The sequence below is a fragment of the Tepiditoga spiralis genome (assembly GCF_014701195.1).
Classification (GTDB): Bacteria; Thermotogota; Thermotogae; order Petrotogales; family Petrotogaceae; genus Tepiditoga; species Tepiditoga spiralis.
The window spans coordinates 567,844-683,186 of record NZ_AP018712.1 but is presented as its reverse complement, the minus strand read 5'-3'; the positions used below and the strand labels follow the sequence as shown (position 1 = coordinate 683,186).

Sequence of the window (115,343 nt, the reverse complement as noted above, 5' to 3'; positions counted from 1 at the left end):
TATTAAAGTTTTTACATCTGATATATCTTTTTTATTTGTAGAAACATTTGCGTTTAAAGCATTTAAATCTGTTCCCATATTTTCATAATTTGAAATAACAGCTGACAAATCTGAAAATTGAGAGTTCAATTTTTCAATGTCTTTTTTTAATTCAGTAACTTCAGTTGAAGTATCTTTAGGAACACTTAAAGCATCTACTTTTTTTTGTAAATTATCTAATTTTGATACGGTATATCCAAGTAATTCATAAGAATTTTTTAAATCGCTAATATTTTTTTCTAAAGATGTTGTTTTTTCATCTAAAGATGAAATTTTAGAGTTTAATAATTTAACATCATCAGATGAACCTGAGTTTGAAGATAATTTTTTGTCTAATTCAGATATTTTTTCTGCTAAAGTAGATATTAAGTTTTGCTCAATATAATCAATAGTTCTTGAAACAGTTAGAGTTAATTGATATCTATTGACTTGTTCTAATCCTTTAAAAGTACCATCTGGATATCCTTCTAATATTCCTATACTTGCAATTCTTTGAACTGCATCATAAGCCCAATGATTTACTGGGACGTCTTTAAAGTTTACAGAAAAAGCTAAACTAAAGGTAAAAATGATAATTAAAACGGACATAAGTATTCGCTTCACGGTTACACCTCCTGAGAATTTTTAAAAGCTACTACTATTTTATCATAAAAGATGGTAAAATAGTAATAATGTGATAATAATTTGATGGCACAATAATATTGATTATTGTATGGAGGTGTTTGTTTTGCTTAAAAAGACTCATAATTGTGGAGAGTTGAATGCTCAATATGAGGGGCAAGAGGTAGTATTAAATGGATGGGTAGATAGAATAAGAGATCTTGGAGGAATAAAATTTATACTTTTACGTGATAGATATGGTAAAACTCAAATATTCTTTGATCCAAATGAAAACAAAGAGTTGTATGAAAAATCTTTAACTTTGGGAAATGAGTATACTGTTGGAATAAAAGGAATTGTAAAGAAAAGACCGGATGATGCTATAAATAAAAATATGAAAACTGGTGATATAGAGATATTGGCTACTGATATAGAGATATTTTCAGAATCAGAAACTCCACCAATTTATGTAAATAAAGATGAGGATATATCTGAAAATTTAAGATTAAAGTATAGATATTTAGATTTAAGAAAAGAAAAGATGCAAAAAAATTTAATAATGAGACATAAAATAATGCAAGCATCAAGAAAATATTTATCAGAAAATGGTTTTTTAGAAGTAGAAACACCATTTTTAACAAAATCAACTCCTGAAGGAGCAAGAGATTTTTTAGTTCCTTCAAGAATAAAACCAGGTAATTTTTATGCATTACCTCAATCACCACAAATATTTAAACAATTATTAATGGTATCAGGTTTCGATAAGTACTTTCAAATAGCAAGGTGTTTTAGAGATGAAGACTTTAGAGCTGATAGACAACCAGAATTTACACAAATAGATTTTGAAGCATCTTTTGTAAAAAAAGAAGATATATTTGAGTATGGTGAAGGTCTCGTAAAAGCTATATTTAAAGAAGCAGTAGGTTTGGAAATAGAGACTCCATTTAGACAAATGAGTTATGATGAAGCTTTAGAAAAATATGGAAGTGATAAACCAGATACAAGATATGGAATGGAATTAATAGAACTTAATGAATATTTTGAAAATACGCAAGCATCATTTATAAAAGAAAAAATAGATAATAATGGAGTTATAAAAGGATTTGTTATTCCTAAAAAAGCAAAAGAATATTCAAGAAAAAAATTTGATTACTTTACCGAATCAGCAAAACAACTTGGTGCAACTGGATTGATATGGATTGCAAATGATGGTGATAAAGTAAGATCTTCAATAAAGAAAATAGCAGAAAAAGAAATACAAGATATACTAAATCATGGTATAATTGATAATGGAGATGTTATGCTACTTCTTACTGGAGATAGAAAAGAAGTTAATAAATTACTTGGTCAGTTAAGAGTAAAAGTAATAAAGGAAGAAATGGAAAAGAAATCTGGATTTGATATTTTATGGATAGTTGATTTTCCTATGTTTGCTTGGGATGAAGAAGAAAACAGAATTACAGCAGAACATCACCCATTTACTATGCCTAATTTAAAAGATTTAGAAATGTATAAAGATGATCCATTAAAGATAAAAGCAGAATGTTATGATTTAGTTATTAATGGATACGAAATGGCAAGTGGTGGTGAAAGAATATACAGAAAAGATATACAAAAAAGAATTTTTGAGATGATAGGTTTAGAGGAAAAAGAAATACAAGAAAAATTCGGATTTCTTTTAGAAGCATTTAAGTATGGAGCACCGCCTCATGCTGGAGCTGCATTAGGTTTAGATAGACTTGTTGCTGTTATTTGTGAAGAGGATTCAATAAAAGAAGTTATAGCATTTCCTAAAACAGCAACAGGATCAAGTCCAATGACAGAAGCTCCGTCAAGAGTGGATGAAAAACAATTGAAGAATTTAAAATTAAAAATAATTGAATAAAAAAGGGGGATTTATTATGGATTTTATAGTAACTTTTAATGAAATTGAAAAAGCATTTGTTATCAAAACTATCGGAGATATAGATGCATACCATTCGGCAACCTTTAAACAAAAAGTTTTAGAACATTTTAATAATACGGATAAAAAAGTGATAGCTTTAGATCTTTCGGAAGTTTCATACATAGATAGTGCGGGCTTGGGTTCGATAGTGTCTTTAATAAAAGAGTCTAAAAAAGCTAAAAAAGAATTAGTACTATATGCTCTCCAACCACAAGTAAAAAAAATATTTGAAATGACAAAATTAGACAAAATAATAAGAATAATAGATACAGAATCTGAAATATAGTTTGAGAGGATGGGAGTTTTGATACATATAGCAATTGATGGACCTGCTGGTTCTGGAAAATCTACGATAGCAAAAAAAGTTGCAGAAAAATTCAATATAAATTATTTAGATAGTGGTGCACTTTATAGAATAATAGGATATTATATTTTTAATGAAAATATTAATTTAGAAGACGCCAATGGAATAGTTAATTCCCTTGGCGATATTGATATTATCTTATCTGAAGGAAAGTATCGTTTAAATGGAAAGTTAATAGATGATCAAATAAGAACATATAATTCAGGAAAATTAGCGTCAAGAGTTGCAAAAATTCCTGAAGTTAGAAAAAAAGTAAATTATATTTTAAAATCAATTTCTTCTAAAGAAAGTACTGTAATAGATGGAAGAGATATTGGAACTGTTGTTTTACCAAAGGCAGAAGTTAAAATATATTTAACTGCATCTGCTAAGGAAAGAGCAAATAGACGATATAAAGAATTGATTGAAAAAGGTGAAAAAGTAAATTTTGAAGATGTCTATACTGAAATAAAAAAAAGAGATGAAGCTGATACAAATAGAACAATTGCACCATTAAAACCGGCAGAAGATGCCAAAATAATTGATACAACTGGTAAAAAAATAGAAGAAGTTTTAAGTGAAATATATACAATTGTTGAATCGGAGTTAAAAAATGGAAATAAAAATAGCTAAAAAAACAGGTTTTTGTTATGGTGTCGATAGAGCTTTTAATGGAGTTAAAACTCTTGCAAAAGAATCAAAAGAAAAAGTATATATTTATGGAGAACTTGTACACAATAAAGAAGTTATTAAAAATTTATCAGAATCAGGAATTGAAAAGATTGATAATTTAAAAGAGTTTCCACAAAAATATGAAAATAGTACAGTTGTCATAAGAGCACATGGAATTCCAAAAAAAGAAAGAGAACAATTGAAAAAATTTAAAAAAGTAGTTGATATGACATGTCCAATAGTACAAAATTTAGTTGATTACACAAATGATGTACAATTAAAAGGGTACTATATAGTTGTTTATGGAAAAACAAATCATCCTGAAATGATTTGTTTAAAGGGAAATGTTGACGAAAAAAAAATTAATATTACACTTGAACCTTATAAGTTAAATACAAATAAGATTTGTATTATATCTCAAACAACTGTAGATAATGATTCATTCAAAAAATTTTATATGAAAATGATGGAGATTAATAATTTTTCTGATATAATAATTAAGAATACGATATGTAAAGAAACTTCTTTTAGAGAAGAAGAAGCAAAAAAATTGTCAAAATGGGCAGAATGTGTTATAGTTATAGGTGGAAAAAATAGTTCTAATACTAGAAAATTATACAATATTTCTTTAGAGCATTGTAAAAACACACATTATGTAGAAAATTATAAAGAATTAAGTGAAAACATAAAAAATAATGAAAAAGTAGCAATCCTTACGGGATCATCTACACCACAATGGTCTATAAAAGATGTAGTTGATTTCTTAAAAGGCAATATTTCTTAATATAACAGGGAGGTTTCACAATGGAAGAAATGTCATTTGAAGAATTATTGAATGAAAATGAAATGAATGAAATCAAGAGGGGGAAACTATTTAAAGGAGAAGTTGTTAGAATAGCCAGTGATGGTATATGGGTTAGTCTTGAAGCAACTGGAGATGCACTTGTAAAGAGTGACGAATTAGTAAAAAATATTTCTGAATATAAAATTGGAGATCCTATATCAGTAGTTGTTACTAAAACTAATGATGAAACAGGTATAAATTCTGCTTCTGAAAGAAGAGCATTAGGAGAAAAACTAAGAGAAGAAATAAAAGAAGGAGCAGTTTTAAAAACAAAATTTGAAAAAAGGTTAGAAAAAGGATATCAAGTATTAATAGGTAATGCAGTTAGAGCATTTTTACCTGGTTCTTTATCTATGTTAAAACCAACAGATAAAATGCCTGAAAATGAAATGGATATGAAAGTAATATCAGTTAGGGGAAGAAGAATAGTAGTTTCAAGAAAAGATATAATTGAAGAACAACAAAGAGAAATTTATGAAAATTATAAAGAAAATATGATAGTAGAAGGAACTGTAGATAGCATTAAAAATTTTGGTGCTTTTGTTAAGTTAAATGATTATGTTAATGCTTTAATACCAGTAAGTGAAATTAGTTGGGATAAGAATGTAAATATAAATGAAGTATTAAAAATTGGTTCAAAGGTAAAAGGAGTAATAATTAGATTAGATCAAGATAAGAAAAAAATATCAATATCTTTAAAGCAATTAAAAGATAACCCTTGGACGAATATAGAAGAAAAATATCCAATAGACAGTGTTGTTACTGGAATAGTAACAAATATTTTCCCATTTGGTTTCACAGTAAAAGTAGAATCAGGTGTAGAAGGATTAGTACATGAATCAGAAGTTTTTTGGGCAAGAAGAGGAAAAATTAAAGATGTTGTTTCAATTGGAGACAAAGTTGAAGTTAAGGTTCTTGGAATAAATAGAGAAAAAAATAGATTATCTTTGAGTTATAAACAGGTTTTAGGAAATCCTTGGGAAGAAATTGAAAATAAATATAATATTGGAAATGTAGTTGGTGGAAAAGTTGAAAAAGTTTTACCAAATGGAGCTATAATAAAGCTTGAAGAAGGAATAACTGGATTTGTACATGTTTCTGAACTTTCATGGAACTTTGTTGACAATGTAGAAGAAGCTTTAAATGATGGTGATAATGTAAAAGTTAAAGTTTTAGATATTGATAAGGAAAATCAAAAAATGAAACTTTCTATAAAACAAGCAATTGAAAACCCTTGGAAAAAAGTTGTTAATGAATTAAAGGTTGGAGACTATATAAATGGAAAAGTGATTAGATATGCAGGAACTGGAGCCGTTGTTATTGTTGAAGATTATAATGTTGAAGCCTTTTTACCAGTAAAAAAAGTATCTTATGAAAAAATAGAAGATATAAAAAATGTTTTAAAAATAGGAGATTCATTAAAAGCTAAAGTATTAGATATAGAATTTGAAAATGAAGAAAAAAAAGGTAATATGGTAATAAGTGTATTAGATGTTATAAAAGATGAAGAAAGAAAAGAATTAGATGAGGCAATAAAAAAAGTAAATGAAGATGCTTAATGCCTAAGAGGTGAGAAAATGGCAGAACCAATAGTTTTAATAATAGGAAAACCAAACGTCGGAAAATCAACTTTATTTAACAGAATAATAAGAGAAAAAAAATCAATAGTATTAGATTTCCCTGGAGTTACCAGAGATCATGTTTACGGTGAGGCACGCTGGGGTGAGCGTGCCTTCACCTTAGTTGATACTTGTGGAATATTTGAAAATCCTGAGGGTATTATAGAAAGACAACAAAAACAAGTAGTCTTAAGTAGTGTAAAGGAAGCTTCTTTAGTTTTATTTGTAATTGATGGAAGAGAAGGAATAACTTCTGAAGATATACATGTAGTAGAGTTTTTAAGAAAAGCTGGAGTAGAAATAGTATTTGTTGCAAATAAAATAGAATCTTATGAAAAGTATGAAAGAAATATTCTTCCAGAACTTTATGAAATAGGATTTGGGGAACCTATTCCAGTATCAGCAGAACACAATAAAAATATTGATGAATTGATAGATACAATCTTAGAAAGATTGGAACAACAAGGAATTGACACAACTTTAAGGGAAGAAAATGATGATGAAATAGTAAAAGTTGCAATAATAGGAAAACCAAATGCTGGAAAATCATCATTGTTTAATAAAATCACAGGATTAAAAAAAGCTATTGTTTCTGATATACCAGGAACAACAAGAGATATTGTTGATGAAATAGTAGAGTTCGATGGTAAAAAATATAAGTTTATAGATACAGCTGGTATGAGAAAAAAATCAACTGTTGAATATGGAACTGTTGAAATGTATTCAATAGTTAGAACAATAAAAGCTATTGAAAGAGCTGATGTTGTTATTATTGTAGTTGATTCAACCGAAGGAATAACTCATCAAGATCAAAAAGTTGCAGGTCTTGCAGAAAACAAAGGAAAAGCAACAATAGTTGCTTTTAATAAATGGGATCTTGTTAAAAATCAATCTATTAAGAAAAAAGAATATGAAGAATATTTTGAAAAAGAATTTTATTATATAAAGTATAGTCCTGCAATATATACATCAGCAGAGAGAGGGTGGGGTATAGAAGAACTTATTGACTCAATAGATATAGTAAATAAGTCAAGAAATAGAAGAATACCAACGAGTGCTTTAAATGCAGCTTTAGAAAGATATTTGATGGTTTCTCCACCACCAGTAAAAAAGGGAAAAAGAATTAAATTTTATTATGCAACACAAGTAGATGTAAAGCCACCTGTATTTACTTTCTATTCAAATCAACCAGAAAATATTCCTAAAACTTATGCACAGAGTTTAAGAAACATGATAAGAAAATACATAGATCCTTTTGTTGGAACACCATTGTTTATAAAGTTTGCAGAAAGAAAAAAATAGTTTTTATGGAGGTGTGAAAAGGTTGACTTCGGTAATTTTGTTTTGTATACTGGGTTATGTTGCCGGTTCTATACCTTTTAGCTATATTATACCAACTTTATTTGGAAAAGACATAAGAAAGGTTGGAAGTGGGAATGTTGGAGGAACTAATGTTTTAAGAACTCTTGGATTTTTACCTGGTTTTATATCAATAATGCTTGATATTTTTAAAGCTTTTATTCCAGTTTTTGTTGCAAAAATATTCTATGGTAATATATCTTGGATACCATACTTAACAGCCTTTTTTGCTATAATAGGACATGATTATCCTATCTGGCTTAAATTTAAAGGTGGAAAAGGAGTAGCTTCAACTGCTGGAGTTATGTTTGGACTTAGTGGAATATCAGGATTGATTTTTGTTATGATATGGATACCAATAACTTTAGTAACAAAATATGTATCTGTTGCTTCAATATCAGCTTTAATACTTTCATCAATATTTAGTTTTTTTTATGATTTTAAACTTGGTATTTTAATGGTTATATTGGCTATAATTGGTACATATAAACACAAAGATAATATAATTAGATTATTAAATGGAAATGAAAATAAAACAGATATATTTAAAATTTTTAAGAAAGGAATTAAAAAATGAAAAAGTTTTTTTTAATTTCTATTCTACTTTTATTGTTTATAAATGTTTTTACAAGTGAATTAACTAAAAGAGAGTTTGATTCAAGAATAAAATTTTCAGAAAGTTTAAAACTCTTGTTTGATAATAAAAAATATGAAGCAAGAATAAAGCTTGCTGATGCAATTTCTGGAGAAGTTTATATTGAAGATATACCAAAATTTTGGTATTATGCTGCAAAACTTGATTTACAACTTGGAAGAATAGATAAAGCCAAGCAGGATTTAGATAATATCCTGCTTTTTTCTGCGCAGAATGAAAATGTTAATACATTAAAAAATTTTATTAGAAATATTGAAAAATTTTCATTAACGGATTATTCTACACCTATTTTTTTAGATATTGAAAAAATAAATGGTAATTATAAAAGTTATGAAAGGTTTTATTCACCAGTAGATGCAGAAGTTTTAAATTCTGAAATATATATATTAGATTCTACAAATAATAGAATTTTTAAGAAAAATGATGAAGAACAATGGATAAAATTACCAAAAATGACGTATTATGGAATGACTAGTGATAATAAATTAAATAGAATATATCTTGGAACAAACAAAGGAATTTATTATTTTAATTCTTATGCAAAAAATAATTTTTTTAATATAAATTTTAAAGATACTGCTGAAAGTACTACTTCTACAAATACAGAATCTAAATTATTTAAATTGACTAATGATGGTAGTTATGCTGTATTTGATGTTGATAATGCTGGAAGAATATGTGCTTTTGATTCATACAAAGGATACTTAACAATATTTGGATACGATGGTGAAATTTTACAGCAAAAAAAATTTGATTATAATGTAATCTTTACATCTGGAGTTTATTATCAAAATAAAATCTATCTTTTAGAATCAATTTCAAAACAAATATATGTTTATGATACTTTAACAAAAAGAGTTATAGATAAAGTTCAATTAGATAAAAATGATTTTTATAACTCTATTACAGTTCTTCCATGGGGACCATTATTAATTGATTCTTATAAGAAAGGAATTTTCATTTTTAATTTAGAAAATAAAAAAGTAACTCCAACAAAAATAAAAAATTTTTATGGAAAAATCAAACTAAAGTATGGAATTTTAACTTTAATAGATTCTAAAAATAGTAATGTGTATATTAAAAGAGTTGTTTCTAAAAGTAAATCTATATACAATATAAATATATATGGATTATTTTTTGATAAAGAAAAATTGAAAGTTAGTGGTAAGATAAATGTATCAGATCTTAATGGAAATAATATAGAGTATTTATTAAAAAATTTTTATGTTAATGACACTGGGGGAAGAGTTAATTTCAATTATACAAGAAATTTTATTAAAACTAATGTATATACATATAATTCAATAGAAGAATTTTTTAAAACTGGAATTTCACAAATAAAAACAGATTCTTTTATAATAACAAAGGGGAATATTAAAGAAAAACCAAAAGCTGAAAAAATAATTCCATTACTACTATCTGGAAGTTCTATTTTTTATTTAAGAGACTTAAATGATTTAACAGATGTTTTAAATAATATTATTTATACTACTGGAGGAATAATAATATCTCCTGAAGAAGAAAATTATTTAAACAAATATTTAAATTTTGCATATAATCCAGTTGATATGATTGATTATAGTTTAACTCCACCAATAGTTCAGGGAATAAAACAAACTAAAGTTACAATAAATATGAATAAACAAATACTTAGTGATACTCTTTATTACTTTACAGAAGGTGTTGGCCTTGGTGAATGATGCATATTATTATAATAAAATAGGGAATGATTTACTATCAAAAAAATCATACGATGAAGCACTTTTAATGTATTTAAAAGCAATATCGATAAACTCAAAAGAACCAATGTTTTATCATAATGCGGGTGTATGCTTAATGCTAAAAGGTGAAAGTGAAAGAGCAATCTCATTGTTTGAACATGCAATAAAAATAGGGATAAATTTAGATGAAACAAAGTATTATTTAATAAAAATACTTTTTGAATTAGAACGTTATGAAAAGGTTGTAAATAGTTCTTTACCAGAAAAAAACTTTAAAATAGATGCAATGATATTAAAGGCAAAAGCTGCACTGAGAATTAATAAAAATGAAGATGTAAAAAAAATATTGAATGAATTAGAAATTTTGGGATATACCTCACAAGAAACAGAATTAATACAAAAAATGATATAAGGAGGATTTGTATGAAAAAAATAAGTTTATTAATAGTTTTATTTGTTTTACCAATAGTTTTATTTTCATACACACTTAGAGTAGGAGATACTATTGGAATGTTTGTTTTTGGATATCCACAGTATACGATGGATTCTTTAACAATAGGTCCAGAGGGTATTATTACAGTTCCACCTATTGGAAGAATAAAAGTATCTGGTATGGAAGTTTCAGAGGTTGAAAATATAATATCAAAAAAATTACAAAACTATGTAAAAACACCAAATATAACTATTGGAATTACTCAATATGCTCCTTTTATTGTAAATATTTTTGGAAATGTATCAAGAAATGGAGTTATAAATATACAAAAAAGTTCAATAAAACTTTCAGAATTAATAGCACTATCTGGAGGATTAAAAGATTATTTATCATCATTTAATGCAGTAGTAACTTATCCAAATAATGTAACAAAAACTTATGATATTTCTTGGATATACAATGGTGGAACTGGAGAAGATCCTATAATAACAGAAAATAGTAGAGTTGTTATACCTTATGAAAATCAAAACAAAATAAATGTTTTTTCTGAGTTTGGAACAACATCATTCACATATTTCAATGGAATCACATTAAAATATATTATTTCAAAGCAAAATGTTCCTATTTCTAACATAGACGATAAAATTACTTTATTAAGAGATGGAAAAACAGAAATCTTTTCAATAGATGAAGTAATAAAAAATGAAGATGTTTTGTTAAAAAGAAATGATACTATAATTTTAACAAAATTACAAAAATATGTTTATGTAGATACAGAAAAAAAATATGTAAAAGTTAATTTTGAAAAAAACGAAGATATGACAATAAAAAATATTTTATCAAAATTGAATATAAATCCAAGCGTAATAAATAAAATAACAGTAAATTCTAAAGAATTTGATATGAATTCTAAATTAAATACAGAAGATTTTGTTAAAATAGAGTATTTAAAGAATTATGTGTACCTTTCAGGAAGTTTTGGCATATCAGGAAGAATTGCTATTGATCCACCAGAAAAACTTACATTAACAAAAATTTTATCATTAGCTCATGGATTTAAAAATGATTTTTCTGGAAAATTAGATGTCCTTTTAAATGGCAATATGAAAGTATACAATATAAATGTGAACAAAATAGAAACTTATAAAGATATTGTGTTTGAACCACAGTCAACAATAATAGCTGAAAGTGAAGAAAAAGTAGCATACATTATAGGCGATTTATCCGATTCAAGAGCTTATAATACAGGAGATACGTTGTTTGATTTATTAATAAAATATCAATTGAATGAAGCTTACAATATAAAATATTCAGTTGATGGAAATGTTGGAAATATAAAGGGAAATGAAATAGAAAAAGAAAAGAATATAGAATTAAAAGGTAAAGTAATACTTGATATTTCAAAGATAAAAGAAAATAATGTAATAGTATACAAAGAAGGAGTAACAAAAATTATAAATAAAAATAAAGTAACATTAATGGATATAATTTCTTCTGTAAATGGATTTGAACCTGTGAATAGAGGGATTTTAAAGATATATAATAATAATAAATTAATAAAATCCTACACTGAAAAAAATATTTGGAATAATACATTAGAAGAAGTACCAATGGGTTCGTATGTAATTGTACAACCAGAAACACAGTATTCTTATATAACTATTCTTGGAAATGTTTCTCCAAAATCTTTAAAAACAGATATACCTATTAAATTAACTGATGTATTATCTTCTACTAATTTTAATTGGCAAGTACAGGATGAAGTTATAGTTTATTCAGAAGATAAAAAAGATGTAGTTAATACTCAAGATATAGAAAAAATTAAAGATTATGAAGTTGAACCCGGATCCATAATATTTGTTTCTCAGTCAAAACCAAAATTAATATATGCTTTTGGAGAAATAAATAAACAAGGTGTTGTAGAGTATGTAAAAGGATTAACTTTGTTAGATTATATATTTAGAGTTGGTGGAATAAAACAAACAGGGGAACCTTCAAAGATATTTTTATTTAAAAATGGTCCAGGAAATCCACCTATAACCCTTGATATAAGTGGAATAATGAATTCAAATCCAATAAAATCTCCAATGAATCCAGTGTTAAATCCAGGAGATATAATATTTGTTCCTAAGAATGCTCTTACAGGTGTTTTTGATGTAATGAATACAGTAACAACTTTTATGAACTTTATTAAAACAGGAACAGAAACATATACAACAGTTACTAATGCTATAAAATAATTTATATTATATTTAAAAAGAGGTAGATTATCTACCTCTTTTTAAATATTTAATGAAACATATTTAAAAAATAAACTTTAATGATATTTTTTAATCTTATAACGTTAACTTTTAATTAATATATCAAACATCTCTTATTAAAATAATAGGGTTATAATATTATTAATAATTATAAAATTTAGGAAAAGGAGTGAATAATATGGCAAGAAGACCAAATCCTGAACTAAGATTAAAGAGAAAAAAAGAACTAATGAATTCAATAATAAGTATAATAAATGAAAATAGTATTAGTGCTACAACAACAAGAAAAATAGCTAATGAAGCAGATTTAACCATAGCATCTTTGCATTATTATTTTGGTTCAAAAGATGGTGCAATGGTAGAAACTGCAAGATTTATATTAGATACTTGGATAACAGACATATTAGAAGCACCAGGAGATTTTGAAAAGAAAATAGTAAAACTATTTACTCCATCAGATAATATGGCAGCTTTTTCTCAGATAATAACATATCCATATAGATCAAAAATAACATTAAAGATGATAAAGGAAATAGATGATAAATTTAATATTTTAATAAAAGATGTATTGAGAGCCAAAGGCTTTGATGTTGATGCTTCATTTACAGTAGCAGATGTTTTAAAAACGTTTTTAATAGGATTGGGATTTAAAGGTTACGTTTATCCAGAAATAATAAAGGAAGAAATTAAAGTAGTTACTGAATTTTTAAATCTAAATAAAGAAAGAGAATAAAAAAATACCCTTTTAAAAAGGGTATTTTTTTATGAAGCGTAAGATACACTTCTTTTTTCTCTTATTACAGTTACTTTTATTACACCAGGATATTGCATTTTTTCTTCTATTTGATGTGATACATCGTGAGATAATTTTTCTGCAAGAGCATCGTCTATTTTATCAGGTTGAATTATTATTCTAACTTCTCTACCAGCTTGAATTGCATAAGCTTTATCTACATATCTAAATGATTTAGCAATTTCTTCGAGTTGTTCTATACGTCTTACATAATTTTCAAGTGCTTCACGTCTTGCACCAGGTCTAGCGGCTGATAAAGCATCTGCTGCACCAACTAATATTGCTTCTGGAGTCATTGGATCAACTTCATTGTGATGATATTGAATTCCATTTACAACAGCTGGTTTTTCATTGTATCTTTTAGCTATTTGTCCTCCTACAATTGCATGTGATCCTTCAACCTCATGATCAATTGCTTTACCTAAATCATGGAAAAGAGCAGCTCTTTTTGCAAGTTCAACATTTAAGCCAAGTTCATTTGCCATTAATCCAGCAAATTGAGCAACTTCTATAGAATGTTCAAGCACATCTTGACCATAACTTGTTCTAAATTTAAGTCTTCCAAGCAACTTAATTAGTTCAGGATGAGGTGATTTTATTCCTACTCTCATTATTGCTTCTTTACCAGCTTCTTTTATAAATTCTTCAACTTCTTTTTTTGATTTATCGTATATTTCTTCTATTCTTGCTGGATGTATTCTTCCATCTGCAACTAGAGCTTCAAGAGTTCTTTTTGCTATTTCACGTCTCAATGGATTGAAACAAGATAAAACAACAATTTCTGGAGTATCATCTATTATTAAATCTGTTCCAGTTAGTTTTTCAAATGTTCTAATATTTCTTCCTTCTCTTCCTATTATTCTACCTTTCATATCATCTGTTGGTAATGTAACTGTTGACGTTGTTATTTCAGAAGTAACATCAGATGCATATCTTTGAATTGAAGTTGTAATTACCCATTTTGCATATTTTTTAGCATCATCTTCATATTCTTCTTTCATTTCTTTATACTTTTGTGCTAAAGTTTTTTCATATTTTTCTGTTACTTCGTTTAATATTATTTGTTTAGCTTCTTCCTCTGTTAAAGCAGCAATTTCATGTAATTTATTTTCTGCTTCTAATAACTTTTCTTTAATAGATTCTTTTTCAGTTTCTAATTTTTCTTTTAAAGTTTCTATATTTTGTTCTTTTCTATCTAAATTTTCTTCACGTCTAATTAATCTTTCTTCGAGTACTTTAAAATCATTTTTTTGTTTTTTTAATTCACGTTCTGCTTCATCTTTCATTTTATGTATTTCTTCACGTGCTTCTACGAGTTCTTTTTTTCTTAATGCCTTAGCTTCTTCTTTTGCTTTAATTTTAAGTTCTTCTGCATCTTTTTTTGATTGGTTTAAAAATTTTTCAATTTCTTCTTTTTTTAATTTTAAAGAACCAATAAATTTTTTATTTCCAATATAAATCCCAAAAAAAATGGATATTATACCTACTAAAAGTGCAATGAAAATGGTAATCATTTTATTAAAATCCTCCTTTATTGAATGTCAGCTATTACATAATTTATTGTTGATTGTTCAAATCCTTTTTTATATAAAAAGTTCTTAGTTTTAATTAGGTCATTATTTTTTTCATAGTATTTTTTACCTAATTCAAAAGCAATTTCATATATATTTATTTCGTTTTTTAATTGAATTAGAGTATCTTGAATTAAATATTCATCAACTCCAAGTTTTCTTAATTCCATTTGTATTATTAAAGGACCTTTTTTTGATAAAGTTAATTTGTCATATGCAAAATGGTAAGCAAAAATTTTATCATTAATTAATTTATATTTTTTTAATTTTTCAATTAATTCTAAAATTATTTCATCAGAAAATCCTTTTTCTTTTAATTTCCATAACAATTCTTTTTCTGATCTCATTCTATATCTAATTAAATATTCAGCTGATTTTTCAGCTGCTTTTATATCACTTGGATCAAAAATTTTTTTAGGCTTCTTTTTCTTCATTTTTCTTTTCATCTTTAGATTTATTTTCTTTTTTTGCTTTTTTTACTTCAAATTTTTTTCTTAATTCATCAGGTATTTTAACATTATTATTTTCTCTAATTTTATATTCCATAAAATCCATAATTTCAGGATTTTCAGTTAAATATCCAATTGCATTTAATTTTCCTTGACCCAAACTAACTTCTTCGCCAGTTGAATTAATATAAGAAAACCAAGCACCTTTTCTTTGAATTAATCCATTTTCAACAGCAAGGTTAAAAATATCGTTTTCTTTTGCAATTCCTCTTCCATAAATCATATCTACTTTTGCATCTTTAAATGGAGGTGCAACTTTGTTTTTAACTACTTTTAAAGTTGTTTCATTGCCTAAAGCATCTTTGCCTTCTTTTATTTGTGTTCCTCTTCTAACTTCAATTCTTATGCTTGAATAAAATTTTAATGCAATTCCACCAGTTGTTGTTTCTGGATTTCCATACATTACACCAATTTTCATTCTTAATTGGTTTATGAATATAACTATAGTTTTTGATTTATTAACACTACCAGCTAACTTTCTTAGAGCTTGTGACATTAATCTTGCTTGTAGTCCAACATGAGTATCTCCCATAGAACCTTCTATTTCTGTTTTAGGAACTAAAGCAGCTACAGAATCAACTACAACAATATCTAACATATTAGATCTCACGAGTGAATCAACGATTTCTAAAGCTTGTTCTCCATAATCAGGTTGAGATATTACCAAATTATCAATATCAACACCTAAATTTTTTGCATAAGTTACATCAAGGGCATGCTCAGCATCAACAAATGCAGCTACACCTCCAGCTTTTTGTACTTCTGCAAGTGCTTGAAGAGTTAAAGTGGTTTTTCCGGATGATTCGTTACCATATATTTCTATAATTCTACCTCTTGGAAATCCACCAACACCAAGAGCTATATCCAATGATAAACAACCAGTTGGTACAATACTTAATTCACGTGCTTCTACACCTTTTCCCATAATCATGACAGAACCAGCACCATGACTTTTTTCTAATTCTTTTACAAGTTTTTCTAATAAATCTTCTTTGCTAACATTATTATTGGATTTAGCCATTAATAATTACGCCTCCTTCAAAATCAATCGTGTAAAGCTTTTCATAAACTGGACCTTTTTTTGTTAATGTAGATGAATATATACATACAGAGTTTACTGGAACCTTTATTGTTTCAAAATCAATTGAACTTATGAGTTTTTTCCAGTGTTCAGGATATTTTTTAATTCTTCCTACAGTTATATGAGGTACAAATTCTTCATTTTGTACTTCTATTTCACAAAGCGAAACGGCTTTTTGTATTTCTTTATATAATCCGTGTAAAGTTTGTTGACCACTTACACCAAACCAAAAATTTTTAGGTGAATTTTCAGATTCAAAAAATCCTAAATTATTTACATCAAAAATAAATGTAGGAAATCCAGATATTCTTTCTCCTATTTTATAAGCTATTTCGGCAATTTTATGCATAGACAAATCTCCAAGAAACAAAAGTGTTAAATGTATATTTTCAGTTGTTGTCCAGTTTGCTTTGAAACCCATTTTATTTAATTTTTCAATAGTATCTTTTAATAATATTTTTAATTCTATATTTGAATCTAAAGCAATAAAGGTTCTTAATTCTTCCATAAGAATTCCCCCTAGAATATTTATGAGAAATGTTTTAAACTTTTTATAAAATAAATTATTCCTGAAATTATACTTACAGTTACTGTTGAATATATCATTATTTCGTTTAAAATATTCAAATTTATCTTTGTTATTCCATAAAAATAAAGTAAAATAATTAAACTCATTTGTAATACAGTTTTTAATTTTCCTAATTTGTTTGCAGCAACAACAATATTTTTACTTGCTAAGAACATTCTTATCCCACTCACAAATGTATCTCTTGATATTAAAATTGCTACGAACCATCCTGGAATTAATTTTATTTGCATTAATCCAACAAATATAGCATTTATCATTATTTTATCTGAAATTTGATCTATAAACTTTCCTAAATCAGTAACTTGATTTAATTTTCTAGCAATCATTCCATCGAATAAATCTGTTAAAGATGCAATGATAAATAAAATTAATGCCCATAAATAATTATTATAAATAGTTAAAATAAAGATTGGTATTGTAAAAATAGCTCTAATTGTTGAAAGTGTATTTGGAATATTTAAATTTTTATTCATCTAAAACTTCACCTTCTAAATCATATTCATAAGCGTTGTTTATTTTTACATTAATAAAATTTCCGATTTTTAAAGTTTTATTACATTTGAAAATTATATTACCATCTATTTCTGGGGCATCCATAAAAGTTCTTCCAACGTAAACATTATCGGTTTTTTCTTCAATTAATACTTTCATATTTTTTCCTATATGTTTTATCATAATTTCTTCTGAAATATCTTTTTGGAGCATCATTAATTCTTCTAAACGTTTTTCTTTAATTTTTTCATCTACTTGTCCATCCATAGTAAAGGCTTCTGTGTTTTCTTCTGGGGAATAAGCAAAGCCACCTAATTTATCAAATTCAATTTTATTTACAAAATTTAGTAATTTTTCAAAGTCTTCATTAGTTTCACCAGGAAATCCTACGACTATAGATGTTCTTAAAACTGCATTAGGATTTTTTCTTATTTTTTCAATCATTTTAAAAAGATCTTTTGTTTTTTTGATTCTTCCCATTCTATTTAATATTTTGTCTGAACCATGTTGCATTGGAACATCAAAGTATTTAACTACTTTAGGAGTATTATGTATTGTTTCTATAATTTCATCTGTTAAAAAATCAGGATGTAAATACATTACTCTTATCCAAAATTCACCTTCTATAGAGTTTAATTCTTTTAGTAAGTCAGGTAAAGCTTGTTTTTTGTATAAGTTAATTCCATAAAGTGTATTATCTTGAGATACTAATATTATTTCTTTTTTTCCATTTTTTACTAAAAATTCTACTTCTTTTTTTATATCTTCTATACTTCTACTCATTGGAGCACCCTTAAATGAAGGAATTGAACAAAAAGCACAATTTCTATTGCAGCCATCTCCAATTTTTACATAAGCATATGATGTATTTGGTATATATCTTTCATTGCATTCATATACATCCATAGGTTCAGGTAATTTAAAAAACATATTTCCATTATTTATTTTATCAAAAATAACCTGAGGAGGAACAACACCAAATAAACCATCGGCTTCCTTTAATTCTTTTTTAAAATTTTCAAAGTAACGTTCAATCAAACATCCTATTGCTATTATTTTTAAATTTTTATTAGTTTTTTTTAATTCTGCGTATCCTAAGATAGTATTTATAGATTCTTCCTTTGCAGATTCTATGAATCCACAGGTATCAATAAAAATATAATCACATTTTTTTGCATCTTCTTCATAAGAATAATTATTTTTTTCTAAAATACCTCTAAATATATCCATATCTGCATCATTTTTTGGACATCCTAATCTTACTATATTAAATTTTTTCAATATTTATACCTCCATTAAAATCCACACCCGTTTTTTAAAGCGGGTAATTTATATTTTATTACTTTAATTATACCAGATAAAATTGACAAAATTCAAAGTTTTTAAATATTTAATGAATCATAGTTATTATTTAAAATTAATAATATACAAATGTATAAATTGGCTTTTAAAAAAAAAGAATGCATTGCATTCTTTTTTGTGGCGGAGAGAGTGGGATTTGAACCCACGAATGGGATTACCATTACACGCGTTCCAGGCGTGCGCCTTCGGCCGCTCGGCCATCTCTCCAAACTCGTTTATTATATCATGTTTTTGTTAATTTAAAATAAATAGCTATTAAAAAAATAAATGGGGTGCTTTCGCACACCCAGAAAATATATCCCCCATTCCCCCTGATTATTACATATTTCCAAATTAATTATAACATTTGATTTAATGTATGTCAAGTATTTAGTAAAAAAAATTAAAAAAACAGTTTTTATAAGCAGATTTGAAACTTTTAATTGAAAGCTCATTTATAAAATTTAAATTAAAATTTTTTATTATTCCATATATAAAGGAAGCTTGATAAGAAGAAATTGCTTCTTCTAAAAATAAATTGTTTTTAAAGGAGTATATTTTATTTTTAAATAAAATATTATTTTTGGAAAAAATAATAATATTGTTTGGTACTTTCAAATTTGATTTAGGTATTTCATTATTTTTTACAAAACAATATACATTTTTTAAGTTTTCAAATTTTAATGCTTCATCAAAGGTTAAATCGAGAAAAATATTTTTCTTTTTATATATTATATAATCTAGTATATCTATATTCCATTTTTCTACTTTTATAAAAATATTTTCAATATTATTTAAAAATTCATCTAGAAAAATTGGACTTATTGTTAAATTTTCATCTCTTTTATCAGAATACACCTTACTTTCTTTTAAAATTCTAACATCAATATTATTTCCAGAAGGATTAATACTCCAAGTTATTGGAATATTTTGAGAATCAAAGTAGTTTAATATCATATTTAAAAATTCATCTTGACCTAAAAATGAAAAAACTTCTGGATAAAGTCCAGTTTTTTTTAGAAATACAGATAATCGTCCACTTCTACCTCCAACAATAGTTTTTATATTGTTGTTTTTTCCAACAATATGTTCAATATTAATACCACCTATTAAGGCTATTTCTGGAAGATTATTTTTTGAGAAAATTGATAAAAATTCTTCTTTAAAGGCTGTTTTCATTGTTATCAAATAAATTTTTTATTTTATTTAAGGAATTTAAATCTGAAATTGATTGTTTATTATTTTTTGCAATTTCTTCATAGAGTTCATTTCTATATATTTTTATGTCTTTATCAGCTTCAAATCCAATTTTTATATCACCATTATTTTCTAAAATTTTTATTTTTATAGTTTTGTCATTAGTTTTTATTATTATAGATTCACCTTTTTTTCTTGATAAAATCAACAATTTAATCAGCACCTTTTAGTACTTTAGTTCTTTTTAACTCTTCTTTTAAATCATGTTTGGTTGTATAATTGGTATTTTCAATTATTAATTGTATTCCTAATTTATTTTTTAATGAAATTATAATGGGTGCTAATAAATTTATAGTTGTATTTGTATCATTTATTGTTAATATTGATAAGGTTAAAGCATCTTTTGATGTTTTGAGTTCTAAATAGTCAACTATATCTTTTGGTAGTGTAATAGAGTAATCGGATCTTATTAATTCTGGATGAATTACAGGAAAAGCAATTTCTTTATTTTCAATAGAAGCTAACCACATTATTGGTTTGCTTTCTTCTGGAGTTAATAAAACAAATTTTTTTAAAGTTTCAAATCCAGGCATTCCATATTCAAATGTAATTATTTCTTTTTCTGATATATTTGAAATACCTAATTTTGTAGTAACATTCATTTTTTCACCTCATTGTTATCTCATAAAATCGACTAATGTTGGAGGTACTATTTGAGCGGTTGTTTTTAAAGCACTTTGAAGTACCATATTTTGCATTTTTAAATCAGTTAAAACTTTAGTTATATCAGCATCAGATTCTTTTGAAAGATATGCTGTTGTAAATTGATTAAAATCTTCCATTCTAGTTTTTGATAATTCTAGCATTTTTTCAGTGCCTCCAATTTGAGCAGTTGCAGATAAAGTTTTAGACTGTATTTCTTCAATGGCTCCAAGTTCATTTTGTATTTCATCATTTTTTCCATCAGCAAGTGCTTGTTTTAATCTATCTACAATTTGAAATGCAGTAGTTCCACTTTTTGTTACAAAAGTATCATATGCAGTTAAACCATACTCAATGTTGTATCCACCAACTGAAATTTTTTGTTTAATATTTGCACTTGGTAGTGTTTGAACTGAACCATCAGAGGATATGGGTTGTTTATCTGATTGAGCTCCTCCAAAGATGTATCTATTACCTATTTTGGTATTGGCAACAGAAATTAAATGTTCATTTAATTTTCCTAATTCTTGTACTATTGAATTTCTATCTTCATCGCTCAAAGTACCATTTGCTCCTTGTACAGCAAGTTCTTTAATTCTTAAAAAAACTGAATTTACCTCTTTTGTTGTAGTATCATACATATTTGTATAAGTTTCGGCCAAATCTATATTTGATTTGTAACGATCAATTTCTCTTATTCTACTGTCTAAGTTTGAAATTCTGGAAGCAACTGATGCATTATCTGAAGGGTATCTTACAGTTTTTCCAGAGGTTAATTGAGAATTTAAATCGGCATATCTTCTCATTACATTTTGTATATCAGATAAAGCTCTATTATTAATTAAGTTTTCAGTAACTCTCATTTATAATCATCTCCCTACTAATCCAAGTCCATTAACTACTTTTTGAATCATTTCGTCAACGGCATTTATTACTCTTGTTGAGGCATTAAAAGCTTGTTGATATTTTATTAAATTCGACATTTCTTCATCTATTGAAACACCTTTAACTCTTTCTCTTTCAGAATCAATTTGATCTTTTAAATAAGAACTATTAAGTTTCATTTTAGACGCGGTTTCACCTTGAACTCCCATTTCGGCAACTATTGAGGCTAAAAAACCTGAAAATCCATCTTTTCCATCGTTTAAAATTGGTTCCGTTTTTAACTTTGAAATTTCTTCCCAAACTGATGGATTATTTAATCCAACGGGTTCTCTTGTTGATGTTTTCCAATCTGTTGTTGATACTTTACCAAGATCAATAGAAATAGTTGAAGGATTTGATTTTATAGAATCTAAAACATCTAATCTATTTACTAATCCAAGTCCATTATCTATTTTTAAAACATTAGCTAATTTTAAAGTTTCATTTAATTGAGACATTTTTTTATCAACCGAAATTAAGGTTATATCATTACCTGTAAGTGAACTAGTATCATCATCAATTAATCCGAGAGAAGCAAATAAATAATCTGGTCCTTTTATACTTGAATTTCTTAAGTTGAAATCTATAGAATTTCCACCTCGTAGAACAAATCGCCCATTTGGTGTAAATGAAGCTGTTACACCTGTATTTAAAGCATTTATTTTTTCAGCAATATCATTTAATGTTTCCGTTTCTGGATTTAAAGTTATTTTTATACCATTAACTTCAAATGATATATTATCTCTTATATCATTACCTGTTTCATCTTTAATTATGTTATTGAGTGTAGGTTCTGATGTATCGAGGGCATCTAACTTTACTTTATCTGTTTTCATTTTACTAAATATTCCTTCTGAATCATTTATTACAACGTTATCTATATCAAAATTTTCTATTTTTTCAGTACCTGTAATGTATACATTGCCATTTCCTTCATCAGCAAAAGCTTTTAAATAACCATCTGTATCAGAATTTATAGCTTTAATCATATCTTTATAATCTATTGTTCCATCTGAATTTAAATCTGATGAAAAGTCTATAGTTGTTGTTTTCTTTTGCTTTGTTGTGGAATCAGTTATATCAAAAGAAAAAGATCCACTTACAAAGTCATCTTTATTGAATCTCATGGCAGTTATTTGTTTTGTTTTAAAACCATAATCAGAAAATAAAGTTCCATTAACATCTATTAATAAACGATTACTTAATTTTTTTTCGCCATTATTTTCAAGAGTTAAATTATCTGTTTTTGAATTATAAGCAAATTTTAAATTACTATCTATAGTTATTCCATCTGTATTTGTTGAATTAGTTATAGCTGTATTTAATGATGAAAAGTTAGTATTTCCATTTAATAAAGAAATTTTTGGCAATGAACTTGAATCTATAGATACCAATTTTGTTGGATTTAATAATTTTATTTCATCTAATCCATTAACATTAAAGCTTCTTTTACTTGTAATATAATTTACTGGTCCATTTTTTAAATATTTGTATCCAGCAATTCTAAATAATCTTGCATCATCTGTATCTTTAGAAGCGCTTATGCTTTTAAAGAAGTTAGCTCCAGTAATGCTTCCTGTTGAATCCCAGCCTTCTTGATGTATTAAATTAACACCATCAGCAAGATTTATTGCAAATTCATCTAATTTTTTTCTATATTTTGGTACAATTTCATCTCTTAACTTAAATAAAGCTGCAAATTTTCCATCTTTGAACTGAACTGGAACATTATTAGAATATACATTTATAAAGCCATTAGTTCCAGGAATAGTATAGGCTTTTAATTCTTGATAAGTTCCACCATTTAATAAGGTTCTATCTCCTATTCTAAGAGCTATTTCACCGGTTGGAAATTGATTTACATTCAAGTCAACTAATTCAGAAAGTTGATCGAGTATTCTATCTCTTTCATCCAATAAATCATTTGGTGTTGCGCCAATTAATTGTATTCCTCTTATTTTATCATTTAAATCAGCAATTCTTTTAAAATAAGTATTTATTTGATTAACTCTTGTTTTAATTTCATTATTTGTATCATCTTGTAATTGAGATAGTCTATAATCTAGATCTACCATTGTATTTTTTAATTCAGTAGCTCTTGAAACTATTTGTCCTTTAGCTGCTTCGTTTGTTGGATCTGAAATTAGTTCTTGTGTTGATGCCCAAAAACTATCAAATAAATTTCTTATTCCAGTTTCTCCAGGTTCTCCAAAGAGTTGTTCTATATAATGCAAATTTCCTTCTACATTGTCCCAATAATTATATCTGTTTGACACTTGTCTATATTGAACGTCTAAAAAATCATCACGTACTCTTTGTATATCTTTGATTTTTGAACCTGTTCCAATTTGTAGCGGAACCATAGGGTTTGTTAATGTATTCATAGGCATAGGTGGTGTTGCTATTATATTAGGCCTCTGTCTGGAATATCCTGGTGTGTTTGCATTTGCTATATTATGCCCAACAACATTCATTGCAAGTTTATGTGTATAAATACCAAGCATTCCTGTATTTAAAAGTCCAAAAATTGAAAAATCAGACATTATTATCCCCTCCAACCATTATTGCTTGGTTCTATATTTTTATTGTAACCATTTTTTCCATACGTTGTTTTTCCTGTTTTATCAATATTTATAAGTTTTATTATTAAGTTGTCAAAATTTGTTTGGAATCCAATTATTTGTCTTAGCATATCTAATTTAATAGTAAATTCGTTCATTGTTTCTACTAATTTTGCAAGTAAAATAGCAATTTCTTTGTTTTCTTTTGAAAAAAATTCAATAACTTCTTTTATATTATTCTTTATTTTATTTTCAGTGCATATTTTATTTAATATTTCATTGCGTTCTTCATCTATTTTCCAAAAATTAGAACTTTTTTTTTCAATATTTAATAATGTAGAATTTATTTCAGATACTTCTGATTTGTTTATTATTTTATTTTGAAGCTCCTCTAAAATAGAAAAAAAATCCGTAAGGATTTCTATTTCCTCGCGGATAATATCCTTTAATTTATTTAAATCCATATTATCTATCTCCTAACATTAATTCAGCAATTTTATTAGAATTTATTTTGTATAATCCATTATCAATAGCTTCTTTTATACTATTAATTAAACTTGTTCTTGTTTCTGGAAGACTTTTAGCAATTTCTATATATTTTTTGGATTCTCCAGATATTTTTAAGGGTGTTTCTATTTTTTCTTTTTTGTTTTTTTCTATAGATTTTAATTTATTGTCTTGTATTCTCTTCATATTAAGAGATTGTTGACTTTCTATCCTCCTTATATCCATATCAATCCCTCCTTTTCAAATAAATTATCGTCTAATTTTTTTAAAAGATGAGCGTTGTATGAGTACTTGATTTTAAGTTTTATTTAAGGTATAATTTCTTTGGAATTTGCACCTGTAGCTCAACTGGATAGAGCGTCGGACTTCGGATCCGAAGGTTGTGGGTTCGAACCCCGCTAGGTGCGCCATTGTTCAAGCACTTATATATAGCAAAATTTACTTAAAGGGGGAAACTCTATATGGCAGAATTAGAAGTATTAAAGGTAGCTGCTAACTCAAAACCTATTGCAGTAGCGGGGGCTCTTGCTGCAATAATAAGAGAAAAAGGTAAGGTCGAAATACAATCTATTGGAGCTGGAGCTGTTAATCAAGCTGTAAAAGCAATAGCTATTGCAAGAGGTTATGTAGCACCAAGTGGAATAGATCTTGTTTGTGTACCTGCATTTTCTGATGTTAGTATAGATGGAGAAGAAAGAACAGCAATAAAGTTTGTTGTTAAACCTAAATAAAAAACAAAAGGGTTATCCCTTTTGTTTTTTATTTAATATAGTTTCATAGCCATCCAATATTAAACTCATTATATTTATTAATTCTAATATATTTTCTGTAGAATTTATTTTTATACATAAAAAATTTTGTTTATTTTTTTCTAAAGTATCTGGGTATGAAATTATTATATCTGAATTTTTAACATTAATATTTGCTTCTTTTGATGTATAAACTCCATTTGGCAAATTTATTTCAAGGTTTAATTCAGTTATTTTTTCTACATCATTTAAAGTTTTTATTGATTCTATAAACTTTTCTTTTAAGTTTTTTTCTTCTTTTAACATTTCTATTAAACTATCAAAAGTATGTAATATTCTTAAAGTTTTTAAGGATAACTGTTCTTTAAAATCAATTAATTCTATAAATTGTTTTGTATAAAAGTGTTGTATAATTCTAAAAATTGTATTTATAAATAATTTTTCTTCTTCTTCTATTTTTGTATCTCTAGTTATAAAAATTAAAAATGAATTATTTTCTAAGTTACCAATTGGAATAATAACTTTTATCTTATCTTCTTTTAATGTTTCTAAACCGTCTACATCATCTAAGTTTAAAGGTAATGACATTTCTATGCAAGACAATAAAATTTCATCTAAGTCAATAAAATCTTTTGATGATTTTATATAACCAATTTCTGATATTTTTGTTGCTTTTAATCCATTTACTTTAAAAGTAGAAGCACTACAAAAAAGAAGTTCTGCTATACTGCTTTGTATTATATCTATAAATTTTTCTTCTTGTAACGGTTCAGATAAATTTAAAACAAGGCTTTCTATTGAAGATAGTTGATATGATAGTCTGTCAATTACAGTCATTAATCTATTTTTTTCATATAGTTCACTCTCTTTTTCAAAGGCGTTGCTTAAATATTCTATTGTATCTGTATCTTCAAAATTTCCATCGCAAAGTATATATGTTGAAAAAGGAAATTCAAAAATATTTTCAAGTTGAAATTCTGATAATATTTCTTCTAATGAAGTATATTCTAACTTAGATGGAACTATTTTTTTTGCATCTAAAACGATCCAAATATTATCGATATTTCTTATCATAACGAGTTTATTACTTTGAGTTTCAGAATAAATAAGTTGTCCTATATTAGAGTGAAAAGAAGGTGTACCTAATGAACTAACTAATTCTAAAATTTTTTTTATGTACAGCATAAAAATCTCTCCCCCTTTTTAACACTTAAGATTATACATTAACTTTTAAATATTTCAAAATGAAAAAAATAAATTTTAAAATGGCTATTTTTTCATAAAACTATTATATTTTTTTATAAAATTATGCTATAATATTCTTAAGATTAAAAAATATTGGGGGGAAAAGTATGGAAATACTAAAAGAACTTGAAGAAATGATAAAAACTCTTATGGAAAAGTATAATAAGTTAAAGGAAGAAAAAGAAGCTTTGGAAAAAGAAAGAGATGATTTATATAGTGAATATGAATCGTTATTGAATGAAAAAGAAAGTATGTTAACAGAACTAAATGGATTGAGAAACAAACATGAAGATATAGAAAAAACGTTAATACAAATAAAAGAAGAATTAGTATCAAAAATAGGTAAAGATATAGAAAAGTTAACTGAAAATAATATCTAACGGCGGTGGAAAAATTGTCCGAGGATTATAAAGTTGTAGAAATAAAAATTTTAAATGAAATTTATAAATTTAAAGTCAACGAACCACAAGAAGTTATTGATCCTATTTTAGAAGAAATAAAAGAAAATGTTGAAGATTTATCTAAAAAAATTGGAAAGCAAAAAGTAAATCATATCTTGCTTTTGTTATTGTTGAATGAAAAATTAAATAATTTAATTTTTAAGGAAAAAACACAAGATTTATTGAATGAATATAAAGAAAAAATAGAGAACTTACCAAACTTTTATGATACAAAAAGTGTTTTGTAGTGGGAGTTGATTAAATGAAAATAGGTTTTTTTGATTCTGGAATTGGGGGATTAACTGTATTAAAAAAAGTTATTAAAAATTATGGAAATAATGAATATTATTATTTTGGAGATACCTTGAGAGTCCCATATGGATCAAAACCACAAGAAGTTTTGGTTGAAATACTCGAAGGTATATTTGATTTTTTTGAAAATTTGAATGTAGATATATTGATTTCTGCGTGTAATACAACAGATTCTTTAGTTAAAATGGGTTTAGTAAAGGTAGAAAATCGAAAGTTTAAATATGTTAGTATAATAGACAATGGAATTAATCAAATTGAAAAAGGCGAAAAAGTTTTGCTTTTAGCTACAAAAAATACAGTTAACTCTGGTAGTTATAGAAATGGGTTAATAAAAAAAGGTATTAAACAAATTAATGAAAAGGCTTGTCCATTATTTGTTCCTTTGGTTGAAGAAGGATATTGGTATGGACCAATGGCTGATTCAATAGTGAAAAATTATTTAAAAGATTACGAAAATAAGTTTGATAAAGTTATACTAGGATGTACTCATTATCCAATATTAAAAAAGCACATTTTAAAAAGATTAAATGCTACAATAATAGATCCAGCAGATGGTGTTATAAAAGAATTAAATACCAAATATTTATTATTTTCAAATAAAAAAGTACCCAAGGTAAATTTTTATATAACTGGCAATGTTGAGCAATTTAAATTTTTATCAAAACGTTTTTTGAAAAAAACATACTATAATTCATCCTATTATAAACTTGATTTATTTAAAAATAAGTCTTATTTTAAAGGCGGTGAATACTTTGGAAAATAATCCTATAGTTTTTCTTATAACAGGTCTTTCCGGTGCTGGAAAGACCTTTTTACTAAGATCGCTTGAAGATGAAGGGTATTATACTGTTGATAATGTTCCACCACACTTAATAAAATCATTTTTAGATGTAACTTGTACAAGTGGAATTGAAAAATTAGCTTTAGTTAGTGATATAAGATGGAAGAAATTTAATGAACTTACGGAATGTTTTATAAATATAAAAAAGAATAGTTCATGTGATATAAGAATAAAAAAGGTTTTTTTAGATGCAGATACTCAAACTATAATTGATAGATTTAAAAAATCAAGAAGAAACCATCCTTTAGACATGCCTCTTGAAAAAGCTATAGAAAAAGAAAGAGATATATTAAATGAGATAAAAAATATAAGTGATATAATAATTGATACTTCAAATACAGAACCTTCAGAGTTTAGAAAAAAATTTTTTCAAATAATAAATGAAAATAAGAGAACTTTGAAGTTAAAAATAATTAGTTTTGGTTTTAAAAATGGAATACCAAGATCAGCAGATTATATCTTTGATGTTAGATTTTTACCAAATCCATTTTATTTTTATAAAATGTATAAATTGACAGGCTTAGATGATAAAATAAAAGATTATTTAGAAAGTTTTAAAGAAGTGAAAAAAACTGTTGATTTAATTTATTCAGATGCAAAGTTTATTCAAGAACAATACGGTCAAGCGGGTAGAATAGAAGCTGTATATGGAATAGGATGTACTGGTGGAAAACATCGTTCTGTATATATTGCACAAAAGTTGTATGAAAAATTAAAAGCTGAAGGAAAAGATGTTTCCATTGAACATAGAGATATAAATAAAGAATAAAAAAAGATAAAAAGTGATATAATGTATACAAACAATTAGTTTTTTCACATTTTGTTGAATTAATGTTTTAAAAATATAATTGTAGTGTTAATATAATTTTGATAGTATTAAGGAGAAAATAAAGTGCCTACATTTTCTGAAGAAGTAAAAATGTCGATAGTTAATACAGAATTTTTATATCCTGAAATAGAATTATATGGAGCAATCAAAGGAAAAGGCGATTTTGTAATAGATGGGAATAAAAAATATTTAAAAATTACTGTTAGCTCTCTTTCTTCTATGAAGAGAGTATATAAATTGTGTAAAAAATTATTTGGAGAATGGATAACAGCATATGTTAGAATTGAAAGAAGATTAAGAATAGGTAGAACAGGAGAAATTCTTTTAGATTTAAAGTATGCAGAAAAAATAATATTTAACATAGGAATAGATATATTTGAAGATAAAGTACCTAGTATTTTAAAAGAAGATCCAATAAAACTTGGAGTTTTTTTAAAGGGAATGTTCCTTACTACTGGATCTGTTTCTTTAAAATCATCATACCATTTAGAATTTTTCTTAGATATATCAGAAAAGTATGCGAATGATTTAATAAAAACATTTAAAGAACTTCTTGGAGTAAAATCAAATTATATAATAAAAAGTAATAAAATAAAATTGTATATAAAAGCAAGTAGAGACATTGTATCTATATTAGAAATAATGGGAGCAAATGAATCCGTTGAAAAATTAATGGATATAGTTAAAGTAAGAGAACTAAAAGGAAATGTTACAAGAACAATAAACTTTATAACAGCAAATGCTTTAAAAACAGCTGAAAGTTCTTCAAAGCAAATAAAAGAGATAGAATATATAATAAGAAATAAAGGTTTAGAAAGTTTAAATGAAGAATTAAAAAAAATAGCTGAATATAGAATGAATAATTCAGATGAAAGTTTGAGTGAAATGGCAGAAAATTTAGGATATAAAAAATCCACGCTTTACAGTAAATTAAAAAAAATATCAAAAATTTCACAAGAATTAAAAAATAATGGGGGGAATAAACAATGAAATGCCCATTTTGTGGACACGAAGAAACAAAGGTTTTAGATTCAAGACCAGGTGCAAATGGGAATTCTGTTAGACGTAGAAGAGAATGTTTAAAATGTGAAGCAAGATTTACAACATATGAAAGATATGAAGATAATAAATTAAGGTTAATAAAAAAAGATGGAAAGAGAGAATTGTTTGATAGAAATAAAGTTATGAATGGAATAATAAGAGCGTGTGAAAAAAGGCCTGTATCTTCAGAACAAATAGAAGATATAGTTGAGAGAATAGAAGATAAGTTGAAAAAAACAGGTAAAAGTGAAATATCTTCCACAAAAATAGGAGATATGGTAGTTGAAGAGTTAAAAAAAATAGATCAAGTTTCTTATGTAAGATTTGCATCTGTTTATAAGGAATTTAGAGATATAGATAGTTTTCTTGAAATAGTAAAAGACTTAAAGAAATAAAAGGAGGCTTTTTTATGGCTGAAACATATAAATTAACTAAAGAAGGGTATGAAAAATTAAAAGCAGAAAAAGATGAATTAAAAAATAGATTAATGGGTGAAATTGCAGAAAAAATAAAAAGTGCAAGAGAACTCGGAGATCTTTCAGAAAATTCAGAATATGAAGAAGCAAAAAATGAACAGGGGAAAATAGATTCTAGAATAAAAGAAATAGAATATATTTTGGATAATTCAGAAATTTTAGAAGATGAAGAAGGAAACAATACAGAAGTAAAATTAGGAAAAATAGTCAAAATTCATGATTATGGACTAAAAATTGATAAAGAATTTAGACTGGTAACACCACAAGAAGCAGATATAAAAAAAGATAAAATAAGTACAGAATCTATTATAGGAAAAAATATTTTAGGTAAAAAAATAAATGATACAGTTGTAATAAAAACCTTAAATGGAAAGAATAAAAAAATAAAAATATTAAATATACATTAAAGTTTCGGAGGTGTAAAGTGGGAAACGAAATAAGAAATCAAAGAATTAAAATGATAGAAGAATTGAGAAACAATGGATTTAATCCTTATCCATACAGTTTTAATAAAGAAATGGATGTTGAAAAAATAAAATTAAAATTTGAAGATAAAATAAATCCGGGTGATTTATTAGAAAATGAAGTTTTTTCATTTGCAGGAAGAATTATGACAATTAGAACTCACGGTAAATCAGCATTTATACATTTAAAAGACGATACAGGAAGACTACAAGTTTACATAAGAAAAGATAAAATAGGAGAAGAAAAATATGATTTTTTTAAGAAATTTATAAGTGCCGGAGATTGGTTAGGCGTAAAAGGATTTCCTTTTAAAACAAAAACTGGAGAACTTACAATACTTGCTCTTGAAATAGAGTTATTATCTAAGACAATAAGACCAATGCCTGAAAAATGGCATGGATTAAAAGATAAAGAAATAAGATACAGACAAAGATATGTTGATATGATTTCAAATGATGAAGTCATAAAAACATTTAGAACAAGATCATTAGTTGTTAGATATATGAGAGAATATTTAAATGAACGAGGATTTTTTGAAGTAGAAACACCAATTCTTCAAAATATTATGGGTGGAGCAAATGCAAGACCATTTATAACTCATATAAATGCATTTGATACAGATATGTATCTTAGAATAGCAACTGAATTACATTTAAAAAGATTAGTTGTTGGAGGAATGGAGAAAGTATATGAAATAGGAAGAATTTTTAGAAATGAAGGTGTAGATTACAAACACAATCCTGAATTTACAACAATTGAGCTTTATCAAGCTTATGCTGATTACAATGATATAATGGAATTAACTGAAAATGTATTAGCTTATATTGCAAAAAAAATTCATGGTACAACAAAAGTAATGTATGATGGAAAAGAAATAGATTTTACACCACCATTTAAAAGAATAAAAATGCGTGAATTTATTAAAGAACATTTAGGTGTAGATATTTTAGAAGACAGTATAGAAACATTAGATGCATTCTTAAAAGAAAAAGGAATAGAAGTTGAAATAAAAGAAAAGGGTAAGTATATAGATGAATTATGGGATTTAGTGGAAGATAAAATAGTACAACCAACATTTATTATAGATCATCCAATAGAAATATCACCACTTGCAAAAAAACATAGAGAAGATCCAAGATTAACAGAAAGATTTGAATTAATAGTTAACGGAACAGAACTTGCAAATGCATTTTCAGAATTAAATGATGCAATTGATCAACTTGAAAGATTTAAAAAACAAGAAGAATTAAAAGATCTTGGTGATGATGAAGCTCAAGTAGTTGACTATGATTTTGTTAGAGCTTTGGAATATGGCTTACCACCAACTGGTGGGCTTGGAATAGGAATAGATAGATTTGCAATGTTTATGACTAATACAACTACAATAAAAGATATAATACCATTTCCACTTGTAAAAAATGTAAAATTTGAAGATGAAGAAGCATATCTTGATGAAGAACATAATGGTTAATAAATAAAAACATAATGTTAAAAAATAGATAACTAAGGATTCTGTATTGTATAATATATAAGTGGCAATCAAAAAACAAAAAATAAAAGAATATTATAAAAATTGAGAGGAGGAACAAAAATGTCTAAAAAATGTGATATATGTGGAAAAGGACCTGTTGCAAATGGTCAAAGATCCGGACACTCTCTCGTTTCAACAAGAAGATGGTGGAAACCAAATATTCAGAGAGTAAGAGCTGTAATGAGTGATGGTTCAGTTAAAAGAGTACATGTATGTACAGATTGCTTAAGAGCAGGAAAAATAAAAAGAGCATAATAAAAAAAGATTGGATAAAATCCAATCTTTTTTTATTATGTAAAAGATATAATATTAATTTATTCATTTTTTCCACTGTTTGCTTTTAATTTCAAATATTTTTGTAATATTCACATATTATGTGAGTAATTTGATAAAATTTATAACAAAAAAGCGTTGGAATAAATCCAACGCTATTGGTGCGCTCGGGTGGGCTCGAACCACCGACCGCCCGGTTATGAGCCGGAAGCTCTGACCAAACTGAGCTACGAGCGCAATTACGAGACTATTATAACACGCCAGTTGAAGTTTGTCAATAGTTTTTTTGTATTAATACAAAAAAATAATATAAAGTTTATATTTTTGAAAAAAAGAAAGGTCTTAAAAAACATTTCTTCAATAATTTAGTGTGGGAATAATATTTCTGCAGAAACCCAAAATAAAATAAATGCACCTATTCCAGTTGATATAAAAACTAATATAGATCTTTCTTTGTTTTTTAAAATACTAATAATACCTGTGAAAAATGAAAAAATTCCAGATGCTGCTGCTAAAAGAAATGGAATAGTTAGTTTGAGATTACTAAAAAAGGTTTGACCACCTCTTTCACCGAGTTTTATGAATAAGAGGAATATACTAAAAAAAGCAAAAAACAAAATAATAGAATAAATAGATAATTTAGAAAGTTTTTCTTTCATATTTATCACCTCCTCATATTATCACAAAAAAATTAAATATAAAAAAATTAAAAATTTAATCAACAAACTTTACTGCTGTTCCATAAACTATAACTTCTGCAGCACTAGCCATTATAGCACTTGTTGCATATCTTATATTTATAATTGCATCAGCATTTAATTCTTCTGCTTCTTCAACCATTCTTTTAGTAGCTATGGCACGTGCTTCATTCATCATTTCTACATAAGCAGTTATTTCTCCACCAACAAGAGTTTTTAATCCGCTCATTATATCTTTTCCAACATTTTTTGAACGTATAGTTGATCCTTTTACTATTGAAATAGTTTCAAGTTTTTTTCCACTTATAAAATCAGTATTTACTAAGATCATCTTTTTCCTCCTTTTTTATTTCTTTTATTCTGTTAAACATTGTAATAATTAATGAAATTATAAAAAAAACTAATAATCCTATTACAACAAAGAAAATAGCATTTGTAAAAAAATTCCCTTTAATGCTTAAAATTGAGGTTATTATTCCAAATCCATAGATAATAAATAAAATTAAAAATATAATTGTTATAATTATTGTGGTTATAATACCTTTGATTTTAATCACCTCCATATTAAGTATAAAAAAGATAAAAATATTCTTATATCATTATAATTATACAACTTTAAGTATATTTTTCAAAATATACTAATATAATAAAATTTTTAAATGATTTATTGTAAATATCATTATATATATTTTTTGTTAAAAAAATCACTATATTTATAAAAATGCATAAAATGAAGATTATTTTAGATAATAAGTTATAAACAGTATGAAGTTTTTAAATTTATATTTTGCAGATATGTAACTTTTATGATATAATTTTCATGGGAGGTGATATATTTGAAGGTTATTAATGCCAAAGAAGCCATTGAAAAAGTAAATAATGGTGATAGTGTAATGATTGGTGGTTTTTTGGGTGTAGGAGCTCCAGAAACTCTTGTTGATGAGCTTATAGCACAAAAAAAATCTGATCTTGAGATCATTGGTAATGATACAGCATTTGTAGACAAAGGAATAGGAAAGGTTGTAGTCAACAAATTAGCAAGAAAAGTTGTAGTTTCTCACATAGGAACAAATAAAGAAACGCAAAGACAGATGATAGAGAATGAACTTGAAGTAAAGTTAGTTCCACAAGGAACCCTTGCAGAACAAGTGAGAGCTGGTGGAGTTGGACTTGGTGGAATATTAACTCCAACTGGAGTTGGAACAGAAGTAGAAAAAGGAAAACAGGTAGTTGAATTGAATGGAAAAAAATACATATTAGAAGAAGCCATTCATGCAAAAGTTGCTTTAATAAAAGCTAAAAAAGCTGATTATTTGGGAAATCTTCAATTTTCTTTAACTGCAAGAAACTTTAATCCTTTGATGGCAATGGCTGCTGATATAGTAATAGCAGAAGTTGAAGAAATTGTACCAACAGGTTGTATTCCTCCAGATAGTGTACACATTCCAAGTGTGGTTGTGGATTATATAGTAGTTGGGGGTGCTAAATAATGGATACTAAAATAAAGATTGCAAAGAGGGTTGCAAAAGAATTAAAAGATGGAAACTTGGTAAATCTTGGAATAGGTCTCCCAACACTCGTATCAAACTATATACCACAAGGAGTACATGTGTTCTTTCAATCTGAAAATGGAATAGTTGGTATGGGACCAGTTCCAAAAGAAGGGATGGAAAATGGAGACTTAACAAATGCTGGTGCTGGTTACGTAACTGCCCTTCCTGGAGCAATGGCTTTTGATAGCGCATTTTCATTTTCATTAATAAGAGGAGGACACTTAGATGTAACCGTTCTTGGAGGTCTTCAAGTAGATGAAGAAGGTCACCTTGCAAATTGGATGGTTCCTGGAAAGATGATACCTGGAATGGGCGGAGCTATGGATCTTGTAACTGGTGCAAAAAAAGTTATTGTTGCTATGACTCATACAGCAAAAGGAAGAGCAAAAATAGTAAAAAAATGTACACTTCCTTTAACTTCAATTAGAAAAGTAGATTTAATAGTAACTGAAATGTGCGTTATTGAACCTACTGAAAAAGGTCTTTTATTAAAAGAAATATCAGAAGGATTTACAGTCGAAGATATAAAAAATGCAACTGAAGCAAAATTAATTATTCCAGAAGATTTGAAAGTTATGGAGGTTTAAAACATGGAAAAAGTTATGATAAGAGTTAGAATGAGTTCTCATGATGCACACTATGGAGGTAACTTGGTTGATGGAGCAAAAATGTTACAACTCTTTGGTGATGTTGCAACAGAACTTTTAATAAGAAATGATGGAGATGAAGGATTATTTAAAGCATATGATATGGTTGAATTTATGGCGCCAGTTTATGCAGGTGATTTTATAGAAGCAACTGGTGAAATAATTAAAACAGGTAATACATCAAGAAAAATGATTTTTGAAGCAAGAAAAGTGATTGTTCCAAGACCAGACATTTCTGAATCGGCAGCCGATGTTCTTGAAGAACCAGTTGTAGTTTGTAGAGCAAGTGGAACATGTGTTGTACCAAAAGATTCACAAAGGAAGTGAAATAATGGAAAAATTAATAATAACGGCAGCAGTTACTGGTGCTGAAGTAACAAGAGAGCAACAACCAAACTTACCATTAACTCCAGATGAAATAGCAGAAGAAGCATTGAAGTGTTATGAAGTAGGTGCTTCAATAATACATGTTCATGCAAGAGATAAAGAAGGCAATCCAACACAATCTTATGATGTTTATAAAGAAATAAAGGAAAAAGTTGAAAAAAAATGTAATGTTATTTTTCAACCATCGACAGGTGGTGCAGTTTGGCATAAGTTTGAAGAAAGAATGCAACCATTAAAGTTAAATCCAGAAATGGCAACATTGTCTGCTGGAACAACAAATTTTGGAGAAGACATATTTGTGAACAGTTCTGAATACATAGAAAAGTTTGCAAAAGAGATGTATGAAAGAAAAATAAAACCAGAAATAGAAGTCTTTGAAAGAGGACACATAAACAACGCTTTAAGATTATTAAAAAAAGAAATTTTAAGAACACCAATACATTTTGACTTTGTTATGGGAGTTCCAGGAGCTATTCCAGGAGAAATAGATGATTTATTGTACTTAGTAAATCATATTCCACATGGTAGTACTTGGACTGTTGCAGGAATAGGAAGGTATGAACTTTCACTAGCTGTTCATGCAATACTCATGGGAGGTCATGTAAGAGTAGGTTTTGAAGATAATATTTATTATAAAAAAGGAGAATTAGCTACTTCAAACGCCCAACTAGTTCAAAGAATTGCAAATATTTCAAGAGAACTAGGAAGAGAAGTAGCAACGCCAGAAGAAGCCAGAAAAATATTAGGAATTGGAGGTAAGTAAATATGGAAAAAGGATGCCCATTCGGAACACACAGAGTTATTGAGCCTGTTGGAATGCTCCCACAAGCTGCAAAGAAAATTGACAACACCATGCAAATAAGATCCAATGAACTACTCATTGATGTTCAAACTTTGAATATCGATTCAGCAAGTTTTACACAAATAAAAAAAGCTTGCGAAAAAGACATATCTAAAATGGAAAAAATGATTTTAGATATAGTAAATGAAAGAGGAAAGATGCAAAATCCAGTTACGGGATCTGGAGGAATGCTCATAGGAACTATAAAAGAAATAGGCCCTGATTTTCCAGATAAAAGCTTAAAAATTGGAGATAAAATAGCTACATTAGTTTCATTATCTCTTACTCCACTAAAAATTGAAAAAATAAAAAAAGTGAATATCAACAATGATCAAGTTGATATTGATGGACAAGCTATTTTATTTGAAAGTGGTTTGTATGCTGTTTTACCAAATGACATACCAGAAAAATTAGCTTTAGCAGCTCTCGATGTTGCAGGAGCACCTGCTCAAGTTGCAAAACTTGTAAAACCTGGTAATACTGTTTGTATAATAGGCGGAGGTGGAAAATCCGGAGTATTGTGTTCTTATGAAGCAATGAAACAAGCTGGAAAAGATGGAAAGGTAATAGTTGTTGAATATTCAGAAGAAAATGCAAAGAGAATAAAAGATATGAATCTTGCACATCATGTAATAGTTGCTGATGCAACAAAACCAGTTGAAGTGTATGAAAAGGTTAAAGAAGTTACTGATGGTGAATTTTGTGATATAACAATAAACAATGTTAATATAGAATCGACTGAAATGTCCTCAATTTTAATTACAAAAGATGAAGGTATTGTTTACTTCTTTTCAATGGCAACATCATTCACAAAAGCGGCTTTAGGTGCTGAAGGCGTTGGAAAGGATATAACTATGATGGTTGGAAATGGTTATACAAAAGGACATGCTGACTTGACCCTTCAGATAATAAGAGAATCTGAAGATATAAGAAATCTTTTTGAAAAATTATACGTATAAGGGGGATATAATATGAGATCATATAAAGAAATACCTTTATGGAAAGATGTAACTGATGAACAATGGAATGATTGGAAATGGCAAATTCAAAATAGAATAACAACAGTAGAACAATTGAAACAAGTAATAAACTTAACTGAAGAAGAAGAAAAAGGTGTACACAATGCACTTAAAACATTGAGAATGGCAATAACTCCTTATTATGCTTCTTTAATGGATCCAGATAATCCAAAGTGTCCTATAAGAAGACAAGCTGTTCCAAGTGCAAAAGAAATAATAAAAGGAGAATGGGATATGCTCGATCCACTTCATGAAGATGAAGATTCACCAGCTCCTTGTATTACTCACAGATATCCAGATAGAGTATTGTTTTTAATAACAGATATGTGTTCTATGTACTGTAGACATTGTACAAGAAGAAGATTTGCTGGTCAAACAGATGCATCAAAGAAGATGGAAGAAATAAATCAAGCAATTGATTATATAAGAAGAACACCACAAGTAAGAGATGTATTGCTCTCTGGTGGAGATGCATTGATGGTAGGAATACCTATGCTTGAATACATATTAAAAGAATTAAGAAAGATAGATCACGTTGAAGTTATAAGAATAGGTACAAGAACTCCTGTTGTATTCCCACAAGTTATAACTGATGAACTAGTTGATATGTTGAAAAAATATCATCCATTGTGGTTAAATACACACTTTAATCATCCAAAAGAAATAACTCCAGAATCAACAGAAGCTTGTAGAAAATTAGCAGATGCAGGAATACCTTTAGGTAACCAAAGCGTTCTTTTGAGAGGTATAAATGATAGTGAATTTATAATGATGGAACTTGTTCACAGACTTGTTGAAATTAGAGTAAGACCATACTACATTTATCAATGTGATCTTTCACAAGGTATAGAACACTTTAGAACATCTGTAAGTAAAGGAATTGGAATAATAGAAGCACTCATGGGACATACTTCAGGTTTTTGTATTCCAAGTTTTGTTGTTGATGCCCCAGGTGGTGGAGGAAAGACGAGAGTTATGCCACAATACTTAATATCTCAAACAGATAAAACAGTTATTTTAAGAAACTACGAAGGAGTTATAACGACTTATCATGAACCAGAAGATACAACAACAGATGTAGATGATTCAGAATATAGAAAAAAATATCAAATTCATGGTGTTGCTGGATTATTCCACAATCACGAACATATAAGTTTGGAACCAGCAAATCTTGAAAGACATAAAAGATCTCATCATGAGAAGGTGTAATTATGAAGTATGAAGATATAAAATTAAATGATATATATGAAATAGAAAAGACAATAACATCAAATATGGTAGAAACCTTTGCCGAGATAACTGGGGATAAAAACCCAGTTCATCTTGACGAAGAGTTTGCTAAAAACAGTATATTTAAAGCAAGAATTGCTCATGGTATATTAGTTGTTGGACAAATATCAGCTGTTCTTGGAATGGAATTTCCTGGACCAGGAACTATATACTTAAAGCAAGATACTAAATTTTTAAAACCTGTATATATAGGTGAAAAAATAAAAATATCTGTTGAAGTAAAAGAAAAATATGATGAAAAATCAAGAATTCTATTATCTACAAAAGTTTTCAATGAAAAAGGAAAACTTGCAGTTGATGGAGAAGCATTAGTTCTTTTTAAAGGAGAATAAACTTTGCCTTTTATAGAAGAAATAAAAAAATTAAAAAGTTTATCGGTTGTAGGACTTCAAAAAAATACTGGAAAAACGGAAACTTTGAACTATATAATAAAGAGATTAAAAAATGAAAATATAGGAATGACTTCTATTGGAATAGACGGTGAAAGTACAGATCAAGTGACTCAAACACCAAAACCAGAAATAAAAATATACAAAAATATGATATTTGCAACTGCTGAAAAATTTTATAAAGCCAAAAAATTTACTTCAGAAATCTTAGATGTGAGTGCTAAAACGACATCAATAGGAAGAGTTGTGATTGCACGAGCTCTTGAAGAAGGAAAGGTATTGTTGGCAGGTCCACAAGATACTGTGTGGATAAAACAGACAATAGATAAGATAAATGGTTTTGGAACAACCTTAACACTGGTTGATGGTGCAATATCGAGATTGAGTCCATCTTCACCTGCTATAACTGAAGGAATGGTTCTTGCCACTGGAGCTGCTCTAACAATAAATATGAAAGAACTTGTAAAAAAAACTAAGCACACGATAAACTTAATAAATATTGAAGAGTTCGGTATGACTCATCTTAAAAGCTTAAAGAATGGTGTGTATATGATAAATGAAAGTAAAGAAATAAAAAAACTTTCAATAAAATCAATATTGAACTTTGAAAAATTAGAAGAAGATTTTTTTTCTTATGGAAATACAATATATACAACGGGCTCAATTACAGACAAGTTCTTAAAATATTTATCAAAACAAAAAAATATAAAAAAAATAACAGTTGTAGTAAAAGACTTTACAAAAATTTTTGTAACTCCAGAAGTTTTATCTATATTTAAAAAACGTGGTGGAACCTTAAAGGTATTAAAAAAAACCAAGTTAATTGCTGTTACAGTAAATCCAACATCACCAAATGGATACACTTTAAATTCATTAGAATTAAAAAATAACATACAAGAATTGACTACTGTTCCAGTAATAAATGTAAGGGAAGAAACAGTATGAAAAATAAAAAGATAATAGGTTTAGAGTACATATTTAATACATTAGAGTTGATAACTCCAATAGGTTATAAAAAATTAAAAAAATTAGAGTTTTTGACTGATGAAAAAGAAATAAAAAAAGAAATAAACGCAACTAAAGAAGTTTTTGAATTTTACATGAAAAATAAAAAAAAAGTATCTGAAATTTGTCATTCTTTAATGAAAGTTAGAGATATAACAACAACTATAAAGAGATTAAAGAATGAATATATATTAGATGATGTAGAATTATTTGAAATAAAAACTTTTTCAATAATTTCAGAAGAATTAAGAGAACTAATAAAAAATGAAATAAGTATCATATCTTTGGATTCTTTAAATGAAGTCGTTGAAATTCTTGATCCTGAAGGTTATAAGATACCATCATTTTATATTTGTGATGAATATTCAGAAGAATTAAAAAATCTTAGAAAAAAGAAAAGTAAGGCTTCAGAGGAAGAAAAAGAAAAACTTTACGAAATAGAAGTTGAGCTCGAAGATGAAATTAGAGAAAAGCTAACAAAACAGCTAATAAAATATTCTAAAAACTTAGAAAGTTGTATAAATAAAATAGCTTATTTAGATCTTTTAATTGCAAAAGCAAAACAAATAGAAAAATTAGATCTTTGTGAACCAGAGATATCAGAAGAAACAGAATATAAAAGTTTTTTTAATCCAGAAATAAAAGATATTTTAGAGAAAAAAGGGAAAAGATATCAAAAAATAAATGTAAATGTAAAAACAGGAGTAAATATAATTACTGGTGCAAATATGTCTGGAAAAACAGTTATTTTAAAAACATTAGCACTTTGTCAGTATATGTTTCAAATGGGATTTTTTATTCCAGCAGAAAGTGCAAAGATAAGACCAGTAAAAAAAGTATTTTTACAAACTGGAGATTATCAATCTTCTTTATCTGGATTATCTTCGTATGCATCAGAAATGATTCAATTGAATGAAGCTTTAACGTATTCAAAAAAAGAAAAATCATGCTTAATATTATTAGATGAACTAGCAAGAAGTACAAATCCTCATGAAGGAAAAGCAATAGTTAAAGCAGTAATAAGATACTTAAATAGCAATGATTCGCTTACTTACATAGCAACTCATTACAATGTTACTAAAAATGAAAATGTAAGAAAGTTGAGAGTTAAAGGATTAATAAAAGAAAAATTAAATGAATCAATAGATCATAAAAGAATAGATGAATACATAGACTATGCATTAATAGAAGATGAAGAAGATAAAATTCCAGAAGAAGCTTTAACAATAGCAAAACTATTGAATATAGATAATGAATTGATAGATATTGCAGAAAAAATACTAAAAAAGGAGGGTTTAGATGAAGAGTAAACTCGGACTCGACCTTAATAAAATAGAATACGCAAGAAAACTTTCAAAAGAAATAGCACTTGATGTTCAAAACTTTGTAGAAAAGCATACTACAGTAGCAGTAGAAAGGACAATATGTAGATTATTAGAAATAGATGGTGTTAACAATGAAGATGTACCATTACCAAACGTTGTTGTGGATCAATTAAAAGAAAATGGAGTTTTATCTGAAGGTGTGTTATTTTTTATGGGAAACGCTATGATAGAAATGGGATTAACTCCACAAGAAATAGCAGAAAAAATAGCAAATGAAGAATTAGATATAACAAAATTGAAGATGAATCCAATTGAAAAGATAAAAGAAACAATAGAACCAAATATAAATGCAACTGTTGAAAAACTTAGAAAAAACAGAGAAAAAAGAAATGAATATTTGAGTACAATAGGTGAAGGGTCAAAACCTTATTTATACGTAATAGTTGCTACAGGAAATATATATGAAGATGTTGTTCAAGCACAAGCTGCAGCAAGGCAAGGAGCAGATATAGTTGCAGTTATAAGAACAACAGGACAAAGTCTTTTAGATTATGTTCCATATGGACCAACAACAGAAGGTTTTGGAGGAACAATGGCAACACAAGCAAATTTTAAAATAATGAGAGAAGCACTCGACGAAGTTGGAGAAGAAGTTGGTAGATACATAAGACTTTGTAATTATTGTTCTGGATTGTGTATGCCAGAAATAGCAGCTATGGGTGCATTTGAAAGACTTGATGTAATGCTCAATGATGCTCTTTATGGAATATTGTTTAGAGATATAAACATGAAGAGAACTCTTGTTGATCAGTTTTTTTCAAGAGTAATAAATGGATTTGCAGGAGTAATAATAAACACGGGAGAAGATAATTACTTAACAACAGCAGATGCTGTTGAAGAAGCTCATACAGTTCTTGCATCAGATTTTATAAATGAACAACTTGCATTGATGGCAGGAATACCTGAAGAACAAATGGGATTGGGACATGCATTTGAAATGAATCCAGAATTAACAAATGGATTTTTATATGAATTAGCTCAAGCACAAATGTTGAGAGAAATCTTTCCAAAGGCTCCATTGAAATATATGCCACCAACAAAGTTCATGACAGGAAATATATTTAGAGGTCATGTACAAGATGCACTATTCAATGAAGTATCAATATGGACTGGACAAGGAATACAACTTCTTGGTATGTTGACAGAAGCTTTACATACACCATTTATGTCTGATAGATATTTATCTATTGAAAATGCAAAGTATATATTCAATAATATGAAAGATTTAGGAAGTGAAGTTGAATTTAAAAAAGATGGAATAATTCAACAAAGAGCACAAAAGGTTTTAAATGATGCTACAGAATTGCTTGAAAAAATGGTAGAAGATGGTCTATTTAAATCACTTGAAAAAGGGACCTTTGCAGCTATAAAAAGACCTATTGATGGTGGAAAAGGTTTAAATGGAGTTGTGGAAAAAGGTAACAATTATTTTAATCCATTTATAAAAAAGATGTTAGAAGGTGAAAGACCATGAGCGGTGGATTATATTCTATGAGTAGTAAAGACTTTGATAAAACATTGAATTTAAAAGCTATAAAACCATATGGAGATACAATGAATGATGGTAAGACACAATTGAGTTTTACGCTTCCAGTACCCTATGGAGATGAAGCATCAGAAGCAGCAAAGCAATTAATGAAAAAAATGGGGTTTGAAAATCCACAAGTTGTGTATTCTAAAGAATTGACTAAAGGTTTTACATACTTTGTATGTTATGGAAGCTGTACTCATACAGTAGACTATACAACAATTCATGTACCAAAAGTAGAATCTACAACTTGGAGTATGAAAGAAACAGACGAATATATAAAAGAACATATAGGAAGAAAAATAGTTATAATAGGTGCAAGTACAGGAACAGATGCACATACTGTTGGAATAGATGCAATAATGAATATGAAGGGTTTTGCGGGTCATTATGGACTTGAAAGATATAAAATGTTCGAAACATTAAATATGGGAAGTCAAGTTTTAAATGAAGACTTTGTAGCAAAGGCAATAGAAATGAATGCAGATGTATTATTAGTTTCTCAAACAGTAACACAAAAAGATATACATATAAAAAATTTAACTGAACTTGTAGAAATTTTAGAAGCAGAAGGAATAAGAGATAAGGTAATATTAATTGCAGGTGGACCAAGAATTTCTCATGAATTGGTAAAAGAACTTGGATATGATGCTGGATTTGGACCAAATTCTTATGCTGATGATGTTGCATCTTATGTTGCACAAGAAATGGTTAGAAGAATAGAAGGGGGAAATGAAAAATGAGAATGGAAGATAAAATTTGTGTCGTAACAGGTGGAGCAAGAGGAATTGGTGAAGGTATAGTAAGAAAGTTTGCGCAAGAAGGTGCAAAAATGGTTTTTGCTTGTGATATGAATATAAATGAAGAATTAAATAAGGTAGAAAATATAAGAAGTGTAAAATTAGATGTTACGGATAGAGATGCAATAAAAGAATTTGTAGATAAAGTTGTAGAAGAATTTGAAAAAATAGATGTTTTAGTAAACAATGCAGGAATAACAAAAGATGCATTAATTCAAAGAATGAGTGAAGAAGCATGGGATGCAGTTATAAATGTTAATTTAAAAGGTGTATTCAACATGACTCAATTCATAGCTCCTATAATGATAAAAAAAGGAAAAGGCAGTATAATATCTACTTCATCAATAGTTGGTGTATTTGGAAATATAGGGCAAACGAACTATGCAGCAACAAAAGGTGGAGTAATATCAATGACAAAGACATGGGCAAAGGAATTTTCAAGAAAAGGTGCTCAAGTAAGGTCAAATGCAATTGCTCCAGGTTTTATAAAAACACCTATGACAGAAGCTATGCCTGAAAAAATATTAAATTCAATAGCTGAAAAAGTACCTCTTAAAAGGATGGGAGAAGTTGAAGATATAGCAAATGCTGCGCTTTTCCTTGCAAGCGATGAATCGTCGTATGTAAATGGTCAAATTCTTGGTGTAGATGGAGGACTTGTAATATAATAAACTTCCGGGATTTTCTCGGAAGTATTTTGGATAGTTTGTGATATTGAGATTGATTTCACTTGAATAAAAAGAAAATATTCAAAGGAGGAAAAAACAATGAGAAAAATATATATAGTAGAAGCAAAAAGAACAGCAGTAGGAAGTTTTGGAGGAGCATTAAAAGACTTAACAGCATCGGAGTTAGGAGCAATAGCAATAAAAGAAGTGATAAAAGATGTTGATCCAAAAAATATAAATCAAGTAGTAGTAGGAAATGTATTACAAGCAGGACAAGGGATGGGACCAGCAAGACAAGCATCGATAAAAGCAGGTATACCAGTAGAAGTGCCAGCATACACAATAAACATGATATGTGGAAGTGGAATGAAGGCAATAATGCTTGCAGCAAATGAAATAAAATTAGGAGCAGACTTGGTAGTAGCGGCAGGAATGGAAAGCATGTCAAATGCACCATACAACTTACCTTCAAAATCAAGATTTGGAAGTAAGTTTGGAGATATGAAAGTAACGGATCATATGATACGAGAAGGACTTTGGGATGTATTCAACGACTATCATATGGGAGTAACAGCAGAAAACTTAGTAGAAAAGTATGGAATAACAAGAGAAGAAATGGATGAACTATCAGCAATGAGTCAAAATAGAGCAGAAGAAGCAATAAAAGCAGGGAAGTTTAAAGATGAAATAATACCAGTAGAAATAAAAACAAGAAAAGGAACAGTAACAGTAGATACAGATGAATATCCAAGATTTGGAACAACAGTAGAAAAACTAGCAAAATTGAGACCAGCATTCAAAAAAGATGGAACAGTAACAGCAGGGAACTCATCAGGAATAAATGATGGGGCAAGTGCAATGCTATTAGCATCAGAAGAAGCAGTAAAAAAATATAACTTAAAACCAATAGCAGAAATAGTGGCATACGATCAAGGAGGAGTAGATCCAGCATACATGGGAATGGGACCAGTTGCAGCAATAAGTAATCTCTTTGAAAAATATACAGAATATGAATTAAAAGATATGGAATTATTAGAATTAAATGAAGCCTTTGCAGCACAATCATTGGCAAATATAAAGGCACTTACAGAAAAGTATAACTTAACAAAAGAATGGTTTACTGAAAGAACAAATGTAAATGGAGGAGCAATAGCAATAGGGCATCCAATAGGAGCATCAGGAAACAGAATAACAGTAACATTGATACATGAAATGAAAAAGAGAAATTTAAATATAGGATTGGCATCATTGTGTATTGGTGGAGGTATGGGAACTGCTATTGTTATTAAAAATGTTAAATAATTAAAAAGGTGAGATTAATATCTCACCTTTTTAATTATTATCCAATATACCTAAACTTTCAATTGAATCTAAAAGTAAAAGTTTTTTTTGTATATCAGAGATATTTTTTTCATCAATGTTTTTAAAAGTAAAGTATAAACGTCCTTCATCTTTTTGAGAGAGATCGGCATTTACTAAATTAAAATTTGTTTCTGATATTTTTTCTAAAATTTTTTTATGAGATTTGTTTTCTTTTAAAACAATTTCAATTGTAACTTCGTCAGTCAAATGTTTTGAAATTTTATTAAAAGAAAGAACTATTAAAGTTATAATTAAGGCTACACTGCCAATAAAATAAGAACCACTACCAAAGGTAATACCAATTGAAGCTGATACCCATAAAGTTGCAGCTGTGGTCAGTCCTTTTACCTTATTTCCATTTTTTAATATAGTACCGGCTCCAAGAAATCCTATACCTGAAACTACTTGTGCAGCTATTCTTCCAGGATCACCAGCTTTAGTTAAAGGGTCATAAAAAATATCCATAGAAAGTATAGTTAAGATTGCTGATCCTAGAGCTAGAAGAGCGTGTGTTCTGATTCCAGCAGGTCTATTTATTTTTTCTCTATTGTAACCAATTGCACTACCAGCAAAAGATGCTGTTATTATTCTAATTATTATATCTATATAATTCATAAAATCACCTACTTCATCCAATAATCTCCATATTTCATATCAATTTCAAGCGGTACATCAAGTTTAAAGGCATTTTCCATACAATCTTTTAGTATTGGTTTTACTTCTTCAAGTTTACTTTTAGGTAGTTCAATTACAATTTCATCATGTACTTGTAGTATCATTTTTGCATAACTTGGTAAATTTTTATACAGTTTTATCATTGCAAGTTTCATTATATCTGCTGCTGTACCTTGTATTGGTGAATTTATAGCCATTCTTTCTATTTCATTTTTATTTGCTCTAATATTTTTTATAAATCTTTTTCTTCCCATTAATGTTTCAACATAACCATTATTTTTAGCAAATTCAAGAATACTCTTTTGATAACTTCCAACACCTTTATATAATTCAAAATATTTGTTTATAAATGTTTGAGCTTGAGCAACCCCTATTCCAACCCTTTGAGCAAGGCCATATCCAGAAACACCATAAACAATAGAAAAGTTAACAGTTTTTCCAACTCTTCTTGCATGTGAATCTACTTCTTCTTCTGAAATTCCAAAGATTTTTGAAGCAGTTATTGTATGAATATCTTTTCCATGTTTGTAAGCATTTATTAGTGTTTCGTCTTTTGAAATATGAGCTAAAACTCTGAGTTCTATTTGAGAATAATCTGCACTCAAAAGTATTCCATCTTCACTTTGAGGTTTTACAGCTTTTCTTATTCTTCCGCCTTCTTCTTCTCTTATTGGTAAGTTTTGTAGGTTTGGATCGCTACTTGAAAGTCTACCAGTAGAAGTACCAGTTTGATTAAAAGATGTGTGTACTCTTCCAGTTTTTTCATTGACCATCTTTGGAATTGCAATTACATAAGTTGATAATAATTTTTGATACTTTCTATTTTCTAATATTTTTTCTATTATTGGATGTTGACCTTTTAAATATTCAAGTGATTCTGCATCGGTCGAATAAGATCCAGTTTTAGTTTTCTTTTTTCCTTTCAATCCAATTTTTTTATATAAAAGTTCTCCAACTTGTTTAGGAGAGTTTGGATTGAAAGGATAACCAGCAAGATTTTCCATATCAATCATCAACTGATTTACTTTTTTAGAAAATTCTCCTTCAAGTTGCTTCAAATACTTTGTGTCAAAGTATACTCCATTTGTTTCCATTTCAGCAAGAACAGGTATTAATGGTAATTCAACTTCATTCAAAATTCTATCTAATTTTGAAGCATTAACTTTAGGGTATATTACCTTATAAAGTCTGTGAGTAATATCTGCATCTTCACTAGCATAGTCTTTTACTGATTCTATATTTACGTCCTTTAATGTTTTTGAAAATAAAGTTCCACTCATAACTTCTTTGTACTTTGTAGTTTTATAGTTTAAATACTTTTCAGCAAGATCATCCATATTGAATCTTCTACTATCTGGGCTTATTAAAAATGCCCCAATCATGGTATCAAAATAGATATTTTCAATATTTATATCATAGTTTTTTAAAACAGAAATATCATACTTTATATTTTGCCCTATTATATCTTTTTTTATTATTAAATTTGATAGTTCAGTTAGAATTTCTTTTTTCTTTTCTTCAGTTTCATTTGAAAGGTCTAAATAATATCCAACAAATGGTTCAGGTGAAAGAGCAACTCCTAAAACTTTTGCTTTGTTTGGTATTAAAGAAGTTGTTTCTAAATCAAAAGATATTTTAGAAGATTTTTCTATTTTTTTATATAGGTCTTTTACATTTTCAGAAGCAAAAAGTTCATATTCAACCTTTTTTGAATAATCATTTTCTTGAGACTCAATTTTTTCTTCATTTTCAAATCCAAGTTCTTTGATTATTCTTTTAAATTCAAGTTCTTTTAAATAATCCTGAAATTTATCGGTAAAGCCTGTATAAATTAAATCTTTTTTTTCATAGTTTAAAGGAGCATCGTATTGAAGTCTAACCAATCTTTTACTCAAATAAGCCATATCTTTTCCAGCTATTAATTTAGTCTTAATAGCACCCTTTAACTCTTCTATATGTTCATAAATATCTTCTATATCATTATAAACATTCAATAACTTTTGTGCTGTTTTTATACCTATTCCTTTAACTCCAGGTATATTATCAGCAGAATCTCCCATTAAGGATAAAAGATCTATTATTTTTTTTGGTGGAACTCCCATTTTTTCTTTAACTCTATTTTCTTCATACATGACAATATCTGTTATTCCTTTTTCTGGTCTTAAGATAAAGATATTTTCTTTTATTAATTGCATCATATCTTTATCAGAAGTTACTATATAAATATTGTCATATAAATCTTTATATTTAACAGCTGCTGTTGCAATAATATCATCAGCTTCATAACCATCAGCAGAAGTAACATTTATCCCCATATATTCAACCATATTTAAAATATATGGGATTTGTTCTATAAATTCATCAGGAGCTTTTGGTCTATTGGCTTTGTAAGATTCTAAGAGTTCATTTCTATAAGTTTTTGTCTTTTTATCCATTACAAATAAAATAGAATCCTCATCTTTTCTAATAAAATCATTTAAAAGTTTTAGCATCATTCTTGATGTTCCAAGTATTGCATTAGTTGTTAACCCTTTTGAATTTTTTAACCATGTATCAAGTGCAAAAAATGCTCTATATGCTATACCTGTTCCATCTATTAAATATAAGTCGCCCATATTTTTTCCTCCAATTTTATCTTTTTATCTATTATACCATAGTAGTAAACCATTAATAATTAATAGAAACTATGATATAATAAAAATTAGAGGTGATAAAGATGAAAAAACTACCAATAGGAGTACAAGACTATAAAAAAATAAAAGAAGGAAATTATACATATATAGATAAAACAAAGTATATATTAGATTTAATAAGTTCAGAAGCACCTATTTTTTTATCTCGACCAAGAAGATTTGGAAAGAGTTTAACGATATCAACACTGTACTATCTATTTAAAGGAGAAAAAGACTTATTTAAAGGAACATACATATACGACAAATGGGAGTTCAAAGAGTATCCAGTAATAAGGATAAACCTTTTAGATGTAGCAACAGATAATGTGGAAAGAATGAAAGAAAGTCTAACAAAGATAATAAAATTAGAAGGAAATAGGAATGGAATAGAAATAACAGAAACAGACTATAAGTTTGCATTCAATGAACTAATAATAAAACTATCCCAAAAAGAAAGAGTAGTAATATTAGTAGATGAATATGAAAAACCAATATTAGACAATATAAACAACAAAGAAAAAGCAGAAAAGTATAGAGAAATATTGAGAGACTTTTATGTGAGCATAAAATCAAAAGATGAATACATAAAGTTTGTATTCATGACAGGAATAACAAAGTTCACAAAAACAGGAGTATTTTCTGCATTGAACAACTTAAACGATATATCATTGGATAAAGCATATGCGCAGATGTTGGGATATACACAAGAAGAGTTAGAAAGTAACTTTAAAGAGCACATAAAAGAAACAGCAATTGAAATGAATATGGAAGAGAAAGAATTATTAAAAAACTTAAAGATGTACTACAATGGATTTTCATTTGATGGAGAGAATTCTGTATACAATCCATTTTCAATACTACAATTTTTTAAAAAAAGAGAATTTGAAAACTATTGGTTTGAAAGTGGATCACCATCATTCTTGTATGAATACATAAAAGGGAAGAAGATAAGATACGAAGACTTAGTGAAGTATCCGGTGAGCAAACTCGATTTTTCAACCCGAGAAATAGAAGAAGCAAATGCAAGCATATTCTTTACACAAGCAGGATACTTAACCTTTAAAGGAAAAGAAAAATATGGAATGGAATATGAATATCTATTAGACTATCCAAACATAGAAGTAAAGAACAGCTTTTCAAAGATGATATTAGAAGCAAATTATGAACTTGAAAGAGGAAAAATAAAAGAAATAAACAAAACGATATGGAAAGCAATAAAAGAAAAAGACATAGAAGGAATAATAAAAGAAATAAAAAGAATAATAAGTGCAATACCATACAACTTGCACAAAAAAGAAGAAAGTTACTATCATTCATTGATATACACAATACTAGCATCAGCAGGACTAAACGTAACAGCAGAAGAATTAACGAACTTAGGAAGAAGCGATATAGTAATAGAAGAAGACGACATATACATAATGGAAATAAAGATAGATAAGAGTGCAGAAAAAGCCTTAAATCAAATAAAAGAAATGAAGTACTATGAAAAGTACAAAGGGAAAGAAGTGTACATAATAGGAATAAACATAAACTCAGAAAAAAGAAACATAGACGAATACAAAATAGAAAAGATATAATCCCAGCGGATGCTGGGATTATTTTTTTTTAAAAACACATAACTTTTAAAAATATTATCCATAAAAAGCATGAAAGTAATGATGAAAAAGAGTTAAAAATCAAAGTAAAAAACACTCAAATTTCTAAAGTTGATATTGTGTGTATTTTGCAACCCAATAATACTCCAAATTACAATTGAAAAATAGTCTTCAAAAATAAAATACTGAATAAAATCACGTTTAATCGGTAGCCTGTAAAATTTTGTGTAAATGCCTCTTCTTAGAAGGTAAGTATTAATAAAAATGATTATTATTTATAAAATATTTGAGTCTGTAAAGATTAGTGTGTATTAGATATATCTGGTAGCATATAAATATTGGAAAACAACGACAAAAATCTTAAAAAAATGTAGTTATTAGAAAATGAAAAAAATGTTCCTGAATAGTATGAATTAAATAAGGCAAAATTGGTAAAACCAACCTTTTACAGTAAAAAACTGCAATGACTGAAAGGGCGACAACCCATCTCCCGAGAGTGTAAAATATTAAGTTTTTTAGGATTACAAGCTACTTTCAGAGGTAGTCTTTAAGACGTTCCTCGAAAAGGATGGCCAGTTCGGAAATAACAGCGTTCCAGTTGTGAAACCGTGCTGTCCATTTTTTTGTCACGTTTTTGGTAGTAAGGTATAAACTTTTAAGGACAGCATCGTCATTAGGGAATATTGATTTGGTCTTGGTAGCCTTCCTGAATTGCCTGTTAAGTGACTCTATGATGTTCGTGGTGTACATAATCTTCCTTACCCCGTCTGAGAACTGAAAGAAGGTGGATAATAGGTGCCAATTTTTCTCCCAGCTCCTCAATGAAGCGTAATACTTGTCTCCCCATTTGTTTATTACATTGGTTAGATTATCATAGCCTGTCTTTTCATCCAGTGCTGTATAGATTGTCTTTAAGTCCTTTGCGAACTCTTTCCTGTCCTTGTGAGGAACATATTTCAGGGTGTTTCTAATCTGGTGGATTATGCACCTTTGTATCATAGTTTGCGGGAAGGTTGCATTTATAGCCTGCTCGAATCCAGAAAGACCATCTATTGAAGCTACAAGTATGTCCTTAACTCCTCTGTTTTTGAGGTTGTTAAGTACTCCCATCCAAAACTTGGCACTTTCTACTTCACCAACATATATCCCGAGCACATCTTTAATTCCATCTATGTCAACACCTATTATTACATAAGCAGCCTTCTTTACTATCCTTCCGTCCTCTCTAACGTTGAAGTATATTGCATCCAAGAAAACGAAGGTGTATATTTCGTGTAATGGCCTTTCTTGCCAGTCTTTTATTAATGGCATAAGCTTATTTGTTATTTTGCTCACCAGTTCAGCTGATACTTCAAATCCGTACAAATCCATTATCTGATCAGATATATCCCTGGTGGTCATTCCTCTTGCGTACAAACTTATTATTTTTTCCTCTATCTCTGAAATATCATTCGAATACTTTGGAACTATTTTGGGTTCATATTCTCCCTTTCTGTCTCGAGGTACCATTAATTCTATCATACCGCTACTACTCTTTAAATTCTTCTTCCTGTAGCCATTTCTTGAATTTTCTGTATTTTTCTTTTCTCTGTCATACTTTCCATAGCCCAGCTCGTCTTCGAGTTCCGCTTCCAGTACTTCCTGGATCAGATTTCCTGTCAGTGATTTTGTTAATTCCTTTATATCCTTTATTGTTCGGATTTCTCCTTTTCTTACCATTTCCTTTATTATTTCCTGTAGTACATTTCCCATTTTTCGTACCTCCTCTGGTTTTATTTTACCACCAGATCTGTATCTTTTTTTCCTTATACACTTAATATTTTACACTCTCTCCTTACCCGTGGATCACTTATAGATTTATACAATATAAAAGGAAATAATTATGTAATAAACTTCAATGGAAAACAAGGTTTAATTGAAAAATATAAATTAATGATAAAGTAACCCTTTTTACTCATTCTAAAATTATCTTTTAGTCTCTATATAATTTAAAAACTAAAACCAGTATAGAAAGCTATACTGGTTTTAGTTTTTATTTATTTACTTTTTCTACTTCTCTTGTTGCAACTATATCTGCACCAGTTTTTAAAATATCTTTTATTATAACTTGACCTATTTTAACTGGAGCTTCAACTGTTGTTTCTTTTATTATATTCATTATTTCCCACATCAATCTTTTAGGAACTGGATTTGTTGTTTTTACAGATACCAATTCATCTACCCCATTTAAAACCTTTACATTAGTAGGTATTACTCTTTTTGGATCTACAACCTCTTGCATTGCATACTCTTTACCACGGTTACATCTATTTCCTAAAATATCTAAAACAACACCTGCGTCATCCATTTTTACCTTTATCTTACATCCCAGTGGGCATTGAACACAAGTTAAATCAACTTCTTTCATTTTATCATCTCCACTGTTAACCCTTTAATTTCACCAAGTTTTTCTTTTTTTATCTTAAAATGTTCCATTTCACTTGGTAATAAATTTGATTCCTTACTCTGATAAACTATTTCATCACCATTTTTAACAACTAATTTTCCAGTATCTGGTTTACTAACTCTTATATAAAGTTCTAAATCACTTTTATCTGAATAAATTAATGGATTTATTATACCAATATTTCTTCCTTTTTTTATTTCATATCTATTTCCTTTTTCTTCACCTTTTACATATTTTGCTGCATTTTTACCTGCAATTTGCCCTTCACTAGATACATAATCAACCAAATCATAAACAACAACACAGTTCCCCGCAGCAAAAATCCAATCTTTACTCGTTCTCATTTGACTATCTACAACAACACCTCTTGTCCTTGGATTTATATCAACAACATGCATTATTGGCGTTGTAGATGGAACAAGACCAACAGATAAAATTAAAGTATCTACTGCATAAGATCTTTCAGAACCTTTTATTACATTGTAATTTTCATCAACTTGACCAACAATAACTTCTTCAAGTCTTCCATTTCCTCTAACTTCAAGTACTGTTGTACTCAATAAAAGAGGTATATTAAAGTCATTCAAACATTGATTTATATTTCTTTCAAGTCCTCCTGGATAAGGCATTCTTTCAAGAACTGCTTCAACCTTCATACCTTCAAGAGTTAATCTTCTTGCCATTATTAATCCTATATCTCCTGAACCTAAAATTAAAGCTTTTTTACCAGGAAGTCTATTTTCAAGGTTTGTTAATCTTTGAGCAACACCTGCTGTGTATATTCCCGAAACCCTTCCACCAGGTACTAATAATGAACCATATGGCCTTTCTCTTGCCCCTGCTGCATAAACCATACTCTTACATTTTATAACTTCCATACCTTCTGTTGAAGTAAAGTAAACTTCTTTATTCTCTTCATCTATTTTGTATAAAAATCTATTTGATAAAAACTCTATATTATCTTTTTGAACGAGTTTTTTAAATTTAAATGCATATTCTGGACCTGTTAATTCTTCTTTAAAAAAATGAAGACCAAAACCATTGTGTATACATTGATTTAAAATTCCACCAAGTCTTTCTGTTCTTTCAACAATAGTTACTTTAACCCCTTCTTCAGAAGCTGAAAGTGCAGCTCCCATTCCGGCAGCACCGCCACCTATTACAAGTACATCGGTTTCATATTTTTTCATGGTCTCACCTTACCATTCACTACATAAGATTTTTTTGTTCCATAATGTAGTTCTTCAATTGATTTCCCAGTTTCACGAGAAAGTATTTCTAATAATTTATTAGTACAAAAACCCCCTTGACATTCTCCAAACATTGCTCTTGTTCTAAATTTTATTCCATCAAGAGTTGTTGCTCCTCTTTTTATTGCTTCTAAAACTTCTCTTTCAGTTACCTTATTACAAACACATACTATCTTTCCAGCAAGTGGATCTTTTTTTATTATTTCATCATACTCTTCTTTTGAAACATCTGTAAAGTAATGAACTATTCTTTTTCTCTTTGGATCAAAATCATTCTTTTTTTCAAACTTAACTTCCATAAAATCTTGAACTTCTTCAGGAATAAATTCAGCTATAGCTGGTGCTGCTGTTAATCCAGGCGACCTCATTGCTGCTGCATGAACTAATCCCTTTATTTTTTTACTTCTTCCTATCCAAAAATCCTTATTTGGACTCTCTGGTCTTGAACCTGCAAAAGTTTTTACAGTTTCTCTCAAATCTATTCCTGGTATCAAACGTTTTGCACCTTCTACTACTTTTTCTATACCAGGTTTTGTAGTAGATCTATCAAACTTCATGACATATGGTAAATCTTCTGATGTTGGACCAAGAAGTATTCCACCATCAACAGTTGGTAGTACTAATATTCCCTTACCCATTTTTGATGGAGGTGGGAAAATAATACTATTAACCAAATCATGAACTGTAAACTTATTTAAAAGAACATATTCTCCTCTTCTTGGATGAAGTGGAATAGCAACATCTCCTGCCATCGTTGCTATCTTATCTGAATACAATCCAGCAGCATTGATAACAACATCTGCATCATACTCATTTTTATCAGTTTCAACACCCTTTATCTTACCATCAACAGTAACTATTTTTATTACTTCTTCATTTAAGGCTAATTTTAAACCATTTTTTTGTGCATTTTCAACTGCTGCAATTGCAACTTGCCATGGCTCTGTAATTCCTGCAGTTGGTGCATAAAGTGAAGCTATTACACTTGGATTTATATTTGGTTCCATATCTTGAATTTCATCTTTAGTCAAAATTCTCATACCAGGAACACCATTTTCAATACCGCGTTTATAGAGCTCATCCAAAGTATTCAAATCTTCATTTTTAAAAGCAAGAACATGAGAACCTATTCTCTTTACATCTATTTCAAGTTCTTCTTCTAACTTTGTGTAAAGTTCATTTCCTCTAACACAAAATTTAGCCCTTTGAGTACCAGCTTCATCATCGTATCCAGCATGCAATATTGCTGAATTAGCCTTCGAAACACCCATGCCTATATCAAAATTTTTATCTATGAGAGTAACGTCAACTTCGTATTTACACAGTTCTCTGGCAACTAGCGAACCAACGACTCCTCCTCCTATAACGACAATTTTCATAAAATCCCTCCTGTCTCCCAATTAAATGCCTCAATTTTAATTATACCAATCTTTACATTTTTTTTCAAATGGGTTATAATTTAATTAACATAATTAATTAAAAGGGGGTTAACTATGCTTGAAAATTTAGAACCAAAAAAAGTATTTACTTTCTTTGAAGAATTAACAAAAATACCAAGAGGATCTGGAAATGAAAAAGCAGTTAGTGATTATTTAGTAAAATTTGCAAAAGATAGAAATCTTGAAGTAATTCAAGATGAAGCATTAAACGTTATTATAAAGAAAAAAGGCGTTGAAAATTCTCCAACAGTAATACTACAAGGTCACATGGATATGGTTTGTGAAAAAGAAAGCTCAAGTAATCATGACTTTACTAAAGACCCAATACCACTTATTGTAGAAGGTGATTTTGTAAAAACAAATGGAACAACACTTGGTGCAGATAATGGTATTGCAGTTGCCTATGCTCTTGCACTTTTAGATTCAAATGATATAGTACACCCAAACCTTGAAGTCTTAATAACAACAGAAGAAGAAACAGGAATGGGAGGAGCTGCTGCAGTTGATCCTAAAAATTTAACTGGAACAATGCTAATAAATATAGATTCAGAAGAAGAAGGAGAAATATTAGTTAGCTGTGCGGGTGGAGTTAGAGAAAAAATATCTTTACCAATAAACTTTGAAAATTATTCAAGTGAAACCTATTCCATAAAGGTTAGTGGCTTAAAAGGTGGCCATTCTGGAATGGAAATAATAAAACAAAGAGGAAATGCTATAAAAATTCTTGGAAGAACATTATATTCTATATTAGATGATATTAACTTAGTATCATTAAACGGTGGCGCAAAAATGAATGCAATACCAAGAGAAGCTCAAGCAATAATTACATGTGAAAACCCCAAAGATTTAGAAATAAAGATAAAAAATTTTGAAAAATTAGTTAAAAATGAATATTCAGTTCAAGATCCAGAATTAAAAATAGAGTTTACTAAACATGAAAAAACAAATAAAATAATTAAAAAAGAAGATTTCATAAAAGCTGTAAAGATACTTTATGTAATACCAGATGGAGTTCAAACCATGAGTCAATCAATAGATAATTTAGTTCAAAGTTCAACAAATCTTGGAGTTTTAACCATGACAGACAACTCTATAAATTTTGATATAGCTTCACGAAGTTCTGTTGAATCTTTAAAAGAAGAAATAGTAAATAGAACAAAAATATCAGTAGAAGCATTTGGAGCTGAATTTAAAACAATGTCATCATACCCTGCTTGGCAATACAGAGAAGATTCAAAATTAAGAGAAATATTTAAAGATGTCTACTTAAAAACTTTCAAGAAAGAAGTAAAAATATCAGCTATACACGCTGGACTTGAATGTGGATTACTTTCAGGAAAAATGCCAAATGTAGATATGATATCTTTTGGTCCAAACTTATACGATGTACACACACCACAAGAAAAAATGTCTATATCATCTGTACAAAACATGTGGAAATATTTATTAGAAATACTAAAGGAGTTAGCAAATAAATAATGTTCAATATATCTGTAATAGTAAATACCTTTGCTATAATAATTGGTGGAAGTTTGGGCTTATTAATAGGAAATAAATTAAAAGATAATTATAGAAACATACTATTTCAAGCAATAGGACTAACAACCATTGCAATTGGAATGAAAATGGCATTTAAAGCTAATGACTTACTTGTTGTTTTGGGTTCTCTTGCTTTAGGAGGTTTACTTGGAGAGTTTTGGAATATTGAAGGTGGCATAGGTAAAATTGCTAACAAATTAGAAAATTCAAAAGGAGAAACCCCATTTGTAAAAGGATTTATAACAGCCACTGTTTTATTTGTTGTTGGACCTATGACAATATTAGGATGTATGAGCGCTGGAACAGGAGATAATTCATTAATCTTTTTAAAATCACTATTAGATGGCATTTCATCTATTGTTTTAGCATCTGTATATGGAACAGGAGTTATATTTTCAGCATTAAGCGTTTATATAGTACAAGGTCTATTAGTTGTATTTGCAGGAAGTTTAAACTTCTTATCTAATCCAACATACTTAAATGATTTTACAGCAGTTGGTGGATTAATGGTTTTCGCAATAGCTTTAAGACTTTTAAACATAAAAGAAATTAAAGTTGGTAATTTTTTACCTTCATTAATCTTCGTAATTTTAATTGACTTTATAAAAACATTATTTTAAATAAAAAAGCAAACCTTACGGTTTGCTTTTTTTACTATTAGCTTTTAATATTTATATTAAATTTTTAATTTTTTCAATAGACAAATTTGTCATTTTAGATATAAACTCTATATCAACTCCATTTTCAATCATGTTCTTTGCTACTTTTTCTATCTCTGTTAATTCAACATCTTTATCTAAATTACTAACAATTTCAACCTCTTTTTTATCAAAAGCTATTGAAACTTTTATTATATCATTTATTCCATGATCTTTTATCTCTTCTTCATACTTCTTTTCATTTATTTGTTTCAATCCATTTTTAGCACTATTTAATAGTGTTTTTTCGTTTTTATAAAACTTTTTAAACTCTATTATTATTCCTTTATCTGTTTTATCTTTTGGAATTAAAATAACATCTGCTCTTCCAAGTCCTGTTTCTCTATTACTCTTTATTATATACTTTTCTTTCAAACCAACGCTCATTCCAAGTATTAGTCCATGATAAAATCTTTCTGGTTCTTCTCCGCTAACATCAAAGTAACTCAATGTATTAATAGTTAATTTTTGAAAGTCTTCTTTAAACTCTTCTATATGTCCATTTATTAAATTTATTAATATATTATTGAGCTTTATTCTTTCTTCTTCAAGCATAGATACTACAGTTTTATTATAAAATATTTTTACTTCTTTATTTGGTATCTTTAAAGTATATCTTTCATAATCATGATTTATATTTTTTGTCCATTTTAAATATCCGCTGAATAAAAATAATGTCCATACAGACTCTTCTAAGTTGTTATTTAAGTCTCCATAAACCATAGTTTCATTTATTGTACTTTCAATTTCTTCACCATTTATTAGTTTTTCTATTTTATCTTTTAATTCAGCACTTCCTTGTTTTATTAATTGTTTAACTAAGTAGTTTCCACTCGTATTCATCCAATATGGTCTTATTTTACCTTTATTCTTTGCAAGAGTTACTATAGAAAAAGGATTGTAAATTTCAACACCACCAAAATTATAACCATTGTACCAATCTATAACTTCACTTTCTTCATATTCAAGTTCATAATACTTCAATGTTTCTTCAACTTCTTCTTTAGTTAAACCATACTTATCATTGAATAGTTCATTTAATACAGTAGAAACTTCTAAGTTATTCACACCAGTAAAGATGCTTTCTTTAGAAACTCTTGTTATACCAGTAAGAACTGCTTTTTCAAGGTATACATTGTCTTTTAAAGCCATGCCAAATAAGTTACCAATTAAAGATATTATTTCATCATAGTATCCGTATAAGTAAGCTTGTTGAATGGGAGTGTCGTATTCATCTATTAATATTATTACCTTTTTACCATAGTATCTTTCCATATATTCAGATAAACTTCTTATACAGTTTTCATATTTAGCATCATCTGCTGTTTCTAACATTATTTCTTTAAATACAATCTTTTCCTTTTCACTCAATATTTCAAAAACATATTCATGTTTTGTATATAATCTTGAAAGTTCCATTGTTAATAAAGCATGCATCTTTTTTAAGTTATTAGACTTTAAATCTTTAAAGGTGATGTATATAACTGGATGTTTATTTAAATGTTTTTCTATTATATTTTTTTCTTTGTATATCTTTAAATTTTTAAAGAGGTGTTCGTTATTTTGAGTAATATCAAAAAAGTACTTCATCATAGATTGACTGAGAGTTTTCCCAAACCTTCTTGGCCTTGTTATTAATAAAACATCACCACTTTCAATAACTTCTTTGATTAACATACTTTTATCTACAAAGTACATATTATCTTCAATTAACGATTTGAAGTCACTTCTTCCTATTGGAAGTCTTTTTTTCATTTTAATCACCCCATATACTTCTTCATAAATAAATTATAACATAATTTAATTTGAAAAATGGATAAAATAAAAGAAAAAATAACTCTAATAAAATAAATCATATAAATTTGTTATTAATTTATACAGTATTTTTTATCAAAAATTTTATTTTATACTATTTTTATATATTGATTGGTTTTTGCATTTTACTGTTTATTTTTATATTTTTCCTTATATTCTTCAATAAGTTCAGCATAGAATTTATAAAAAAAACCAACTATTTCACCAAGTGCTTTATAACTAACCTCTATTTTAAAATTTTCTTTTTTATTTTTATCCTCAAATACAACAACTGTTTTTTCACATTTTATATTCATATGTGCAACTGCATTTCTAAAATGTCTTATGTAATTAATGTTTTTTTCATCACTTTTATATGTAGATTTTATTATTTCTATATTTTTTAAATTAGATATTTGTTTATTTATTTCTTTAAAATTTTCTGAATATTTTGTATTATCAAATAATTCTTTTGGAATTATTAACATCATATATAAAATAACTGGAATCATTCCATTATTCATAATTCCAATTGATTTTATCTGTTCATGAACAAAACGATCTTTAAATTTTAAATCAGCATAACATTTAGATTCTAAAAACTTTAAATTATGAAGTTCCCATAAAAAAGTAAATGACATTAAGGTATTAATAATTTGTTGTTCTTTATCAGTATAATTAATACTCATTTTATAACCTCCCTAATCAACTTTATGATTTTATTTTATGTTTCAATTCCTCGTGAGCGGAAAACCGTCCCGCTCGGTACTAGTATATGGTAGAATATGAACCTTTATATCAATTCAATATTCAAGATGAATTAGAAGAGTTTCAATTCCTCAAGAGCGGAAAAGCATCCCGCTCGGTACTAGTATATAGTAGAATATGAACTATTGATTTAGATAATGAAAATTTATCAATTGAAAAGTTTCAATTCCTCATGAGCGAAAAACCATTTCGCTCGGTACAAGTAAATGGTAGAATATGAACCTTTATATCAATTCAATATTCAAGATGAATTAGAAGAGTTTCAATTCCTCAAGAGCGGAAAAGCATCCCGCTCGGTACTAAGTAAATGGTAGAATATGAACGAAAATTTTTATTAGAAGACGAACAAGTTATAGATGAAGGTTTCAATTCCTTATGAGCGAAAAACCATCCCGCTCGGTACAAGTAAATGGTAGAATATGAACTTGGAAATCTATTTTTCGTACCAATATGGATCATCCGTTTCAATTCCTTATGAGCGAAAAACCATTTCGCTCGGTACAAGTAAATGGTAGAATATGAACGAAAATTTTTATTAGAAGACGAACAAGTTATAGATGAAGGTTTCAATTCCTTATGAGCGAAAAACCATTTCGCTCGGTACAAGTAAATGGTAGAATAAGAACATAAATACTTTGAGGGAATTATCAAGTATTTATAATAGGTTTCAATTCCTCATAGGTAGAATAAGAACGCTGTAGGCAAAACCTTTTTAATTTGGTCTTTAGTAGTTTCAATTCCTCATAGGTAGAATAAGAACCAGAATGATTTATTTAATGAATCATGTATATTATTTAAGTTTCAATTCCTCATAGGTAGAATAAGAACACAAATCTATAAAGAAATCTTTTAATATATTTGTATCGTTTCAATTCCTCATAGGTAGAATAAGAACACGTTTTCATTCTTTTCGTTTTGTATTAAATGATTAGTTTCAATTCCTTATGAGCGAAAAACCATTTCGCTCGGTACAAGTAAATGGTAGAATATGAACGAAAATTTTTATTAGAAGACGAACAAGTTATAGATGAAGGTTTCAATTCCTTATGAGCGAAAAACCATTTCGCTCGGTACAAGTAAATGGTAGAATAAGAACTATAATATCACTATAAGTAAAGAAATCAACTTTTCTCCGTTTCAATTCCTCATAGGTAGAATAAGAACTAGTCATAGAGATAACAGTTACCTTTTCCATCCCATTGTTTCAATTCCTCATAGGTAGAATAAGAACTTAAGCTTAAATTAAGCCCATAGAGCCATTTTATACTGTTTCAATTCCTCATAGGTAGAATAAGAACTATCAGTAATGAAAACATTTTTAGAAAGCGATGACGGTTTCAATTCCTCATAGGTAGAATAAGAACCCACTACATCTAATAAATTTTTAAATTCTGTTTCATCGTTTCAATTCCTCATAGGTAGAATAAGAACCGAATTAGAAGAAGATCCACTTTTCATTGAAACACCAGGTTTCAATTCCTCATAGGTAGAATAAGAACTATTTAATTTTAAGTATAATTTATTGTCTTAAGTAGTTTCAATTCCTCATAGGTAGAATAAGAACAAAGAACTGAATGTAAATGATAAAATACAATTTATTAGGTTTCAATTCCTCATAGGTAGAATAAGAACTTCTAACTATTAAATCACTTCCTATAAATTTGTTGAGTTTCAATTCCTCATAGGTAGAATAAGAACGAACTTGGTATTTCTCTTCTGTTATATGTTTTTCTTTCACGTTTCAATTCCTCATAGGTAGAATAAGAACCCATTAATAAAAATATTTTTTCATATAGGTGTTGCATAAAACTATTATTATAAAATAATTTCAATTAATAGGCAATAAAATTATACTACAAAAGATATATGTTGTCAAATTATATCTAAAACATTAAAAAACAGTAACTTTCTTTTATTTATGCCTGTTTATGAAATCGTCGACCCCAGGTGTTTATAGACACATTGGTGGTTGACGATAATTTCAATTTTTTATTTTATATCTTCTTCTTATTTTTTAAGTATTAATTTATCATTTGATTTATTAAATGTAAAGTAATAATGTTTTTTTGATATAAAAATATTAAATTTTTATGTATAAATATAAATTTAAATATGCACTTGACTTTTAAAGTTACTTTGAGTTAAAATTAATGTTAGAGAAAAACAAGGAGGAAGTAAATTGAGATTAAATATAAAATTTTCTTTTGATACATTAGAAATACCTATTAATTACAATCATATACTTCAAGCAATTGTTTTAAAATTAATAAATGATGAAACTTATCAAAAATTTATTCATGATGTTGGTTTTAAATATAAAAATCGAAATTATAAATTATATTCTTTTTCAAGATTAAATGGAAATTTTAAATATAATAAAGAGGTTAAAAAAATTAAGTTTTATGATTTTGCTATTTTTTCTATTACATCTATAAACACTGAATTTATGAAATATATATCTAAAACTTTATTGTTTAATAATGAATTATATATAAATAATCAAAAGGTTGTTATCGAAGAAATATCTGGAGAAAAAAATGAATTTAATACAGAGTATTTAAGAGTTAAATCTTTGTCTCCAGTAGTAGTTTATAGTACTTTTAAAGATAATAATAAAAATAAAACTTATTATTATACTCCATATGAAGAAAAGTTTTATAAGATTTTGAAAAAAAATATAATAAAAAAGTATAGTTCTTATTATAACGAAGAAATAAATGATAAAAGATTAAATATAAGACATGTTAAAAATTTGAAAGAAGTAGTTACTAATTATAAGGGATTTATAATAAAAGGATGGATGGGAGAATATGAATTAACTGGAAATCCAAAACTTTTAAATGTTGCTTTAAATACAGGTTTAGGTTCGAAAAATTCTATGGGGTATGGGTTTATTGAAAAAATTTAAGGAGGATTTTGTATGTTAGAAGCTCTTTATGAAATAGGAAAAATTATACCTGAAGATGATAATTTTTTAAATGATTTTATAGAGGATATAGGTACAAATTATAAACATGTTTTTAAAATTATTTTTGATATAGATGAATTTAAATATTTAAATATAGATTATGAAGAGTTTGATTCAGATAAAAAATTGAAGTATTTTTATAAAAAAGGTTTTTCAAATGGTCCAGATAAAACGCCAACTTCAAAAATTACAACTTTTGAAAAAGTTTTTTCAAATAAAATAAGTCAAATTTTTAAAAATATAATAAAAAATAATGAAAAAAATTTTAGTAGTGATGAACTTTTATTTTTTCAAAATCTTGAAATGTCTTTTAATAAGTCAGAAGAAAAAATAAAAGAAGAGTTTTTTGATTATTTAAAAAATAATAATTTTTTAAATAATAATGGAAATATTGAGGGTGGAGGTATAGTAACTTTTGTATTTAAAAAAGATAATAAATTTTATTATGTTGGAGAACTTGATGAATTTAAAAACTTATTTTTAAAAAGTAAAGAAGATGCTTATAAAAATTTTTATATTAAAGGTGGAAAAGTAAGTAAATCAAAGGATAAATATTGTTATATATGTAAAAAAGAAAAAGATGAAGTTTATGGCTTTGTGTCAACATTTCAATTTTATACTGTTGATAAACGAGGAATGGTAACTGGAGGTTTTAAAAAAGAAAATGCTTGGAAAAATTATCCTGTTTGTTTAGATTGTGCTGTAACTCTTGAAAGAGGTAAAAAATTTCTAATGAATAATTTAAAGTATAAATTTTGTGGCTTTAATTATTTATTAATTCCACAATTAATTGTAGAAAATGATGTTCTTTTAAAAAATTTGATTAATAGAATAAAAAGTAGATATTCTGAATTTTCTTCTAAAAAAATTTCTGGAAGAAAAATTACTCAAACAGAAGAAAAAATTTTAGAAATTCTCTCAAAAGAAAATAACAGTATTCTTTTTAATTTTATTTTTTTTGAAAAAACTAACAATGCATTTAATATATTGTTAGAACTTTCAGAGATACCACCTTCACGATTGAATAAATTAGTTACTGCACAAAAAACAGTTGATCTAATTGGAAAAGAGAGTTTTTTTAAACCTATAATTTTAAAAAAAGGTGATGAAGTAAATTTTAATTTTTCTTTTTATTTTATACGAGAATTTTTTCTAAATAACAAAATAGATGGAAAATTTAATAAATATTTTTTAGATATTTTAAATAATATTTTTATAGATAAAAATATTTCTTATAATTTTTTGTTGAACAATTTTATGAAAAAAATTAGAAGTGAATTTTTAAATAATGGTTTTTATGATTTAAATGTTTTAAAAGCTTTTAAAATAGTTTTATACTTGAATGAATTAAACCTGTTAGATAAAAAATTTAATTTTGTTAAGGGGGTAGAAACTGTGTATGAAGAGTTTTTTGAACAAGCAAAAATATTAGATACAGAAACAAAAAAAGCTTTATTTTTAGAAGGAGTATTAACTGAATTTTTATTAAATATTCAGTATAAAAATAGAAAATCAAAACCATTTATGGCACGGTTAAATGGTTTAAAAATAAATGAAAAAATAGCTAAAAGACTTTTACCAGAAATAATAAACAAATTGGAAGAATATGATGAAAATTATTACAGAAGTTTAGAAACGGAAATATCAAAATATATGTTAAATAGTAATTTTAGTAAATATACAGTTGATGAAATGAGTTTTTATTTTGTTCTTGGAATGACACTTGCAAAAAACTTTAAGAATGAGGGGGATTAATATGTACATTGAAAAAAGAAGTGAATTATTATTTTGTTATGATATTACAGATGCAAATCCAAATGGTGATCCTTTAGATAACAATAAACCAAGAATAGATGAAGAAACTAGTATAAACTTTGTAACTGATGTTAGGTTAAAAAGAACTATAAGAGATTATTTATATGAATATAAAGGTTATAATGGAGAAAATAACAAAGATATTTTTGTTAGAGAAATTATATATGATGATAAAAATATGTATATTCAAGATGGTAAAAAAAGAGCAGGAAACTTTGAAAATAATGCTAATGATATTTTGAATAAATGTATAGATGTTAGATTGTTTGGTGGAGTAATACCACTTTCAAAAGATTCAATAACTTATACTGGACCTATTCAATTTAAGGTAGGGCGTTCATTGCATCAAGTTGAACTCCAGCATATAAAAGGAACTGGAGCATTTGCTTCAAAACAAGGTACAAAACAAAATACTTTTAGAGAAGAATATATATTGCCATATTCATTTATTGCTTTCCATGGAATTATAAATGAAACAGCAGCAAAACACACAAGTTTATCTGAAGAAGATGTTGATTTATTGTTAGATGGAATGTGGAATGGAACAAAAAATTTAATTAGCCGTTCAAAGTTTGGGCAAATGCCAAGGTTATTAATAAAAGTTGATTATAAAGAAAAAGGTTATTTTATAGGAGATTTAGATAAATATATAAAAATAAAAACTGAAAAACTTGAAAATAAAATAAGAAAATTAGAAGATTTTACATTAGATATTTCAAAATTATTAGAAGTATTTGAAGAAGAAGAAGAAAAAATTGATAAAATATCATATAAAGTAGACAAGTTTTTAAATATAATTGGAGAAATACCATCAACTTGGGAAAAATTGGAGATATAAATTATGGATAAGATATTAGTTTTTGACCTTTGGAGTGACTTTGGTCACTTCAAAGTTCCATATACAACAACATCGCCTTTGACGTTTCCAGTTCCACCAAAAACAACAGTTTATGGTATTTTATCTGCTATTTTAGGATTAGATAAAAATGAATATTTAAAATATTATAAAGATAAACAAACTAAAATTGGAATTTCTATAAAAAACTCTATACAAAAAATTTTAATACCAGAAAATTTGATAAATACAAGATATGTTCCATTATTTGCAAGAATGAATTCAAGGAAAAAAGCACCAAGAACACAAATAAGATTTGAATTTTTAAAAAATCCAAAGTATAGAGTTTTTGTATCAATGAAAAATAATAGTTTGTTTGAACAATTGATACAAAATATAAAACAACATAAATCAATTTATACTGTATCAATGGGTATTTCAGAGTGTTTAGCAAATTTTAAATATGTTGGTGAATTTGATTATGTTGTAAAAAACAAAGGAAAAGAATTAACTTCAATAATTCCTATTGACTTTGTAGAAAAAATAAATTTTTTTGATACACAAAAAAAATATTTAAAAATACATCTTCCAACTGAATTTAATATTAATAGAGTTTTAGTTGAATCAAGAGATTTTTTAATTGAAAGAACTGGAAAATCAATAAATCTAGAAATAAAAGAGTATATTGATATACCAGAAATAAATGAAAAAGTAGTGTTGTTTTGATGCTTTACTCTCATGAAAATATTAAATTGATAGATCATTTAAAAGGTGTTTTAAATATAGGTGTTGATGTTTATAAAAATAAAAAAAAGCTGTTATTTCCTTTTGAAAAAAAGCATATTGAAGTTGCTTTAAAAAATATGTTATTTTTTCATGATTTAGGAAAATCAACAGCTTTTTTTCAGCAATATTTAAAAGAATCGATAGAAAATGAAGAAATAAGTGTTTCAAAAGATTTAAGAAAACATTCATTAATATCTGCTTTGTATGCAGGGTTAAAAACATATAAAGATACAAATTCAAAGATATTATCTTTAATTGTATTCGAATCAATAAAAAAGCATCATGGAAATTTGGAAGATTTTGATAGTGCAATATTTATTGAAGATGAACATTTAAAAAAAATATGGGATAATTTAAATTTTAAAGATTTAAATATAAAAAACGAAATTAAATACTTTGAAATAAAAGACTATATTGATTTTTTATATGATTTAGATGAACAGTCTTTTAAAGATGAATATTATTTTATTTTAAATTTCTTTTTTTCAATATTAACTTATTCAGATAAAACAGAAGTTATTTTTCATAAAAAAATAAAAAATATTTATTTTTCAGATGTCAAAAATTTTGTTAATAAATATAAAGCTATTAAATTTAAAAATGTAGTATCAAATGAATTAAATGAATTGAGAGAAAGTGCTTATTTAGAATCTTTTACTAATTTAAATGATGCAAAAATATTTTCTTTAAATCTTCCAACAGGAATAGGAAAAACTTTGAATGCATTTAATTTAGCTTTTAATTCTTTAAATTCACAGTACAATAAAATAATATATGCATTACCTTATACATCAATAGTAGATCAAACTGCAAAAATTGCAGTTGAAATGCTTAAAATTAATGAATTAGTTCCAGAAAATTATCTTACAGTACATCATCATTTGTCTGAAATAGAATATAAAAATAATGATGATTTTTATAAAGGTGAAAAAGCTCAATTTTTAATAGAAAATTGGGATAAACCACTTATAATAACAACATTTTGGCAATTATTTAATTCAATAATAACTAATCAAAATTTGACATTAAGAAAGTTTCATAATATTTCAAATAGTATAATAATTTTAGATGAAATTCAAACATTACCCTATATTTATTGGAATTTGATAAAGGATATATTTGAAAAAATAACGAAAATATTTAATATAAAAATAATAATAATGACGGCAACAATGCCTTTTATATTTAAAGAAGATAAAATAAATATTTTTCCTCTTATAAATGATAAGAAAAAATATTTTTCAAAATTTTCAAGATATAAAATATCAAAGATAAATAATTTAAATACAATTTATTTAGAGGATATTTCTGAAATAGCATTAAAAGATTTAAAGGAAAATCCACAGAAAGATTTTTTATTTGTTTTTAATACTATAAAGAGTAGTACTGAATTTTTTAAGCTATTAAAGGAAAACATAAATGAAAAAATAACATATCTTTCTACTAATATAACTCCAATTGAAAGATTAGAAAGAATAAATTATATAAAAACTTCCAAAAAAAGAAAAATAGTAGTATCTACTCAATTAATTGAAGCTGGTGTAGATATAGATTTGGATGTTATTTACAGAGATTTAGCACCACTTGATAATATAATACAAACAGCAGGTAGATGCAATAGGAACAATAAAAATCAAATGGGACTTTTAAAATTATTTTCTTTAAAAAGAAATAAAAGTAGTAAAAAAGAAGATTTTGAATACATATATAAAAAAGTAGTATTAATTCCAACAAAAGAAGTATTAAGAGATATTGAAATCATATATGAAAAAGATTTGTTAGAATATTTAGAAATTTATTATAAAAAAATACACAATAATATGTCAACAGATATGTCAAAAAAAATTTTAGAAAATATAAAAAAGTTAAATTACGATAAAATATATAAAAATTTTAACTTAATAGAAAATACTTTAAGTGTATCTATTTTTATTGAAAAAGATGAAAAAGCATCAAAAATACTAAAAGTTTTTAAAAATATTTTATCTATAAATGATTTTTATAAAAGAAAAGAATCATTTTTAAAAATAAAAAAAGAGTTTTATGATTATACAATCTCATTAATAATTACTAAAGAAAATTTTAACTCAATAAAAAATTTTGAAGAATATGGAAATATAAAAATTTTAACAAAAGAAATGATAGATCTTTACTATGATAAAAATATAGGATTTATTAATAAATCTAATGAATTTATTATATAAAGAAGGGATATATATGAAACAAACAGGAACTTTAATTTGGTATTATAAAATATGTAAAAGAGAAGTTTGGTTTATGTCAAGAAATATAATTCCGGATCAATATGATGAGAATATAGATTATGGAAGATTTTTACATGAACAAGTTTATCAAAAGAAGAAAAAAGAAATATCTTTTGGAAGAGTTAAATTTGATTTAGTATACAAATCAAAAGATAAACTTATTATAGGTGAAATAAAAAAAACATCTAAATTTTGTATTTTGCAAGTGAAGAATAAGCCAAATTACAATTGAAAAGGTAGCATAAAAAATTTTGTGTAAACGGCTCTTCTTGGAAGGTAAAAATAAATAAAATTAGTTATTATTTTTAAAGTATTTCCATAAGAATTATCGACTATAAAGAAATATGCTTTAAGAGTAAATTTTAGAAGTTTTTAGTATAATTTTTGAGTCTGTAAAGATTAGTGTGTATTAGATATATCTGGTAGCATATAAATATTGGAAAACAACGACAAAAATCTTAAAAAAATGTAGTTATTAGAAAATGAAAAAAATGTTCCTGAATAGTATGAATTAAATAAGGCAAAATTGGTAAAACCAACCTTTTACAGTAAAAAACTGCAATGACTGAAAGGGCGACAACCCATCTCCCGAGAGTGTAAAATATTAAGTTTTTTAGGATTACAAGCTACTTTCAGAGGTAGTCTTTAAGACGTTCCTCGAAAAGGATGGCCAGTTCGGAAATAACAGCGTTCCAGTTGTGAAACCGTGCTGTCCATTTTTTTGTCACGTTTTTGGTAGTAAGGTATAAACTTTTAAGGACAGCATCGTCATTAGGGAATATTGATTTGGTCTTGGTAGCCTTCCTGAATTGCCTGTTAAGTGACTCTATGATGTTCGTGGTGTACATAATCTTCCTTACCCCGTCTGAGAACTGAAAGAAGGTGGATAATAGGTGCCAATTTTTCTCCCAGCTCCTCAATGAAGCGTAATACTTGTCTCCCCATTTGTTTATTACATTGGTTAGATTATCATAGCCTGTCTTTTCATCCAGTGCTGTATAGATTGTCTTTAAGTCCTTTGCGAACTCTTTCCTGTCCTTGTGAGGAACATATTTCAGGGTGTTTCTAATCTGGTGGATTATGCACCTTTGTATCATAGTTTGCGGGAAGGTTGCATTTATAGCCTGCTCGAATCCAGAAAGACCATCTATTGAAGCTACAAGTATGTCCTTAACTCCTCTGTTTTTGAGGTTGTTAAGTACTCCCATCCAAAACTTGGCACTTTCTACTTCACCAACATATATCCCGAGCACATCTTTAATTCCATCTATGTCAACACCTATTATTACATAAGCAGCCTTCTTTACTATCCTTCCGTCCTCTCTAACGTTGAAGTATATTGCATCCAAGAAAACGAAGGTGTATATTTCGTGTAATGGCCTTTCTTGCCAGTCTTTTATTAATGGCATAAGCTTATTTGTTATTTTGCTCACCAGTTCAGCTGATACTTCAAATCCGTACAAATCCATTATCTGATCAGATATATCCCTGGTGGTCATTCCTCTTGCGTACAAACTTATTATTTTTTCCTCTATCTCTGAAATATCATTCGAATACTTTGGAACTATTTTGGGTTCATATTCTCCCTTTCTGTCTCGAGGTACCATTAATTCTATCATACCGCTACTACTCTTTAAATTCTTCTTCCTGTAGCCATTTCTTGAATTTTCTGTATTTTTCTTTTCTCTGTCATACTTTCCATAGCCCAGCTCGTCTTCGAGTTCCGCTTCCAGTACTTCCTGGATCAGATTTCCTGTCAGTGATTTTGTTAATTCCTTTATATCCTTTATTGTTCGGATTTCTCCTTTTCTTACCATTTCCTTTATTATTTCCTGTAGTACATTTCCCATTTTTCGTACCTCCTCTGGTTTTATTTTACCACCAGATCTGTATCTTTTTTTCCTTATACACTTAATATTTTACACTCTCTAATTTTTTGTAATAAATAGCCTTTTGCAACTTTTTATTGCAAGGTATAGCATTATAATATTTAATATTCATTTTTGTGTGTTATAGGTATTTTTTGTTATGTTACAAAGTATATTTATGTTAGGAATTATAGATATATTTTGTAATTCTTTCATTAAAAAAGATGGATAATTCGTTTAGGACATTGCTCCAATTTCTATAACGAGCTGTCCATCTTTTTGTTGCATTTATTGTTGCTAAATAAAGCATTTTCAATAATGCATCGTCATTTGGAAATGATGTTTTATTTTTTGTTGCTTTTCTATATTGCCTATTTAATGATTCTATTACATTTGTTGTGTACATTATTTTTCTTACATCATCGCCATAATCGAAATAAGGAGATATTGTTTCCCAATGTTTTTCCCAACTTTCTAATGCTAATTTGTATTTAGTCCATTTGTTTTCTTTCAAATCTTGTAAGTTTGAATAGGCAATATCTTTATTTGGTGCTTTATATACTTTTTTTAAATCATTAACAAGTTCTTTTCTATCTTTGTAACTAACATATTTTAATGTATTTCTTATTTGATGTATTATACATCTTTGTACTATAGTATCTGGGAAAGCAGTTTTTATTGCTTGTGGGAAACCTGTTAATCCATCTACAGAAGCTATTAATATATCTTTTATTCCTCTATTTTTTAAATCATTTAATACTCTTAACCAAAATTTTGATGATTCTATTTCACCTATATATATACCAAGTACTTCTTTAAATCCATCTATATTTACACCAAGTACAACATATGCAGTCTTTTTTATTATTTCTCCATCATCTTTTACTTTAAACACTATTCCATCCATAAACATAAAAGTATATATTTCTTCTAAAGGTCTGCTTTGCCATTCTCTAATTTCAGGTAATATTTTATTAGTTATTTTACTTATCATTTCCGCTGATAATTCTACACCATATATGTCCTCTACGTTCTTTACTATATCTTTTGTGCTTAATCCTAAACCGTACATACCTATTATTCTACCTTCAATATCTGAGATATCTTTTTTATACTTTGGTACTATTTTAGGCTCATATTCACCTTTTCTATCTCTAGGTATTTTTAATTCCATTTCTCCAACACTTGTTCTTACTCTTTTTGAACTGTACCCATTTCTAGAATTATCTGTTTTCTTGTTTTCTTTATCGTATTTCCCATAACCTAATTCATCTTCTAATTCTGCTTCTAACATCCCTTGTATTAACGGTCCCACTAATTCTTTTATCTTTTCATATACATCTTTTATTGTGTTTACCTCTGGATCCCTTGCTATTAATCTTGCTAATTTTTCAATGTTGCTTTCTTCTTTTTCTTCTTTTTTCCTTCTTTCCATTTTAAAAACCTCCTTCCTGGTTTTATTTTACCATCCCAAGAAGAAGGTTTTTCATTTTTTTATTTACACAAAATTTTTTATGGTCTCATTGAAAAATGGGCCAAAAAAATAAAACGCTGAATAAAACCACGTTTCAGGAAACATTAAGAGTTTGTTAATATTATAATCTCACCAATCTTTCTATAAGCATCCCTCCAATCAATCCAAAGATTTTATAAATTCTTCTGTTTCTTTTAATCTATAACTATGTTCATATTGACCATATAAGCTCTATGAGTTAATCTATCAATCATAGCTGCAGATAATACAGGATCATTAAATATTTCTTCCCACCAAAGGATAAATTAGTTGTTATTACAGTAGATTTTCTTGATGCTCTTAGAGATAATAAAGAAAATAATAATTCAGCACCTTCTTTATCAAAAGATATGTATCCTAATTCATCACATATTACAAGGTCATATTTTCCAAATTTACTTTGAAAAGCTCTCAAAGTTTTATTTGATCTAGATTCTTTTAATTGAGTTATTAATAATGGAATTGTCGTAAATAATACTTTAAATCCTTTCATACAAGCTTTCATACCAAGTCCTATTGCTATATGAGTTTTCCCTGTTCCAGGATTACCAGATAATATTACATTCTGATTTGTTTGTATAAATTCTAATGTAGATAATACTTTTAATTTTTTTCTTGCATCTTCTGGTAAATATTCTTTTTCTAAATCTTCTATATATTTTTTTTGTGAGAAATTTGCTGTTCTTATCCTGCTTTTTAATCTTGAATCTAATAATCTTTCATATTCTTTTTTTAATATCTCATACAAAAATAATTCATAACTTATCTCTGTATTATTTGCATCTTTTATATATTCTTTAAAATGTATTTTTAATTTTGATAACTTTAATTCTTTTGAATAAAACTCTATTTCTTCATATATTTTATTTTTGTTATTTTTCATGATTTGATCAGCTCTTTTAAATGCAACAATTGTTTTCTTGAATATTCTTCTATTGTTCCTTGATATTTATTTTTTTGATTATTATTAATTTTATTTTCATAGAGTATCTTTATTTTTGTAGCGCTTATATCTTTTGGACTTATACGTTCTAACTTTTCAATTGTTTCTTCAATATCATTTATTCTTAAATTATTTTTATACATATACTCTAATAAGTTTATGAATTCTTTTGGTTTTGTGGTAAAATAGTTATTGTAGATTTTTTTTATTTTTTGTGGGACCTGATGCAGAGCTAAACTACTATGCAATGCACCAGGTTTTCTTTTTAATAATGATAAATAATGATTTATTTCTATTTTCCACATATTATTACCATATAACCTTTTATGAGTAGCAATAGGTTTTTCATCATATATTATTATCTTTTCTGGATATAACTTAACCTTTAACCATTTATTAGTATATTCTACTGGTACCGAGTAATGACAGTTATTTAAAGTTATAGTTGAATATTTATCTACATAAACTTCTTTTATTATTGAATATTCATATTTTGGTGGTTTGCATATTAAATATTCTTTTTCTTCTTTTAACAACTTTAAAGGGCTAATGTTTGATGTGTTTTTCATATTTTCATTTAAATATTTGACTCTTGAACTCAAAAATTCATTTGCATCATCTATATTTTTAAATTTATCTTTTATTGAAAATGCTCTTTGTTTCAATACATTGACACTCTTTTCTACATGACCTTTTTCATTTGGTTTTCTCACATTACAAAACCTTATATCGAATTTATAATATAATGATAATTTAGTTAAATCATCTGTCAACTCTCTATCGTTATGCCCTACAAATTTTCTTATTGCAACTTTCATATTGTCATATACAATAGTTTTATTAATACCACCAATATGTTCAAAAAACCTTACGTGTGAATCTATAAAACTCTCCATATTTTGTTTTTCATACAATAACGCATATCTATAATTACTATATGCAAAAGTAAATACTGCCATTTGAAACTTTTTATTGATTCCATTTATTTCTAACTTAACTTCTCCCCAATCGAATTCAACAATTTCTCCAGGATTATATCTTTGTTTTATATAAGCCTCTTTAGTTCTTTTTGTATTAAATTTCTTTACAATATTATATATTGTTCCTATACTAATCTCATACCCTTCATCTCGAATAATTTCATACATTTGAGTAACTGGCATAGTTTGTTTTCTCAACCCTTTTTGCCTTTTTAATTCATTTGCTTTAACTAACTCTTCTATTTTAATTCTTAATTCTTCTGTGACTTTTCTGGGTTTTCTATTTGAAACTTTATATTTTGGTTTACCTGTTATAATTTCTATTATTTCTTCTTTACTCTTTTTACTTTCTACCTTTTCAAATTCTTTTAATGCATCTTCATATTCATTTATATATTTATTTACTGTTTTTCTGTTAATTCCTGTTTTTCTGCTTATCTCTGATTTGTTTTCTCTAAAATATAATATTATTATTTCTCTTTTTTGGCCCAATCTTATCATCCTTCCTTCAACTCCTCTCTTGTTCTCTGAGAAGAGTTTATCATATTTTTTCCTTCCTGGCCCATTTTTCAATTGTATTCCTGGCTTATTCTTCACTTGCAAAATACATGGTACCGAGCAGGATGGTTTTCTGCTCATGAGGAATTGAAACGCGGAGCATCTAACTTTATACTTCATGGTTATGAAAGTTATTATTCTACCTACGAGGAATTGAAACTTTGATGACATAGGTATTTTTGTTGCATATTTTCTTGTTATTATTCTACCATATACTAGTACCGAGCGGGATGGTTTTACGCTCTTGAGGAATTGAAACTAAAAGTCCATTGAGCCTATAACTATATCTTTATCTTTTGTTCTTATCCTACCATTTACTAGTACCGAGTGGGACGTTTTTCCACTCTTGAGGATTTTTTTTAAATTAAAATGCTTGATTTCTTTAAGATTTAGAAATCAAGCATTTATTTTATATTTTTTTACAAACTATCTTAGTAAAGTTTTCTTTTTTTATTATTAATATTTAATTTATAATTTTTTTATTTTTTCAACAGATAATTTTGTTGTTTTAGAAATAATTTCTATATCAACACCATTTTTTAATAGTTCTTTTGCTATTTTTTCTTCAGGAGTTAATTCAACATCTTTATCTAAATTACTAACAATTTCAACTTCTTTTTTATCAAAAGCTATTGAAACTTTTATTATATCATTTATTCCATAACTTTTTATCTCTTCTTCATACCTTTTTTCATTTATTTGATTTAGTCCATTTTTTGCACTGTCTTTTAAACTTTTATCTTCATCTCTATTGTACTTTTTAAACTCAATAATTATTCCCTTATCTGTTTTATCTTTTGGAATTAAAATAACATCTGCTCTTCCAAGTCCTGTTTCTCTATTACTCTTTATTATGTACTTTTCTTTTAAACCAACACTCATTCCAAGTATTAGTCCATGATAAAATCTTTCTGGTTCCTTTCCGCTAACATCAAAATAACTCAATGTGTTCATCGTTAAATCTTTAAATTGATCTGTAAAGGTTTTTATTCTTCCTACTTTTAGATTTAATAACATATTATCAAACTTTATTCTTTCTTCTTCAAGCATAGATACTACAGTTTTATTATAAAATATTTTTACTTCTTTATTTGGTATCTTTAAAGTATATCTTTCATAATCATGATTTATATTTTTTGTCCATTTTAAATATCCGCTGAATAAAAATAATGTCCATACAGACTCTTCTAAGTTGTTATTTAAGTCTCCATAAACCATAGTTTCATTTATTGTACTTTCAATTTCTTCACCATTTATTAGTTTTTCAATTTTATCTTTTAATTCAGCACTTCCTTGTTTTATTAATTGTTTAACCAAGAAATTTCCACTCGTATTCATCCAGTATGGACCTATTTTCCCTTTATTCTTTGCAAGAGTTACTATAGAAAAAGGATTGTAAATTTCAACACCGCCAAAGTTATAACCATTGTACCAATCTATAACTTCATTTTCTTCATATTCAAGTTCATAATACTTAAGTATTTTTTCTACTTCTTCTTTAGTTAAACCATACTTATTATTGAATAGTTCATTCAATACAGTAGAAACTTCTAAGTTATTCACACCAGTAAAGATACTTTCTTTGGAAACTCTTGTTATACCAGTAAGAACTGCTTTTTCAAGGTATACATTATCTTTTAATGCCATGCCAAATAAATTACCTATTAAAGATATTATTTCATCATAGTATCCATGTAAGTAAGCTTGTTGAATTGGAGTATCATATTCATCTATTAATATTATTACCTTTTTTCCATAGTATCTTTCCATATATTCAGATAAACTTCTTATAGAATTTTCATAATCAGCATCTAAAGCTTCTCTACCCATTATTTTATCATATATAATTTTTTCTTCATTATCTAAAACTTCTAAAACATACTTATGCTTTAAATACAACCTTGAAAGCTCCATGGTTAATAAAGCATGCATCTTTTTTAAGTTATTAGACTTTAAATCCTTAAAGGTGATGTATATAACAGGATGTTTATTCAAATGTTTTTCTATTATATTTTTTTCTTTATAAATCTTTAAGTTTTTAAAGAGGTATTCGTTATTTTGAGTAATATCAAAAAAGTACTTCATCATAGATTGACTGAGAGTTTTACCAAACCTTCTTGGTCTTGTTATTAATAGAACGTCTCCACTTTCAATAACTTCTTTGATTAACATGCTTTTATCTACAAAATACATATTGTCATCTATTAATGATTTAAAGTCACTTCTTCCTATTGGAAGCCTTTTTTTCATTTTCATCACCTCGTTTTACTTCTTTATATGTTATTATAACATAATTCATAAAATTATAAATATATACCAAAAAATAATAAATTTAATCAAATTTTTTATTATAATTAATTCATTTCACATGCTTTTTTAGAGTAATCTTTTAATGTATTATTTTTCCATATAAAATGATATTTAAAAATTTTATTTTCATATAGTATATCTTTTAAAAAAATAGGTATATTTTTTATTACTCCAATATTATCTTTATTTAAGATCCAATCTATTTTTTTCCAATCTAATATACCTTCCGGTGTTTTTAATGGTGTTTTTAATTCATAATTTTTATCAATTTCTGAAAAAAATATATACATTGGTTCATCTATAAACTTTATTTTATTATGTTCCCAAGTAACCATGCCATGATAAGATATATTTTTTACCTTTATTCCAGATTCTTCATAAATTTCTCTTATAGCACATTCTTCTGGTTTTTCATTTTCAATACCTTTTCCACCAAGAACATTCCACATTCCCATCCATACTTTTTTTTCTCTATTGAGCATTAGTATACTATCTTCTTTTTTTATAAAACACAGGGTTGTATATTTCATAATTCCTCCTTAAATTACTTGTTTTAATTTATAAAAATTATATCATATACCTTATATTTATAGTCAAAAAATTTTTTATTGTTTATATAGTTTTTATTGAAATAATTTGGATTAAATAAAGAACCTATCAAGTTTTGATAGGTTCTTTATTTAAAAGTTTAATTCATTTTAATTTTTCTATTATTTGATTTAATAAACTTTCTAACTCTTTGGAAGTCTCTTTTACTTTTATTAATAAGTTATCATTATTAGATTTATTATTGTATTCAAATTGTTTTGCATATTCATGTAATTTTTTATGAATAATTATTATTTTTTCCCATATTTCTTTTATGTTTTCTGGATAATTTTTAGAATTAACACCAATAAATAAACCAAACCCACATTTTTTAGGATTATCTTCTATTAATTTTATATTATTTTTTATTGATTCTTCAAATTTTTTAATCCATTCTTCATGACTCAATTTTGCTTTTTCAATTTCTTCAATAAAGTCATTTGTATTAAACATTTTAAATGCTGAGAACATATTAACTATGTTTAAAAGTTCATTACTTTCATTACTCACTCTTTCTACCATACTATAATTTCTTTCATTCATATATTGTTCTTTTTCAAATATAGAATTCATATCTAACTTCAATGAGTTAACTAATTCTGTTATATTTTGAGATGATGCTGATAATTCTTCAACTGCTGCCCCTTGTTCTTCAGCACTTGCAGCTAAATTATTAGAATAGTTTGAAATTTTTTCTACTGAATCTATTAATTCAAATAATTTATTTGCTGTTTTTTCATTAACCTTTGAAACTTCTTTTATATTTTTGGACATAGATACAACCATATCAGATGTTTCGTTAACCCCTGTCATAACTTCTTCTAAATTTTCCCTAATACTTTCTGAAGCATTTCTACTTTCCTCTGCTAATTTTCTAATCTCATCTGCTACTACTGCAAATCCTTTTCCTGCTTCTCCTGCTCTTGCTGCTTCTATGGCTGCATTTAAAGCTAATAAATTTGTTTGTTCAGAAATACTTGCTATTGTTTCAACAACTTCATTTATTACTTCCGCTTTTTCTGAAACGGATTTAACCTTAGTAACTATTGGTGTCATATTTGAAGATATTGAATTTACAATTTCATTCATTTCATTTAAATCTACTTTACTATTTTCACTTACTTCACTTATTTCTGTTGCTACATTATTTAATTCAACTGCTGTATTTGCTAAATTTTGTATATTATCAGATATTTCTTGTGTACTTGCATCTTGTTGTTCTATATATTCCGTAACATTATTTAAAGAATTCATGTTTTTTGATAAAGATTTGTCCATATCTTCAAAGTTGTATCTAAAAATTTCTAATTCTTTTGTTATTGAATTAAATTGAAGTATATTATTTCTAAATTTACTAAAAAAGTTTATTAAAGATTTTCTAAATGTATTTATAAATTTATTAAAAAATAAAGATACTTCTCCTATTTCGTCTTTTGATTTAACTTCAATATTTATTATTAAGTCTCCTTCATTTTGTGATAGTTCTTTTAATTTATTTCTAACTGTATATAATGGTTTTATAGTATATAAAAAATAAATAAATGTTCCAAATAATAATATTGAAATTATTATTATTCCACTTTCTATTAAAAGTTTTAATTGTATTATTTTATTTTCAAATTCATTTGTTTGTTTATTTACTAAAGTTTGTACTATTTTTTCTAATTCATTAAATGAATTTAATGCAGGAGAATCGTCAATTTTTATAATAGAATCAATTTTTTCAATAGATTCATTATTCTTTTTCAATGTAACTGCATAATCTAAATTTTCACCATATTTTTTAAATGTATTTTCTATAATATCTAGATACTTTATTTCTTCTTGACTAATATCTTTCAATAATTTATATTCTTTAAAACTTTCCATTACCTTTTCTTGTTTATTTTTAAATGATTGAATATATTTATCTTTTCCACGTAATATATAATTTTTGAATAAATGAATAGCTCCACCATATCCAAATTGTTCTTTTATATCAGATATGAGTTCAGATCTTTTTGTTACAGTATTTGTATAATTATCCCATTTTTTATTCAAACTATTTGTTTCTGAAATCATAAATATAGTTATTAATACAAAAAGAATAACTGAAAAAATCATAATTATCATAAGCTTTTTCTTAATACTCATATATATTCCTCCCTTTTTATAATATTGTATATTAATAATTATATCATATTAATATTAAACAAGAAGAGCAAATTTTGCCCTTCTTGTTTTGGGAGTTTTTATTTTTTTAGGTAGTCAAGTATTTCATTTAAGTTTGGTTGTTCTTTTATTGGATAAACCTTTACAAATTCAACTATTCCATTTTCATCTATTAAAATATTTGCTCTTTCTGAAAATCCTAATTCTTCATTAAAGATTCCATAATTTTTTGCAACTTCTCCATGTGGCCAAAAATCTGTTACTAACTGTAAATTTTTTAACATCATTTGATCAGCCCATGCTTTTTTTGCAAATTGTGAATCTACACTAAATCCTAATGGTATCACATTTAATTTTTCTAATTCTTTATATTTTATATCTAAGTTTTTCATTTGTGTTTCACAAACTCCTGTAAATGCTAACGGGTGAAATGATAATAAAACTTTTTTTCCTTTATAATTTGACAACTTCACTTCATTTCCGTTATGATCTTTAACATTAAAGTCTATTGCTTTTTCTCCTACTTTTATCATTTTTAAAAACCTCCTTAAAATATGAAACTTTATTTATCGTATTTAAAGTATACGATATTTTTATTTAACGAATATGTCGTTTATGTAATTTTTTAAATATATTTTTTTCTAAATTCTGTTTTTATATTAATTTGGTTATTTTTAATAAAAGTGTTGCAAAAAATTTATTTACAAATCTTAATTTCTATGGTATAATTGTTATGTAAGTTTAAACAATCTGAGTTTTCAGGTTGTTTTTTTTATTTAATTTTAATAAAATAAAACCCTACACAAATTTTGTGTAGGGTTATTTATCTTTTTTTAGTTCATCTTTAAATCCCATTGTATTTCTTATTAGAAATTCGCTTTCTCTCCATTTTTTCTTAACTTTAACGTGTAAGTCGAGAAATACTTTTTCTTCAAACATTTCTTGTATATCTAGTCTTGCAAGTTTTCCTATTTCTTTTATCATTTTACCACTTTTTCCTATTATTATTCCTTTTTGTGAGTCTCTTTCAACATATATTGTTGCTCTAACATATAACATTCCATTTTCTCTTGTTTTAAGGTCTTCTACTACTATTCCTGTTGAGTGTGGTATTTCTTGTTCCGTTAGTCTAAAAACTTTTTCTCTTATCAATTCTGATATTATAAATCTTGATGGTTTATCTGATATCATGTCTTCTGGATAGTACATTGGTCCTTTTGATAAGTTTTCAACTATTGTTTTTTCTAATTCGTCTATATTTGTTCCTTTTATTGCTGATGTGTATATTGTTTTTATTTTATTCAATTCTTTAAATTTTTCTTCTGTTTCTTTTAATATTTTTTCATCTTTTATTTGATCTATTTTATTTATGATTAGTATTGTTGGTATTCTTGATTTTGATATTATTTCTGCAACGTGCATGTCGGATTTTCTTATTCCATCTGTTGGATCAACTACAAAAAGTATTAGGTCTACTCCACGCAATGCTCCTACCGCTATTTCAACCATGTATTCTCCAAGTTTATGAAGTGGTTTATGTATTCCTGGTGTGTCTACAAATACTATTTGATAGTCTTTTTCTGTTAGTATACAGTTTATCTTATTTCTTGTTGTTTGTGGTTTGTTTGAGGTTATTACTATTTTTTGTTTCATTAGTGCATTTATTAGTGTAGATTTTCCAACATTTGGTTTTCCTGCAAAGGCTACAAATCCACTTTTAAAGTTTTCCATTTTTTCCTCCATTATTTCTTTATATCTTTTTCATTTCTTCTAATAGTACTTTTGTTGCTCTACAATCATCTTCATTATAGTCTAATATTGTTTGCATTATTTTTGTTTCGCCTTTTAAATATCTATTGTATTCTATTATTACTGCAAATCCATTCAATTTTGTTCTCCAATTGAAGTTATAATATTTGCTTATATCTTTTAAAGAGTATGAAGTTACTGGAAATGAGTAGTTTTTTAGTATTACTTCATATATATCCATTGCATTTTTTATTAATTTATCTATTTTTTTCTTGTATTCTGGTATTTCTTTTGATATTCTTGCAAGTGCCATTACATCGTGTTTATCATAATGTACGAGTTGTTTATTTTCCTTTGTTAAATAATCTATCATTTTTTTCATCTTTTTTCTATCTTTTTTAGTAAAAACAAATGGTATATATTCATCATTGTTTAAAAATCCAAATAAAAAATCTAAGCTATAATATGATTCAACATCAAAGATTATATAACTATTTGGTAATTTAAATGGTTTTATCTTTAATGGTTCATTTTTTAATAATGATTTTAAGTTGTATAATTTTTTTCTATGTTGTGGAAATTTTTCTATTTGATTTGATTTTATAATATCTACTGGATCTATTTCCATTTCTTCAAAATCTGATATCATTTTTTTATTTATTGATGGTACAACTAAATAATTTTTATTTTTAAAAAATTCAGCATGGCATTGTTCTTTTTTTATACAAAATTTGCAGTGTGATCCTGGTTCTTTTTCTTTTGTTTTTAATTTTAGTATATCTTTTTTTATCCATTTTTCTTTGTTTAATATCTCAATTTTTTTTATTGGTTTTTTTCTGTTTTCAAGCTCAAGTATAATTTCTTCAAGTTTCTTATTTTGTTGCTCAAAGTACTTATACACTGCATAAATATGTATCCAGTGTGATTGTCTCATATTTTTTCCAGCTCTAATTATTACAGCTTTATTTTCTTCAACATTTTCATAATTTGCTTCTATTTCAACATCTTCAATCTTTACCCTAAAATAAGTACCCGGTCTTTTATAACCGGGAACAAATTCTGGGCATTTTTTTAAATTCTCAAAGTAGAGAACATCCATTGTAACACCCTTTTCTTTTTTTATTTTTTTAATTAAATTTTTCAAAATTTTTGATTATAGTAGAAATTGAAGAGTCTTTTTTATTTATTAAATAGTCTAATAGTGCTAATTCTAACATATCCCATACTGTATTTGTGTTTTCATTGGATACATTTTTATTTAATAAAGTCAATTTATCTATATATTTTATACATTCTTGACATTCATTAAATTTAGATAGTATTTCTTCTTCTTTCATGTCTATTATTGTTTTAAAATTTTTAAAAATTTCTTTTAATTTTTTATCTTCAACTTCTTCTATAAATAATCCCATCATTCCTTTACTAACTTGTGAAAAAGATAATTGTTTACCATTACTCAATAAATTTTTTTTCATTAGTAAATTTAATATAAGCCATAAAAATTTTTTTTCATTTTCTGTTTTTAATTTGTTTGAAAGTTTTATATAACTACTTAAATCTATTGAAAACATTATCATCTTTCCAGCAGAAACAAAGTGTACTTTAAAAATGCTGTCTTTATTATTAGATATTAATTTTACATCTTCTTTTATTGTTTTTACATTTTTTATTATCTTTTTAAATGATTCTATGTAGTCTTCTCTTAAGGTTTTAATTTTTTCAAATTCCATACTTATAACATCTACTTCTCCACTTTCAAGAAAAAATTCTGTATAACCATTAAAACCTTCCCAATTATCTGGTAAATCTAAGTATTCTGCTTCATATTTAACGCCTAAGTATTCTGATATTTCTTCATTTATTTTTAAAGTTTTATCATTATCTACCTTTTCTCCAGCCCATGCTTCTAATACTCTATCAAAGTCTATTAATATGGCCATTCCTTTTCCATATTCAGAAGAACTACCTTTGAATACTATTATAGAAGGATATGAAAGCCCTTTTATTTCTTCTACTGAAGAAAAAACAACACTTTTATCTACTTCTTTTAACTTTTTTAAAAATTCCATACAATCACCTTTTATTGATAAAGTTTTGAAACATCACCTATATCCTTAAACATTTCTGATATAGTTTTTAAAAATCCCAATCTATTCAATCTTATACTTTCATCTTTATCCATAACAAATATATTATCAAAATAGGTATCAATCGCTTCCTTCAAGTTAATCAATTTTTCCATTGCACCTTCGTAATCTAAAATTTTTATTTTATCTTCTAATTGAGCTTTTGTTTCCAAGTATTTTTCAAATAAGTTTTTTTCGACTTCTTCCACAAAAAGTCTTCCCTGATATTCTGTAGAGTTATGTTTTTTTGATATATTATTAACTCTTTGAAAGGCTGTTATAAATTCCTTAAATTCTTTTGAATCTGAATATTTTAAAAGGGCTTTTGCAGAAATTATAGCTCTTAATGGTTTATTGTAATTAGTTATCACACTTGATAAAATATCTGGTTTTATCCCTTCTTTCAAAAGTATTGTTTCAAATCTTGATTTAAAGAAATCTTCTAATTTATTTTCATCATATTCAAGATTTAAAATTTCTGATGCTTTTTTTACTATATTTTTTATATCTATGTCCCAATCATTTTCTATTATTATTCTAAATACTCCAAAAGATTTTCTTCTAAGTGCAAATGGATCCTTTGAACCACTTGGTATTTTTCCTATTCCAAAGTAACCAACTATGTCATCTATTCTATCTGCAAGAGATACTATATCTGAAACTATATTTTTTGTTACTTTATCGTTTTCTTCAATTGGATGATAATGTTCTTCTGCTGTTAAATAAATATTTTCTGTTTCACCTTTGTTTTTTAAGTATATTCTTCCCATTATTCCTTGCATTTCTGGAAATTCATATACTACATTTGATGGTATATCTATCTTAGATAGTTTTGCCGCTCTTTTTATTTCTTTAACTTCTTTTATTTTTAATTCATTTGCTATAAATTCTGAAAGCTTTTCTATTCTTTCAACTTTTTCTTTGTAATTTCCTATCCCTTTTTGATATGTTATTTTTTCAAGAGATTTTAAGTTATCTTCTATACTTACTTTAAGATCATCTTCATAATAAAATGCAGCATCATCGAGTCTTGCATTTATTACTCTTGAATATCCTTTTATTATATTTTCTTCTCTTCCTATTCCATCTTGAAATGATATATATTTATTTTCATCTTTTACTACAAAACTTCTTTGATGATGTTTTACAGTTACTTCTATTATTTCATAAGGTAATTTCATATATTTTTCATTAAAGGTTCCTATTACTCCTGTTGGATATTCTGTTAATTCAGCTATTTCAATTATTAAATCTTCGTCTTGTTCTATTTTTATGTTATTTTTTTCTTTTAATTGTTGTAAATCATTTTTTATTTTTTGTACTCTTTCTTCAAAGTTTGCTATTACATAATTATTTTTTAGCTCTTCAAAGTATTTTTCTATTTCTTTTAATTCTATTTTACCTCCAAAAAACCTATGTCCATATGTAATATTAGATGCTTTTTTCCCAAATATTTCAAAGTCTAATATTTCCTTATTATACATTCCAAGAATCCAATGGACTGGTCTTACAAATTCATAATCTCCATTTCCCCATTTCATAGATTTTTTAAATTTAATAGACTTTATTATTTTTGGAAGATTTTCTTCAAAAAGTTTTTTTGTTGTTTTTCCTTTTCTTTCTATTTTAATAAATACGTATTCATTTCCTTTAAATTCTTTTATTATTATATCTTTTTCTGTTGCTTTTGCACCTTTTAAAAATCCTAATAGTGCCTTTGTTGGTTCTCCATTTTCATTGTAAGCTACACTTTTTGCAGGTCCTTTTCTTTCTTCTACTTTATCTGGTTGTGAATCAGATAATCCAGTTATATATGATCCAAATCTTCTTGGAGATATAAATATATTAATTTTTTCATATTTTAAATTGTTTTCTTTTAAGAATTTTTCTATGTTTTCATTTAATTGTTTTTTGATATTTTTATATTCACTTGATGGAAGTTCTTCCATACCTATTTCAAATAATAGTTTATTCATTTTTCATCTCCTCCAATATACGAAGAAGCACATTTTTTAGACATTTCTCTTATATCTAATATATATTTTTGTCTTTCATTTACACTTATTGCATTTCTTGCATCTAAAAGATTAAATGTATGTGCTGTTTTTATTAAATATTCATATGCTGGAAAGTATAGATTTTTTTCTATTAATCTATTAAATTCTTCTCTATACATTTCATATAGTTTGTACAACATTTCTGTGTTTGCAACTTCAAAGTTATATGTTGAAAATTGTCTTTCATTTTCTTTATATAACTTTCCATACTTCGTATCTTCATTCCAATTTGATTCATATACATTTTCTATATTTTGTAAGTACATTGCTATTCTTTCAATACCATAAGTTATTTCAACTGGAATAGGTTTTAATGAAACTCCTCCCATTTGTTGAAAGTATGTAAATTGAGTTATTTCCATACCGTCCATCCATACTTCCCATCCTACACCCCAAGCTCCAAGTGTAGGTGATTCCCAGTTATCTTCTACAAACCTTATATCATGTTCCTTAGGATTAATTCCTAATGATTCAAGTGATTCTAAATATATTTCTTGTATATTTTCTGGTGATGGTTTTATAATTACTTGATATTGATAAAATCTTTGCATTCTATTTGGATTTTCTCCATATCTTCCATCTGTTGGTCTTCTACATGGTTGTACAAAAGCAACTTTCCATGGTTCTTCACCAAGTACTCTAAAGAAAGTAGAAGAATGGTATGTACCAGCTCCCATTTCCATATCATATGGTTGATCTATCACACAACCTTTTTCAGACCAAAATTTATTTAAATTCATTATTAGTTCTTGTATTTTCAAGTTAATAACCTCCGATTATTCAAGTGAAATCAATAATGGATAGTGTTGTTGTCCACCTTGATGTATTTCTATTTCAACATCATGATTTTTTTCCATTATTTTATTTGCCATTTTTTGTACATCTTTTTCTTTTGCTTCATCTCCATAGAATATAGTTATTATTTCATAACCTTCTTCTATTAAATTTAATAAAATATTTTGTGTTTCTTTATACATATTTTTTCCATGAGCACTCAATTCTTTACCTGTAAATATTAAATATTCTCCTTTTTTTACTGGTTCTCCATTTATTTCAGAGTCTCTAACTGCATAAGTAACTTGAATTGGTACTATTGATTTCATATATTCTTCCATTGATGTCTTCAATTCTTCTTTTTCTAAGTCATCTTGAAATCCCAACAATGATGAAACTCCTTCTTGAATATATTTAGTTGGTAAAACAATTATTTCTTTTTCTGTCATTTCTGCTGCTTTTTCTGCAGTCATTATTATATTGGGATTGTTTGGCAATAATATTATTTTTTCATATGGAATTTCTTCTATAGCATCTGTTATATCTTTAACACTTGGATTCATTGTTTGTCCACCAAATATAACTTTACTTACACCTAAACTTTTAAATATTTCTGAAATTCCTTTACCAGGTGAAACTGCTACAATTCCCCAATTTCTTTCTGGATAGCTTTCTTCTTTTTTTGTTTTTTTAGTTTCTACAACATGTTCATGTTGTATTTTCATATTGTCTACTTTTACTTTTAAAAATTCACCATATTCAAGAAATTTTTCGAAAACAGTTCCTGGATGATTAGTATGTATGTGTGTTTTTAAAAACTCTCCTTGATGAACTGATACTATTGAATCTCCCATTTCTTCAAGAAATGCTCTTAATTCTTCCAATTCTTTTTTTGATATTTCTTCATTTTTTAATTTTAATACACATTCTGTACAGTATTGATACTTTAATTCTTCATATGCTATATTAGAAATTTCTGCAGAATCTGCTTTTTCTAATTTTTCAATATTAACTTCTGTATCTCCATGTATTGCATCTGTTATTCCTTTAAATATATAATAAACACCTTTAGCTCCTGCATCAACTACATTTGCTTCTCTTAATTTTTTTAAGTATTTTGGTGTTTCTTCTACTATTTCATAGGCTATTTTCATCATTTTTTCAGTAAAAATTAAAAAATCTTTTTCATCTGCTAATTCTTTTTCTGATCTTTCTGCTAATTTTCTTATTAGTGTAAGCATAGTTCCTTCAACTGGTTTTATAACAGCTTGATATGCAACTTCTTTTGCATTTTTTAAAGCTTCTATAAAATCTTTTGTTGTTATTCTTTTTTTAGTTTCAAGAGACTCTGTAAATCCTCTAAAAATTTGTGAAAGTATAACTCCAGAATTACCTCTTGCTCCCATTAAAAGTCCATCTCTTAAAATTTTTAATACTTCTTTTGGATTGTTTGGATCTTTTACTTTATCCATCCAATCACATGCTTCAAGCATTGCTGCACTCATGTTTGAACCTGTATCTCCATCTGGGACTGGAAAAACATTTAATGCATTTATTTCATCTCTATTTTTTACTAATTCTTCAGCCGCTTTTTTTACCCCAATATATATATCTTTACCTTCAAGAATTCTCTTCAACAAACTCACCCTTTCTTAAAACTTTAACCCAGCTATATTTACATTAACAATGACATCGTCAAAATTTAACATGGATTCTATTCTATGATAAACATTTTCTTGTGTATTTTCAGCTACTTTTTTTACTGGAAGACCATATTCCAATACCAAATCTAAATTAACAATAATTCTTCCTTCTTCTTCTAAAACATTAACTCCTTTTGTTTCTTCTCTTGTCAAAAGATTAGCTATTTTGTCAAAAAAACCTTGTTTTCCAGTATCTACAGTACCATAAGATTCTAAAACAGCTTTATATACTATATCTTGAATTACTTCAGATTTAATATTAACTGATCCAAATTCAGTTTGAACTACCATAGCTCACACCTCCATATATTATACACTATTTTTTAAAATTGCAGACATATACCCTACAACACTAGAATAATCATAAGTAACATCTCCACTTGTAGTATGTCCAAGTATGTTCACATCTTTAAATTCTAAATTTAATAAAATACCTACAGCTCCATATCCACACATTGTTATATCATTTGTTTCAATTTGTATATATAAATCCTCAACATCTTTCTGTTCAATTGCTTTAATTATTTTTAAATCTTTTTCATAAGTTATTTCTTGTTTTTCATAGTGATTCAAATCAGTAGAGGCTATTATTAAGTCACCTTTTTTCAAAAGTGGTTTTAAAACTTTTGCAATATTTTTTACAGTTAAAAAACTTTGATCTTTTAAGGTTATGGGTACTATACTAAAATTATCTTTTAATACATACTGTAAAAATGGTAATTGAACTTCAAGACTATGTTCATAATAATGTGCTGATATATCATTATTTATATTAAGTGTTTCTATTATTTTTTTTGCTATTTTAGTATCAACTTTTATTTTTCCATATGGAGTTTCCCAACTACCTTCATCGTATATTGAAATATTACTTCCTATTCCACTATGATTTGGTCCTATTAAAAACACTCTTTTAAAATTAGAAGTATTAAAAATTTTTTTATAAGCTAAAGCTGCTATTTTTCCAGAATAAATATACCCAGCATGAGGAACTATTATTCCTATTGGTTCGGAATATTTATTGCACAATTTTATATTATCATAATAAAAATTCATTAATTCATTTAATTTTTCAATATTTTGGGGATAAAAACTTCCAGAAAATCTTGCTCTTCTAATCATTTTTATTCCTCCGGTTTGTTCATAGCTTGAACATTTAATAATATTATCATATCAAATTTTGTATTTGTAAGTTCATTTGTAGAAAATAAAATTCCAATAGCTGGTATATCTTTTAAAAATGGTATTCCTATTTTTTTATTTATACTTTTTTCAAATGACATAGATCCAATCTTTATAAATCCACCATTTGTTGTTTTTAAAATTGTTTTTATACTTCTTTCATCTACAATATTTTTATCTTGATCTTTCATTTCACTTATGCTCAAATTTATCTTTGTTTCTATCATATTTGTTATTCTATCTAACTTTCCAATAATATTTAATTTAAATCCAGATTCAATTTTGGATATTACTTTATTTTCTGTATCCATTATTGGAACTGATAATACTGAATTCATTTCAGAAGTTTCATTTTCATTTACATATATTATTGGATTTGAAATTAAAAAAAACTCACTTTTTGTATCTTTTAAATTTGAAAAATTCATTTTTGCCATTAAGTATAAATCTTTTGTACTAATACTTTTAATATTATTTCCAGTTAAAACATATATTCTATATTTTAATAATTTTTTATCTTGAAAAAATCTTATTGTATTCTTATCAATATAATTATACAATATTCCTTTAGAAATTGAACATTTTAATATATTATTAAAAGTAAGATCATAATCATTTACACTAACTTCTATATCTTTAAAATCACATATAGTATTTATCTTTTCCATTTTTGCCAAGTAGTTTATTAATTTTTTTAGTGAAACATTTCCATTCAAAGTATCAACTTTTAAAGTTTGAATAATTTGTTTTAAAATTTCTTCTTTATCTTTTGTATATTTAATTATATAAATATTATTTTCTATTTTTTCAAATTTTATATTTTCCTTCAACAATATTTTATCAAAAATATTATTAATTTTAGAGGGTATTATTAACAATTTGTTTAATATTTTGTCTTTTTCTTCTTTTTTTTCTATGTTTTTCACTTTTTCTTTTATAGTTTTTTTACTTTTTTCTAATTTTTTTAATTTTTCTTCCAATTTTAAAAAGTTATTTATATCATTTGTTTTTCCGTTTATTATAAAAACATCATTGCTTTTAACACAATTTAATCCATAAAAATTAGTAATGTTTTTTAAATCATACTTTGAACTTAAAATAATTGTTGTACTTTCATTAGTAATTGTATTTTTTATATTTGTTTCATTATGTTTTTTTAAGTTATTTAAAATATAAAAAAAAGATTCAATATCTTTATACTCTATTTTAACAACATAATTATTTTTTAATTCAACAACTTTAATATTGAATAATTTTTTTAAAGGAATAATTGTTATATTTTTATCTATAATTAAATATTTTATTTTATTTTCATTCTCATTTTTTATCAACTGTTTAGAATTTATTATTAACGGCATAGTATCTTGCATATCCAAAATTTTTTTACTTAAAATAACTGTATTTTTATTAAAAAAAATAGTATTTATACTATAAATATTTTTTAATATTCTTATAAAATCTTCTATTCTAAATTCTTTTGTAGAAATTGATATATCTTTATCTGGTATAATATCTGTTTTTATCCAATTCCAATTCATATAATCTGTAAAAATCTTAAATAAATCTTTTAATTTTATTTTTTCAAAATAGACTTTATCTACATTTAATAACTTACTAGAAGGAAAGTATACTTTGTTATTTTCAATATTTATTGTAGTTGGTATCAATGTTTTTATTGTAATTATATTATCTTTAGTTTTTATTTCAGAAATAATCCCTCTTTTTACTTTAATTGTTTTTTCTTCAAAATTTTTATTAATAATTATCTTATGAATAGTTTTTGAAAAAGATGATTTAACTATTAAGTTTGTATTTTTTTCAAAAATAATTACATTATTATTATTTTCATACTCCAAATTAAAAGCATTCATTATAATAACAAAAAAAATAAAAATTATTAAAAAAAATTTTTTCACAATATCACCTCAAAAGAATTGTCTATTGTTAATAATAATATTCCATCTTCAAATATTTCTATTATTTTTCTATTTCCTAATTTATCTCCTTTATATACTTTAATTATTTCTTTATTAAAGTATATATAAGCTTCTTTTTTATTTTGTGTTTTTATATATCCTGAAAATGATGCATCAAATCTTTTAAATGTATCTTTTAATTTCCAAATTGTATTAAAGTTTATTTTTATTACATTCAAAAATTTTGTATTTAATTTTGTATTTAATTTTGTATAATTTTCATTTTTTATTTTTGTATAATTAAACCCTGGATAAAATTTTTGTATTTTTATATTATATTCTTTTTCAATATTTAAAAGAGAAAAGTTTTCTCTTTTAATATCTATATTTTTTATTAATACATTAGTATTTAAAATATTGCTTAATAACAACTTAGTTTCTTGATAATTTAATACTCCATTTTTTAAATCAAAATCTTTTATAGTATATTCTTTTTCTTTTGGTTTAAAATTAAATGTATTTAAAAAAATATATATAAAAAAAAGAAAAACTATAATTAAAAGTTTAATTTTCATTTTAATCTCCTTCAAAAATATCAAGTATTGCGTATCCATAACCATCAAATTCTAATCTTGATATTTCTTTTATTGCATATTTTCCCATTATTTTTTTTCCATACTCCATTCTTAAAATAACTCTTGCTTGTAACTTAATCCCACTATAATTAAAAGTTATTAATTTTGCATCTATTTTATTTAAATAATCAAAAAATTCGCTAAGTCTTTTTTTTTGATTTTGAACTAAATTAGAATATTGATTATAATCATTTGTTTCTTGTTTTTCTTTTTTTAGCTCATAATTAAACTTTGTAAAAAGATTTATTCCTGATTTTATATTTATAAAAATTAAAAATATTATGAAAACACTAAAAAAAATATTTATTCCTTTTCTTAAATAAGATTTGATTTTAAAAATATCCTTTGCATTATCTTTAAAATTTTTAACTGAAAGATTTTGTATATTCTCTATATTATTTTTATCATTTTTAAAAACTAAAAAATTATTATCTTCTTTTACAACAGTATATATTCCAAATTCTGTTTTAAAAGTTCCTTCTTTTTTTAAAAAATATAAAATGATTTGTATTGGAATAAATTCATCATAAACATAATCAAATTTATGCTTTAAATACTCTTTTTTAGAACAAATAAAATATTCATTTTTATCTAATTCAAAAAAAACAATTTTTTTATTAATTATTTCATCAAAATACTGTTTTTTTAATTCAAATTCTCCTTTAAAAGGTTTTATAAATCCATCAATATCTCCTATACATACTTTATTTTTTTTAATAGTCATTTTTAGTTATAGCTCCTGTAACTGGAATTAAGTTCAATAATTTTTTATTTTTATCATCTTCAAAAAAACCTCCAGAAGATGCATATTTTCCATCAACAAATGAAACTCTTTTTAAAATTCCTGAATTAAATTTAAAGTTATAATTTAAAATACCAAAACCATTATTTAAATAAACTGAACCTACAAATGCAGAACTTTTATCATAACTATTAGTTAATGATGTAATTCTTAAATTTAAAATCATTTCTGTAATCATTGCTTTATTTGAAAGTTCATCAAAATAATCATATAACTTTGAACTTATAAAAAAACTCGTTGCTCCAAAAAAAATTATTTCTATTAAAAGATATATAATTATTTCAAAACTTAAAAAACCTGATTTATAATTCACTCAAATCAACTCCATTTAAAAAAATATTGGTATATAGTTCATATGTAAGTGAAGCTACTATTATTGAAAGAATTAACAAAAAAAATGGTTCTATTAACTTATAAACTTTATCAACAAATAAAGTAAATTTTTGATAAAAAAATTTTTCCAAATAATTAAATAACTCTTTGCTATTACCTGTTTTTTCAGTTAAAGAAAATGCTAAAGCAAATTCAGGTATATCTTTTATTTCAGAAAAAGCATTTATAATATCAAATCCAGATTCAAGCATTACAGCAATGTTAGTAAATTTTAATGCTAAATAATTTGAGTTTATATTTGATATAACAATATTAAAAGCATAATATAAAGATAATCCATTATGTATTAAAAGATTTATATCTCTTGAAAACTTATAAAATAAATAATTTTTATAAAAGTTCTTTAAAAAAGGTATTTTTGAAACATAAATATCATTCTTTTTTGATAAAATAAAAATAATAAAAAAAGATAAATTTAGAAATAAAAAAGATACCAACATAAAGGTTGAAAATCTAAAAGTTATAGTAGTATTTAAAAGTAAAGAAATTTTAGGTAGAAAATAAAGTTTTAAAAAGGTTAATAAAAATAAGATAGAAGTTAAAACCATGAAAGGATATAATGTAGATTTACTCAATGTTGAACGTGTAAGTTCAACATTTTCATAATAATTAGATAAAGACTTAAGAACATTTATAAAAGAAGATTTATTCTTACATATGCTGATACTATAAATAAAATAATCATCATATTCTTTAAAAGTAAAGGATGTTTTTAAATCAGAACCTTTTCTAAGAATCAAATAACTTTTAAACAATACTCCACGCAGTAAACTATCAACTTCATTATTCATAATAACAAAAGATAAGGCATCCAATAAAGATACACCAGAATCTAAAAGTATATATAAATTACTAGTTAAAAATTTCATTGAAGATGTTGATAAAACTTTTGAACCAAAAATTAAATTAACAACTTTAATGTTTATAATCTTAAAATCATAACTTAAAAACCCAAAGAATTCTTGATCATTTTTTCCTATAAAATAAGTTTTATAAGAGGTTTTTAAAAGTTTATCATAAACAAAAACCTCGTAAAGCTTTTTCAAATCACTCACTCCTCAATTATCAACAAAAATTAGTTCAAAAACAATAAGCTATAAAAAGCATCTATAAAAATAAAAAGATAACTTATCAACCAAAATAACAACTAAGTTATAAACGAAAATGTTTATAAAAAAATAACAACCAAGTTATAAACGAAAATGTTTATAAAATAACAACTAAAATAACTTTTCAACATAAACCTTTATATACAAAGGTATTAAAAAAAATTATCAACATAAACCTGTTCAAAAAAATTTTGTAAGTCGATAAAGTATCGACGGATAAAAATAGTATGAAAAAATAAAAAAGAGCACTTTTCAACTATAAACATCACTCTATCACTACCATCACTATTAAAGAATATAGAATAAAATTCATAGGTTCAAAATCAAAAGAATAACCACAAACTTATTTTATCATATTTTATTAAGAAATTAAAAAAACATAAAAAATATGTTATAATTTTAGTATAAACCATATTTGGAGGAGATGTTATGAGTTTTATTCATGTATTTAAAGATATAGATAAAATTAAAAATTCAGTTATTTCATTTACAACCTCTGAAAATATGACAGAATTTCCATATCCATCCATAATATTATTTAAAGGAACTTCAATAAAAAATGGAGATGGATATGCTATTTTAGTTGATTATGAAAACGTTTTAAGTTTTTGGGCTGATGAATGGATTAATAATGAAGAAGTAATAGATTTATCTTGGGATATTATGGAAATAACAAAAGTTTATTATAGACCGAAAAAAATCTCTATTCCATCTATTTGGGAAGAATTTTATAATTTTTTAGAATTATTCATAAAAAATAAAGAAATAATAATACTGAAAGAAAATTTCAAAAAAAATAAATTTCAAGATTTAGAAACTATAAAAGAATTAGATTATTCAATGCAAATAATGGATTCAATAAGAGACACTTTATTTGATTTCTTTATTTCAAATGAATTACTATACAAAATTGAAATAAAAAGTTCTGGAAAAGTATTAATTTTTGGAATAGACTTACAAAAATATATAAATATAGCAAATATGTTAGATGATGAAATAGAAAAAAAACTTTTATGGTTAATTTTAAGAATCACTTTAGAAAGATCAATATTAAAAAATTTTAAACCACAAAATACAAAAATAATTAGTAATGGAATAGTCAAAGTAACATTAGAAAATATAAGTATAGAAGAAATAAGAAATTCTTTTAATCAAATAAAAAAAGATTTATACTTAAATTCTGAAGATATCTACAATATTTTTTATGACTTAAAAGAAAACACAAATATAATAAATGAACTTTTTGAATTAAAAGATATAATAGAAAAAGAAACAGATAAAGAATTTATAGAAATATTAGATATGTTAGTTGTAGATTCTATAACAAAAAACGAAAAATCAATAATAGAAAGAATAAAAAAGATAGGAAAGTATTTTTAATACTTTCCTAATTTTATTTGCAAAAAAATATAAAATAGTATATAATAAAAAAAATTATAAAAAGTGAGGGGATCTTCATGTTAAAAGGAAATAAAATAAGGTTAAGAGCCTACAAAAGAGAAGAATTAAAACTTGTTATGGAATTTATTAATGATGAAGATGTAACTAAATTTTTAAGACCTGGTGTTCCATTTCCTTTTAGATATGAAGATGAAATTAAATTTTATGAAAGTTTAAATCCTATGAGTACGTCAAGTTATTCCTTTGCAATAGAATTATTGGAGACAGAAAAATATATTGGTGGTTGTGGTATAAATGAAATTGATTGGAAAAATTCAGTAGCAACAGTTGGAATATTTTTGGGTAAACCCTATTGGAATAAAGGTTATGGAACAGAAGCTTTAAAGATCTTAGTTGATTTTATTTTCAATGAAATGAATATTAATAAAGTAAAATTAAACGTATATAGTTTTAATGAAAGAGCTATAAAGTCATATAAAAAAGTTGGTTTTGTAGTAGAAGGTAGATTAAGACAAGAAATATTTAAAGAAGGAAAATATTATGATGAAATAATAATGGGAATTTTAAGAAGTGAATATAAAATATAAAAAAAAGAAAGCATTTGCTTTCTTTTTTTGGTGGACCGGGACAGACTTGAACTGTCGACACACGGATTTTCAGTCCGTTGCTCTACCGACTGAGCTACCGGTCCATAAAAAAATGGTGGGTCCTGTAGGGATTGAACCTACGACCCTCTGCTTGTAAGGCAGATGCTCTCCCGCTGAGCTAAGGACCCATTATGGCGCCCCCAACGAGATTTGAACTCGTGTCTTTGGCGTGAAAGGCCAATGTCCTAGGCCGCTAGACGATGGGGGCACTTAAATGTTTTTGTCTTACTGACGAGATTATTTTACCATGATTTCTAAATAAAGTCAAGTTAACAACTTTAAAACATTTTTTTACAACTTAATACTATAAATATAATTTATAGTATTAAGTTGTAAAATCATACTATTTTAAAGAAGATTTGATATAATAACATGTAAGGATATAAAACGAGGTGATAAAAATGAAAAAAAGACTTCCAATAGGAAGAAGTGACTTTAAATCATTAATAGATGACAATATGTATTTTGTAGATAAAAGTATGTTAATCAAAGAAGTTATTGAAAGTGGAGACGTTCTATTAATAACAAGACCAAGAAGGTTTGGGAAAACTCTCAGTCAATCCATGATGAAGTACTTTTTTGATATTACTCAAAACAACGAACACCTCTTTAAAAATTTAAAGATATACAAAGAAAAAAATATAATAGAAAAACATTTAAATAAACATCCAGTTATATACATCACCTTTAAAGATTTAAAGTCTAATAACTTAAAAAAGATGCATGACTTATTAGCCATGGAACTTTCATCTTTATACATTGATCATAAGTATGTTTTAAATGTTTTGGATGAAGAAGAAAAATCAGTATATAAATCAATAACTTCAGAAACGGCGGATGATGCAAAGTATGAAAACTCTATAAGAAACTTATCAAAGTATATGGAAAGATACTATGGTAAAAAGGTAATAATATTAATAGATGAATACGATACTCCCATTCAACAAGCTTACTTATACGGATACTATGATGAAATAATATCTTTAATTGGTAACTTATTTGGCATGGCTTTAAAAGACAATGTATACCTTGAAAAAGCAGTTCTTACTGGTATAACAAGAGTTTCTAAAGAAAGTATCTTTACTGGTGTGAATAACTTAGAAGTTTCTACTGTATTAAATGAACTATTCAATGATAAGTATGGTTTAACTAAAGAAGAAGTTGAAGAAACATTGAAGTATTATGAACTTGAATATGAAGAAAGTGAAGTTATAGATTGGTACAATGGTTATAATTTTGGTGGTGTTGAAATTTACAATCCTTTTTCTATAGTAACTCTTGCAAAGAATAAAGGTAAAATAAGACCATATTGGATGAATACGAGTGGAAACTACTTAGTTAAACAATTAATAAAACAAGGAAGTGCTGAATTAAAAGATAAAATTGAAAAACTAATAAATGGTGAAGAAATTGAAAGTACAATAAATGAAACTATGGTTTATGGAGACTTAAATAACAACTTAGAAGAGTCTGTATGGACATTATTTTTATTCAGCGGATATTTAAAATGGACAAAAAATATAAATCATGATTATGAAAGATATACTTTAAAGATACCAAATAAAGAAGTAAAAATATTTTATAATAAAACTGTAGTATCTATGCTTGAAGAAGAAAGAATAAAGCTCAATAATATATTAATAAATTTAATAAATGGACATATAGAAGAGTTTAAAGAAGACTTTCAAAAATTAACTATTAATACATTGAGTTACTTTGATGTTAGCGGAGAAGAACCAGAAAGATTTTATCATGGACTAATACTTGGAATGAGCGTTGGTTTGAAAGAAAAGTATATAATAAAGAGTAATAGAGAAACAGGACTTGGAAGAGCAGATGTTATTTTAATTCCAAAAGATAAAACAGATAAAGGAATAATAATAGAGTTTAAAAAGTTTTATAAAAACGAAAAAACACTATTAAATAGTGCTAAAAATGGATTGAAACAAATAAATGAAAAAAGGTATGAAGAAGAGATAAAAAGTTATGGAATAAATGATATAATAAAAGTTTCGATAGCTTTTGATAAAAAAGAGGTTGAAATTGTTAGTAATTTAGATAAAGAAGAAAAATTAACAGAGATAGAAAAAGTAGCAAAGAACATGATTGAAAATGGAGTTGATATAGAATTTATATCTAAAATGACAAATTTATCTATTGAAAAGATAAAAAAATTAAAAGGTAGCATAAAAAATTTTGTGTAAACGGCTCTTCTTGGAAGGTAAAAATAAATAAAATTAGTTATTATTTTTAAAGTATTTCCATAAGAATTATCGACTATAAAGAAATATGCTTTAAGAGTAAATTTTAGAAGTTTTTATTATAATTTTTTGTAATAAATAGCCTTTTGCAACTTTTTATTGCAAGGTATAGCATTATAATATTTAATATTCATTTTTGTGTGTTATAGGTATTTTTTGTTATGTTACAAAGTATATTTATGTTAGGAATTATAGATATATTTTGTAATTCTTTCATTAAAAAAGATGGATAATTCGTTTAGGACATTGCTCCAATTTCTATAACGAGCTGTCCATCTTTTTGTTGCATTTATTGTTGCTAAATAAAGCATTTTCAATAATGCATCGTCATTTGGAAATGATGTTTTATTTTTTGTTGCTTTTCTATATTGTCTATTTAATGATTCTATTACATTTGTTGTGTACATTATTTTTCTTACATCATCGCCATAATCAAAATAAGGGGATATTGTTTCCCAATGTTTTTCCCAACTTTCTAATGCTAATTTGTATTTTGTCCATTTGTTTTCTTTCAAATCTTGTAAGTTTGAATAAGCAATATCTTTATTTGGTGCTTTATATACTTTTTTTAAATCATTAACAAGTTCTTTTCTATCTTTGTAACTAACATATTTTAATGTATTTCTTATTTGATGTATTATACATCTTTGTACTATAGTATCTGGGAAAGCAGTTTTTATTGCTTGTGGGAAACCTGTTAATCCATCTACAGAAGCTATTAATATATCTTTTATTCCTCTATTTTTTAAATCATTTAATACTCTTAACCAAAATTTTGATGATTCTATTTCACCTATATATATACCAAGTACTTCTTTAAATCCATCTATATTTACACCAAGTACAACATATGCAGTCTTTTTTATTATTTCACCATCATCTTTTACTTTAAACACTATTCCATCCATAAACATAAAAGTATATATTTCTTCTAAAGGTCTGCTTTGCCATTCTCTGATTTCAGGTAATATTTTATTAGTTATTTTACTTATCATTTCCGCTGATAATTCTACACCATATATGTCCTCTACGTTCTTTACTATATCTTTTGTGCTTAATCCTAAACCGTACATACCTATTATTCTACCTTCAATATCTGAGATATCTTTTTTATACTTTGGTACTATTTTAGGCTCATATTCACCTTTTCTATCTCTAGGTATTTTTAATTCCATTTCTCCAACACTTGTTCTTACTCTTTTTGAACTGTACCCATTTCTAGAATTATCTGTTTTCTTGTTTTCTTTATCATATTTCCCATAACCTAATTCATCTTCTAATTCTGCTTCTAACATCCCTTGTATTAACGGTCCCACTAATTCTTTTATCTTTTCATATACATCTTTTATTGTGTTTACCTCTGGATCCCTTGCTATTAATCTTGCTAATTTTTCAATGTTGCTTTCTTCTTTTTCTTCTTTTTTTCTTCTTGCCATTTTAAAAACCTCCTTCCTGGTTTTATTTTACCATCCCAAGAAGAAGGTTTTTCATTTTTTTATTTACACAAATTTTTTTATGGTCTCAATTAAAAGGATAGTTAATCTATCCCTTTAATGGTTTTTATTTTTAAATATTCTTCCAACTTTATTTGCTACTTTTGTAATATCTCCTGCTCCAACAAAGAGTAGTACACTGTTGTTATAATCGATTAAATGATTTATTAATTTTTTTGAATCATCAAAGTATTTAGAATTTATGTCTAAAAGATTTGTTATTTTACTTTCATCTACACCTTCAATAGGTTTTTCAAAAGCTGAATATATTCTATATACAAGTACTTCATCGGATTTTTCTAAGGCATTTATAAAACCTTTCATATGTCTATAAAGTCTTGTATATCTATGGGGTTGAAATATAGTTATTATTCTTTTATTTGGAAAATATTCTTTAGCTGCATCTATTGTCATTGATATTTCATCAGGTGTATGTGCATAGTCATCAATTACAAATATACTTGAATTGCTGTATAGTATATTGAATCTTCTGTTTACTGTTTTGTATGTAAATAATGCTTCATGTATAGTGTTAAAATCTATACCATATTCAATAGCAAGTGCAGTTGCTGCAAGTGCATCGTAAGCGTAATGTTCACCAGGAATTGGTAAGGTTATTTTTCCAATAAATTTATCTTTATAATATACTTCAAATTCTTGATATCTTCCCATTGTTTTTCTGTTTTTCATTATATAATCACAATTATTGTTTTGTCCAAAAAATAATAATTGTGGAACATTTAAATTCCACGTTGATAAAATAGGATCATCTCCGTTTAAAAACAATATATCTCTTGTTCTTTTTGCATATTGTTTTAAGGAATTCTCAAGATTTTGAAAGTCATTATTATAATGTTCGAGATGATCAGGTCTTAAGTTATTTATTATTACAACATCAGATTGAGATTTTTTTATATATCCATCACTCTCATCTACTTCTGCTATTATTTGTCCAGATCCTATTCTAAAATTTCCATCTTCAAGAAAGTTGTGTATTCCACCTAAAAAAACTGTCGGATCTTTTTTAGCATACTTAAATATTTGTGAAACCATAGCTGTTGTTGAAGTTTTTCCATCAGTTCCTGTTATACCTATACTCCAGTTGTTTTTTAATATGTTGTTTAAATATTCCATTCTATATAAAACAGGAATTCCTCTTTTATTTGCTTCTATTATTTCTGGATTATCATCTTTTATTGCGGTTGAACGAATTACAACATCTACATTTGGTAAAACGTTTGTATGACCTATATTTATTTTTATACCTTTATTTTCTAAGTATTCTACTCTTTCATTTATTTCATTATTAGTACCATAAACTTCATTACCACTGTAATAGCTGTACAGTGCAAGACTACTCATTCCAATACCGCCTATTCCAGAAAAAAAATATTTCATTTTATAATCTAATCCTCCTAAAATTCATCTATATTTTTTACTATATTTTTTATTGATTCATCTTCTTTTATATTCCATATAAAGTCTGTATTTTTTATTTCAATTTTTTCTATAAAATTTTGTAATTTATTGTAATCTATATTTTTTTCATCAAAAACTTCTGCTAATCCCATTTCTTTAAGTTTTAAAGCATTTTTAAATTGATGATTTTCAGAAGCATTTGACCATGGTATTATAGCACATTTTAACTCATAAAATAAAATTTCTGCTATTGTTGTGGCTCCTCCTCTAAAAATTCCTCCATCACAAATACTCATTATTTCATATATGTTATCTAAATATTCATATGTTTTTACATTTTTAAACTCTTTGAATTTATTTTTATTTTTTGTTATGTGTATAAAGTTTATATCATTATTTTTTTTATATACATTATACATTATATCATCAATTTGTTCTGAGCCAAGACTCCCTGCCATAATTAATAATGTTTTTTTTGAAGGATCAAGATTATAATTTTTTAATACACTTCTTTTTACCTCTTTTTCTGGAATTCTTACTGGATTTCCAGTTTTTATAAAAGGAGACATTTCAAATGATGTAAATACTTTTTTAGCTTTTTTAGATAGTAATTTATTGGTAATACCCATTATTGAATTTTGTTCATGTAAATAAAATGGTATTTTTAATTGACTTAAAGCTTTTCCAACTGGACCAACGACATAACCACCAGTTAAAAAACCAAAATCAGGATTAAATTTTTTAATTATTTTTTTAATTCTAAATGTTTCTTTTAATGCTAAAAGTATAATTTTTATATTTTGAAGTTTGTACAAGGGTCTTTTAAGTCCTGTTAAGTTTACAACTTCCATTTTTGCTTTTGGAAAATCTTTTTTTAATTTTTTTTGTTCTATACGACCTTTAGTTACAAAGTATAAAACTTCTAAATCATATTTTTTATCTAAATATTTTATAAAAGATAAAGCAGGAGTATAATGTCCACCTGTACCTCCACCAGATACTATTACTTTAATTTTTTTCAATTTGTTCACTTCCTAATGAATTGAAGTATATTAAACCTAAAGATAAACCTATTGCAGTTAATGTAATTATTAATGATGTATTTCCATAGCTCATTAAAGGTAGAGTAACACCTGTAACTGGTATACCTTTAACTCCAAGGCCAACTAAAGCATTTATTGTTACTTGAACAAATATCCACATAGCTGTTGTACATGAATATACTATTGTTAATAAGTTTTTTGTAGTGTATGCCATAGTTATTAAATTCCAAGATAAAAATAAAAATAAAGTTATTACTAATATAATACCTAATTTTCCCCATTCTTCACCTATTACAGACATTATAAAATCACTGTAGGATGCTGGAACTCTATATTTGTATTTTCCATTAAAAGGTGATGTTCCAAGTACTCCCCCATTTTCAATAGCTTTTAATGATTGCTGTGTTTGATAATTATCAGAATTATTTAATCTTTGTAATTGATATGAGTGTAAAAGGTTATCTTTAAAAATAAAAGCAAAAATTGTAATGGTTATTACAGTTAAAATTAAAATGCTTTGATATTTAAATTTTTTTATAGCTAAAAATATAGATATTATTGATATAAAAGATATTATAACTGATGTACTTAGATCTGGTTCTTTATAAATCAAAAATATAGGTATTCCACAGATTATTACTGGTATTAGTAAATCAAATAAAAAATTACTTTTTGTTTTTATATAATAATAATGGGCTATAATTGCTGGTATCAATAGTTTTGCTAATTCTGATGGTTGAAATTGAAAGGATCCAAAGTAAAGCCATCTATTTACATTAGCTACATTATGAGAAAAGAATAATACAATGAATAAAAAAGAATTTAAAAATATATACATTGAAATCATAAATGATTTTGATTTTATTAACACTTTTCCAAATACAAAAGAAATTATTCCTCCAACAGTTCCTATTGTCATTGCTATTATGTAATTTAATAACTTTGTTTTTGGATTTATACCATTTAATTCTTCCATGGCAAATAATGAGCTATATACAAAAAAAATTCCAAATATTAGGGTTATTCCTAAAACAATTAAATAAAGTAGTATATTTTTTTTTATTTGTTTTTCCATTATTCTCTCAACTCTTTAATAAATTTTTTGAAATCATTTCCTCTTTCTATATAATTTTTGTATAAATCATAACTTGCTCCAGCTGGAGATAATACTACATTTTTAGTATTAAAGTTTAAAGCTTTTTTTACTATGTCTTTTAAATTTTCTTCAAAATAAAATTTTTTTGAGTAATTATATTTTTTAACTTCTTTTTTCATATCTCCACAAACAAAGACAGCTATTGAATTTTTATTTAGTTCTTCTATTAATTGTGACATATCTTCATTTTTAGGTTCTCCAGATAAAATAGCAATATAATCTTTATTTCTAAAACTCAAGTAAGCATTGTATGCTGCATGAACATTTGTTGCTTTTGAATCATCATAAAAATTTATATTATTTATTTTTCCACAAAATTCTAATCTATGTTTTTCTGGTGAGTACGTTTTAATTGCTTCTTGTATTATAGAATTTGGTATATTTAAATTTAATGTTGTTAAGATAGCTGCAACTGTATTTTCTTTGTATATTTCCATATTTAAAAAATCATTTTCTATTTTTATAGAAATATTTTTATAATTTAATATGTTATTTTTTATGAATTCTTTATCAAAAAACAGTATTCTTTCAGAAGAATTATTTGTTTTTATACTTTTATTTAACAAAACTAATCCACCAGATGCTAAAGTTCTTTCAGCCATAATTAATTTACTATTATAATATTCTTCAATACTTCTATGCCAATTTAAATGATCAGGTGCAAGGTTTAATATTATTGATATTTCAGGAAAAAATTTTTTTGACCAAAACATTTGAAATGAACTAACTTCAACAACATAAAAATTTAAATTAGTTGGTAATTCAATTAAAGGTTTTCCAATATTTCCACATGTCATGGATGAATAATCAGATTCTTGTATTATATGATTTATTAATGTCGTTGTTGTTGTTTTGCCATTAGTTCCCGTAACTCCTATAAATATTGAATTTGGATTTTGTCCTTTTATAAATGACCATGAATATTCAATTTCAGTTGTATAATTTATGTTATTTTCAAGAACAATTTTTCCAGCAATACTTTCAGGGGATACTCCAGGACTCATTATAGCTAATTGAGTATTTTTTAATAAATCTCCATGTTTTTCTTCAAATATTACATTATTTTCTTTAAAGTACTTTTTTGTTTCTTCATTAAAAGGTGAATTATTACTTACAGTAATATTGTGTGCTTGATCAATTAAGAATTTTAAAAGACTTTTATTGCTTTTTCCATAACCTACAAGACAAATATTCATTTTAAACCCCCAATAGCTATTAAGCCCATTAAAAAGTTTATAATCCAAAAATACATTACTACTCTTTCTTCAGACCAGTTTTTTAATTCAAAATGATGATGAATAGGAGACATTAAAAATACTCTTTTTTTTCTTATCTTATAGCTACTTACTTGTATTATAACGCTAAACATTTCTGTTAAGAATATAAAACATGTAAATATAGTAAAAAATTCTGCAGAATAATAAACTGCTATACTTCCTAAAATTCCACCAAGTGCAAGAGAACCTGTATCTCCCATAAATAATTTAGCTGGTTTTATATTAAACATTAAATAAGCAATCACGGGAATTATTAATATAAATAATAATTCTTTTGGTGCAGAAGTTATTAATATTGTAAAAAATGCTGATATTATAAAAATTCCACCCGATAATCCATCGAGTCCATCTGTTAAATTTGATGCATTTGACATACCAGCTAAATATAAAATTACCCAAATTGGATAGAGTAGTCCAAAATTTAATTTAAGATTAAAAAATGGTATATTTGTATAATCATGTGAATTAAAATAATTTATTACAAAAAATAATATTGACGATACAATTAATTGCAATAGTAATTTTTCAAATGATTTTAGTCCAGTTGATTCTTTTCTATTAATACTTAAAAAATCATCTATAAATCCAATTAAAGAGTACATTATTGAAGATAATGAAACTATTAAATAAATTGATTCTTTATTTATAAAAAATGCAATTAAAGATAAAATAGAAATAGTTAATGTAAAAAATATTCCACCAGCAGTTGGTGTTCCTTCTTTATAGTTATGAAGGTCTGGACCTTCTTTTCTTATAAATTGTCCAAGTTGTTTTTTCTTTGCAAAATTTATATAAACCCGATAAATATATATAAGAATAAAAAATGAAATTAAAGAGATAATTAATATCATTATTGCCTCCTATTATTAAAATACTCTTTTAAAAAAGAGTTTATTCCTGTTCCATTTGATGCTTTAATATATATTATTCCTTTTAATTCATTCAATAATTTTTTTAACTCTTCAAATGATTTTATTTTTTTTACCTTTAGTGATGAAAAGATATTTTGTGGATCAAAAAAATAAATTTCATCAAAAGTATTTTTTGTTTCTTTTAGTATTTTTTCATTTATTTTTTTGTCTCCTGATTCTAAAACTTCTCCCATTATTAATATTTTTTTTCCTTTTAATCTTTCTAGAGTTTTAAAACCATTTGTAAAAGATTCATAAGATGCATTGTATGAATCATCTATTATTGTTTTATTTTTTAGTTCATATAGCTTAAATCTGCCTTCTGGTAGATTTATTTGAGATAATACAGATGGATCTAAAGGTACTTTTATAAAAACTGTAAATAAAATTGCGGATAAAAGATCTAAAAGATGACCTTCTGTCCAAATTCCATTTAAAGTTAACATTAATTCTTTACCAAACAGTGTATAAAAAACTTTTGTATTATTTTTATAATAAAAAAAATCTTTTAAGTATCCATCATTGTTTTCGTTTTTACCAAAAGTTAAAATATTTAAGTTTTTTGGAGCAATATTTTTTAAGTTTTGATCACCATTCAATATAAGTAATCCTCTGTCCATACCAGAAGTTATTTTCATCTTTTCTTTTGAAAGCATTTCTTTATTTTTAAAAAATTCCATATGAGATGAGCCAATGTTTGTTATGAACACAACATCAGGTTTATATACGTTTGAAAGTAACTCTAAATCTCCTGGTTTTCTTAACCCCATTTCTAATATTGCAACATCTTCATTGTTGTATTCGTTAAAAATAGACAATGGAATGCCTATTTCAGTATTTTTATTTTTTGGTGTTTTAAAAGTTTTCATATGAGGAGACAACAAATAATACAAACATTCTTTAGTTGTTGTTTTGCCATTTGAACCAGTTATTGCTATTGTCATTTTAGAGTTTAAAATTTTAGCTGATTCGTTTAAAAAATCTAAAGTAGTATTATTTAATTTTATTGTTTTTCCTATATATTTTCCTTCTGTATCAATAACAGCAAACGATGCGCCCTTACTGAACGCATCGTTTACATAATTGTGCCCCTTTCCATAGGCTACGAAAACATCATTTTTTTCTATTTCATTTGAATTTATTTTAAAAACATACTTAGCTTTTTTTAGATCACTAAGAGTCATTTTTTCATGCTCCTTCTAAGATTTTCAATTATTTCATGAGCTACTTCAAAATCATTGAATCTAACCTTTTTTCCTTTTGCAAATAATTGGAAAAGCTCATGACCTCTTCCTGCTATTATTACTATATCTTCTCTATTAGCAAAGTTTATTGCGGCATTTATAGCTGTTTTTCTGTTTGGTATTACTATAAAGTTTTTGTTTACGTCTATTCCTTTTTTTACATCTTCAATAATCTTTTCTGGATCATCATCTTTTGGATCGTCTGTAGTTAATATTGTTATATCTGAATATTTACTCGCAACTGCACCCATAATTTTTCTTTTTCCAACATCAGCATGACCACCAGCTCCAAAAACAATAATGACTCTGCCTGTTGTTATATCTTTTGCTGTTTTTAAAACTTGTTCCAAAGCATCTGGAGTATGAGCAAAATCTATTACAACAGAAAATCCTAAATTTTTGCTATTTGGAACTAATTGAAATCTTCCTGGAACACCGGAAAAAGTTATTATTCCATGTTTTATTTCTTCGTAGCTCAATCCCATTAATTTTGTACTAATTAATGCTAATGTAATATTTGAAGCATTGAAATCTCCAACAATAGAAGAATATATTGATAATTCTGATCCTTCAGGTGTCTTTATTTTAAAGTTCATTTGATAAATACTTTTAGATACATCTTTTATTACATAATCAGCATCTTCAGAAAATCCATAAGTTATAATTTTATCTTTATCTACATTCTTTAATTCTTCTTTTTTTAAATTGTCTATATTTAATATAACTTTTCCATCTTTTTTTAAATTTTTAACTAAAGAAAGTTTTACATTTTTATACTCTTCAAATGTCGAATGATAATCAAGATGATCCCTTGTTATGTTAGTATAAGCTATTATATCAAACTTTATATTTTCAACTCTTTTTTGTTCTATTGAATGTGAAGAAACTTCCATATTAATAAATTCAACATTTTTTTCTTTGCTTTCTTTTAAAATAGAAGCTAATTTTAAAGAACCAGGTGTTGTATTGTATGGTTCATCAATTACTTCATCATTTATTTTTATTTCAACAGTTCCTATTAAAGTAGATGTTTTCTTTGATTCTCTTAATAGATGATGAATTAAAGATACAGTTGTTGACTTTCCGTTAGTTCCAGTAACACCAAAAATTTTAAAATTATCAGAATTTATATTACTGAAATTAAAAGCAATTTCTGATAAAGCCTTTCTTGTATTTTTTACTTTTATGTAAGAAGCTTTCTCAGGAATATTTTTATCACTTTCAACTATAAATAAAACAGCTCCCCTTTTATAAGATGTTTGAATAAAATCATGTCCATCAAAAATCTCCCCTTTTATTGCAACAAAAACATCGTTTTTTTCTACATTTTCACAGTTATCTTTTATAGATGTTATTTCAAAATTTTCTGGGAGATTAATAGAGCTTTTTATTATTTCATTTTTTAATAATCCCAAAATTTTACTAATAGTCATTTGATTCCCCCCATTTTTTATATTCCAACATATATTTTAACTCTAATTTTATTATTTGACAACATTTTTATTTGACAATGATAATTTTTATTGGTATCATATAATTAGCACTCAAAAAAAAGGAGTGATAATTATGGGTATTGTATTAAGCCAAAGGCAAAAAGATATTTTACTTAGTATAGTAGATATTTATATTAAATATAAAAAACCAGTTAGTTCTGATGATGTATTAAAATACTCTAGAGTAAAAGCAAGTAGTGCAACTATAAGAAATGATATGCAAAAACTTCAAAGATTAAAGTACATTTATCAACAACACACGAGTGGTGGAAGAATACCATCTGATCGTGCTTTAGAATTATATTTTGAAATTGTAAAAGATGTTTACTCTAAAACAGAAAAAATGTTAGACATACCAAAGGAATATAAATTTTATGACTTAAACATAATGATAGAAAACATGTCTAAAATAGTTTCGGAAATATTAGAAGGTATGATTATTTTTGAATATCCAAATCCTAGGTATGTTTTTATAACAAGATGTGTTGTAACCCCTTTAACAGAGTCTCATTATGTTGTAACCTTTTTAACAAATCTTGGTATGACTATTTCAAGAACAGTTGAAAAATATGGACTTCCTATTTCTTCTGAATTAGAAAAAATGTTAAATAAAGGATTATCAGGAAAATCAATTCAAGAATTATTGAGTGCTGTAAATTCAGAATCGTATAAAACTGATGATATTAGAATAAAAAATATGTTTTCAATGATTAATAGTTTATTAAATGAATTTTCAAGGAATAAGTATCATGTAACTGGTCTTGAAAAAATAATTTCTCATTGTAAAAACAACATTGAGAGCATAGAAAGCTTAACAATGATGGTTGAAAATGATGAAATTAAAGATAAAATATTTGATAAAATAGAGTTTTCAAATGACATAAATATATTCTTTGGAGATGACTTAAATGCTAGAGCATTAAAAAATTTTTCATTTTTTAATACTTCATATAGTCTATCTTCAAATTCTATTGGTAGAGTATTATTAATAACTGACAAATATAAAAACTATGAAAAAGTTTATAAAGTGTTAAAAGAATATGTATCTAGATTCTCTGAAATTATATCAAAAAATCTTTAATAATAAAAGCTTTTTTTAAAAAAAAATAAAAATAATAAAAATAAAAATATATGGAGGTGTTTTTTTATGCCAAAAAAACAAAATAAAAACGAAATGAAGGATCAAGAAATAAAAAAAGAAGAAAGTAAAGAAGTAAAGAAAGAAGAAAAAAAATCAAAAAAAGAAAGCAAGAAAAAAGAAGTATCTTTAAAACAAATAAAAAAAGAGCTAGATGAAATAAAAAAGCAAAATGAAACGTTAATTTCTGAAGTAGAAAAATCAAATGAAGAAAAATTAAAGTATAGAGATGCTGCAGTTAGTTTAAAATCTGATTTTGAAAATTATAAAGATTATGTTGAAAGAGAAAAAAGAGATATTGAAAAAAAATCAAAAGAATCAGTAATAAAACAATTAATTAATCCATTTCAAAAATTGAGTATATCTTTAAAATATAAAGATTCTCCAGAATTTGGAAAAGCAATAGAAATGGTTTATAGAGATTTTGTAAATGCTTTTGAAAAATCAGGTTTGAAGTTTATTTCGCCAGAAAAAGGAAGTCAATTTGATCCATTTGAACATGAAGTTATTGAAAAATTTGAAACTACTGAAGTAAATGAATATCATGTTTATGATGTTCAAAGCGTTGGTTATAAATTAAATAATATTGTTGTAGAACCAGCTAAAGTTGTGGTTGCAGTGAAACCAAAAATAAAAAAAGAAGAAAATGAAAAAATAGAAAAGAACGAAAATGTGAGTAAAGAATCGAATAATGAGGCAAACAAAGAAGGTGAAAACTAATGGAAAAAAAAGATTATTATAAAATTTTAAATATAGATAAAAGCGCTTCACCAGAAGAAATTAAAAAAGCATATAGAAAATTAGTTAAAGAATGGCATCCAGATAGACATATGGAAAACAAACATATAGCAGAAGAAAAATTTAAAGAAATACAAGAGGCTTATGAAGTTTTAAGTAATCCAGAAAAGAAAAAATTATATGATAGATTTGGATTTGTTCCAGAAGGTGGAATGCCTAATGGTGGACAAGCAGGAGGTTTTGAAGATATATTTCAAGACTTTTTTGGAGGTGGAGGAGACTCAGGAAATCCATTTTCAGATATATTTGATACCTTTTTTGGAGGTGGAGGAAGAAGTTCTGCAAGAGAAGAAAGTAGAGCTGAAAGAGGACAAGATATACACGCTACCATAAATTTAGAGCTAAAAGATGTTTTGTATGATATTAAGAAAAAATTAGAATATTCAAGATATCAAACATGTACTTCATGTAATGGAACAGGAGCAAAAAATGGAACTGCTTTTAAAACGTGTCCAAGATGTCATGGAGAAGGAACTATACATGAAGAACAACGATCATTCTTTGGTACTTTTGTAAAGACATATCCTTGTCCAACTTGTGGTGGAACAGGAAAAATAATAGAAGAAAAATGTGATGTATGTAACGGAAAAGGAAAAACAGTAAAAAAAGAAAAATTAGATATAACAATTCCAGCGGGTGTAGAAGATGGATATGTATTTAGAGTAAGAGGAAAAGGGCATGCTGGAAAAAATGGTGGACAAGATGGAAGTTTAATACTTCATATAAATGTAAAACCAAACAATAAATTTATAAGAAAAGGTGCAAATCTTGAAACAGAAGTAACAATTGATTATGTAACAGCAGCTCTTGGTGGAAAGATTAAAGTACCAACTTTAGAAGGAGATATAATAGAAAAAATAAATGAAGGTACAAATCCTGGAACTATAATAAGGTTAAAAAATCAAGGATTGCCAACATTTAATGGAAGACGCCGTGGAGATATATACGTTAAATTAAATGTGAAAATAGATAAGCCATCATTAAAGGAAAAGAAAATATTAAAAGAACTTGCAAAGGCAAAAAAAATTGAAATATAATAGGTGGTGACAAAGGTGTCAAAAAAAAATTTTTTAGATTATACAATAATTACCTTTGGAACTTTTTTAACTGCATTGGGAATAGTTTTATTTTTAGATCCATTTAATATAGTTGCTGGTGGAGTTAGTGGGCTTTCAATAGGAATGAAAGCCCTTTTTGGTTGGGATTTAAGTATACAAATTTTAATATACAATATAGTGTTATTTTTACTTGGATTTAAACTATTGGGTCTTGGATTTGGAGTAAAAAGTATATATTCTTCAGTTCTATTATCTTTTTTTATTTGGATAATGGAACATGTATACAGCTTGCAAAATATATTAAAAACTATAGAAACTACTAATTCAATAGATATGGTTTTAATGGCAAGTGTTTATGGATCTATTATAAGTGGTGTAGGTCTTGGACTTGTTATATGGCGTGGAGCAACTACTGGCGGAACAGACATAATTGCTATGATATTAAATAAATATTTTCATATGACAGTAGGTTCTGGTTTGATGATAGCAGATGCCATAGTTACAATGACTGCATTTTTTATAAATCCAATTTTACCAATGTATGGACTTATAGCTATTTTTATAGTTGCAAAGACTATAGATGGTGTTATAGATGGATTAAGTTCCACACGTACTGTTTTGATTATAAGTGATAAATATGATAAAATAAAAGATGGAATATATGAAAAATTAGATAGAGGGGTAACTTATTTAAAAGGTGTTGGAACATATACCAATAAAGAAAAAAATGTAATTATGCTTACAATTTTTAAATCAGAAATAGGAGAATTAAAATCATTATTAAATGAAATTGATTCTAAAGCTTTTACAGTAATACTTGAAAATAAAGAAGCACTTGGTTATGGATTTAAAAAAATTTCATAAAACAAATAAAAAAAGAGAGGTGTACGGTCGTGGATGACCCATCTGGTAGTACCGGAGTGTTAATATCATTAGTTGAAGTTATAATTTTATTGTTATTATCTGGATTTTTTTCAGCATCTGAAACAGCAATGACTGCAATGAGTAAACATAAATTAAAAGATTATGTTGAAAATGAAGATGATGAAAAGAAAAAAAATCAAATAGAAAAATTTTTGAAAAAACCAAATCAAGTTTTAACAACAATTTTGATAATGAACAATATAGTTAATATTTTGGCAGCTTCATTAACAACTGTTTTTATAACGAAATTATTTCCAAACTCTCAAGGATTAGCAATTGGAATAGCAACAGGATTTATAACACTCCTAATACTAATATTTGGTGAAATAACTCCAAAAGTTTATGCAAGACAAAATACAGTAAAATTTTTTGAATTTTCATTTAAAATAATAAATATATTAAATTATATTTTAAGACCAATAGCATGGATATTAGTAAGAGTATCAAATTTAGTAATAAGAATTTTTGGAGGTTCCACAATAAATGAAGCACCATTTATAACAGAAAATGAAATAATGAGTTATTTAGATATAGGTCATGAAGAAGGAATAATAGAAAAAGATGAAAAATATTTAATGCAAAGAAGTTTAGAAATGAGAGATACATCTGTTAAAGAAATAATGACACCTCGTGTTGATATAGTTGCAATGGAAGATGATGAAAATATAATGGAATTAGTTTCATTAATAAATGAAGAAGGATATTCAAGGTTTCCAATTTATAGAGAATCATTAGATACAATTGTTGGAATATGTTATGCAAAAGATATCTTTAAAATAATAGAAGAAGAAAAAGAAGAATTAAAAGCAAAAAATATATTAACCATAGCTCATAAACCATACTTTGTTCCAGTAACTATGAAAATAAAAGATGTTTTAAAAAATTTTCTTTCAAATAGAATACATATGGCAATAGTTGTTGATGAATATGGTGGAACAGCTGGGCTTGTTACTCTTGAAGATGTAATAGAAGAACTGACTGGAGAAATATTAGATGAATACGATGACGTAATAGAAGAATCAAATATAACCAGAATAGATGATAATACATTACTTGTAAATGGTTCTACACCAATAAACGATATAGAACGTGAACTCGATGAAGAAATGCCTGAAACAGATTTTGAAACAATAAGTGGCTTTTTATTAGAACAGTTAGAAAGATTCCCAAAACCAGGAGAAAAAATTAGTTATGATAACTTTGAATTTGAAGTTATTTCAGTTACAGTTAATAAAATAGATAAAGTTAAAGTTTCTATAAGAAGTAAAAACAAGGGAGATGAAGAAATTGGATAAAAAAATATTTAATACTTTATATGAAAAAGCTTTGAAAGCAAGAGAAAATGCCTACGCTCCATATTCTAATTTTAAAGTTGGTGCAGCATTATTAACAGAAGATAATGAAATCTTTGTTGGGTGTAATGTTGAAAATGCTTCTTATGGACTTTCTATATGTGCAGAAAGAAATGCTATTTTTTCTGCAAATGCAGCAGGAAAAAGAAAATATAAAGGATTAGTTGTAGTTGCGGATACAGAAGGACCAGTAAGTCCATGTGGTGCATGTAGGCAAGTTATATATGAATTTGGAGATTATGAAGTTGTACTTACAAACTTACAAGGAGATATAAAGGAAACAACATCAAAAGAG

At 26.2% G+C, this 115,343-nt stretch carries 105 protein-coding genes, 6 tRNA genes, 1 pseudogene and 1 CRISPR repeat array (2 of these 113 only partly in view); of the genes and pseudogenes, 53 read left to right on the top strand and 59 right to left on the bottom strand.

The genetic code is table 11. The annotated features are described in order from the left end of the window. A protein-coding gene (locus IGS63_RS03080; protein ID WP_190615564.1) for an S-layer homology domain-containing protein crosses the window boundary here: on the bottom strand, window positions 1-642 show its 5' portion. Its footprint begins 288 nt before the window's first position; 642 of the gene's 930 nt are visible here — the first part of the coding sequence; the start codon lies at window positions 640-642; its stop codon lies beyond the left edge, outside the window. 109 nt (window positions 643-751) lie between these two features. On the opposite strand from IGS63_RS03080, the gene aspS reads away from it, so the two are divergent. The 11 genes from aspS to IGS63_RS03025 all read left to right on the top strand — a co-directional run bounded on the left by aspS (window position 752) and on the right by IGS63_RS03025 (window position 13,224). Next, window positions 752-2,524: an aspartate--tRNA ligase gene (gene aspS / locus IGS63_RS03075; RefSeq protein ID WP_190615563.1), complete on the top strand. Its 1,773-nt coding sequence runs from the start codon at window positions 752-754 to the stop codon at window positions 2,522-2,524. A 16-nt stretch (window positions 2,525-2,540) separates the two neighbouring features. Next, entirely contained in the window at window positions 2,541-2,870 is a 330-nt protein-coding gene (locus tag IGS63_RS03070; RefSeq protein WP_190615562.1) for an STAS domain-containing protein, read from the top strand. A gap of 9 nt (window positions 2,871-2,879) precedes the next feature. Then, a complete protein-coding gene (cmk, locus tag IGS63_RS03065) occupies window positions 2,880-3,560 on the top strand; it encodes a (d)CMP kinase (RefSeq protein WP_190615561.1) in 681 nt (226 codons plus the stop codon). Beyond that, window positions 3,541-4,383, top strand: a complete 843-nt coding sequence (ispH, locus tag IGS63_RS03060; RefSeq protein WP_190615560.1) for a 4-hydroxy-3-methylbut-2-enyl diphosphate reductase — start codon at window positions 3,541-3,543, stop codon at window positions 4,381-4,383. The genes cmk and ispH overlap by 20 nt, the downstream gene beginning before the upstream one ends. Window positions 4,384-4,403: 20 nt before the next feature. Then, complete coding sequence (locus IGS63_RS03055) at window positions 4,404-6,002, top strand: S1 RNA-binding domain-containing protein (RefSeq protein ID WP_190615559.1); 1,599 nt, start codon at window positions 4,404-4,406, stop codon at window positions 6,000-6,002. 18 nt (window positions 6,003-6,020) lie between these two features. Beyond that, the gene (gene der / locus IGS63_RS03050) at window positions 6,021-7,364 is read left to right on the top strand and encodes a ribosome biogenesis GTPase Der (RefSeq protein WP_190615558.1); all 1,344 of its coding nucleotides are present in this window, start codon (window positions 6,021-6,023) and stop codon (window positions 7,362-7,364) included. A 22-nt stretch (window positions 7,365-7,386) separates the two neighbouring features. Continuing rightward, the gene (plsY, locus tag IGS63_RS03045; RefSeq protein ID WP_198423105.1) at window positions 7,387-7,998 is read left to right on the top strand and encodes a glycerol-3-phosphate 1-O-acyltransferase PlsY; all 612 of its coding nucleotides are present in this window, start codon (window positions 7,387-7,389) and stop codon (window positions 7,996-7,998) included. Next, complete coding sequence (locus IGS63_RS03040; protein WP_190615557.1) at window positions 7,995-9,776, top strand: hypothetical protein; 1,782 nt, start codon at window positions 7,995-7,997, stop codon at window positions 9,774-9,776. Before plsY ends, IGS63_RS03040 begins: the two co-directional genes overlap by 4 nt. Then, window positions 9,766-10,209, top strand: coding sequence for a tetratricopeptide repeat protein (locus tag IGS63_RS03035; RefSeq protein WP_190615556.1), 444 nt, complete (start codon window positions 9,766-9,768; stop codon window positions 10,207-10,209). The genes IGS63_RS03040 and IGS63_RS03035 overlap by 11 nt, the downstream gene beginning before the upstream one ends. A gap of 11 nt (window positions 10,210-10,220) precedes the next feature. After that, window positions 10,221-12,470: a polysaccharide biosynthesis/export family protein gene (locus tag IGS63_RS03030; RefSeq protein WP_190615555.1), complete on the top strand. Its 2,250-nt coding sequence runs from the start codon at window positions 10,221-10,223 to the stop codon at window positions 12,468-12,470. A 199-nt stretch (window positions 12,471-12,669) separates the two neighbouring features. Continuing rightward, window positions 12,670-13,224 carry a TetR/AcrR family transcriptional regulator gene (locus IGS63_RS03025; RefSeq protein WP_190615554.1) on the top strand — a complete coding sequence of 185 codons (555 nt, stop codon included), beginning with the start codon at window positions 12,670-12,672 and terminating at the stop codon, window positions 13,222-13,224. A 29-nt stretch (window positions 13,225-13,253) separates the two neighbouring features. Here IGS63_RS03025 and rny read toward each other — a convergent pair whose 3' ends face one another. The 14 genes from rny to IGS63_RS02955 all read right to left on the bottom strand — a co-directional run bounded on the left by rny (window position 13,254) and on the right by IGS63_RS02955 (window position 24,983). Next, window positions 13,254-14,798, bottom strand: coding sequence for a ribonuclease Y (gene rny, locus IGS63_RS03020; protein ID WP_190615553.1), 1,545 nt, complete (start codon window positions 14,796-14,798; stop codon window positions 13,254-13,256). A 17-nt stretch (window positions 14,799-14,815) separates the two neighbouring features. After that, complete coding sequence (locus tag IGS63_RS03015) at window positions 14,816-15,289, bottom strand: regulatory protein RecX (RefSeq protein ID WP_190615552.1); 474 nt, start codon at window positions 15,287-15,289, stop codon at window positions 14,816-14,818. Then, entirely contained in the window at window positions 15,270-16,385 is a 1,116-nt protein-coding gene (recA, locus tag IGS63_RS03010) for a recombinase RecA (protein WP_190615551.1), read from the bottom strand. The genes IGS63_RS03015 and recA overlap by 20 nt, the downstream gene beginning before the upstream one ends. Continuing rightward, window positions 16,378-16,953, bottom strand: coding sequence for an RNA 2',3'-cyclic phosphodiesterase (gene thpR, locus IGS63_RS03005; RefSeq protein ID WP_190615550.1), 576 nt, complete (start codon window positions 16,951-16,953; stop codon window positions 16,378-16,380). The genes recA and thpR overlap by 8 nt, the downstream gene beginning before the upstream one ends. A gap of 20 nt (window positions 16,954-16,973) precedes the next feature. Continuing rightward, a complete protein-coding gene (pgsA, locus tag IGS63_RS03000) occupies window positions 16,974-17,507 on the bottom strand; it encodes a CDP-diacylglycerol--glycerol-3-phosphate 3-phosphatidyltransferase (protein WP_190615549.1) in 534 nt (177 codons plus the stop codon). After that, window positions 17,500-18,807: a 30S ribosomal protein S12 methylthiotransferase RimO gene (gene rimO / locus IGS63_RS02995; protein WP_190615548.1), complete on the bottom strand. Its 1,308-nt coding sequence runs from the start codon at window positions 18,805-18,807 to the stop codon at window positions 17,500-17,502. Before rimO ends, pgsA begins: the two co-directional genes overlap by 8 nt. A gap of 199 nt (window positions 18,808-19,006) precedes the next feature. After that, window positions 19,007-19,095 (bottom strand) — tRNA-Ser (locus IGS63_RS02990). A gap of 162 nt (window positions 19,096-19,257) precedes the next feature. Next, the gene (locus IGS63_RS02985; RefSeq protein ID WP_190615547.1) at window positions 19,258-20,046 is read right to left on the bottom strand and encodes a hypothetical protein; all 789 of its coding nucleotides are present in this window, start codon (window positions 20,044-20,046) and stop codon (window positions 19,258-19,260) included. Then, window positions 20,030-20,275, bottom strand: coding sequence for a carbon storage regulator (locus tag IGS63_RS02980; protein ID WP_190615546.1), 246 nt, complete (start codon window positions 20,273-20,275; stop codon window positions 20,030-20,032). Before IGS63_RS02980 ends, IGS63_RS02985 begins: the two co-directional genes overlap by 17 nt. A 1-nt stretch (window position 20,276) precedes the next feature. Then, entirely contained in the window at window positions 20,277-20,726 is a 450-nt protein-coding gene (gene fliW / locus IGS63_RS02975; RefSeq protein WP_190615545.1) for a flagellar assembly protein FliW, read from the bottom strand. Window positions 20,727-20,741: 15 nt separating this feature from the next. Continuing rightward, entirely contained in the window at window positions 20,742-21,629 is an 888-nt protein-coding gene (gene flgL / locus IGS63_RS02970) for a flagellar hook-associated protein FlgL (RefSeq protein WP_190615544.1), read from the bottom strand. 6 nt (window positions 21,630-21,635) lie between these two features. After that, entirely contained in the window at window positions 21,636-24,233 is a 2,598-nt protein-coding gene (flgK, locus tag IGS63_RS02965; RefSeq protein WP_190615543.1) for a flagellar hook-associated protein FlgK, read from the bottom strand. 2 nt (window positions 24,234-24,235) lie between these two features. Continuing rightward, a complete protein-coding gene (gene flgN, locus IGS63_RS02960; protein WP_190615542.1) occupies window positions 24,236-24,715 on the bottom strand; it encodes a flagellar export chaperone FlgN in 480 nt (159 codons plus the stop codon). Between the two features lies 1 nt (window position 24,716). Next, on the bottom strand, window positions 24,717-24,983 hold the full coding sequence (locus tag IGS63_RS02955) for a flagellar biosynthesis anti-sigma factor FlgM (protein WP_190615541.1): 267 nt from the start codon (window positions 24,981-24,983) through the stop codon (window positions 24,717-24,719). Window positions 24,984-25,091: 108 nt separating this feature from the next. On the opposite strand from IGS63_RS02955, the gene IGS63_RS02950 reads away from it, so the two are divergent. Together IGS63_RS02950 and IGS63_RS02945 are read left to right on the top strand one after the other, a co-directional pair. Then, window positions 25,092-25,168: transfer RNA gene (locus IGS63_RS02950), tRNA-Arg, on the top strand. A 51-nt stretch (window positions 25,169-25,219) separates the two neighbouring features. After that, window positions 25,220-25,489, top strand: a complete 270-nt coding sequence (locus tag IGS63_RS02945) for a stage V sporulation protein S (protein ID WP_190615540.1) — start codon at window positions 25,220-25,222, stop codon at window positions 25,487-25,489. A 12-nt stretch (window positions 25,490-25,501) separates the two neighbouring features. Here IGS63_RS02945 and IGS63_RS02940 read toward each other — a convergent pair whose 3' ends face one another. Then, the gene (locus tag IGS63_RS02940) at window positions 25,502-26,692 is read right to left on the bottom strand and encodes a hypothetical protein (RefSeq protein ID WP_190615539.1); all 1,191 of its coding nucleotides are present in this window, start codon (window positions 26,690-26,692) and stop codon (window positions 25,502-25,504) included. Window positions 26,693-26,859: 167 nt separating this feature from the next. On the opposite strand from IGS63_RS02940, the gene IGS63_RS02935 reads away from it, so the two are divergent. The 9 genes from IGS63_RS02935 to rpmB all read left to right on the top strand — a co-directional run bounded on the left by IGS63_RS02935 (window position 26,860) and on the right by rpmB (window position 32,942). Continuing rightward, window positions 26,860-27,132: a hypothetical protein gene (locus tag IGS63_RS02935; RefSeq protein WP_190615538.1), complete on the top strand. Its 273-nt coding sequence runs from the start codon at window positions 26,860-26,862 to the stop codon at window positions 27,130-27,132. Window positions 27,133-27,146: 14 nt separating this feature from the next. Beyond that, a complete protein-coding gene (gene zapA, locus IGS63_RS02930) occupies window positions 27,147-27,440 on the top strand; it encodes a cell division protein ZapA (protein ID WP_190615537.1) in 294 nt (97 codons plus the stop codon). A gap of 14 nt (window positions 27,441-27,454) precedes the next feature. Continuing rightward, on the top strand, window positions 27,455-28,267 hold the full coding sequence (gene murI, locus IGS63_RS02925; protein ID WP_190615536.1) for a glutamate racemase: 813 nt from the start codon (window positions 27,455-27,457) through the stop codon (window positions 28,265-28,267). Continuing rightward, the gene (gene rapZ / locus IGS63_RS02920) at window positions 28,257-29,114 is read left to right on the top strand and encodes an RNase adapter RapZ (protein WP_190615535.1); all 858 of its coding nucleotides are present in this window, start codon (window positions 28,257-28,259) and stop codon (window positions 29,112-29,114) included. Before murI ends, rapZ begins: the two co-directional genes overlap by 11 nt. A gap of 123 nt (window positions 29,115-29,237) precedes the next feature. Further along, complete coding sequence (whiA, locus tag IGS63_RS02915) at window positions 29,238-30,164, top strand: DNA-binding protein WhiA (protein WP_190615534.1); 927 nt, start codon at window positions 29,238-29,240, stop codon at window positions 30,162-30,164. Then, window positions 30,161-30,610 carry a transcriptional regulator NrdR gene (gene nrdR / locus IGS63_RS02910; RefSeq protein WP_190615533.1) on the top strand — a complete coding sequence of 150 codons (450 nt, stop codon included), beginning with the start codon at window positions 30,161-30,163 and terminating at the stop codon, window positions 30,608-30,610. Before whiA ends, nrdR begins: the two co-directional genes overlap by 4 nt. A 14-nt stretch (window positions 30,611-30,624) precedes the next feature. Then, a complete protein-coding gene (greA, locus tag IGS63_RS02905) occupies window positions 30,625-31,098 on the top strand; it encodes a transcription elongation factor GreA (RefSeq protein ID WP_190615532.1) in 474 nt (157 codons plus the stop codon). 17 nt (window positions 31,099-31,115) lie between these two features. Continuing rightward, entirely contained in the window at window positions 31,116-32,627 is a 1,512-nt protein-coding gene (lysS, locus tag IGS63_RS02900; protein WP_190615531.1) for a lysine--tRNA ligase, read from the top strand. Window positions 32,628-32,747: 120 nt separating this feature from the next. Beyond that, a complete protein-coding gene (rpmB, locus tag IGS63_RS02895) occupies window positions 32,748-32,942 on the top strand; it encodes a 50S ribosomal protein L28 (RefSeq protein WP_190615530.1) in 195 nt (64 codons plus the stop codon). Between the two features lie 177 nt (window positions 32,943-33,119). On the opposite strand, the gene IGS63_RS02890 is transcribed toward rpmB, so the two are convergent. From IGS63_RS02890 to IGS63_RS02880, 3 genes are all read right to left on the bottom strand, one after another. Beyond that, window positions 33,120-33,197: transfer RNA gene (locus IGS63_RS02890), tRNA-Ile, on the bottom strand. A 128-nt stretch (window positions 33,198-33,325) separates the two neighbouring features. Then, window positions 33,326-33,619, bottom strand: coding sequence for a hypothetical protein (locus IGS63_RS02885; protein ID WP_190615529.1), 294 nt, complete (start codon window positions 33,617-33,619; stop codon window positions 33,326-33,328). A gap of 55 nt (window positions 33,620-33,674) precedes the next feature. Then, window positions 33,675-33,989 (bottom strand): YbjQ family protein, encoded by a 315-nt coding sequence (locus IGS63_RS02880; RefSeq protein ID WP_190615528.1) that lies wholly within the window; start codon window positions 33,987-33,989, stop codon window positions 33,675-33,677. Between the two features lie 505 nt (window positions 33,990-34,494). Between IGS63_RS02880 and IGS63_RS02875 the strand changes: the two genes are divergently transcribed. From IGS63_RS02875 to IGS63_RS02815, 13 genes are all read left to right on the top strand, one after another. Beyond that, window positions 34,495-35,148 (top strand): CoA transferase subunit A, encoded by a 654-nt coding sequence (locus tag IGS63_RS02875; RefSeq protein WP_190615527.1) that lies wholly within the window; start codon window positions 34,495-34,497, stop codon window positions 35,146-35,148. After that, a complete protein-coding gene (locus IGS63_RS02870; protein WP_190615526.1) occupies window positions 35,148-35,798 on the top strand; it encodes a 3-oxoacid CoA-transferase subunit B in 651 nt (216 codons plus the stop codon). The genes IGS63_RS02875 and IGS63_RS02870 overlap by 1 nt, the downstream gene beginning before the upstream one ends. 3 nt (window positions 35,799-35,801) lie before the next feature. Next, on the top strand, window positions 35,802-36,185 hold the full coding sequence (gene kal / locus IGS63_RS02865) for a 3-aminobutyryl-CoA ammonia lyase (RefSeq protein ID WP_190615525.1): 384 nt from the start codon (window positions 35,802-35,804) through the stop codon (window positions 36,183-36,185). A gap of 4 nt (window positions 36,186-36,189) precedes the next feature. Continuing rightward, window positions 36,190-37,008, top strand: a complete 819-nt coding sequence (gene kce / locus IGS63_RS02860; protein ID WP_190615524.1) for a 3-keto-5-aminohexanoate cleavage enzyme — start codon at window positions 36,190-36,192, stop codon at window positions 37,006-37,008. A gap of 2 nt (window positions 37,009-37,010) precedes the next feature. Continuing rightward, complete coding sequence (kdd, locus tag IGS63_RS02855) at window positions 37,011-38,045, top strand: L-erythro-3,5-diaminohexanoate dehydrogenase (RefSeq protein WP_190615523.1); 1,035 nt, start codon at window positions 37,011-37,013, stop codon at window positions 38,043-38,045. 12 nt (window positions 38,046-38,057) lie between these two features. Continuing rightward, window positions 38,058-39,314, top strand: coding sequence for a lysine 2,3-aminomutase (gene kamA, locus IGS63_RS02850; RefSeq protein WP_190615522.1), 1,257 nt, complete (start codon window positions 38,058-38,060; stop codon window positions 39,312-39,314). Between the two features lie 2 nt (window positions 39,315-39,316). Further along, a complete protein-coding gene (locus IGS63_RS02845) occupies window positions 39,317-39,727 on the top strand; it encodes a MaoC family dehydratase (protein WP_190615521.1) in 411 nt (136 codons plus the stop codon). A gap of 3 nt (window positions 39,728-39,730) precedes the next feature. Continuing rightward, on the top strand, window positions 39,731-40,729 hold the full coding sequence (gene kamB / locus IGS63_RS02840) for a lysine 5,6-aminomutase reactivase subunit KamB (RefSeq protein WP_190615520.1): 999 nt from the start codon (window positions 39,731-39,733) through the stop codon (window positions 40,727-40,729). Beyond that, window positions 40,726-42,099: a lysine 5,6-aminomutase reactivase ATPase KamC gene (kamC, locus tag IGS63_RS02835; RefSeq protein ID WP_232521280.1), complete on the top strand. Its 1,374-nt coding sequence runs from the start codon at window positions 40,726-40,728 to the stop codon at window positions 42,097-42,099. The genes kamB and kamC overlap by 4 nt, the downstream gene beginning before the upstream one ends. Further along, on the top strand, window positions 42,089-43,648 hold the full coding sequence (gene kamD / locus IGS63_RS02830; protein ID WP_190615519.1) for a lysine 5,6-aminomutase subunit alpha: 1,560 nt from the start codon (window positions 42,089-42,091) through the stop codon (window positions 43,646-43,648). The genes kamC and kamD overlap by 11 nt, the downstream gene beginning before the upstream one ends. Beyond that, a complete protein-coding gene (kamE, locus tag IGS63_RS02825) occupies window positions 43,645-44,445 on the top strand; it encodes a lysine 5,6-aminomutase subunit beta (RefSeq protein ID WP_190615518.1) in 801 nt (266 codons plus the stop codon). Before kamD ends, kamE begins: the two co-directional genes overlap by 4 nt. Further along, window positions 44,442-45,170, top strand: coding sequence for a beta-ketoacyl-ACP reductase (locus IGS63_RS02820; RefSeq protein ID WP_190615517.1), 729 nt, complete (start codon window positions 44,442-44,444; stop codon window positions 45,168-45,170). The genes kamE and IGS63_RS02820 overlap by 4 nt, the downstream gene beginning before the upstream one ends. Window positions 45,171-45,269: 99 nt before the next feature. Further along, on the top strand, window positions 45,270-46,472 hold the full coding sequence (locus tag IGS63_RS02815) for an acetyl-CoA C-acetyltransferase (RefSeq protein WP_190615516.1): 1,203 nt from the start codon (window positions 45,270-45,272) through the stop codon (window positions 46,470-46,472). Window positions 46,473-46,502: 30 nt separating this feature from the next. Here IGS63_RS02815 and IGS63_RS02810 read toward each other — a convergent pair whose 3' ends face one another. Continuing rightward, window positions 46,503-47,147 (bottom strand): MgtC/SapB family protein, encoded by a 645-nt coding sequence (locus IGS63_RS02810; protein WP_190615515.1) that lies wholly within the window; start codon window positions 47,145-47,147, stop codon window positions 46,503-46,505. A gap of 8 nt (window positions 47,148-47,155) precedes the next feature. Further along, window positions 47,156-49,822, bottom strand: a complete 2,667-nt coding sequence (polA, locus tag IGS63_RS02805; RefSeq protein ID WP_190615514.1) for a DNA polymerase I — start codon at window positions 49,820-49,822, stop codon at window positions 47,156-47,158. A gap of 101 nt (window positions 49,823-49,923) precedes the next feature. Between polA and IGS63_RS02800 the strand changes: the two genes are divergently transcribed. Continuing rightward, window positions 49,924-51,459, top strand: coding sequence for an ATP-binding protein (locus tag IGS63_RS02800; RefSeq protein WP_190615513.1), 1,536 nt, complete (start codon window positions 49,924-49,926; stop codon window positions 51,457-51,459). 552 nt (window positions 51,460-52,011) lie between these two features. On the opposite strand, the gene IGS63_RS02795 is transcribed toward IGS63_RS02800, so the two are convergent. The 4 genes from IGS63_RS02795 to IGS63_RS02780 all read right to left on the bottom strand — a co-directional run bounded on the left by IGS63_RS02795 (window position 52,012) and on the right by IGS63_RS02780 (window position 56,552). After that, the gene (locus IGS63_RS02795; protein WP_190613348.1) at window positions 52,012-53,229 is read right to left on the bottom strand and encodes an IS256 family transposase; all 1,218 of its coding nucleotides are present in this window, start codon (window positions 53,227-53,229) and stop codon (window positions 52,012-52,014) included. 280 nt (window positions 53,230-53,509) lie between these two features. Further along, complete coding sequence (locus tag IGS63_RS02790; protein ID WP_190615512.1) at window positions 53,510-53,884, bottom strand: DUF1667 domain-containing protein; 375 nt, start codon at window positions 53,882-53,884, stop codon at window positions 53,510-53,512. After that, the gene (locus tag IGS63_RS02785) at window positions 53,881-55,113 is read right to left on the bottom strand and encodes an NAD(P)/FAD-dependent oxidoreductase (protein ID WP_190615511.1); all 1,233 of its coding nucleotides are present in this window, start codon (window positions 55,111-55,113) and stop codon (window positions 53,881-53,883) included. The genes IGS63_RS02790 and IGS63_RS02785 overlap by 4 nt, the downstream gene beginning before the upstream one ends. After that, entirely contained in the window at window positions 55,110-56,552 is a 1,443-nt protein-coding gene (locus tag IGS63_RS02780; RefSeq protein ID WP_190615510.1) for an NAD(P)/FAD-dependent oxidoreductase, read from the bottom strand. The genes IGS63_RS02785 and IGS63_RS02780 overlap by 4 nt, the downstream gene beginning before the upstream one ends. A 114-nt stretch (window positions 56,553-56,666) precedes the next feature. Between IGS63_RS02780 and IGS63_RS02775 the strand changes: the two genes are divergently transcribed. Both IGS63_RS02775 and IGS63_RS02770 read left to right on the top strand, forming a co-directional pair. Beyond that, complete coding sequence (locus IGS63_RS02775) at window positions 56,667-58,091, top strand: aminoacyl-histidine dipeptidase (protein WP_190615509.1); 1,425 nt, start codon at window positions 56,667-56,669, stop codon at window positions 58,089-58,091. Then, a complete protein-coding gene (locus IGS63_RS02770) occupies window positions 58,091-58,771 on the top strand; it encodes a DUF554 domain-containing protein (RefSeq protein ID WP_190615508.1) in 681 nt (226 codons plus the stop codon). The genes IGS63_RS02775 and IGS63_RS02770 overlap by 1 nt, the downstream gene beginning before the upstream one ends. Window positions 58,772-58,822: 51 nt before the next feature. Here the strand turns inward: IGS63_RS02770 and IGS63_RS02765 are convergent, their stop codons facing one another. Together IGS63_RS02765 and IGS63_RS02760 are read right to left on the bottom strand one after the other, a co-directional pair. Beyond that, window positions 58,823-60,604, bottom strand: a complete 1,782-nt coding sequence (locus IGS63_RS02765; RefSeq protein ID WP_232521279.1) for an AAA family ATPase — start codon at window positions 60,602-60,604, stop codon at window positions 58,823-58,825. A gap of 185 nt (window positions 60,605-60,789) precedes the next feature. Continuing rightward, the gene (locus IGS63_RS02760; RefSeq protein WP_190615507.1) at window positions 60,790-61,332 is read right to left on the bottom strand and encodes a HEPN family nuclease; all 543 of its coding nucleotides are present in this window, start codon (window positions 61,330-61,332) and stop codon (window positions 60,790-60,792) included. 1,212 nt (window positions 61,333-62,544) lie between these two features. After that, window positions 62,545-63,179: direct repeats of the CRISPR family, unit length 30 nt; unit sequence GTTTCAATTCCTCATAGGTAGAATAAGAAC. A 411-nt stretch (window positions 63,180-63,590) separates the two neighbouring features. Here IGS63_RS02760 and cas6 point away from each other — a divergent pair. Genes cas6 through IGS63_RS02730 form a run of 6 tightly spaced genes read left to right on the top strand, consistent with a single transcriptional unit; the run spans window position 63,591 to window position 70,311 of the window. Next, window positions 63,591-64,319: a CRISPR-associated endoribonuclease Cas6 gene (cas6, locus tag IGS63_RS02755; protein ID WP_190615506.1), complete on the top strand. Its 729-nt coding sequence runs from the start codon at window positions 63,591-63,593 to the stop codon at window positions 64,317-64,319. Window positions 64,320-64,331: 12 nt separating this feature from the next. Beyond that, a complete protein-coding gene (locus IGS63_RS02750; RefSeq protein ID WP_190615505.1) occupies window positions 64,332-66,134 on the top strand; it encodes a TIGR02556 family CRISPR-associated protein in 1,803 nt (600 codons plus the stop codon). A 1-nt stretch (window position 66,135) separates the two neighbouring features. After that, window positions 66,136-67,032 (top strand): type I-B CRISPR-associated protein Cas7/Csh2, encoded by an 897-nt coding sequence (gene cas7b / locus IGS63_RS02745; RefSeq protein ID WP_198423072.1) that lies wholly within the window; start codon window positions 66,136-66,138, stop codon window positions 67,030-67,032. A gap of 3 nt (window positions 67,033-67,035) precedes the next feature. Further along, complete coding sequence (gene cas5b / locus IGS63_RS02740) at window positions 67,036-67,755, top strand: type I-B CRISPR-associated protein Cas5b (protein WP_190615504.1); 720 nt, start codon at window positions 67,036-67,038, stop codon at window positions 67,753-67,755. Further along, a complete protein-coding gene (gene cas3 / locus IGS63_RS02735) occupies window positions 67,755-70,019 on the top strand; it encodes a CRISPR-associated helicase Cas3' (RefSeq protein ID WP_232521347.1) in 2,265 nt (754 codons plus the stop codon). Before cas5b ends, cas3 begins: the two co-directional genes overlap by 1 nt. Window positions 70,020-70,032: 13 nt before the next feature. After that, window positions 70,033-70,311, top strand: a complete 279-nt coding sequence (locus IGS63_RS02730) for a Dna2/Cas4 domain-containing protein (RefSeq protein ID WP_190615502.1) — start codon at window positions 70,033-70,035, stop codon at window positions 70,309-70,311. Between the two features lie 400 nt (window positions 70,312-70,711). On the opposite strand, the gene IGS63_RS02725 is transcribed toward IGS63_RS02730, so the two are convergent. The 21 genes and pseudogenes from IGS63_RS02725 to IGS63_RS02625 form a co-directional block, all read right to left on the bottom strand. Further along, window positions 70,712-71,929: an IS256 family transposase gene (locus IGS63_RS02725; protein WP_190613348.1), complete on the bottom strand. Its 1,218-nt coding sequence runs from the start codon at window positions 71,927-71,929 to the stop codon at window positions 70,712-70,714. Between the two features lie 199 nt (window positions 71,930-72,128). Further along, on the bottom strand, window positions 72,129-73,382 hold the full coding sequence (locus IGS63_RS02720) for an IS256 family transposase (protein WP_232521277.1): 1,254 nt from the start codon (window positions 73,380-73,382) through the stop codon (window positions 72,129-72,131). 198 nt (window positions 73,383-73,580) lie between these two features. Further along, window positions 73,581-74,343, bottom strand: a pseudogene (gene istB / locus IGS63_RS02715) (IS21-like element helper ATPase IstB). Next, a complete protein-coding gene (gene istA / locus IGS63_RS02710) occupies window positions 74,340-75,884 on the bottom strand; it encodes an IS21 family transposase (RefSeq protein WP_190614534.1) in 1,545 nt (514 codons plus the stop codon). The pseudogene istB and the gene istA overlap by 4 nt, the downstream one beginning before the upstream one ends. A 525-nt stretch (window positions 75,885-76,409) precedes the next feature. Beyond that, entirely contained in the window at window positions 76,410-78,191 is a 1,782-nt protein-coding gene (locus IGS63_RS02705; RefSeq protein WP_232521275.1) for an AAA family ATPase, read from the bottom strand. A gap of 104 nt (window positions 78,192-78,295) precedes the next feature. Then, a complete protein-coding gene (locus tag IGS63_RS02700; protein WP_190615501.1) occupies window positions 78,296-78,781 on the bottom strand; it encodes an NUDIX hydrolase in 486 nt (161 codons plus the stop codon). A 163-nt stretch (window positions 78,782-78,944) separates the two neighbouring features. Beyond that, the gene (locus tag IGS63_RS02695; protein ID WP_190615500.1) at window positions 78,945-80,972 is read right to left on the bottom strand and encodes a methyl-accepting chemotaxis protein; all 2,028 of its coding nucleotides are present in this window, start codon (window positions 80,970-80,972) and stop codon (window positions 78,945-78,947) included. Window positions 80,973-81,070: 98 nt separating this feature from the next. Further along, window positions 81,071-81,523: a peroxiredoxin gene (locus IGS63_RS02690; protein ID WP_190615499.1), complete on the bottom strand. Its 453-nt coding sequence runs from the start codon at window positions 81,521-81,523 to the stop codon at window positions 81,071-81,073. Between the two features lie 286 nt (window positions 81,524-81,809). Further along, on the bottom strand, window positions 81,810-82,721 hold the full coding sequence (era, locus tag IGS63_RS02685; protein WP_190615498.1) for a GTPase Era: 912 nt from the start codon (window positions 82,719-82,721) through the stop codon (window positions 81,810-81,812). 19 nt (window positions 82,722-82,740) lie between these two features. Then, window positions 82,741-83,838, bottom strand: a complete 1,098-nt coding sequence (locus IGS63_RS02680) for a TM0106 family RecB-like putative nuclease (RefSeq protein ID WP_190615497.1) — start codon at window positions 83,836-83,838, stop codon at window positions 82,741-82,743. A gap of 28 nt (window positions 83,839-83,866) precedes the next feature. Then, window positions 83,867-84,808, bottom strand: a complete 942-nt coding sequence (locus tag IGS63_RS02675; protein ID WP_190615496.1) for a hypothetical protein — start codon at window positions 84,806-84,808, stop codon at window positions 83,867-83,869. A gap of 11 nt (window positions 84,809-84,819) precedes the next feature. Next, window positions 84,820-86,841, bottom strand: a complete 2,022-nt coding sequence (glyS, locus tag IGS63_RS02670; RefSeq protein WP_190615495.1) for a glycine--tRNA ligase subunit beta — start codon at window positions 86,839-86,841, stop codon at window positions 84,820-84,822. Then, window positions 86,838-87,683: a glycine--tRNA ligase subunit alpha gene (locus IGS63_RS02665; RefSeq protein WP_190615494.1), complete on the bottom strand. Its 846-nt coding sequence runs from the start codon at window positions 87,681-87,683 to the stop codon at window positions 86,838-86,840. The genes glyS and IGS63_RS02665 overlap by 4 nt, the downstream gene beginning before the upstream one ends. 15 nt (window positions 87,684-87,698) lie before the next feature. Beyond that, entirely contained in the window at window positions 87,699-89,336 is a 1,638-nt protein-coding gene (locus IGS63_RS02660; RefSeq protein ID WP_232521272.1) for a DAK2 domain-containing protein, read from the bottom strand. A gap of 12 nt (window positions 89,337-89,348) precedes the next feature. After that, window positions 89,349-89,690 carry an Asp23/Gls24 family envelope stress response protein gene (locus IGS63_RS02655; RefSeq protein WP_190615493.1) on the bottom strand — a complete coding sequence of 114 codons (342 nt, stop codon included), beginning with the start codon at window positions 89,688-89,690 and terminating at the stop codon, window positions 89,349-89,351. Between the two features lie 18 nt (window positions 89,691-89,708). Continuing rightward, a complete protein-coding gene (gene amrB, locus IGS63_RS02650; protein ID WP_190615492.1) occupies window positions 89,709-90,518 on the bottom strand; it encodes an AmmeMemoRadiSam system protein B in 810 nt (269 codons plus the stop codon). Between the two features lie 2 nt (window positions 90,519-90,520). Then, window positions 90,521-92,494 (bottom strand): hypothetical protein, encoded by a 1,974-nt coding sequence (locus IGS63_RS02645; protein WP_190615491.1) that lies wholly within the window; start codon window positions 92,492-92,494, stop codon window positions 90,521-90,523. Next, entirely contained in the window at window positions 92,491-93,069 is a 579-nt protein-coding gene (locus tag IGS63_RS02640; protein WP_190615490.1) for a hypothetical protein, read from the bottom strand. Before IGS63_RS02640 ends, IGS63_RS02645 begins: the two co-directional genes overlap by 4 nt. Window position 93,070: 1 nt before the next feature. Further along, window positions 93,071-93,853: a hypothetical protein gene (locus tag IGS63_RS02635; RefSeq protein ID WP_190615489.1), complete on the bottom strand. Its 783-nt coding sequence runs from the start codon at window positions 93,851-93,853 to the stop codon at window positions 93,071-93,073. Next, window positions 93,843-94,244 (bottom strand): hypothetical protein, encoded by a 402-nt coding sequence (locus tag IGS63_RS02630; protein ID WP_190615488.1) that lies wholly within the window; start codon window positions 94,242-94,244, stop codon window positions 93,843-93,845. Before IGS63_RS02630 ends, IGS63_RS02635 begins: the two co-directional genes overlap by 11 nt. Continuing rightward, a complete protein-coding gene (locus IGS63_RS02625; protein ID WP_190615487.1) occupies window positions 94,234-95,370 on the bottom strand; it encodes a type II secretion system F family protein in 1,137 nt (378 codons plus the stop codon). Before IGS63_RS02625 ends, IGS63_RS02630 begins: the two co-directional genes overlap by 11 nt. Before the next feature lie 492 nt (window positions 95,371-95,862). Between IGS63_RS02625 and IGS63_RS02620 the strand changes: the two genes are divergently transcribed. After that, entirely contained in the window at window positions 95,863-96,813 is a 951-nt protein-coding gene (locus IGS63_RS02620; RefSeq protein WP_190615486.1) for a hypothetical protein, read from the top strand. Between the two features lie 77 nt (window positions 96,814-96,890). Beyond that, on the top strand, window positions 96,891-97,421 hold the full coding sequence (locus IGS63_RS02615; RefSeq protein WP_190615485.1) for a GNAT family N-acetyltransferase: 531 nt from the start codon (window positions 96,891-96,893) through the stop codon (window positions 97,419-97,421). 28 nt (window positions 97,422-97,449) lie between these two features. On the opposite strand, the gene IGS63_RS02610 is transcribed toward IGS63_RS02615, so the two are convergent. From IGS63_RS02610 to IGS63_RS02600, 3 genes are all read right to left on the bottom strand, one after another. Beyond that, window positions 97,450-97,525 (bottom strand) — tRNA-Phe (locus IGS63_RS02610). A 9-nt stretch (window positions 97,526-97,534) separates the two neighbouring features. Continuing rightward, window positions 97,535-97,609, bottom strand: a tRNA-Val gene (locus tag IGS63_RS02605). A 4-nt stretch (window positions 97,610-97,613) separates the two neighbouring features. Beyond that, a tRNA-Glu gene (locus IGS63_RS02600) sits at window positions 97,614-97,689 on the bottom strand. Window positions 97,690-97,882: 193 nt separating this feature from the next. Here IGS63_RS02600 and IGS63_RS02595 point away from each other — a divergent pair. After that, window positions 97,883-99,685 (top strand): AAA family ATPase, encoded by a 1,803-nt coding sequence (locus tag IGS63_RS02595; protein ID WP_232521271.1) that lies wholly within the window; start codon window positions 97,883-97,885, stop codon window positions 99,683-99,685. 239 nt (window positions 99,686-99,924) lie between these two features. On the opposite strand, the gene IGS63_RS02590 is transcribed toward IGS63_RS02595, so the two are convergent. From IGS63_RS02590 to IGS63_RS02555, 8 genes are all read right to left on the bottom strand, one after another. Next, on the bottom strand, window positions 99,925-101,178 hold the full coding sequence (locus tag IGS63_RS02590; RefSeq protein WP_232521268.1) for an IS256 family transposase: 1,254 nt from the start codon (window positions 101,176-101,178) through the stop codon (window positions 99,925-99,927). A 114-nt stretch (window positions 101,179-101,292) separates the two neighbouring features. Continuing rightward, window positions 101,293-102,633, bottom strand: coding sequence for a UDP-N-acetylmuramate--L-alanine ligase (gene murC / locus IGS63_RS02585; protein WP_190615484.1), 1,341 nt, complete (start codon window positions 102,631-102,633; stop codon window positions 101,293-101,295). A 17-nt stretch (window positions 102,634-102,650) separates the two neighbouring features. Further along, entirely contained in the window at window positions 102,651-103,676 is a 1,026-nt protein-coding gene (locus tag IGS63_RS02580) for a UDP-N-acetylglucosamine--N-acetylmuramyl-(pentapeptide) pyrophosphoryl-undecaprenol N-acetylglucosamine transferase (protein ID WP_190615483.1), read from the bottom strand. Next, a complete protein-coding gene (locus tag IGS63_RS02575; RefSeq protein WP_190615482.1) occupies window positions 103,663-104,772 on the bottom strand; it encodes an FtsW/RodA/SpoVE family cell cycle protein in 1,110 nt (369 codons plus the stop codon). Before IGS63_RS02575 ends, IGS63_RS02580 begins: the two co-directional genes overlap by 14 nt. Then, the gene (murD, locus tag IGS63_RS02570; protein ID WP_190615481.1) at window positions 104,772-106,049 is read right to left on the bottom strand and encodes a UDP-N-acetylmuramoyl-L-alanine--D-glutamate ligase; all 1,278 of its coding nucleotides are present in this window, start codon (window positions 106,047-106,049) and stop codon (window positions 104,772-104,774) included. Before murD ends, IGS63_RS02575 begins: the two co-directional genes overlap by 1 nt. Then, entirely contained in the window at window positions 106,046-106,981 is a 936-nt protein-coding gene (gene mraY, locus IGS63_RS02565; protein ID WP_190615480.1) for a phospho-N-acetylmuramoyl-pentapeptide-transferase, read from the bottom strand. Before mraY ends, murD begins: the two co-directional genes overlap by 4 nt. Next, window positions 106,981-108,225, bottom strand: a complete 1,245-nt coding sequence (locus IGS63_RS02560) for a Mur ligase family protein (protein ID WP_190615479.1) — start codon at window positions 108,223-108,225, stop codon at window positions 106,981-106,983. Before IGS63_RS02560 ends, mraY begins: the two co-directional genes overlap by 1 nt. Continuing rightward, the gene (locus IGS63_RS02555) at window positions 108,222-109,718 is read right to left on the bottom strand and encodes a UDP-N-acetylmuramoyl-L-alanyl-D-glutamate--2,6-diaminopimelate ligase (protein ID WP_190615478.1); all 1,497 of its coding nucleotides are present in this window, start codon (window positions 109,716-109,718) and stop codon (window positions 108,222-108,224) included. Before IGS63_RS02555 ends, IGS63_RS02560 begins: the two co-directional genes overlap by 4 nt. Window positions 109,719-109,851: 133 nt before the next feature. On the opposite strand from IGS63_RS02555, the gene IGS63_RS02550 reads away from it, so the two are divergent. From IGS63_RS02550 to IGS63_RS02525, 6 genes are all read left to right on the top strand, one after another. Next, entirely contained in the window at window positions 109,852-110,859 is a 1,008-nt protein-coding gene (locus IGS63_RS02550; RefSeq protein ID WP_190615477.1) for a hypothetical protein, read from the top strand. Window positions 110,860-110,925: 66 nt separating this feature from the next. After that, a complete protein-coding gene (locus tag IGS63_RS02545) occupies window positions 110,926-111,636 on the top strand; it encodes a nucleotide exchange factor GrpE (RefSeq protein WP_190615476.1) in 711 nt (236 codons plus the stop codon). Continuing rightward, window positions 111,636-112,751 carry a molecular chaperone DnaJ gene (dnaJ, locus tag IGS63_RS02540; protein ID WP_190615475.1) on the top strand — a complete coding sequence of 372 codons (1,116 nt, stop codon included), beginning with the start codon at window positions 111,636-111,638 and terminating at the stop codon, window positions 112,749-112,751. The genes IGS63_RS02545 and dnaJ overlap by 1 nt, the downstream gene beginning before the upstream one ends. Window positions 112,752-112,766: 15 nt before the next feature. Beyond that, window positions 112,767-113,636, top strand: a complete 870-nt coding sequence (locus tag IGS63_RS02535; RefSeq protein WP_232521266.1) for a YitT family protein — start codon at window positions 112,767-112,769, stop codon at window positions 113,634-113,636. Between the two features lie 29 nt (window positions 113,637-113,665). Beyond that, complete coding sequence (locus IGS63_RS02530) at window positions 113,666-114,991, top strand: hemolysin family protein (RefSeq protein ID WP_190615473.1); 1,326 nt, start codon at window positions 113,666-113,668, stop codon at window positions 114,989-114,991. Further along, window positions 114,975-115,343 carry the 5' portion of a cytidine deaminase gene (locus IGS63_RS02525; protein WP_190615472.1) on the top strand. Its footprint extends 48 nt past the window's final position, so 369 of the gene's 417 nt are visible here — the first part of the coding sequence; the start codon lies at window positions 114,975-114,977; its stop codon lies beyond the right edge, outside the window. The genes IGS63_RS02530 and IGS63_RS02525 overlap by 17 nt, the downstream gene beginning before the upstream one ends.

What these genes read in the sequence shown, in the direction of transcription:
- aspS (WP_190615563.1), top strand. Translation starts at nt 752, where the DNA reads ATGGAGGTGTTTGTTTTGCTTAAAAAGACTCATAATTGTGGAGAGTTG.
- IGS63_RS03070 (WP_190615562.1), top strand. Translation starts at nt 2,541, where the DNA reads ATGGATTTTATAGTAACTTTTAATGAAATTGAAAAAGCATTTGTTATC.
- cmk (WP_190615561.1), top strand. Translation starts at nt 2,880, where the DNA reads ATGGGAGTTTTGATACATATAGCAATTGATGGACCTGCTGGTTCTGGA.
- ispH (WP_190615560.1), top strand. Translation starts at nt 3,541, where the DNA reads ATGGAAATAAAAATAGCTAAAAAAACAGGTTTTTGTTATGGTGTCGAT.
- IGS63_RS03055 (WP_190615559.1), top strand. Translation starts at nt 4,404, where the DNA reads ATGGAAGAAATGTCATTTGAAGAATTATTGAATGAAAATGAAATGAAT.
- der (WP_190615558.1), top strand. Translation starts at nt 6,021, where the DNA reads ATGGCAGAACCAATAGTTTTAATAATAGGAAAACCAAACGTCGGAAAA.
- IGS63_RS03040 (WP_190615557.1), top strand. Translation starts at nt 7,995, where the DNA reads ATGAAAAAGTTTTTTTTAATTTCTATTCTACTTTTATTGTTTATAAAT.
- IGS63_RS03030 (WP_190615555.1), top strand. Translation starts at nt 10,221, where the DNA reads ATGAAAAAAATAAGTTTATTAATAGTTTTATTTGTTTTACCAATAGTT.
- IGS63_RS03025 (WP_190615554.1), top strand. Translation starts at nt 12,670, where the DNA reads ATGGCAAGAAGACCAAATCCTGAACTAAGATTAAAGAGAAAAAAAGAA.
- rny (WP_190615553.1), bottom strand. Translation starts at nt 14,798, where the DNA reads ATGATTACCATTTTCATTGCACTTTTAGTAGGTATAATATCCATTTTT.
- IGS63_RS03015 (WP_190615552.1), bottom strand. Translation starts at nt 15,289, where the DNA reads ATGAAGAAAAAGAAGCCTAAAAAAATTTTTGATCCAAGTGATATAAAA.
- recA (WP_190615551.1), bottom strand. Translation starts at nt 16,385, where the DNA reads ATGGCTAAATCCAATAATAATGTTAGCAAAGAAGATTTATTAGAAAAA.
- thpR (WP_190615550.1), bottom strand. Translation starts at nt 16,953, where the DNA reads ATGGAAGAATTAAGAACCTTTATTGCTTTAGATTCAAATATAGAATTA.
- pgsA (WP_190615549.1), bottom strand. Translation starts at nt 17,507, where the DNA reads ATGAATAAAAATTTAAATATTCCAAATACACTTTCAACAATTAGAGCT.
- IGS63_RS02985 (WP_190615547.1), bottom strand. Translation starts at nt 20,046, where the DNA reads ATGAAAACAGCCTTTAAAGAAGAATTTTTATCAATTTTCTCAAAAAAT.
- fliW (WP_190615545.1), bottom strand. Translation starts at nt 20,726, where the DNA reads ATGAATGTTACTACAAAATTAGGTATTTCAAATATATCAGAAAAAGAA.
- flgL (WP_190615544.1), bottom strand. Translation starts at nt 21,629, where the DNA reads ATGAGAGTTACTGAAAACTTAATTAATAATAGAGCTTTATCTGATATA.
- flgK (WP_190615543.1), bottom strand. Translation starts at nt 24,233, where the DNA reads ATGTCTGATTTTTCAATTTTTGGACTTTTAAATACAGGAATGCTTGGT.
- flgN (WP_190615542.1), bottom strand. Translation starts at nt 24,715, where the DNA reads ATGGATTTAAATAAATTAAAGGATATTATCCGCGAGGAAATAGAAATC.
- IGS63_RS02955 (WP_190615541.1), bottom strand. Translation starts at nt 24,983, where the DNA reads ATGGATATAAGGAGGATAGAAAGTCAACAATCTCTTAATATGAAGAGA.
- IGS63_RS02945 (WP_190615540.1), top strand. Translation starts at nt 25,220, where the DNA reads ATGGCAGAATTAGAAGTATTAAAGGTAGCTGCTAACTCAAAACCTATT.
- IGS63_RS02940 (WP_190615539.1), bottom strand. Translation starts at nt 26,692, where the DNA reads ATGCTGTACATAAAAAAAATTTTAGAATTAGTTAGTTCATTAGGTACA.
- IGS63_RS02935 (WP_190615538.1), top strand. Translation starts at nt 26,860, where the DNA reads ATGGAAATACTAAAAGAACTTGAAGAAATGATAAAAACTCTTATGGAA.
- murI (WP_190615536.1), top strand. Translation starts at nt 27,455, where the DNA reads ATGAAAATAGGTTTTTTTGATTCTGGAATTGGGGGATTAACTGTATTA.
- nrdR (WP_190615533.1), top strand. Translation starts at nt 30,161, where the DNA reads ATGAAATGCCCATTTTGTGGACACGAAGAAACAAAGGTTTTAGATTCA.
- greA (WP_190615532.1), top strand. Translation starts at nt 30,625, where the DNA reads ATGGCTGAAACATATAAATTAACTAAAGAAGGGTATGAAAAATTAAAA.
- rpmB (WP_190615530.1), top strand. Translation starts at nt 32,748, where the DNA reads ATGTCTAAAAAATGTGATATATGTGGAAAAGGACCTGTTGCAAATGGT.
- IGS63_RS02885 (WP_190615529.1), bottom strand. Translation starts at nt 33,619, where the DNA reads ATGAAAGAAAAACTTTCTAAATTATCTATTTATTCTATTATTTTGTTT.
- IGS63_RS02880 (WP_190615528.1), bottom strand. Translation starts at nt 33,989, where the DNA reads ATGATCTTAGTAAATACTGATTTTATAAGTGGAAAAAAACTTGAAACT.
- IGS63_RS02870 (WP_190615526.1), top strand. Translation starts at nt 35,148, where the DNA reads ATGGATACTAAAATAAAGATTGCAAAGAGGGTTGCAAAAGAATTAAAA.
- kal (WP_190615525.1), top strand. Translation starts at nt 35,802, where the DNA reads ATGGAAAAAGTTATGATAAGAGTTAGAATGAGTTCTCATGATGCACAC.
- kce (WP_190615524.1), top strand. Translation starts at nt 36,190, where the DNA reads ATGGAAAAATTAATAATAACGGCAGCAGTTACTGGTGCTGAAGTAACA.
- kdd (WP_190615523.1), top strand. Translation starts at nt 37,011, where the DNA reads ATGGAAAAAGGATGCCCATTCGGAACACACAGAGTTATTGAGCCTGTT.
- kamA (WP_190615522.1), top strand. Translation starts at nt 38,058, where the DNA reads ATGAGATCATATAAAGAAATACCTTTATGGAAAGATGTAACTGATGAA.
- IGS63_RS02845 (WP_190615521.1), top strand. Translation starts at nt 39,317, where the DNA reads ATGAAGTATGAAGATATAAAATTAAATGATATATATGAAATAGAAAAG.
- kamC (WP_232521280.1), top strand. Translation starts at nt 40,726, where the DNA reads ATGAAAAATAAAAAGATAATAGGTTTAGAGTACATATTTAATACATTA.
- kamD (WP_190615519.1), top strand. Translation starts at nt 42,089, where the DNA reads ATGAAGAGTAAACTCGGACTCGACCTTAATAAAATAGAATACGCAAGA.
- kamE (WP_190615518.1), top strand. Translation starts at nt 43,645, where the DNA reads ATGAGCGGTGGATTATATTCTATGAGTAGTAAAGACTTTGATAAAACA.
- IGS63_RS02820 (WP_190615517.1), top strand. Translation starts at nt 44,442, where the DNA reads ATGAGAATGGAAGATAAAATTTGTGTCGTAACAGGTGGAGCAAGAGGA.
- IGS63_RS02815 (WP_190615516.1), top strand. Translation starts at nt 45,270, where the DNA reads ATGAGAAAAATATATATAGTAGAAGCAAAAAGAACAGCAGTAGGAAGT.
- IGS63_RS02810 (WP_190615515.1), bottom strand. Translation starts at nt 47,147, where the DNA reads ATGAATTATATAGATATAATAATTAGAATAATAACAGCATCTTTTGCT.
- polA (WP_190615514.1), bottom strand. Translation starts at nt 49,822, where the DNA reads ATGGGCGACTTATATTTAATAGATGGAACAGGTATAGCATATAGAGCA.
- IGS63_RS02800 (WP_190615513.1), top strand. Translation starts at nt 49,924, where the DNA reads ATGAAAAAACTACCAATAGGAGTACAAGACTATAAAAAAATAAAAGAA.
- IGS63_RS02795 (WP_190613348.1), bottom strand. Translation starts at nt 53,229, where the DNA reads ATGGGAAATGTACTACAGGAAATAATAAAGGAAATGGTAAGAAAAGGA.
- IGS63_RS02790 (WP_190615512.1), bottom strand. Translation starts at nt 53,884, where the DNA reads ATGAAAGAAGTTGATTTAACTTGTGTTCAATGCCCACTGGGATGTAAG.
- IGS63_RS02785 (WP_190615511.1), bottom strand. Translation starts at nt 55,113, where the DNA reads ATGAAAAAATATGAAACCGATGTACTTGTAATAGGTGGCGGTGCTGCC.
- IGS63_RS02780 (WP_190615510.1), bottom strand. Translation starts at nt 56,552, where the DNA reads ATGAAAATTGTCGTTATAGGAGGAGGAGTCGTTGGTTCGCTAGTTGCC.
- IGS63_RS02775 (WP_190615509.1), top strand. Translation starts at nt 56,667, where the DNA reads ATGCTTGAAAATTTAGAACCAAAAAAAGTATTTACTTTCTTTGAAGAA.
- IGS63_RS02770 (WP_190615508.1), top strand. Translation starts at nt 58,091, where the DNA reads ATGTTCAATATATCTGTAATAGTAAATACCTTTGCTATAATAATTGGT.
- IGS63_RS02765 (WP_232521279.1), bottom strand. Translation starts at nt 60,604, where the DNA reads ATGAAAAAAAGACTTCCAATAGGAAGAAGTGACTTCAAATCGTTAATT.
- IGS63_RS02760 (WP_190615507.1), bottom strand. Translation starts at nt 61,332, where the DNA reads ATGAGTATTAATTATACTGATAAAGAACAACAAATTATTAATACCTTA.
- IGS63_RS02750 (WP_190615505.1), top strand. Translation starts at nt 64,332, where the DNA reads ATGTTAGAAGCTCTTTATGAAATAGGAAAAATTATACCTGAAGATGAT.
- cas7b (WP_198423072.1), top strand. Translation starts at nt 66,136, where the DNA reads ATGTACATTGAAAAAAGAAGTGAATTATTATTTTGTTATGATATTACA.
- cas5b (WP_190615504.1), top strand. Translation starts at nt 67,036, where the DNA reads ATGGATAAGATATTAGTTTTTGACCTTTGGAGTGACTTTGGTCACTTC.
- cas3 (WP_232521347.1), top strand. Translation starts at nt 67,755, where the DNA reads ATGCTTTACTCTCATGAAAATATTAAATTGATAGATCATTTAAAAGGT.
- IGS63_RS02730 (WP_190615502.1), top strand. Translation starts at nt 70,033, where the DNA reads ATGAAACAAACAGGAACTTTAATTTGGTATTATAAAATATGTAAAAGA.
- IGS63_RS02725 (WP_190613348.1), bottom strand. Translation starts at nt 71,929, where the DNA reads ATGGGAAATGTACTACAGGAAATAATAAAGGAAATGGTAAGAAAAGGA.
- IGS63_RS02720 (WP_232521277.1), bottom strand. Translation starts at nt 73,382, where the DNA reads ATGGAAAGAAGGAAAAAAGAAGAAAAAGAAGAAAGCAACATTGAAAAA.
- istA (WP_190614534.1), bottom strand. Translation starts at nt 75,884, where the DNA reads ATGATAAGATTGGGCCAAAAAAGAGAAATAATAATATTATATTTTAGA.
- IGS63_RS02705 (WP_232521275.1), bottom strand. Translation starts at nt 78,191, where the DNA reads ATGAAAAAAAGGCTTCCAATAGGAAGAAGTGACTTTAAATCATTAATA.
- IGS63_RS02700 (WP_190615501.1), bottom strand. Translation starts at nt 78,781, where the DNA reads ATGAAATATACAACCCTGTGTTTTATAAAAAAAGAAGATAGTATACTA.
- IGS63_RS02695 (WP_190615500.1), bottom strand. Translation starts at nt 80,972, where the DNA reads ATGAGTATTAAGAAAAAGCTTATGATAATTATGATTTTTTCAGTTATT.
- IGS63_RS02690 (WP_190615499.1), bottom strand. Translation starts at nt 81,523, where the DNA reads ATGATAAAAGTAGGAGAAAAAGCAATAGACTTTAATGTTAAAGATCAT.
- era (WP_190615498.1), bottom strand. Translation starts at nt 82,721, where the DNA reads ATGGAAAACTTTAAAAGTGGATTTGTAGCCTTTGCAGGAAAACCAAAT.
- IGS63_RS02680 (WP_190615497.1), bottom strand. Translation starts at nt 83,838, where the DNA reads ATGGATGTTCTCTACTTTGAGAATTTAAAAAAATGCCCAGAATTTGTT.
- IGS63_RS02675 (WP_190615496.1), bottom strand. Translation starts at nt 84,808, where the DNA reads ATGGAATTTTTAAAAAAGTTAAAAGAAGTAGATAAAAGTGTTGTTTTT.
- glyS (WP_190615495.1), bottom strand. Translation starts at nt 86,841, where the DNA reads ATGAATAAACTATTATTTGAAATAGGTATGGAAGAACTTCCATCAAGT.
- IGS63_RS02655 (WP_190615493.1), bottom strand. Translation starts at nt 89,690, where the DNA reads ATGGTAGTTCAAACTGAATTTGGATCAGTTAATATTAAATCTGAAGTA.
- amrB (WP_190615492.1), bottom strand. Translation starts at nt 90,518, where the DNA reads ATGATTAGAAGAGCAAGATTTTCTGGAAGTTTTTATCCCCAAAATATT.
- IGS63_RS02640 (WP_190615490.1), bottom strand. Translation starts at nt 93,069, where the DNA reads ATGAAAATTAAACTTTTAATTATAGTTTTTCTTTTTTTTATATATATT.
- IGS63_RS02635 (WP_190615489.1), bottom strand. Translation starts at nt 93,853, where the DNA reads ATGACTATTAAAAAAAATAAAGTATGTATAGGAGATATTGATGGATTT.
- IGS63_RS02620 (WP_190615486.1), top strand. Translation starts at nt 95,863, where the DNA reads ATGAGTTTTATTCATGTATTTAAAGATATAGATAAAATTAAAAATTCA.
- IGS63_RS02615 (WP_190615485.1), top strand. Translation starts at nt 96,891, where the DNA reads ATGTTAAAAGGAAATAAAATAAGGTTAAGAGCCTACAAAAGAGAAGAA.
- IGS63_RS02595 (WP_232521271.1), top strand. Translation starts at nt 97,883, where the DNA reads ATGAAAAAAAGACTTCCAATAGGAAGAAGTGACTTTAAATCATTAATA.
- IGS63_RS02590 (WP_232521268.1), bottom strand. Translation starts at nt 101,178, where the DNA reads ATGGCAAGAAGAAAAAAAGAAGAAAAAGAAGAAAGCAACATTGAAAAA.
- murC (WP_190615484.1), bottom strand. Translation starts at nt 102,633, where the DNA reads ATGAAATATTTTTTTTCTGGAATAGGCGGTATTGGAATGAGTAGTCTT.
- IGS63_RS02575 (WP_190615482.1), bottom strand. Translation starts at nt 104,772, where the DNA reads ATGGAAAAACAAATAAAAAAAAATATACTACTTTATTTAATTGTTTTA.
- murD (WP_190615481.1), bottom strand. Translation starts at nt 106,049, where the DNA reads ATGAATATTTGTCTTGTAGGTTATGGAAAAAGCAATAAAAGTCTTTTA.
- mraY (WP_190615480.1), bottom strand. Translation starts at nt 106,981, where the DNA reads ATGATATTAATTATCTCTTTAATTTCATTTTTTATTCTTATATATATT.
- IGS63_RS02560 (WP_190615479.1), bottom strand. Translation starts at nt 108,225, where the DNA reads ATGACTCTTAGTGATCTAAAAAAAGCTAAGTATGTTTTTAAAATAAAT.
- IGS63_RS02555 (WP_190615478.1), bottom strand. Translation starts at nt 109,718, where the DNA reads ATGACTATTAGTAAAATTTTGGGATTATTAAAAAATGAAATAATAAAA.
- IGS63_RS02550 (WP_190615477.1), top strand. Translation starts at nt 109,852, where the DNA reads ATGGGTATTGTATTAAGCCAAAGGCAAAAAGATATTTTACTTAGTATA.
- IGS63_RS02545 (WP_190615476.1), top strand. Translation starts at nt 110,926, where the DNA reads ATGCCAAAAAAACAAAATAAAAACGAAATGAAGGATCAAGAAATAAAA.
- dnaJ (WP_190615475.1), top strand. Translation starts at nt 111,636, where the DNA reads ATGGAAAAAAAAGATTATTATAAAATTTTAAATATAGATAAAAGCGCT.